Origin of the sequence: Paenibacillus glycanilyticus NBRC 16618, assembly GCF_004000805.1 — a bacterium.
In the GTDB taxonomy this organism is placed as follows: domain Bacteria; phylum Bacillota; class Bacilli; order Paenibacillales; family Paenibacillaceae; genus Pristimantibacillus; species Pristimantibacillus glycanilyticus.
Map to the genome: position 1 here is coordinate 1 of NZ_BILY01000021.1, position 104,607 is coordinate 104,607.

92 protein-coding genes are annotated in these 104,607 nt (G+C 50.7%); 29 read left to right on the top strand and 63 right to left on the bottom strand.

What is annotated here, in order from left to right:
- Nucleotides 1-209 precede the first annotated feature (209 nt).
- The 3 genes from PGL01S_RS17395 to PGL01S_RS17405 all read right to left on the bottom strand — a co-directional run bounded on the left by PGL01S_RS17395 (nucleotide 210) and on the right by PGL01S_RS17405 (nucleotide 1,900).
- On the bottom strand, nucleotides 210-575 hold the full coding sequence (locus PGL01S_RS17395) for a VOC family protein (RefSeq protein WP_127495850.1): 366 nt from the start codon (nucleotides 573-575) through the stop codon (nucleotides 210-212).
- A gap of 21 nt (nucleotides 576-596) precedes the next feature.
- Complete coding sequence (locus tag PGL01S_RS17400) at nucleotides 597-1,031, bottom strand: MarR family winged helix-turn-helix transcriptional regulator (protein ID WP_244935636.1); 435 nt, start codon at nucleotides 1,029-1,031, stop codon at nucleotides 597-599.
- 107 nt (nucleotides 1,032-1,138) lie between these two features.
- On the bottom strand, nucleotides 1,139-1,900 hold the full coding sequence (locus PGL01S_RS17405; protein ID WP_127495851.1) for a TspO-related membrane protein: 762 nt from the start codon (nucleotides 1,898-1,900) through the stop codon (nucleotides 1,139-1,141).
- A 182-nt stretch (nucleotides 1,901-2,082) separates the two neighbouring features.
- Here PGL01S_RS17405 and PGL01S_RS17410 point away from each other — a divergent pair, with 182 nt between their 5' ends.
- The gene (locus PGL01S_RS17410; protein ID WP_127495852.1) at nucleotides 2,083-2,658 is read left to right on the top strand and encodes a TetR/AcrR family transcriptional regulator; all 576 of its coding nucleotides are present in this window, start codon (nucleotides 2,083-2,085) and stop codon (nucleotides 2,656-2,658) included.
- Nucleotides 2,659-2,727: 69 nt separating this feature from the next.
- Nucleotides 2,728-3,501 (top strand): SDR family NAD(P)-dependent oxidoreductase, encoded by a 774-nt coding sequence (locus PGL01S_RS17415; protein WP_127495853.1) that lies wholly within the window; start codon nucleotides 2,728-2,730, stop codon nucleotides 3,499-3,501.
- 63 nt (nucleotides 3,502-3,564) lie between these two features.
- On the opposite strand, the gene PGL01S_RS17420 is transcribed toward PGL01S_RS17415, so the two are convergent.
- Nucleotides 3,565-4,425, bottom strand: a complete 861-nt coding sequence (locus PGL01S_RS17420; RefSeq protein ID WP_127495854.1) for a LysR family transcriptional regulator — start codon at nucleotides 4,423-4,425, stop codon at nucleotides 3,565-3,567.
- A 120-nt stretch (nucleotides 4,426-4,545) separates the two neighbouring features.
- Here PGL01S_RS17420 and PGL01S_RS17425 point away from each other — a divergent pair, with 120 nt between their 5' ends.
- From PGL01S_RS17425 to PGL01S_RS17450, 6 genes are all read left to right on the top strand, one after another.
- Nucleotides 4,546-5,028, top strand: a complete 483-nt coding sequence (locus PGL01S_RS17425) for an HPP family protein (protein ID WP_127495855.1) — start codon at nucleotides 4,546-4,548, stop codon at nucleotides 5,026-5,028.
- 108 nt (nucleotides 5,029-5,136) lie between these two features.
- On the top strand, nucleotides 5,137-5,499 hold the full coding sequence (locus PGL01S_RS17430; protein WP_127495856.1) for a hypothetical protein: 363 nt from the start codon (nucleotides 5,137-5,139) through the stop codon (nucleotides 5,497-5,499).
- A gap of 107 nt (nucleotides 5,500-5,606) precedes the next feature.
- On the top strand, nucleotides 5,607-6,101 hold the full coding sequence (locus tag PGL01S_RS17435; RefSeq protein WP_127495857.1) for a cation:proton antiporter regulatory subunit: 495 nt from the start codon (nucleotides 5,607-5,609) through the stop codon (nucleotides 6,099-6,101).
- 3 nt (nucleotides 6,102-6,104) lie between these two features.
- Nucleotides 6,105-7,322 carry a cation:proton antiporter gene (locus tag PGL01S_RS17440; protein WP_127495858.1) on the top strand — a complete coding sequence of 406 codons (1,218 nt, stop codon included), beginning with the start codon at nucleotides 6,105-6,107 and terminating at the stop codon, nucleotides 7,320-7,322.
- Nucleotides 7,323-7,482: 160 nt separating this feature from the next.
- Nucleotides 7,483-7,740, top strand: coding sequence for a transporter (locus PGL01S_RS17445; protein ID WP_127495859.1), 258 nt, complete (start codon nucleotides 7,483-7,485; stop codon nucleotides 7,738-7,740).
- Nucleotides 7,741-7,825: 85 nt separating this feature from the next.
- Complete coding sequence (locus PGL01S_RS17450; protein ID WP_127495934.1) at nucleotides 7,826-9,544, top strand: sulfatase-like hydrolase/transferase; 1,719 nt, start codon at nucleotides 7,826-7,828, stop codon at nucleotides 9,542-9,544.
- A gap of 325 nt (nucleotides 9,545-9,869) precedes the next feature.
- Here the strand turns inward: PGL01S_RS17450 and PGL01S_RS17455 are convergent, their stop codons facing one another.
- Entirely contained in the window at nucleotides 9,870-10,973 is a 1,104-nt protein-coding gene (locus PGL01S_RS17455) for an MBL fold metallo-hydrolase (protein WP_127495860.1), read from the bottom strand.
- Nucleotides 10,974-11,011: 38 nt separating this feature from the next.
- Nucleotides 11,012-11,452: a MarR family winged helix-turn-helix transcriptional regulator gene (locus PGL01S_RS17460; protein ID WP_127495861.1), complete on the bottom strand. Its 441-nt coding sequence runs from the start codon at nucleotides 11,450-11,452 to the stop codon at nucleotides 11,012-11,014.
- Between the two features lie 129 nt (nucleotides 11,453-11,581).
- Between PGL01S_RS17460 and PGL01S_RS17465 the strand changes: the two genes are divergently transcribed.
- Complete coding sequence (locus PGL01S_RS17465) at nucleotides 11,582-12,169, top strand: NAD(P)H-dependent oxidoreductase (RefSeq protein ID WP_127495862.1); 588 nt, start codon at nucleotides 11,582-11,584, stop codon at nucleotides 12,167-12,169.
- Between the two features lie 2 nt (nucleotides 12,170-12,171).
- Here the strand turns inward: PGL01S_RS17465 and pheA are convergent, their stop codons facing one another.
- The 14 genes from pheA to PGL01S_RS17540 form a co-directional block, all read right to left on the bottom strand.
- Nucleotides 12,172-12,996, bottom strand: a complete 825-nt coding sequence (gene pheA, locus PGL01S_RS17470; protein WP_127495863.1) for a prephenate dehydratase — start codon at nucleotides 12,994-12,996, stop codon at nucleotides 12,172-12,174.
- 97 nt (nucleotides 12,997-13,093) lie between these two features.
- Entirely contained in the window at nucleotides 13,094-13,945 is an 852-nt protein-coding gene (locus PGL01S_RS17475) for a diguanylate cyclase domain-containing protein (RefSeq protein ID WP_127495864.1), read from the bottom strand.
- Nucleotides 13,946-13,950: 5 nt separating this feature from the next.
- The gene (locus tag PGL01S_RS17480) at nucleotides 13,951-16,023 is read right to left on the bottom strand and encodes a cellulose biosynthesis cyclic di-GMP-binding regulatory protein BcsB (RefSeq protein ID WP_127495865.1); all 2,073 of its coding nucleotides are present in this window, start codon (nucleotides 16,021-16,023) and stop codon (nucleotides 13,951-13,953) included.
- 18 nt (nucleotides 16,024-16,041) lie between these two features.
- On the bottom strand, nucleotides 16,042-17,295 hold the full coding sequence (locus PGL01S_RS17485) for a glycosyltransferase family 2 protein (RefSeq protein WP_127495866.1): 1,254 nt from the start codon (nucleotides 17,293-17,295) through the stop codon (nucleotides 16,042-16,044).
- Complete coding sequence (locus PGL01S_RS17490; RefSeq protein ID WP_127495867.1) at nucleotides 17,292-18,860, bottom strand: hypothetical protein; 1,569 nt, start codon at nucleotides 18,858-18,860, stop codon at nucleotides 17,292-17,294. Before PGL01S_RS17490 ends, PGL01S_RS17485 begins: the two co-directional genes overlap by 4 nt.
- A complete protein-coding gene (wsfD, locus tag PGL01S_RS17495; RefSeq protein WP_127495868.1) occupies nucleotides 18,857-20,392 on the bottom strand; it encodes a glycan biosynthesis hexose transferase WsfD in 1,536 nt (511 codons plus the stop codon). The genes PGL01S_RS17490 and wsfD overlap by 4 nt, the downstream gene beginning before the upstream one ends.
- A 34-nt stretch (nucleotides 20,393-20,426) precedes the next feature.
- The gene (locus PGL01S_RS17500; RefSeq protein WP_127495869.1) at nucleotides 20,427-21,566 is read right to left on the bottom strand and encodes a hypothetical protein; all 1,140 of its coding nucleotides are present in this window, start codon (nucleotides 21,564-21,566) and stop codon (nucleotides 20,427-20,429) included.
- Nucleotides 21,567-21,981: 415 nt separating this feature from the next.
- On the bottom strand, nucleotides 21,982-23,538 hold the full coding sequence (locus PGL01S_RS17510; protein ID WP_127495870.1) for an ABC-F family ATP-binding cassette domain-containing protein: 1,557 nt from the start codon (nucleotides 23,536-23,538) through the stop codon (nucleotides 21,982-21,984).
- A gap of 182 nt (nucleotides 23,539-23,720) precedes the next feature.
- The gene (locus tag PGL01S_RS17515) at nucleotides 23,721-24,173 is read right to left on the bottom strand and encodes a hypothetical protein (protein ID WP_127495871.1); all 453 of its coding nucleotides are present in this window, start codon (nucleotides 24,171-24,173) and stop codon (nucleotides 23,721-23,723) included.
- 167 nt (nucleotides 24,174-24,340) lie between these two features.
- Nucleotides 24,341-24,970, bottom strand: a complete 630-nt coding sequence (locus PGL01S_RS17520; RefSeq protein ID WP_127495872.1) for a 2OG-Fe(II) oxygenase — start codon at nucleotides 24,968-24,970, stop codon at nucleotides 24,341-24,343.
- A 94-nt stretch (nucleotides 24,971-25,064) separates the two neighbouring features.
- Nucleotides 25,065-25,901, bottom strand: a complete 837-nt coding sequence (locus PGL01S_RS17525; protein WP_127495873.1) for an RMD1 family protein — start codon at nucleotides 25,899-25,901, stop codon at nucleotides 25,065-25,067.
- A gap of 142 nt (nucleotides 25,902-26,043) precedes the next feature.
- The gene (locus PGL01S_RS17530; protein WP_127495874.1) at nucleotides 26,044-26,613 is read right to left on the bottom strand and encodes a YcxB family protein; all 570 of its coding nucleotides are present in this window, start codon (nucleotides 26,611-26,613) and stop codon (nucleotides 26,044-26,046) included.
- A 134-nt stretch (nucleotides 26,614-26,747) separates the two neighbouring features.
- Nucleotides 26,748-27,740, bottom strand: coding sequence for a LacI family DNA-binding transcriptional regulator (locus tag PGL01S_RS17535; RefSeq protein WP_127495875.1), 993 nt, complete (start codon nucleotides 27,738-27,740; stop codon nucleotides 26,748-26,750).
- 76 nt (nucleotides 27,741-27,816) lie between these two features.
- Nucleotides 27,817-31,179, bottom strand: a complete 3,363-nt coding sequence (locus PGL01S_RS17540) for a GH36-type glycosyl hydrolase domain-containing protein (RefSeq protein ID WP_127495876.1) — start codon at nucleotides 31,177-31,179, stop codon at nucleotides 27,817-27,819.
- Nucleotides 31,180-31,675: 496 nt separating this feature from the next.
- Between PGL01S_RS17540 and PGL01S_RS17545 the strand changes: the two genes are divergently transcribed.
- The 4 genes from PGL01S_RS17545 (at nucleotide 31,676) to PGL01S_RS17560 (ending at nucleotide 35,870) form a co-directional block, all read left to right on the top strand.
- Nucleotides 31,676-32,953 (top strand): sugar ABC transporter substrate-binding protein, encoded by a 1,278-nt coding sequence (locus PGL01S_RS17545; RefSeq protein WP_127495877.1) that lies wholly within the window; start codon nucleotides 31,676-31,678, stop codon nucleotides 32,951-32,953.
- A 119-nt stretch (nucleotides 32,954-33,072) separates the two neighbouring features.
- Nucleotides 33,073-33,960: a carbohydrate ABC transporter permease gene (locus tag PGL01S_RS17550; protein ID WP_012772565.1), complete on the top strand. Its 888-nt coding sequence runs from the start codon at nucleotides 33,073-33,075 to the stop codon at nucleotides 33,958-33,960.
- 15 nt (nucleotides 33,961-33,975) lie between these two features.
- Nucleotides 33,976-34,827 carry a carbohydrate ABC transporter permease gene (locus PGL01S_RS17555; protein WP_174806575.1) on the top strand — a complete coding sequence of 284 codons (852 nt, stop codon included), beginning with the start codon at nucleotides 33,976-33,978 and terminating at the stop codon, nucleotides 34,825-34,827.
- 350 nt (nucleotides 34,828-35,177) lie between these two features.
- A complete protein-coding gene (locus PGL01S_RS17560; protein ID WP_127495878.1) occupies nucleotides 35,178-35,870 on the top strand; it encodes a Dph6-related ATP pyrophosphatase in 693 nt (230 codons plus the stop codon).
- 301 nt (nucleotides 35,871-36,171) lie between these two features.
- Here PGL01S_RS17560 and urtE read toward each other — a convergent pair whose 3' ends face one another.
- The 5 genes from urtE to urtA form a co-directional block, all read right to left on the bottom strand.
- Complete coding sequence (urtE, locus tag PGL01S_RS17565; protein ID WP_127495879.1) at nucleotides 36,172-36,873, bottom strand: urea ABC transporter ATP-binding subunit UrtE; 702 nt, start codon at nucleotides 36,871-36,873, stop codon at nucleotides 36,172-36,174.
- On the bottom strand, nucleotides 36,851-37,627 hold the full coding sequence (gene urtD, locus PGL01S_RS17570; protein WP_127495880.1) for an urea ABC transporter ATP-binding protein UrtD: 777 nt from the start codon (nucleotides 37,625-37,627) through the stop codon (nucleotides 36,851-36,853). The genes urtE and urtD overlap by 23 nt, the downstream gene beginning before the upstream one ends.
- Nucleotides 37,599-38,693 (bottom strand): urea ABC transporter permease subunit UrtC, encoded by a 1,095-nt coding sequence (gene urtC / locus PGL01S_RS17575; protein WP_127495881.1) that lies wholly within the window; start codon nucleotides 38,691-38,693, stop codon nucleotides 37,599-37,601. The genes urtD and urtC overlap by 29 nt, the downstream gene beginning before the upstream one ends.
- A gap of 18 nt (nucleotides 38,694-38,711) precedes the next feature.
- Nucleotides 38,712-39,617, bottom strand: a complete 906-nt coding sequence (urtB, locus tag PGL01S_RS17580; protein ID WP_127495882.1) for an urea ABC transporter permease subunit UrtB — start codon at nucleotides 39,615-39,617, stop codon at nucleotides 38,712-38,714.
- Nucleotides 39,618-39,719: 102 nt separating this feature from the next.
- A complete protein-coding gene (gene urtA / locus PGL01S_RS17585; RefSeq protein ID WP_127495883.1) occupies nucleotides 39,720-40,973 on the bottom strand; it encodes an urea ABC transporter substrate-binding protein in 1,254 nt (417 codons plus the stop codon).
- A 454-nt stretch (nucleotides 40,974-41,427) separates the two neighbouring features.
- Here urtA and PGL01S_RS17590 point away from each other — a divergent pair, with 454 nt between their 5' ends.
- Nucleotides 41,428-42,396 (top strand): NAD(P)-dependent alcohol dehydrogenase, encoded by a 969-nt coding sequence (locus PGL01S_RS17590; RefSeq protein ID WP_127495884.1) that lies wholly within the window; start codon nucleotides 41,428-41,430, stop codon nucleotides 42,394-42,396.
- A 68-nt stretch (nucleotides 42,397-42,464) separates the two neighbouring features.
- On the opposite strand, the gene PGL01S_RS17595 is transcribed toward PGL01S_RS17590, so the two are convergent.
- The 4 genes from PGL01S_RS17595 to PGL01S_RS17610 form a co-directional block, all read right to left on the bottom strand.
- Nucleotides 42,465-42,983 carry a DinB family protein gene (locus PGL01S_RS17595; RefSeq protein ID WP_127495885.1) on the bottom strand — a complete coding sequence of 173 codons (519 nt, stop codon included), beginning with the start codon at nucleotides 42,981-42,983 and terminating at the stop codon, nucleotides 42,465-42,467.
- 69 nt (nucleotides 42,984-43,052) lie between these two features.
- The gene (locus PGL01S_RS17600; RefSeq protein WP_127495886.1) at nucleotides 43,053-43,961 is read right to left on the bottom strand and encodes a helix-turn-helix transcriptional regulator; all 909 of its coding nucleotides are present in this window, start codon (nucleotides 43,959-43,961) and stop codon (nucleotides 43,053-43,055) included.
- A gap of 204 nt (nucleotides 43,962-44,165) precedes the next feature.
- Nucleotides 44,166-45,317: an enolase C-terminal domain-like protein gene (locus PGL01S_RS17605; RefSeq protein WP_127495887.1), complete on the bottom strand. Its 1,152-nt coding sequence runs from the start codon at nucleotides 45,315-45,317 to the stop codon at nucleotides 44,166-44,168.
- A gap of 96 nt (nucleotides 45,318-45,413) precedes the next feature.
- Nucleotides 45,414-45,590 carry a GNAT family N-acetyltransferase gene (locus tag PGL01S_RS17610; RefSeq protein ID WP_127495888.1) on the bottom strand — a complete coding sequence of 59 codons (177 nt, stop codon included), beginning with the start codon at nucleotides 45,588-45,590 and terminating at the stop codon, nucleotides 45,414-45,416.
- Nucleotides 45,591-45,899: 309 nt separating this feature from the next.
- Between PGL01S_RS17610 and PGL01S_RS17615 the strand changes: the two genes are divergently transcribed.
- Entirely contained in the window at nucleotides 45,900-47,141 is a 1,242-nt protein-coding gene (locus PGL01S_RS17615; RefSeq protein ID WP_127495889.1) for a mechanosensitive ion channel family protein, read from the top strand.
- A gap of 375 nt (nucleotides 47,142-47,516) precedes the next feature.
- On the opposite strand, the gene PGL01S_RS17620 is transcribed toward PGL01S_RS17615, so the two are convergent.
- Entirely contained in the window at nucleotides 47,517-48,992 is a 1,476-nt protein-coding gene (locus PGL01S_RS17620) for a sulfatase family protein (protein WP_127495890.1), read from the bottom strand.
- Nucleotides 48,993-49,197: 205 nt separating this feature from the next.
- On the opposite strand from PGL01S_RS17620, the gene PGL01S_RS17625 reads away from it, so the two are divergent.
- On the top strand, nucleotides 49,198-50,001 hold the full coding sequence (locus tag PGL01S_RS17625) for a helix-turn-helix domain-containing protein (RefSeq protein ID WP_127495891.1): 804 nt from the start codon (nucleotides 49,198-49,200) through the stop codon (nucleotides 49,999-50,001).
- Between the two features lie 17 nt (nucleotides 50,002-50,018).
- Here the strand turns inward: PGL01S_RS17625 and PGL01S_RS17630 are convergent, their stop codons facing one another.
- Nucleotides 50,019-51,359 (bottom strand): aminotransferase-like domain-containing protein, encoded by a 1,341-nt coding sequence (locus tag PGL01S_RS17630; protein WP_127495892.1) that lies wholly within the window; start codon nucleotides 51,357-51,359, stop codon nucleotides 50,019-50,021.
- Nucleotides 51,360-51,506: 147 nt separating this feature from the next.
- On the opposite strand from PGL01S_RS17630, the gene PGL01S_RS17635 reads away from it, so the two are divergent.
- The 3 genes from PGL01S_RS17635 to PGL01S_RS17645 all read left to right on the top strand — a co-directional run bounded on the left by PGL01S_RS17635 (nucleotide 51,507) and on the right by PGL01S_RS17645 (nucleotide 53,713).
- Nucleotides 51,507-52,469, top strand: coding sequence for a DMT family transporter (locus PGL01S_RS17635; protein ID WP_127495893.1), 963 nt, complete (start codon nucleotides 51,507-51,509; stop codon nucleotides 52,467-52,469).
- Between the two features lie 355 nt (nucleotides 52,470-52,824).
- Complete coding sequence (locus tag PGL01S_RS17640) at nucleotides 52,825-53,244, top strand: DUF1259 domain-containing protein (protein ID WP_127495894.1); 420 nt, start codon at nucleotides 52,825-52,827, stop codon at nucleotides 53,242-53,244.
- A 46-nt stretch (nucleotides 53,245-53,290) separates the two neighbouring features.
- Complete coding sequence (locus tag PGL01S_RS17645; RefSeq protein WP_127495895.1) at nucleotides 53,291-53,713, top strand: DUF1259 domain-containing protein; 423 nt, start codon at nucleotides 53,291-53,293, stop codon at nucleotides 53,711-53,713.
- A 75-nt stretch (nucleotides 53,714-53,788) separates the two neighbouring features.
- Here the strand turns inward: PGL01S_RS17645 and PGL01S_RS17650 are convergent, their stop codons facing one another.
- The 4 genes from PGL01S_RS17650 to PGL01S_RS17665 form a co-directional block, all read right to left on the bottom strand.
- The gene (locus PGL01S_RS17650; RefSeq protein WP_127495896.1) at nucleotides 53,789-54,640 is read right to left on the bottom strand and encodes a metallophosphoesterase family protein; all 852 of its coding nucleotides are present in this window, start codon (nucleotides 54,638-54,640) and stop codon (nucleotides 53,789-53,791) included.
- Nucleotides 54,641-54,653: 13 nt separating this feature from the next.
- The gene (locus tag PGL01S_RS17655; protein WP_127495897.1) at nucleotides 54,654-55,472 is read right to left on the bottom strand and encodes an EamA family transporter; all 819 of its coding nucleotides are present in this window, start codon (nucleotides 55,470-55,472) and stop codon (nucleotides 54,654-54,656) included.
- A 233-nt stretch (nucleotides 55,473-55,705) separates the two neighbouring features.
- The gene (locus tag PGL01S_RS17660) at nucleotides 55,706-56,473 is read right to left on the bottom strand and encodes a DeoR/GlpR family DNA-binding transcription regulator (RefSeq protein WP_127495898.1); all 768 of its coding nucleotides are present in this window, start codon (nucleotides 56,471-56,473) and stop codon (nucleotides 55,706-55,708) included.
- 112 nt (nucleotides 56,474-56,585) lie between these two features.
- Nucleotides 56,586-57,554, bottom strand: a complete 969-nt coding sequence (locus PGL01S_RS17665) for an MraY family glycosyltransferase (protein ID WP_127495937.1) — start codon at nucleotides 57,552-57,554, stop codon at nucleotides 56,586-56,588.
- Between the two features lie 201 nt (nucleotides 57,555-57,755).
- On the opposite strand from PGL01S_RS17665, the gene PGL01S_RS17670 reads away from it, so the two are divergent.
- Entirely contained in the window at nucleotides 57,756-59,804 is a 2,049-nt protein-coding gene (locus PGL01S_RS17670; RefSeq protein ID WP_127495899.1) for a LuxR C-terminal-related transcriptional regulator, read from the top strand.
- A 61-nt stretch (nucleotides 59,805-59,865) separates the two neighbouring features.
- Here PGL01S_RS17670 and PGL01S_RS17675 read toward each other — a convergent pair whose 3' ends face one another.
- A complete protein-coding gene (locus tag PGL01S_RS17675; RefSeq protein WP_127495900.1) occupies nucleotides 59,866-62,574 on the bottom strand; it encodes an S-layer homology domain-containing protein in 2,709 nt (902 codons plus the stop codon).
- Nucleotides 62,575-62,823: 249 nt separating this feature from the next.
- Between PGL01S_RS17675 and PGL01S_RS17680 the strand changes: the two genes are divergently transcribed.
- Both PGL01S_RS17680 and PGL01S_RS17685 read left to right on the top strand, forming a co-directional pair.
- The gene (locus PGL01S_RS17680; RefSeq protein ID WP_127495901.1) at nucleotides 62,824-63,186 is read left to right on the top strand and encodes a DUF1304 domain-containing protein; all 363 of its coding nucleotides are present in this window, start codon (nucleotides 62,824-62,826) and stop codon (nucleotides 63,184-63,186) included.
- Nucleotides 63,187-63,434: 248 nt separating this feature from the next.
- Nucleotides 63,435-66,545 (top strand): amidase family protein, encoded by a 3,111-nt coding sequence (locus PGL01S_RS17685; RefSeq protein WP_244935637.1) that lies wholly within the window; start codon nucleotides 63,435-63,437, stop codon nucleotides 66,543-66,545.
- A gap of 44 nt (nucleotides 66,546-66,589) precedes the next feature.
- On the opposite strand, the gene PGL01S_RS17690 is transcribed toward PGL01S_RS17685, so the two are convergent.
- The 5 genes from PGL01S_RS17690 to PGL01S_RS17710 all read right to left on the bottom strand — a co-directional run bounded on the left by PGL01S_RS17690 (nucleotide 66,590) and on the right by PGL01S_RS17710 (nucleotide 71,165).
- Nucleotides 66,590-67,504, bottom strand: coding sequence for an AraC family transcriptional regulator (locus PGL01S_RS17690; protein WP_127495902.1), 915 nt, complete (start codon nucleotides 67,502-67,504; stop codon nucleotides 66,590-66,592).
- Nucleotides 67,505-67,597: 93 nt separating this feature from the next.
- The gene (locus PGL01S_RS17695; RefSeq protein WP_127495903.1) at nucleotides 67,598-68,485 is read right to left on the bottom strand and encodes a metallophosphoesterase family protein; all 888 of its coding nucleotides are present in this window, start codon (nucleotides 68,483-68,485) and stop codon (nucleotides 67,598-67,600) included.
- Nucleotides 68,486-68,596: 111 nt separating this feature from the next.
- The gene (locus tag PGL01S_RS17700) at nucleotides 68,597-69,571 is read right to left on the bottom strand and encodes a hypothetical protein (protein WP_127495904.1); all 975 of its coding nucleotides are present in this window, start codon (nucleotides 69,569-69,571) and stop codon (nucleotides 68,597-68,599) included.
- Complete coding sequence (locus PGL01S_RS17705; RefSeq protein WP_127495905.1) at nucleotides 69,546-70,121, bottom strand: RNA polymerase sigma factor; 576 nt, start codon at nucleotides 70,119-70,121, stop codon at nucleotides 69,546-69,548. The genes PGL01S_RS17700 and PGL01S_RS17705 overlap by 26 nt, the downstream gene beginning before the upstream one ends.
- A gap of 216 nt (nucleotides 70,122-70,337) precedes the next feature.
- Nucleotides 70,338-71,165: a phytanoyl-CoA dioxygenase family protein gene (locus tag PGL01S_RS17710; protein ID WP_127495906.1), complete on the bottom strand. Its 828-nt coding sequence runs from the start codon at nucleotides 71,163-71,165 to the stop codon at nucleotides 70,338-70,340.
- 83 nt (nucleotides 71,166-71,248) lie between these two features.
- Between PGL01S_RS17710 and PGL01S_RS17715 the strand changes: the two genes are divergently transcribed.
- The gene (locus tag PGL01S_RS17715) at nucleotides 71,249-72,106 is read left to right on the top strand and encodes a helix-turn-helix domain-containing protein (RefSeq protein WP_164775501.1); all 858 of its coding nucleotides are present in this window, start codon (nucleotides 71,249-71,251) and stop codon (nucleotides 72,104-72,106) included.
- On the opposite strand, the gene PGL01S_RS17720 is transcribed toward PGL01S_RS17715, so the two are convergent.
- The 7 genes from PGL01S_RS17720 to PGL01S_RS17750 all read right to left on the bottom strand — a co-directional run bounded on the left by PGL01S_RS17720 (nucleotide 72,103) and on the right by PGL01S_RS17750 (nucleotide 81,170).
- The gene (locus PGL01S_RS17720; protein WP_127495908.1) at nucleotides 72,103-73,323 is read right to left on the bottom strand and encodes an RNA polymerase sigma factor; all 1,221 of its coding nucleotides are present in this window, start codon (nucleotides 73,321-73,323) and stop codon (nucleotides 72,103-72,105) included. The genes PGL01S_RS17715 and PGL01S_RS17720 overlap by 4 nt on opposite strands.
- A gap of 10 nt (nucleotides 73,324-73,333) precedes the next feature.
- A complete protein-coding gene (locus PGL01S_RS17725; protein ID WP_127495909.1) occupies nucleotides 73,334-73,678 on the bottom strand; it encodes a YciI family protein in 345 nt (114 codons plus the stop codon).
- A 103-nt stretch (nucleotides 73,679-73,781) separates the two neighbouring features.
- On the bottom strand, nucleotides 73,782-75,896 hold the full coding sequence (locus PGL01S_RS17730; RefSeq protein ID WP_127495910.1) for a GMC family oxidoreductase: 2,115 nt from the start codon (nucleotides 75,894-75,896) through the stop codon (nucleotides 73,782-73,784).
- A 327-nt stretch (nucleotides 75,897-76,223) separates the two neighbouring features.
- Nucleotides 76,224-76,898 carry a hypothetical protein gene (locus tag PGL01S_RS17735; protein ID WP_127495911.1) on the bottom strand — a complete coding sequence of 225 codons (675 nt, stop codon included), beginning with the start codon at nucleotides 76,896-76,898 and terminating at the stop codon, nucleotides 76,224-76,226.
- Nucleotides 76,898-77,965 carry a ParA family protein gene (locus PGL01S_RS17740; protein ID WP_127495912.1) on the bottom strand — a complete coding sequence of 356 codons (1,068 nt, stop codon included), beginning with the start codon at nucleotides 77,963-77,965 and terminating at the stop codon, nucleotides 76,898-76,900. Before PGL01S_RS17740 ends, PGL01S_RS17735 begins: the two co-directional genes overlap by 1 nt.
- A gap of 512 nt (nucleotides 77,966-78,477) precedes the next feature.
- A complete protein-coding gene (locus PGL01S_RS17745; protein WP_127495913.1) occupies nucleotides 78,478-79,830 on the bottom strand; it encodes a YheC/YheD family endospore coat-associated protein in 1,353 nt (450 codons plus the stop codon).
- A 2-nt stretch (nucleotides 79,831-79,832) separates the two neighbouring features.
- Entirely contained in the window at nucleotides 79,833-81,170 is a 1,338-nt protein-coding gene (locus PGL01S_RS17750) for a YheC/YheD family endospore coat-associated protein (RefSeq protein ID WP_127495914.1), read from the bottom strand.
- A 152-nt stretch (nucleotides 81,171-81,322) separates the two neighbouring features.
- Here PGL01S_RS17750 and PGL01S_RS17755 point away from each other — a divergent pair, with 152 nt between their 5' ends.
- Nucleotides 81,323-82,393, top strand: coding sequence for a YheC/YheD family endospore coat-associated protein (locus PGL01S_RS17755; RefSeq protein WP_127495915.1), 1,071 nt, complete (start codon nucleotides 81,323-81,325; stop codon nucleotides 82,391-82,393).
- 67 nt (nucleotides 82,394-82,460) lie between these two features.
- Here PGL01S_RS17755 and PGL01S_RS17760 read toward each other — a convergent pair whose 3' ends face one another.
- Together PGL01S_RS17760 and PGL01S_RS17765 are read right to left on the bottom strand one after the other, a co-directional pair.
- Nucleotides 82,461-83,501 (bottom strand): NADH:flavin oxidoreductase, encoded by a 1,041-nt coding sequence (locus PGL01S_RS17760; protein ID WP_127495916.1) that lies wholly within the window; start codon nucleotides 83,499-83,501, stop codon nucleotides 82,461-82,463.
- Nucleotides 83,502-83,648: 147 nt separating this feature from the next.
- Nucleotides 83,649-84,542 carry a helix-turn-helix transcriptional regulator gene (locus PGL01S_RS17765; protein ID WP_127495917.1) on the bottom strand — a complete coding sequence of 298 codons (894 nt, stop codon included), beginning with the start codon at nucleotides 84,540-84,542 and terminating at the stop codon, nucleotides 83,649-83,651.
- A gap of 165 nt (nucleotides 84,543-84,707) precedes the next feature.
- Here PGL01S_RS17765 and PGL01S_RS17770 point away from each other — a divergent pair, with 165 nt between their 5' ends.
- Complete coding sequence (locus PGL01S_RS17770; RefSeq protein ID WP_127495918.1) at nucleotides 84,708-85,541, top strand: phytanoyl-CoA dioxygenase family protein; 834 nt, start codon at nucleotides 84,708-84,710, stop codon at nucleotides 85,539-85,541.
- Nucleotides 85,542-85,973: 432 nt separating this feature from the next.
- On the opposite strand, the gene PGL01S_RS17775 is transcribed toward PGL01S_RS17770, so the two are convergent.
- Entirely contained in the window at nucleotides 85,974-89,447 is a 3,474-nt protein-coding gene (locus tag PGL01S_RS17775; protein WP_127495919.1) for an SIR2 family protein, read from the bottom strand.
- Between the two features lie 218 nt (nucleotides 89,448-89,665).
- Entirely contained in the window at nucleotides 89,666-90,502 is an 837-nt protein-coding gene (locus PGL01S_RS17780; protein WP_127495920.1) for a sulfurtransferase, read from the bottom strand.
- Between the two features lie 185 nt (nucleotides 90,503-90,687).
- Between PGL01S_RS17780 and PGL01S_RS17785 the strand changes: the two genes are divergently transcribed.
- From PGL01S_RS17785 to PGL01S_RS17800, 4 genes are all read left to right on the top strand, one after another.
- Nucleotides 90,688-91,551 carry a hypothetical protein gene (locus tag PGL01S_RS17785; protein WP_127495921.1) on the top strand — a complete coding sequence of 288 codons (864 nt, stop codon included), beginning with the start codon at nucleotides 90,688-90,690 and terminating at the stop codon, nucleotides 91,549-91,551.
- 184 nt (nucleotides 91,552-91,735) lie between these two features.
- Complete coding sequence (locus PGL01S_RS17790) at nucleotides 91,736-92,182, top strand: hypothetical protein (protein ID WP_127495922.1); 447 nt, start codon at nucleotides 91,736-91,738, stop codon at nucleotides 92,180-92,182.
- A gap of 1 nt (nucleotide 92,183) precedes the next feature.
- Nucleotides 92,184-92,408, top strand: a complete 225-nt coding sequence (locus tag PGL01S_RS17795) for a helix-turn-helix transcriptional regulator (RefSeq protein WP_127495923.1) — start codon at nucleotides 92,184-92,186, stop codon at nucleotides 92,406-92,408.
- Between the two features lie 18 nt (nucleotides 92,409-92,426).
- Nucleotides 92,427-93,107: a DUF4386 domain-containing protein gene (locus tag PGL01S_RS17800; protein WP_127495924.1), complete on the top strand. Its 681-nt coding sequence runs from the start codon at nucleotides 92,427-92,429 to the stop codon at nucleotides 93,105-93,107.
- 61 nt (nucleotides 93,108-93,168) lie between these two features.
- On the opposite strand, the gene PGL01S_RS30880 is transcribed toward PGL01S_RS17800, so the two are convergent.
- From PGL01S_RS30880 to PGL01S_RS17855, 11 genes are all read right to left on the bottom strand, one after another.
- Complete coding sequence (locus tag PGL01S_RS30880; protein ID WP_176587499.1) at nucleotides 93,169-94,191, bottom strand: hypothetical protein; 1,023 nt, start codon at nucleotides 94,189-94,191, stop codon at nucleotides 93,169-93,171.
- A 112-nt stretch (nucleotides 94,192-94,303) separates the two neighbouring features.
- On the bottom strand, nucleotides 94,304-95,554 hold the full coding sequence (locus tag PGL01S_RS17810) for a molybdopterin-dependent oxidoreductase (protein WP_127495925.1): 1,251 nt from the start codon (nucleotides 95,552-95,554) through the stop codon (nucleotides 94,304-94,306).
- A 17-nt stretch (nucleotides 95,555-95,571) separates the two neighbouring features.
- Entirely contained in the window at nucleotides 95,572-96,621 is a 1,050-nt protein-coding gene (locus PGL01S_RS17815; RefSeq protein ID WP_127495926.1) for a sensor histidine kinase, read from the bottom strand.
- Entirely contained in the window at nucleotides 96,618-97,373 is a 756-nt protein-coding gene (locus PGL01S_RS17820; RefSeq protein WP_127495927.1) for a response regulator transcription factor, read from the bottom strand. The genes PGL01S_RS17815 and PGL01S_RS17820 overlap by 4 nt, the downstream gene beginning before the upstream one ends.
- A gap of 124 nt (nucleotides 97,374-97,497) precedes the next feature.
- Nucleotides 97,498-97,749, bottom strand: coding sequence for a hypothetical protein (locus PGL01S_RS17825; protein ID WP_127495928.1), 252 nt, complete (start codon nucleotides 97,747-97,749; stop codon nucleotides 97,498-97,500).
- Nucleotides 97,750-97,956: 207 nt separating this feature from the next.
- On the bottom strand, nucleotides 97,957-98,145 hold the full coding sequence (locus PGL01S_RS17830) for a hypothetical protein (RefSeq protein WP_012772497.1): 189 nt from the start codon (nucleotides 98,143-98,145) through the stop codon (nucleotides 97,957-97,959).
- A 187-nt stretch (nucleotides 98,146-98,332) separates the two neighbouring features.
- Complete coding sequence (locus tag PGL01S_RS17835; RefSeq protein ID WP_127495929.1) at nucleotides 98,333-98,545, bottom strand: hypothetical protein; 213 nt, start codon at nucleotides 98,543-98,545, stop codon at nucleotides 98,333-98,335.
- 147 nt (nucleotides 98,546-98,692) lie between these two features.
- Nucleotides 98,693-99,124 (bottom strand): PaaI family thioesterase, encoded by a 432-nt coding sequence (locus tag PGL01S_RS17840; RefSeq protein WP_244935638.1) that lies wholly within the window; start codon nucleotides 99,122-99,124, stop codon nucleotides 98,693-98,695.
- A 19-nt stretch (nucleotides 99,125-99,143) separates the two neighbouring features.
- Nucleotides 99,144-101,261, bottom strand: coding sequence for a long-chain-fatty-acid--CoA ligase (locus PGL01S_RS17845; protein ID WP_244935640.1), 2,118 nt, complete (start codon nucleotides 101,259-101,261; stop codon nucleotides 99,144-99,146).
- Nucleotides 101,262-101,276: 15 nt separating this feature from the next.
- Complete coding sequence (locus PGL01S_RS17850) at nucleotides 101,277-103,052, bottom strand: acyl-CoA dehydrogenase FadE (RefSeq protein WP_127495931.1); 1,776 nt, start codon at nucleotides 103,050-103,052, stop codon at nucleotides 101,277-101,279.
- A 54-nt stretch (nucleotides 103,053-103,106) separates the two neighbouring features.
- On the bottom strand, nucleotides 103,107-104,318 hold the full coding sequence (locus PGL01S_RS17855) for an acetyl-CoA C-acyltransferase (protein ID WP_127495932.1): 1,212 nt from the start codon (nucleotides 104,316-104,318) through the stop codon (nucleotides 103,107-103,109).
- Nucleotides 104,319-104,607: the final 289 nt, after the last annotated feature.

Here is a 104,607-nt window from a genome sequence, read left to right on the forward strand (position 1 = left end):
CCAGGCGACGGCTCTGGCGAGCAGCCAGGCGACGGCTCTGGCGAGCAGCCAAGCGACGGCTCTGGCGAGCAACCAAGCGACGGCTCTGGCGACATAGAAATTTCCGATCCCAACTGTCCATACGAAGGCAGCTGTACCGGGGTTATTGTCCCTCCTGGTTACGGTGGCTAAAAAACAACGGTGCAGGAATTACTCTGCACCGTTGTTTTTTATCTATAATAAGACAGCACCCAGCATACGCCGTTCCGGTCGTTCACGATTGCCAGCAAACCGTTAAACGGGGCTTCGTACATCTCCGTATGAACGGTTCCGCTTTGCGCAAACTCCCCGTAGATGCGCCTGAATGCTTCTTCCTCGTCAATCTTAAGGAACACCCTGACATAGTCGCCCTTCATAAGCGGCTTTGCAGCTTGAATATCCGCGAATTTAATCGTTGTTCCCTCCACAAGCAGATCCGCATTCAGAACGGTGTCTCCCTGCTGGCGCAAAATAACGACCTCGCCGCCAAACACCTTTTGATAATACCGGATTTCCTCTTTACAGTTCTCCACCGCGATAAAAGGTTGAGCAATCATGGCTATTCATCCTCCCCAATTCTAATTGACTTGATCGGTCAAATTGTGTAACACATTCTTCAACAGCATTAACAATAAGCCGTACTCTTCATCGCTTATTCCTTTTCTGGTTTTGCTCTTTACCCGATTTAAAGCCTCTTGGACGTGAGGGACTACTTCTTGCCCCTCTTTCGTCAAGTAAAGCAGATGGTAACGATTATCCGAAGGATCCGGCTCTCTCCGCACGTAACCCTCAGCCTCTAGCTTAGCGATCGCTTTTGCCGTTGTGGTCTTATCAATAAAAAGCTTCTCACTCAATCCTTTCTGCGTGGCCGGCTGCGCGTTTGCTATTGCCATCAGAAATATATACTGCCCGCTCCCAATCCGATATGGAGCTAGTTCAGCCGAGATCAGCATTTGCATATGGCGGTAAATCGCCGAAATATATTGGCCATGAGATTCGGATTGTCCGTTCAATTAAATGTCCTCCTTGCTAATAGAATGTTATTGCAACTAATTTATTTACATCATATGCTAATTAGAATGTTATTGCAACTAATTTCAAAAAAAATAAGAAGAAGCCTTTACAGCCTCTTCCGTCTACCGCGAAACAGCGTATACACAGCAAGCACAGCAATCAGTGTGGCCAGTGAATAGGCCGTCCACGCAATAACGGGATGCTTCCCACCATTATTGACACCTATAGCCACAAAAGCCCAGACAAACACCGCCATAAAAGCCCCGTCTCGATACTTTCCACCGACCCATATACAGAGCAGCGCCGCAACAAGCAGCATGATTACGGTCCATGCCTCTTCAGACAGGCCCAATCGGTTCCAATCGGAAGCGTAAAGTGCCACGGATACGTTTACGATACTAGCCACGCAGATCCATCCCAGATACAGGCTGAACGGCAGCAGCACCCACAGCCGTTCGGCTCGCGTCAAGGAACGAATGGTTTTCTGCCGGACGCTCGTATAAATAAGAATCAGAGCCAGCAGCAAAGCAAACATGATCGTTACGCTGCTTGCCAGCTTCTCAAGATGCCAGAGAACTAGCCATGCCGCGTTAAACAAACAGCTTAGGAAAAAATATATTCCGATTGCGTTTATGGCCGAACTTGCCTTGCCCTTTGCCGTAAAGGAAAACCATACAAAACCAATGAGCAAGGCGTATATAACCGTCCATATTCCAAATGCATACCCGGCAGGTTGGATCAGAACGGGATACCGCGCTGCAATCTCACCTGTCGTTTGGCCTCCAATCGGGATAGTTTCCGCGAGATAATTCATAATAAGTACGAGGACTAGCCCAGCAGCGTTTAACCAACGCAGAATAAGCTTCATTCCCTATCACCCGCTTTAACAAAAATGAATATACACCATATTATTGGACATCCCGTCGTATTATTAATCGAATTTGCCTGTTTAGCGCCTCCCCATCCTTTTGAGAACGATCAGTAAAAAATAATTCTTTACCGATCGTTCTCAATATGATAAGCTGTGTTCAGAAAGGAGGCAGTGAACATTTGGCCAGAAGCAAAGAATTTGACGTAGATGCCGTCCTGCTGAAGGCAATGAAGCTGTTCTGGACGCAAGGCTACGAGAAGACCTCCATGCAGGATCTCGTTGAGCATATGGGCATTCACAGAAGAAGCATTTACGATACGTTTGGCGATAAACATGCCTTATATTTAATGGCCTTAAAACGTTACAGCGACACCGTCTGGAGCTCCATTGAACAACGGGCGCAGTCCTCCTTGTCCGCAAAAACCGCCATCCGTTCCGTCATGGAGGCCGCTATCGCTCAGAGTGAGGAACGGCCAAAAGGCTGCCTGATGGTCAATACCGCCGTGGAGCTGGCCATGCACGATCCCGAGCTTGAAACCTGCGTTAACCAAAGCTGGTCCGGCACGGAAGAGCTTTTTCGCAAGCTGATTATAAAAGGCCAACAAGCCGGGGAGCTGTCAGCCTCGCTAGATCCGGAGCTGCTAGCCCCTTACCTCAACAATGCGCTTATCGGGCTGCGGGTTATGGTAAAGACGCAAAACCATACAGAGAAATTACAACAGGTTATTGCTACAACGATGTCTATTTTAGACTAAATTTTTTTGAATATTTTAGAACGATCATTCTCAAAATAAGAGATAAAATAAAAAGGAGCAGTGATTGCAATGGCAAGACTAAACGGTAAAGTAGCTTTAATTACAGGCGGCAACAGCGGTATCGGGTTAGCAACAGCGAAACGGTTTGTTCAGGAAGGCGCTAAGGTTGTCATTACGGGACGCAATCAAGAATCTTTAACGGCTGCGGTAAATGAGCTTGGCGCAGAAAATGCCGTTGCCGTACAGGCGGAAGCGGCGGATCCGGCTGGCTCGGAAAAAGCGGTAGCGGCAGCAATCGAACGCTTTGGCAAGCTGGACATCGTCTTCGCGAATGCGGGTATTTCCGGCGGCACTCCGCTTGGCGATACGAAGCTGGAAGACTTCGAACAGATTCTGAAGGTAAACGTAACCGGCGTCTTCTTCACGGTGCAGGCTGCAGTACCGCATTTGCAAGCAGGCGCCTCCGTTATTCTTGTCGGCTCGGTGCTTGCCACTACGGGCGGAGTAACCCGGGCAGCTTACGCCGCGAGCAAAGGGGCCGTTACCAGCATGGCCAGAGTATTCGCCTCCGAGCTGTCCCCACGCGGCATCCGCGTGAACACGGTTGTGCCCGGTGCTACAAAAACCCCGATCTGGAAAGCTACCGAGCCGGAGCAAATAGCGAAGCTGGAAGCCGGTCTCTCCCGCTCTATTCCGCTTAACCGGCTTGGCGAGCCTGACGAGATTGCCAATGCCGTGCTCTTCCTCGCTTCGGACGAATCCTCCTTCGTTCAGGCTGCCCAGCTTCAAGTCGACGGCGGTGCTGACGGAGCTCCGTTAGGCGCTCCTATCTACCGTCAATAACATTCTTGCCCACAAAGCCGTTTCTGATGAAGGCATTGCCTTCCCGGGGACGGCTTTTTCCATTTAAGCCAGGCCCGCACGCACCCAGTCCATAAAGGCCGCCGCAGCCGGACGAAGCTGCTTCCCCTTCAGATGGATAAATCCCTGATGAACGGGTTCCGGCACAGGGAAATCGAGTGCGATCAGCTTCCCTGCCCGCAGCTCTTCCTCTACGTTCACCTTCGGCAATAACGATATCCCAAAGCCCGACTGAACCATACGTTTAATCAATTCCACGCTTGGGAAGCTTCTGCGGTCATGCAAGGCATATCCCGCTTCGCGGAGAGACGATTCCCCAAGCTCGTGGTATAGGCAGGCATTCCCGTAGCTGATATATACCTGCTTTCCGCCTCCCTTGCCTTCCGGCGCCCCCACCCATACCAATTCCTCAATGGCCAGCGGGACAAATTCGAGACCGTCATGCCCGGGGTCACGGGGAACAAGGCCCAGATCATCCTTCTGCTCAAGGACCCTGCCGCACATATCCTCCATAAAGCCGGTCGAGAGCCGCAGTTCAACCTCGGGATAATGCTCGGCGTAAGAAGCAAGCAGCTCGGGCAGTCTTGTCACGCAATACGCCTCTAGAGCACGGACCTTCAGCACCCCTCGCGGCTGCTCCGTGCGTAGCAAATCCTCTTCCAGCGCCTCGCTTAGAGCAGCAAATTGCCTTGCAAACCGGGCCAGCGCGACCCCTGCTTCCGTAGGCTCAACTCCTCTTGGCAGCCGGTCAAACAGCTTCTTACCGCTTGCCTTCTCCAGCTGCGCGATATGAGTCGTCACGGTAGACTGCACGTAACCCAATTTATCGGCTGCCCGGCTGAAGTTCTTCTCCTCCATTACCGTCAGGAAAGTACGGAGCGATCTTCCGTCCCATTGATCCAGCATGATATCCCGCCTTTCAGGTATTTAATTTCGAAATGATATTCATCATATATATTCATTTTTCAAATGGTTAAGCACATGATACCATCGAAGCAATCGATCGTAAAGGAGAGCTGGTGCTTCATGATTAACCGTTTAATCCGCTTCTTATGGCCGGCCATAGGCGCTTTCGCCGCCGTCCTGCTCTTATTCCTGTTTGAAAACGCGACAGGTCTGGCGCTGTTAATGGCCCCGTTCGGTGCCTCCTGCGTTATCGTATTCGCCCTTCCGGACAGTCCGCTGGCAAAGCCCCGCAATGTGGCCGGAGGCCACGTAATCAGCACAATCACCGGGCTGGCATTTCTGCATGTATTTGGCCAGCATGCCTGGACCTTGGCTGCGGCGGTTGCGCTGTCGATCGTGCTTATGCAAGTAACGAAGACCCTTCATCCGCCGGCAGGCGCGGATCCGCTGGTCGTGATTCTCGCCGGAGCAGGCTGGTCCTTCCTGCTTACGCCCGTACTTGCCGGAGCCTTGCTTCTTGTCGGAATAAGCGCCGCATACCGGTTTATTCAACAACCTTCCCGAACTCAGCAGCCCAAAGAAGCGAGCGCTAATTCCAAATAATGGTTGAAACCTCTTATGCGGTAATCGCGTAAAACATGTAAAGCCTGCTTCACGCATAAGCTTGGTAAAGGCAGAGCAGAATCTATTCGTTAAGGGGGGGCGTCATTCATGAAAACATACCGTTTCACCGGTCGTCTGACGCTGCTTCTCTTCCTGCTTGGCGCCTTTGTTCTGTTCAGCATGCCAACGATGATGCTTGGCAACGGCCATTTCGACGTATCGAAATCCAGCCGCACGCATATCGAGCACAGCCTGCCGAACAGCATGAAGGCCATTAAGCGCGTAACGATATCCCCTGCCTCCAAGCTTTTTGCCATGCTTGCGCTGCTGGCTGTTATCTACAGCTGGGTCAGCTACCCCCGCCGGTTTTTCCTGGCGAAGCGCGTTTTCTTACTCCCCTTCTTATTCCTGGAGCGGCTCAAACGCCTGCTCATGCCCCTCAAGCTGACGACTTCCTATCCCATCGTTTAAGGACCATCCAACTCTCTTCCGTTCTTCTATATGCGGAGGTCTGATTTGTGCTGTCCATTTAAACAGAGGAATAGAATTTCGATCATACTCGAGGAGGTACTTCCCTTATGAATATCCGTGAAATCGATCTGCCCGGCATCGGGCGAAAATTTCAGATGAACACCCGCAGCGGCGACCAGCTGGTTATTATCGTGCACAACGACGGCCGCAGAGAATGCTATCACTTTCATCACGAAAATCCGGAGAGCAGCATCTCCATGATCACGCTTGATGACGACGAAGCCCGCATGGCTGCCGCGATGATCGGCGGGATGACGTATAAACCCAAAATGCTGGAGACCATCGAGGTCGCTCTCGACGAGCTTATTATCGAGTGGTACAAACTCGAGTCCCATTATGCCTGCATCGGAAAGACAATCGGAGAGCTTAACATCCGCAAAAATACGGGCACGACCGTTATCGCTCTGCTCGCCGCCAATCACGCCAAGCAGATTAATCCCGGTCCCGAGGTTGTTCTGGCTGCCGATCATACGATCGTAGTTGCCGGCGAACGCGCTCAGCATAAAGAATTGAAAAAAATCCTCATGAATGGATGTGATTAATGGATGGATCACATCATACTCGAGGTTGGCCTCGCGATTGCGTTAATCGCAGTGGCTGGTTTGCTGTCGGCAAAAATCCGTTTTTCCGTCATTCCGTTCTATATCCTGATCGGGATGGCCGTTGGTCCCCACTCGGTGGAATTCTGGCATTTCGACTTCCGTTTCATCGAGAGCGCCCCGCTTATCGAGTTTATGGGCAGGCTAGGCGTCCTGTTCCTGCTCTTCTATCTCGGACTGGAGTTCTCCGTTGGACGTCTGATCAAATCCGGCCGCTCCATCGCGGTCGGCGGCACCATCTATATCGCCATTAACTTCACCCTAGGCCTCCTGTTCGGGTGGCTGAGCGGCTTTCCGTTTCAGGAGACGCTTGTTATTGCCGGGATAACCACGATCTCCTCGAGCGCCATTGTCGCCAAGGTACTGGTTGACTTGAAGCGTACGGCTAATCCGGAGACGGAGATGATACTTGGCATTATCATGTTCGAGGATGTCTTCCTCGCCGTTTATATTTCCATTTTGTCCGGCCTTATCTTAAGCGGTTCGACCTCGATTGGCGGCATTATCCTATCCACGGTTATCGCGCTGGTCTTTATGCTTGCTCTTCTTACCCTCGGCCGCAAAGCGGCACCTATGCTGAATAAGCTCCTGAATATCCGGTCCAATGAGCTGTTTGCGCTTGTTATCTTCGCCGGGCTGTTCCTGGTGGCGGGTCTCTCCGAAACGATCCATGTCGCCGAAGCGATTGGCGCTTTACTGTTCGGCCTTGTGCTGGCCGAGACCGAGCATATGAAGCGGATTGAGAAGCTGATCCTCCCCTTCCGGGATTTCTTCGGCGCCGTCTTCTTCTTCAGCTTTGGCTTGACGATCGATCCAACGGCCCTAGGCGGTGCCGTATGGCTGTCGCTGGCTGCCGTTGCCGTTACGCTGATCGGAAATCTGACGGCAGGCATGCTTGCCGGACGAAGCGCGGGCTTGTCCCCCAAAGCCTCGGTTAATATCGGATTGACCATCGTATCGCGCGGAGAGTTCTCCATCATTATGGCGAATATGGCGAAAGCCGGTGCCCTGATGGCTGTCATTCAGCCGTTTGCCGCCCTGTATGTCCTGATTCTGGCCATCCTGGGGCCGCTCCTTACGAAAGAAAACAAGCTTATATATCATCTGTTGAACCGACTGTTCCGTTGGGACCGCAAGCAGACAAGTACGTCGCATTCGAAATAAAATAGACACAACGAGAAAGCCGTGTTCCAACTTGGAGCACGGCTTTCTTGCGCATGATTTTGGCGCACGGAAGTAGGCTTTTATACAAGCGATGGAACATGAACCTACGTAACATAAGTACGAAGTAGACAGTCATTCAGCGATAAGGAGTGGAACAAGTATGACGACAAGACAATTTTTACAGGCTCCTCCACCCTATGTCCCTCCAAAGCCTGCTGTTTCCTACGTCATCGACTGCATAAATAATTATACCTATGTTTGGCTTCGTAACGGCGAGCAGTTCTGGTATTATCCAACAAGCGTTGAATCCTTCGGAATATCCGGCTTTAGATGGAATGGCTATACGTGGCTCTATTACGGCATAGATCCCAGACTTGTTGAAGCGGTCTCCTGCCCTCCTATACCTACCCTATTTTAAGAAGAACCCGCTTCATTCTAGGCAGCTCCGGGGCCGCATACGTTGTAGCAATAACGAATGCTGGAGAGGTGTTGCTCCTATGGCTATGGCGGAAACGGAAAGGCCTAATATTCTGCTCCTTCTCGTGGACGAAATGCGTTACCCTCCCCTTTACGAGGATAAGGATACCAGGGAATGGCGCGAACAAAATCTCGTCACGCAGCAATGGCTTCGAGATAACGGACTTGAGTTCCACAGGCATTACATCGGGAGCGCGGCATGCGCGCCTAGCCGCACAACGCTGTTCACCGGCCATTACCCTTCCCTGCATGGCGTCACTCAAACGAACGGAATTGCCAAGCAGGCAGCCGATTCGGATATGTTCTGGCTGGACCGGAATACGGTGCCAACGATGGGCGATTATTTCCGGGAAGCCGGCTACCGGACGTATTATAAAGGCAAATGGCATTTGTCGTATGAGGATATTATCGTCCCGGGTACCCAGCAAGGGCTTCCAAGCTACAATCCGGCTACAGGGTACCCGGACCATAATCAGGACTTGTACGAGGATGCGGACAGACTGGAGGCGTTTGGGTTCTCCAGCTGGATTGGACCCGAGCCGCATGGCCGGAATCCCCGGGATTCCGGGTCGTCGGCGGGGAGCGGAGCCAGCGGGAGGGATGCTTTTTACGCGGCGGAGACGGTCCGGCTGATTGAGGCTCTGGAACAAAACAAGCTTGGCGGAAACGATGAATCGCCTTGGCTTATCGTGACCTCTCTCGTTAATCCGCATGATATTACGCTGTACGGCGACCTGACGGCCAGAATCCCCGCATTCCGGTTCGATGTCGGCCCGGTGCCGGATATTGATCCGCCTCCAACCCGTTACGAGAACCTACATACGAAGCCGCGCTGTCAGGCGAGTTATCGCGATTTATATCCGGCTGCCCTGCAGCCCATTACGAACGAGCCCTTCTACCGCAAGCTCTATTATCAGCTTCAGAAAAATGCCGACGAGCAGCTTCGCAAAGTGGTCGAAGCACTCGCCAAAACGTCCTTTTTCGAAGATACCGTTATCATCCTCACCTCCGATCACGGAGACTTGCTTGGCTCGCACGGAGGGCTTCATCAGAAGATGTACTGCGCCTATGAAGAGGTTCTCCGGGTCCCCCTTCTGGTCTACAATAAAAAGCGGTTTCCCGAGCCGCGGTCAGTCCACTCCCTGACCAGCCATCTGGATCTTCTGCCTACCCTGCTGGGGCTCGCAGGCATTAACAGCGATGAAATAAGGGGCCGGTTGGACAGCCGGTTTAGCGAAGCACGGCCGCTTGTCGGCCGAAATTTGGCCGGAGCGGTGTTCATGCAGCCGGAACCCGAGACTCCCGTTTATTTCATGACCGACGACGATATTATGCGGGGCCAGCATCAGATCAGCCCTTTGGGCATGCCTTATCCCTCCGTGTCCCAGCCCAATCATATCGAGACCGTTATCGCGCCGCTCTACCGGAACGGGCGCAAAGAATATTGGAAGCTCTCGCGCTATTATGATAACCCCCAATTCTGGAGCGAGCCCGGAATCAGGGATGTTACCTATGTGCCCGTTAAGAGCGGGCAGGACGATACGGAAATAGCCTGGGCCGCGCGGGTTCGAACAGTGCCGGTACCGGAAGAATACGAGCTGTATTCGCTGTCGGGCGACCCTCTTGAGACGCGCAATCTCGCCCATCCCGCTTACTCGGCATCCTTTTCGGAAGAATTTGCTCTGATGTTGAAACTATTAACGGAGCAGCGCAGCCGGAAACGGCTGACTCCAGGCAGGAATTAACCTAAAGGGGCGTCAATTCAGCCAAAGATGTTTTGCGTGGATGGAGAGTTGGTTGCGTATAAGTAGAGATCTACGTTGGATTTGGTACAGTGTCAGGGGGCATTTCTAGTGGCGTAGACGCTCTACACTGGATTCTCTCCAGTAGAATCAGCTCAGATTGAATCATTCGGCTCATTTATGGCCTTTATGATGGAGTGATTCCAACGTGGCTCCCAATGGTTCTTTATTTTGCTAAATTCACTGGAGGAAATCCATCGTGTACGGTAAAAATAAGGGGGTGTCCCATCGTCATTTTATGACTTAAGGGACACCCCCTTGCTTATGGTTACGAGCGCCACCATTCGTCGGAAGGATAGGTTCCCGTTCCGATCGGGACGGGCTCTCCTATCCGCGGCGTAGCTAGCTTGGCGCGAAGCTCCCTCGCCTTCTTGAGGGCACGTTCCGCCGGATCCCGCCAATCATGCATGGCAAGCCGGAAGGCCCCCCAATGAATAGGGATCATGACATCGCCTTTTACGTCCAGGTGGGCCTGCACGGATTCCTCCGGCATCATATGAATGGCTGCCCAACGGCTGTCGTATTGACCGCATTCCATAAACGTAAGGTCGAATGGGCCGTATTGCTCCCCAATCTGCCGGAAATGCGGGCCGTAGCCGCTGTCCCCGCTGAAGAAAATCCGCGCTTCCCGGCCATGCAGAACCCAGGAGCACCATAAGGTTCCGTTACGGCCCGTTAATCCCCGCCCCGAGAAGTGGCGGGCCGGCGTGCATGCCATATGAATCCCTTCCCAGACGGTTTCTTCCCACCAATGAAACTCCTCGATCCGATCCGGAGCAACGCCCCAGCGCTCGAGATGGGCGGCAACGCCTAGCGGAACAAAAAAGCGGCCCACTTTGTCCTTCAGACGTTTGATGGAGCCATAGTCCAAATGATCGTAATGATCATGCGACAGCAATACGGCATCGATGGCAGGCAGCTCCTCGATCTCAATCGGCAGGCTGCCGCTGAACCGTTTGCCGCCGATCCACGGAACGGGCGACGGAGCCCGCCCCAGCATCGGATCGAGCAGCAGCTTTTTGCCGTCCAGCTCCAGCAGCAGAGCCGAGTGGCCGAACCAGGTCACCTTGGCTTGTCCGGCAAGCTTATCCTTAAACGACTGCGGATGCAAAGGCATGACGGCTACTTCCTTCTCCGGCGAAGCCAGCTTGTTGCCCCGGGCAAATTCCATGAGAAGCCCAAGGTTCTCGCGCAGCGACATGGACATCGCGGACGGCAATACGTTTTCGAACTTGCCGTTTGAATAGTGGGGGGATTTCTTCATGCGCGCAAGCGTCTGCTCGCCGGGTTTGCCGCCGAATACCGGATAGATGCTAAGGAATAGAACAAGAAGCAGAACAACGACTATAGCAATGAAGATAAATACGGCCATGATGACGATCACCTCTTAGCTTTTATCAATATCGGACTTCAGGAATTCGCGCGAAATATCGTCGTGCCAAGCACCTCAAGCGCCTCAGAAATCCGGTCTAGATCGGCCTCCGGCACATGCTCGATTTGCTGCAGGAACAGCTGTCTCATATGGCCGAAGGCCATTCCCATTTTCTCTTCGCCAAGCGTGGATAGCCGGATGTACTGCTTCCTCCGGTCCTCCCGATCCTCAATCTTCTCGCAGAGCCCTTTCTCCGTCAGCTTGCGGATCTCACGGCTCGTGTTCGGCATCGAGATGCCTTTGCATTCGCTGATTTCGCTTAATGTAATCGGCTGTTTCACCGTCAGAAATTCCATTATTTCGTATTGCAGAGGCGTGATATCATCCATCGGCATTCCCTTCGTCATATCGTAATGCAATTGGTGGGAAGCTGCAATGTGGGACACCATCTGCCCGAATAGTTTATCCTTGGAATCCATATTGGACCATCTCCTTATAACCGGGCTGGGCTGAAATCATCCTTTTTGTTATCAAAAAATAATTATCTATTGACAACAATTTATGTTGCGTGATAACTTCTTATCAAATGATAACAAAGAAGGTGTCCGATGAAAACCCTTATTATTTACACGCATCCGAACCATAACAGTCTCAGCTATTCCTTCCTGCAGAAAACGATCCAAGGCCTGCAAGAGAACAATCAAGTCGAAGAGATACAGGTGCTTGACCTCTATGCCGAATCGTTCGATCCGCTGCTTGTATTTAACGAGAATAAGCGCAGGCGGGATATGCATGCCGACCCGGAGCTCGACAGGCATCGCCAGCAGCTGCTCTGGGCCGAGAAAATCGTGCTTGTCTACCCGATCTGGTGGGGCCGGCCGCCGGCGATGCTGCTTGGTTACATTGACCGGATGTTTGCTTCAAACTTCGCATACCGCGATAATGGAAAGCTCCTTCCCGAAGGCCTCTTGAAGGGCAAATCGGTCGTATGCATCTCCACCATGAAAGGACCTTCCCTTTATCCGCTGTTCTGGCTCAACAATGCTCATAAGGTGCTTATGCGGAAAGCCCTCTTCAGCTATGTCGGCATCAAGAAAGTGAAGTTCTTCGAATTCGGCGGCATGGAGAAAAAGCAAGGAAAGCAAGAGCAGAATCTTGAACGGATTTATTGCTATTTCAAGACCGTTGCGCAGTAGCTTTACAGAATCGTCGTTGCGTAGCTGCCCAGGACATGAACGTCATGACCAAAGGTTTCGATAATTTTAATCGCTTTATCCATACGCTGCTCATTGCCCCCGGCTTCCGTCTCGATCAGGAACCTGTACTCGCCAAGCTTGCGGCCGGTTGGCCGCGATTCAATCCAAGAGAGGTTGATCGCAAGCGCGGAGAACACGTTCAGAATCGAAGACAATACGCCTGGATACTCTTCGCTCGGAGTGATCAGCATCATCGTTTTCTTTTGCCCCGTATCCTCGTTAGGCTTCTTGCTGACCACGATAAAACGGGTATGATTCGCGGAATGGTCCTGCACGCCGCTCTCCAGAATCTGCAGGCCGTACTTCTCGGCAACCGATGCCGATCCGATCGCGGCCGTTCCGGCATCGCCGGATTCCTTGACTGAGAAAGCTGCGTGAGCCGTGCTGTCCGCATACTCCAGCTTCAGGGCATGCTCCTTGATGAACCGACGGCATTGATTAATGGCGGGCATGATGGATCTTACCGTATGGATATCGCTCATCGCGCTGCCGGGATTTCCGATCAAATGGAGCGATACCTTAAAGACGACATCGGCCTCAATCCTCAAGTTGTATAACAGCAGACCGTCGATGGTCATATGAATATTACCCGCGATGGAGTTCTCGATCGGCACCATGCATTTGTCTACCTCATCCCGGCTGACCGCCTCCAGAACGTCGGGAATCGAGCTCAGCATAACCCACTCCGTATCCGTTCCTTCGAAAAACTTCAAGGCCGCCTCTTCGGAGAAGGTGCCGTTAGGTCCCAAATAAGCCACTTTGTTCATGTTCAAGCTCCTTTAATCGATCTCATATCTATCTTCATATTAATAGAAAAACAGGCAGCATGCGAATTTACGCATCTGCCTGTTCGGATTCATGCCATTATACGTCGTACTCCAATTCCTTGCGCGCCCGGGTAATCCACTCCAGAGGAGTTGGCGTTTCTTCCCGGTTGTATTCGTAAGCCCCCATCTTCAGGTTGAGCTCGAAGCGGTTGCTGGTTGACCTCTCCGATTCGTTAATCTCCGCCAGCCTGCTGCGGAGCCGGTTCATGACAATATCGGCTCCGTCCCTGTCCGTGAACAGCAGAAGGCCCCAGGTCGGATTCTCCTGGCTCAGCATGTAGAGCGAATCGTTCGCCCGAATGCTGGTCTGGCTGATCGCCGTAATGTTATAGACGGCTGCGTTGAGCTGCTCCTCGCCAATCATCCGTCTCAGCTCGTTCCAGTACTTCACGTTCAGAACGAGCAGCGTCAGCGGAATCTTATACCGGTCGGACAACGCCATAAATACCGTCGCGTCCTTCTGGAAGGACAGCATGTTTTTCAGATTGGTGCTCTCATCCATCGTGGCGAGCGAAGCATTCTTCTTCTGCAGCGCTTCGTTCTCCTCCTGCAGCTGCTTGCTTGCCAGCGTGAACATCCAGGTAATCGCAGTGAATACCGGCGTCATGATCAGCCAGAAATAACTTTGGCTGGTCACCACGCCTCCTTGCACGATGGTCTGGTAGATCGTGAACGTACCGTAGCCGAACACAAACGCGATATTCAGGATGAGCCCGGTCGTGATCGTCGTGAAATAAGTGACAATCGCAATCAGAAACGCGACGTTCAAGAAAATAATGTTGTGCAGATAAAGATTAGGATCACGCGCCGTAAACACGATGCAGACAAAGCACGCGATGAACAGCAGCAGAAAGCCGCCGTCCGACAACAAGCTTGTGTTACGCCTCATGCTTCCTACCCCCTTCTCTTCTTCCGGTGCTTGCGGACGAGAAGCACAAGCGACACGAGCACCAATGCAAGCACAAGCATAAACGCGATCATAAAGCTTACCACGTCGCCGCGTTCCAGCACCTGCGTAACAACGGCCGGCGCTTCAGACACCGCTTCCTTCTTGAAGCGGAAGGCATGCACCTCGCCGTCCTTGTCTACCATCGCCCCGTCTCCGAAAATCTTGTACAGGCTGCCGGCGTTTCCGACCAGCTTCGACGCCAGGTAGACGTATTCCGAGCTGCTGCCGGTAATAGCCAGGAAGCCATGCCCTTTGCCGTATGGCGAGTCGATCAGCTGCAGCGTTCCGATCCGCTTGCCGTAGCCCTCTTCGATGCTTATCTTCTCATTGGACAAGAAGCCTTCGCCTTGCTTGTCGTATTGGAAATACAGCTTATCGTTGTTCTCCCGGATGTACCGGTTATCCGCATAGGAACCAATCGCGATAATCTGCCGGTCCTTCAGCTCGCTTTCCTTGACATCGTCCTTATAAAAACGGATTTCGCCCGTATTGGAGGCAGCGAACTGCCCCATCAGGTTAAACAGGTTGGAGAGGGCCGCATACGTGTAGTTGTCTTGGGTTTGCGGCAGGACAACGGCTACCCGGTTAAAGCTGCCGTCACGGAGGAACGGATAAGGATAGTTGTTGAACAGCATGTCCGTACGATCCTTCGTGTTCAATTGAAGCACGGAGTCCTTGGAGACAAATGCCCATGGCATCTGATCCTGGTTGCCGGTACATACCGCATTCTTGATCTCCAGGTCAAATGCCGTCGTGATCGTGAAGTTGCCCGAGATCCCAAGGTTCTTCGGAATGGTCAGCTCGAGATTATCGCCGCCCGCAAGCTCGGCGGACAGCTTCTTGCTTCCGATCGGAACGTTGTTCACCAGAACCGTCACCATCGAACGGTCAAAGTCCAGATTTGTCGCATAACGGAAATCCAGGCTCAGCTTGCTCGCTTCCGCAATAGAGCGGTTGCTTGGCAGCGTAATGTAGTAGCTTTTCTCCCGGTGCGACGGGCCGGTCAGCTTATCGCCGGAATCCGTCAGCGGGAAATACCGGCTGATGCTTTGCGCCGGCGTATTCACTTCCGTCGATTCGTCCACCAGCTTCGACGAACCCTGCAATTGCTCCATCAGGGCCGGATTGCCGATAAACCGTCCTGCTTTCTTCAGCAGGTCCGCATTATCGGACGTTACAACAAGCAAGGAGGATGTATCGCTCTGGATCAATTGAATCAGCGCTTTATCCTGCAGCGCGGATTCGCTCAGCTTCGAGCGAATGTCTGCCGGAAGATGCTGAGACAAGGCTACCAGAATACGAAGCGTTTTCCCCTGCAGGTTGCTTGTCTGATACGGCAGGAGCGGAATGGGATGCGAGGCGTCCTGGCTTACGCCCGTTAATCCGGACAACGCATAGACGGCAGTCTCCATCTCGTTCAGATCGCCTTCCTCCGGCACGAAGACGCCGGCTTGTCCATCCTGAATGGTATCCAGGCCCAGGAAATGGCGGTTGAAATCGCTGATGCTCGCACCGACCGGCTTGGCCGAATATTTCACGTCGACGCCCGAGCTGTCGAAGATTTGCAGCCAGCTGCCCTGGTCCTGCGAAGGCATGCACATCTGATCGGAATTGTTTCTCGTCTGAATAACGCCTTCGATAGTCAGTTCGTTAACGCCGCTCTTCAAATACTCAAGCGGGAGTCCGATTGACCGGGTAACCTTTTGATTCGTCTCGGTGCCGGGCTTTAACGTGTAGAACGGCTTGCCGTTCAGCTTAAGCGTAACTACCGATAAATCGTTAAGGGTAAGCTGGGAGACTTTATAATCCAGCCTGAAAGTGGCACTCTCCACGTTCCAGTAATCCGGCACCTGAAAGAACTGCTGCGCATAGGCATTGGTGCCAAGAAGCGAGGTTTCCGACATAGGCGTTTCGTAAGTCTTCTGTACCCCCGGCGCTGCGGATAGCGTCCCCGTACCCGGGATCAGCAGCGCTACAATCAGCGCGATGACCCATGCCGTAAATCCGGCTTTTCTCATAAATTCACTTCCTTTCGGTCAGAACCGTTCTGTTTTATACCATTTGGCCTCGCGTTTAAAAATCACGTCCTTCAAATATTGAAACATGCCATTGGCGGCAACAAGCATCCACAGCTGACAGTATGTAACGTACATAAGCAGAATAATGACGAGATTCGAAGGGTGCATTTCGCCTTTTTCCGTGATAAGCGTGATGAACGTCCCTACCACGAACAAGGTAATGGCCAGTATCCATAAGTAGAAGCTTAGTCCCTCAATCGTGGTATGCACGTAACCCAGCGCATGCAGAATGAGCAAAGCGTCCGACGTTAAGAGCGAGGTGACAAGCAAGAAATAAATAGCCAGAAAATAAAGAATGTCGAAGCGGATTCGGCGCGCTTCCGGCCGGAAGAGCAGCGGGACGTTTTTGACGATCACGTAAATATTCCCCTTCGCCCAGCGCGTCCGCTGTTTGAACCATACCTTAAGCGTCTGGGGCTCCTGCTCCCAGGTAACCGACTTCGGCTGGAACTTGATCCGGTAACCCATCATGTAGATCCGGAAGCTGATCTCGGTATCCTCCGCGATCGCTTTCGTATCCCAGCCTCCGATAGCCTCGATGATATGGCGGCGCATGATGAAGTTGGTGCCCGGAATCGTGCACAGCTTGAACAGCTTCCACCTGCCGGCTTGGGCCATCCATTGGAACGATAACGTCTCGATATTAATAAACCGGGTAAGCAGGTTTTGGTCCCGGTTGCGCGTCCGGAACTTGCCTATAACCGCACCAAGCTTAGCGTCGTTCACGATTTCGGCTACCAGGTAACGAAGGGCTGTCCGTTCCGGCGTATTATCGGCATCATAGATGGCGATAAGCTCGCCTTTGCTGCGGGTGAAGCCGATATTAAGCGCATTGGACTTGCCTTTACCCCCGGTTATGTTATCGGTATTGATGATAATGAGATTGCGTCCCTTGTATTTCTCCTGAAGCTGACCCAGCAGCACGCTGCTGTTATCCGAGGAATTATCGTTAATGACGATAATCTCGTAACGGTCGTGCGGGTAGTCGAGCGCAAGCAGCGACTCTACCGTTTTGACGATAACCTTGCCCTCGTTATGGGCCGGTACCATAATCGACACGAAGGGCTCTTGTCCCGGCAGAAGCTCGGGCGGCTTCTCGCTCTCCAGCTTTATATAGTAGAAGTAGCCGGCGATAATCAGCGCGATATTAACGAGCAGCAGGGACCAGATGCACAGCACGCATATGACCATTAATATATCCGGTATCGTCATAGGCCGCCTCCCGACTTGTAGTATTTTTTCTTATATAACCGGTATCCGATCAAGAGGAATACGGCGAACAGCATTAAGGTCGTAATAATAAGGACAATCAGGATCCGGTTCTGCACCGAAAATAAAGCATGAAAAGTGACCTTTTGTTCCGGCTGCGAGACGACGGGCGCTTGCTCTTCCGGTTCGGCCTGATCCTGCAGATCGGCCGGCTTGCCATCCAGAAGAAGCGCTCCGCTGCGAGACTCGGCCTTATGCGCGCTGCTGCTGAGGCTATGCGTCTCCGACTTGAAGTCCGCAAACGGCAGCCAGCTGCCGGCAGCCTCGCGAACGGCTTCTTCCTGACTGGCATCGCTCTCGAACCAGTCAAAGGTGACGGCCAGATTTACCGGAAACGCTGGCCAGATCTTGTTCTCGCGGCTGATCCGGAGCAGCACCTTGGCAGGCATCGTATACGGGGATGCGGCAAAAGGCTGTACCGCCTCCGTTTGCCCGGATGCCCTCCCTGATTCATTGGCGAACAGGATGGTCGTATCCGAGAACGCAAAGCCCGCTTCGCGCTCTTCCTTCCCCTGGGCCCGCTTCATATCTCCCGTCATCCCAAGCGGGGCAATACCCGCATCGGCCAGATGATTCAGAAAGCCGTCCATCTGCGCCTTCAGAATAGAGGGATCCTGCCCCGCCGACGTTGGCGTCGGCACTTGCACGAGCACGCTGCCGTTATGAGCCTGCACGGCTTGCAGAGCGGCCGCATATCGCTGCATCGCCGGATAATCGGTATTGTTGAACAATGGGCTTACGCTGACCAGAAACGGAATTCCGGCATTGTACAGCTGTTCCGACAACGCCTCCAGCTTGTCCAAATCGATAAAAGGCGTGATGCCGCCAATAAGCAGATAAGATTGCGTCGGAGCATCCGCCTTCAGCCAGGTACGCAGCACATACGCAATTGCCAATTCGCTCAGGTTGCCCGATTGAAAATACGGTACGTATGCATAGCCGCCGGCCGATACGGCATATGGCGTCTGGATCGCTCCCTCCGAAGAGGTTATCTGCCCGTAAGTCTCGCCTTTCCCTTCCGTTATATAGGCAAGACGATTAACGAAAATATGTTCCTCGGAGAGCCCGTTTACCGACAGCTTTAAGGACTGCCTGCTTGCCGTTTCGGTCTTCAGAGCCAGCTTCCCGCGAAGGACCTCCGGCGGATTAGACCCGATATGCAGCCATTCTCCCGTAAAACCCGTCATGCCATGCGTAATGGATCCGCATAAATCCTCCGTATTGCATACGGTAATCAGCTTCGCATTATCTTTGGCCATTTCAGGCTTATAAGCATCCGAAGCAACCGTCGTCACCGTCGCTCCCAAGGAGAGCAGCAGCCGCTGCAAGGTCTCTATATTGCCTGCCGCAGGAGTATCCACTCCCAGGCTGTCATAGACGAGCAGCACCCGGGCAGCTTTCGCTGAATCCTGCGCAGCCGATGCCGGAGCCGGAATCAGCACCGCCGCCGGCAAAGAGAGACAGAGCAAGACGAGCACCCATAGCTTGATTCCTGTCCGTCTTCTCATTGCTGTCCCCCCTGTAGCAACGCGGATGGTTCGGGGTCTTCTTCGCCCGCATTTTTCTTCGCGTTAGGCCCCCATAAGCGGCGGCATACGCAGTCGGCAATAACCCAGAAGGTCACGAGATCAAACGCCACCGCAAATAAAAACTCATGCTTGGCGAGGTCCGCGTCCCCGGCGCCGATAACCGAAACCGCCATTGCGCATAGTCCCGCCAGCATCATCATGAGAATCATCGACAGCCGAAGCGTTCGCCGAAGCGCCCGCTCCTTCACGGCCCGGTAGAAGGATGCGGCGTACAGTCCCGCAATGACAATCATCCATATCACTACAAACCCGGAAGTCTTCGGTGCAGCCCATTCTTTCAGATAGCTGTACCCGGAAAAGGCCAGCGTGCGCTTGCCGAACGGCTTGTCCGCCGACTTCTCGTAATTCCCGAGCTTGGTTCGGTTAGAAAAGGCATTGCGGGCCGCCGTCTCGAATATTCTTCCCGCCGATTCGGGATGGGTCAGATAATACCTGGCGATGGAGGGGAAGCCATACTTATCCAGAAACTGCGTCTGCATCTCTTCCGATTCGACTGGAATTGGAGAGAATTGGTCATAATAAATGGCGCCGGTAAGCACCGAGAACTGCCTGTCGATCCCGAAGAAATCGAGTGCTTGCTCCGGATTATCCGCTGTCATCAATACGCCCCTCGTCATGGCGTGGTACTTGTTAATGTTGACGAACTGCTCCGGAATAAGGACATAGGTGCCTACCGCAGTAAGCAGCAGGACAACCGCCTGCATTCCGGCGAGCGTACGGAAGATCCTATCCCGCTTCAGGAAGACAAACAGTACCGCCACCATGGCGACAATAAGGCCAATCGGCGCATTCTGCTGCTTGCTTGTCGTAAGGATCATTGCGCTCGCTCCAAAAAGGAACAGCAGGAAATAGTCGTTGTACTGCCGCTGGTACAGCAGCATCCCCGCGCTGAACAAATACATCAGCATGATCAGAACGACGCTTTCGCTATAGAAAGAGTTGAAATACGCGAGGTATCCGATATCCCCGAATACAAAAACAGCCCCAAGCGCCAGTCCGTAGCCCGCACGGCGCGAAGCCTTCCATGCGGCTGCCTTCACTAGCAGGTAAACCGCGCCTACATACAGCACGCCGTAAAGCGCCGCCTGAATCCGGATATCGAACTGACGGTTATAACCAAACCATTCGCTAATCGTAAGCGCTAGACGAACGAATAGCGTTTGAGAGGAATACAGCAGGGCGCTATTCTCGTTGTAGTATTGGAAAATTCCGAAATTTTTGACAAAATATCCGAGTGTCTGGCTCGTATAATCCGGCGCATTGAAGTACAGGCCGTTGCTATATAGAATCCGGTAATAATCCCCGTTGTCCGCCATTCCGATATAAGGCGGGATAAAGAGCTCGATCAGCAAAATAAGCGCAACGCCAAACGCCGCCAGCGAGGCCGGAGATATGTATTTTTTCCATACGATTATCGTTTGTACGAGCTTTATTCGCTGCAGCTTATTCATGCCATGCCCCTTTCCTTGCGCGTTCTATGAAGTCTTAATAGGCATAAGCCAATAAAGCCGTCAAATTATCGAACGAATAGACTTCTTCCGTTGCCGGATTCCCGAAGCTTCCGGCAATCGGGCTTGCTTGATCGTCCACGCGGTATTGCTCCATGCGTTTCATGCTGTTCCAGTAAAGCACTTGATCTCCAATCGTCGAGCCAATCATCGCAGCGATCGCGTAAGCAGCCGTCGATTGGACATCCGTCGCCGGCTTGCCGTCCCGGCCGTAACGTCCGTACAGCGTTCCCGCTTCCACCGCTTTCTTGAGATACGTAATGCTGGCGGTACGCTCCTGATCAATCTCGGCGAGCGACAACACCGTCAGAAGAGACTCAATGGTACTGATTTCCCCTTCATGGTCGCCGTACTTGCCTGATTTGTAATCATAACGGGTTTCGTAAAAAGGGAATTTATCGGATAAATACCCTCCCGAGACGATTGTAAGCAGGTTGTCTTCCAATGCCCGTTTATCCTTGGACGGAACTTCCAGCAGCCGGATGGACCGGAAATCGGCATAGCATAAGGTTAGGAAATTGTTAGTTGTTCCATAGGTACCGTCGTAGAAATCGTAAAGCTTGTCCCCTTGTACATTGTGTTCATAGACGAGTCCGCCGTAATGAGCGGCCTCCCGGCCGTAGTTGCCGTCATTGCCAAAAGCCGTCTCGGCCTCGTACAACGCGCGGATGATCCGAAGATCGTCGACGACGGCATTAACGGTATATTTTTTATCGTGAAGAGGACTATAGCGATAGCTGAAGCCATAATCCGCCGCCAGCGTCTCTCTAGCCCGCGACCATGCGGCATCAAACGCTTCCCGCTGCCCGGTAAGCGCGTAATAACGCATCAGCAGACCGGCCGACTCGCTTAGCGTCTCATGACCGGTAGCGGTCTCCGCTGCCTCATCCGTTTCCTTATAATTCGTGTAGATGCCCGCCTCTCCCATAAGCTTCTGATCAATAAATTGCTGCAGTTGCTCACGATGCGGGGTTAGCTGAGGCGTATCGCCATATTTCGAGGGCAAGGCAACACTGTCTTTGCTGCCTTCCTCCCCGCCGTCCCTGCTGCTATACGCCCAATACGCGGCCAGCAGGATCACAATCAAAGCGGCCGCAAAGCCCCATCGTTTATTCACCGTCTTCAACCCCGTGTATATATTAATTCTGTTAATCTATCCCCATCTTAAATATCATACCTTTTGCTTTAATCCCAAGACGAGTAGCAATTAAAGGAAGTTTCATGTTATGCGTCAAAAAAGGACTTTATTCAAGAATAACCGATAAATGTTGCTAAAATATGAGAATTTTTGACTAAATTTTGAGATTTGTCCGGGTTAAACGCTCTCATTTTTTTCAGACTTGCGGTCTATTTCAAATGATAAAACAACAAAGGAAAAAAGCGGAAACCAGCCCCTGCAGGGATCTAATTTCCACTTGGTCGATTGTCCTCGCCATCGATTTCCTGATGAGCTTCAGTTACACGTTATGGCCACGCAAAGCAAAGAAAGAGCATAGCGACTAAGCTATCCTCTCTCTTTGCTTTGCTATATCTTATTTCTGGCTCTGCATAGCCCAGGCTTCCACATCCCATGTTTTCGTTGCCCAATCCTCATAGAAATCAGGCTCGTGAGAGACGAGAACGATCGTACCCTTGTAGGCTTTCAACGCACGCTTCAATTCCGCCTTGGCAACGATGTCCAAATGGTTCGTCGGTTCGTCGAACAGAATCCAGTTGCTCTCCCGCATCATCAGCTTGCACAAGCGAACCTTCGCCTGCTCTCCCCCGCTGAGCTGGTTAAGCGGGCGGGTAATATGCTCGTTCTTGAGTCCGCAGCGGGCAAGCGCTGCACGAACCTCATGCTGGTTCATGAAGGAGAACTCATCCCATACATCCTCCAGCGGAGTCATCGTCGGCGCCTTCGCTTCCTGCTCGAAGTAAGCAGGCGATAAATAATCGCCAAGGTAGGTCTTGCCGTCCAGCGGCGGAATAACGCCAAGAATCGATTTCAAGAGCGTGGATTTACCCACGCCGTTGCAGCCTACGATCGCAATCTTATCGCCGCGCTCGATGACCATATCCATCTTGGGAAGAAGAGGTTTGTTGTAGCCGATAACCATTCCCTGCGCTTCGAATACGGTCTTGCCGCTTGTTCTGGACTCCTTGAAGTTAAAGGTTGGCTTCGCGGCTTCCTCCGGCTTATCGATGAGATCGATGCGGCCCAGCTGCTTCTCGCGGCTTTTCGCACGCCCTGAGGTAGATGCGCGAGCCTTATTTTTCTGAATAAACTCTTCTTGCTTCTTGATATAATCCTGCTGCTTCGCGTAGGCGTCGATATGCTGCGCCTTGTTCAGCTCGGCCATCTCCAAGAATTTCTCATAGTTGGCGGTGTAACGCGTCAGCCTCGTAAATTCAAGATGGTAAATGACGTTAACGACCTGATTCATAAAGCCGGTCTCATGAGAAATAAGAACAAAGGCATGGGGATAATTTTTCAAATAGTTCGTCAGCCAGTTAATATGCTCTTCGTCCAAATAGTTGGTAGGCTCATCAAGCAATAAGACGCCCGGCTTCTCCAGCAGCAGCTTGGCAAGCAGAACCTTCGTCCGTTGTCCGCCGCTAAGCGCCGTAACGTCACGGTCAAGACCAATCGCATTAAGCCCCAGGCCATTCGCCATCTCGTCGACCTTCACGTCGATCAAATAGAAATCGCCGATTTCGAGCTCCTCTTGAATTTCTCCCATCCGTACTAACAGCTGCTCCAGCGTATCCGGATCGGCTTCGCCCATCTGCGCGGCAATATCGTTAAGCTCCTCCTCCAATACAAGCAGCGGCAGGAACGCGTCCTTGAGCACATCGCGGATCGTCTTTCCCGCTTCAAGCTTCGTATGCTGGTCCAGATAACCGTAACGGACGCGGGGCGTCCATTCCACCCTGCCTTCGTCCTTCAATAGCTTGCCCGTCAAAATATTCATAAGCGTCGATTTCCCCGTACCGTTCGCGCCAACCAGGCCGATATGCTCCCCTTCAAGCAAACGGAAGTTCACGTCCTTAAACAATACCCGATCGCCAAACGTATGCGATAACTGCTCCACTGTTAACAAACTCATTCTCTTTTATCTCCATTCCTTTATACGCTACCGTTAAACCCGACATTCTCTCGATTCGTCATTGTACCATAAAACATTCTATTCCAGTTTATAATACGTAAAGTTATATGAATATGACCAATCATTAGGCGACAAATAAAAAAGCCTCGCGCATTGGCGAAGCTTTTTTGCATCCTCTTTTTCTACCGCCCGACGAACATAGCAGAACCATTATCTCCCGAATAAGGCGGATCTCCGGGGATGGTAACATAACATATAATAAGTTTGTACGACATCCCCTTGGTAATCGGCTGCATAAACGTGAGTATGAAGCTCTTGTTCTGCGCGTCCACCGGTTGAATCGTGACCCGATTAGCCGTCAGGGCATTCTGCGGCCCTACCGCGTCATTTTTGCCCAATGTGGCAATACCGGACGGTATCGCTTCGGTTGTGCTCTGTATCCAATAGTTAGACGGATTAACGCCTTTAGCCTGATCAACCGTCCGGTCATACGTGATTTGAAGTTGATTCTGGGACAATTGCGTCGCCGACTGAAGCATTGGGATCGTCTGAGGAGCCGCATGCGCCGAGGTTGACGCCAATATAAACATAAACGCCATCAGACCTACCATTTTCCTAACACCTGCTATTTTCATCTTATCGCTCCTTCCTTCTCAACAACCATCATTAGCGTATCCTCGGGTTTCCATTTTATTCGGGAAGCATTTCATACAGACGGATGCACGGATCCATACCTGTTCCAATCATAAGAAAAGCCGGAATCCTCAGCAGATTTCCGGCTCTTTTACATCTATGTATAAACTTAGCGATATCTTTGTCTTCTCATCCATTGGGTTGCTACCCACTTCTCTCCGGCTTCGACGGGATGTCCTGCATGCAGCGTTAACTCGTTCAAGCGGGTATCGTTATAAAAATATTCAAAGTAGACCGCGCTGCCTTTCTTGGGCGTTACCGAAAAATGAAGAGAAGGGAAATATGTCTCGCCGCCTTCTTCCACGTCATTCAAATACATGACCAGCGTGCTGATCCGATTGTTCATACTGCTGTCTTGCGTAAAATAGTCGAAATGAGGATGATATTGTTCTCCGGGCTGATACCGCAGCACCTGCAGAGGTTCCGCATGGGAGACCGGGATATTCATAAGCTCGGCCACCCGGGCCTCTACTTGTCCGATACACTCATTTTCGCCTTCCTCAAAAAACATGCTGCTGCTTGTTCTGACTTCGCTGACATCATGAGAGCTCCCGATTTTGGCCCGCTGCATTCTAGCCGAAGCCAAGTCAATCAATAAATCGCATTCCGCCGGGCTTAATACATTATCCAGGATCAAAATAAGCGGTTCATCCAGCTTCCCAACGATTCGAATCTCTTTGTCCTTGGTTAAGATCTTGTTCCCTGAAGACGTTACGATCGTCTGCTCTTTAATGGTCATCGCTTTAGTTCCTCCAATATAGAATACTGAGGACGTATTCGATTCTGCACCTAGTCAGTCGATTAGTAATTCTCCGTTCTAACCGGCAATCCCTTTATGGCAGTACTCCGGCAATTTGCAGGACCGTCAGAATAACCTCTATGACAATGAGAATAACGATAATCCATTCAACGAACAATCCGCGTATTGAATGGCTGATCGTCGAGAAGCCTTCTATAATGTGATGCAGGAATTCCGTTTTGTTCTTTAATATTTTATACCGGTCATTCAATTCGAAGAAATCCAGCATCTTGTCGTAAAACTCGCTGGCATGGCTGCTGCTCCAAGTAATATCGGGCTTATCCAAAATCATAATGTAAGCCAGCGAATTATACTCGTAGCGCAGGATGATCGCCGTCGTCCGGGCCAGCTCCTTGTTGCCGATCCGGAGCTTTCCTTTCTCGAGCCGTTCAATCACCGTCTCCAGCTTGTCGTTGATTTTCCCCAGCTGCTCTTCCACTTTCTCGAAAGCGACCGATTTCGCAAGAACGGTAGATATAAGTTCGGGATGGAAATGCTCGAATTCAGGCACTTCCACATACTCATCCGTCAATTCGAAGGACTCTTTCTCCCCGTAATGAAGGCTGTAATCATCGGAGTAACGATCGGCGTTCGAAATATCGATCTCCGGTTCAAAAGCTGTTATGTATCTCAGGAATGCGATAATGTCCTGCGGGCGTGAATGATTAATGAAGACAATGCTCCCAAATGAAAAGACAAGCACCTGCTGCGATTCCTCGACTCGATGCTGGAGAATGGACTCCAGAATGTCGCCCTTCAGAATTAAAGGCTGCTCCCAGGTAAACTTCTTGGGAATTCCGCAATGGATCGCAATCTTGTTCAGATCAATTTCATTCGTGAGGGCAAAAGCTTTAAAGGTCATTTCCTTCATTTCGATCACTCTTTTCAGTCGAACTGAAATTTTAGGCGTATTATTACATTATTCCCTGTCCTCCTTTCTTATACCCCATCTCTTCCCGCAGACCAAAAAGCCGGAATCCTGAAATGGGATCCCGGCCTCTTCCGCTTATGAACTAACTCACATTGAAATATTGAATGATGCCGACGGTAACGATGAAGATAAACACATAGATGAGCAGATTTCTTACTCCTCTTAATTTCTTCTTTTGCTTGATGCGGCTGCGGACCGTTTGCCCGAATTCGCTCCACTGCTCGTCCGTAAAGCACCTGCGGGGAAAGATATGGGCGGTTACGCCGTTGACCATTAAATAAATGGCCGATTTGGTAGCGAATAGACCGGTAAAGTCCGTCCACTGCATTCTCACAGTCAGCGAGTCGCTCTCCAAAACCACTCCCTCGTCCGACCATGTGTACTGCCTCTCTTCGTTTACCAGTCTATTCTTAAGGTTATTCTTGTGGGCCTTTATAAGGAAGAAAGCCAACAGAGGCACGAAAATAAAGATGAAAACCATAAAAGGATTTAAGCTGGAGAGGTCCTTCTCCGCAATAGCCAGCACGATATCCAAAATAGAGATGAGGTACAAAAAACCAAGGAGATAGGGATAAGGTTTCTTAAATAGATAGGATAGCTGCAGCTGTACCAAATCTTCTTTGGTAAGAGTGACCGAAATAGATCCTTGCATGATTTTCCCTCCGCATAGTATTTTCCATAATATTCAAATCCGACTATACCATGCCATACTACCTATGTATAGAAAAAAAAGACCAGAAATCATCCGGCGAGGATTTCTGATCTTTCGTACCATATAAGGATTCGTTAAGGAGCGACCGAACCTACCGTCTCGCCTCGAACAAGAGAGACGTAAATACGCTCCTGCTCGACCTCTTGTCCGCATATAATCTTAAGAAGCTGCTCCGCCGCAATAGCTCCCCACTTGCGCTTGGAATAATCGATGGTAGCGAGACGAGGATGCATGAAGGAAGCCAGCTCCAGATTATCAAAGCCGATCAGATGCAGGTCCCGGCCGATGACAATATCCGGATGATTCCTTTGCAGGTAATGGCACATCCCGATCGCCATCTCGTCGTTGAAGCAGAATATCGCCGCCGGTTCGCCTGTAGAGCCGATAATGCCTTCCGCGACTAATCTTGCCGCGGCATGCTCGCCAGAGGACTTGTTGAAATCGCCTTCAATAACGGTAAGCGAAGCATCGCTTGCACGCTCTACCACCTGAGTGGCCGCCGCCAAGCGCTGCTTGGAGTCAAAGGAGCCTCTTGGCCCCGTTATGGCATACAGCTTCCGGTGTCCTTGCTCCAGCAAGTATTCGATCGCCAGCGCCGCTCCGGCTTTATTGTCGAGCAGCACCTGGTTAACATTCGCATGGTTCAGCTCCCGGTCCAGCACGACCAGCTTATGCCCGCGTTCCGCGTAGCTGGCCAGCTCCTTGCTGTCGAATGTCTCGTCGAGGATAATTGCTCCGTCGATCAATCTCTCCGGAAGCATGCGGTGCGACTGCTTGCCGCTGCAGACGATCAGATCATAGCCCTTGACCGACAGCACCTCCTTCATCCCTTGAAGGAGGTCTCCATAGAACGCCCCGCTGAAATCGGTCAGAAATACCCCGATGATTTTCGTTTCTCTCCGCTTGAGCGATCGCGCGGCAGCATTCGGGACATAGTTCAATTCACTGGCAACCGCCAATATTCTGGCCGTTGTTTCTTCCGTTACTTTCGGATTACCGTTTAACGCGTAAGATACGGTCGATATTGAAACGCCCGCTTGTCTGGCGATGTCTTTAATGCTGACCACAGTTCCCACTCCTCCTTGTCCTTATTCTACTATAACACAAGGACTGGCGGCACCAAGATACCACCAGTCCTTCCGATTACATAAATATTTCAACGCGGTTGCCTTCAGGGCGCAGACTTGCAGTCAGCTGTTCTTCCGCAATACGCACGCCGCCATTGCGGTAACGGTTATCCGTATAGGTAAACTCCGCTTCCCGTCCGTTAATGAGGATGCGGTTTACGCGCGTTCCTCCGCCAAGACGGTAGACAAACGTAACCGGCTTGCCGTTCCATCCAAAATCAAACGTCATTCCGTCCAGCTTCTCCGGCAATACCGGATCGACAACAAGGTCGCAGCCGAGCTGACGAATCCCGAGGGCATTCGAGATCAGCTGGTTCATGTAGATTCCCGGGCCGCTCGAATAAATACGCCATCCGCCCTTCACCTGCACGCTGCCATCGCGAAGCTCGCCGAAGCGCTCCTGGGCGTCGTAACGGTTCATGAACTTGCCGTCGGAGCTGCTGAAGTAGGAGTTGCTTTGACGCAGCTCGGCGTTTGGAACAACGTCGCGAAGACCAACCGGGTTGATGGTCAAGAGTCCCTTCCATACTTCGTCGGTCTTGCCCAGCTTCGCCATCGCCTCTACGAAACGGATATGCGCATGGACGTACTGCAGGCCAATTTCCCGTCCGAAGTTAGCGGCCTGTTCCGCGCGCTTGAAGTTTACGCTGACGCCGCCCGCGTAATTCGCAGGCCGGTTCATCAGACGCACGCCGTCCGGACAGTACAGCTTCTCTTTGATAATGCGGTAGTGAGCTTCCGCCTGTTCTTCCGTTAGGAGCTCGCTGATCATGCTGCGCGTCATCGGAAGCAGACGGTATTGAATGCCCGTAGTCGTGTCCGTCGGATGCAGCATCAGCTTCGCTTCCTCCGGCTTCTCCATGTAGACGAAGCCCGGAATAACCTCTTCCGCCAGCATGTAGCGGTTAAAATCAGCCTGAATGCCCGCGGCCAGCTGCGTAAGCTCCTCGGCAAGCGCGGAATCAAAGGTTTCCAGCACGCGGCCGAATTGCCCGATAACCTGATAAGTCAGCGAAACCGTCCAGCTGCTGATCATATATTTTTTGAGCTGTGCATTTGCCGGCTGTAGCGTGTCGTCCCAGTCTCCGTCGCCGTAGGAGGACAGATGCGTGCCATGCAGGAAATGCTCTTTAATGTAGTCGATTTCCTTGATCGCATGATCAAGCAAGGTTGCGGATTGTTCCGTGAATTCGCCCGTATGGCGGATCGAGTAAGGAACGCGCTGCTCCAAAATGCCGTAATCCTTGGTCGCTGCCAGATAATCGCCGAGCACCTTCAGCGGCCATACGATAATATCGCCATGGCTCTCTTCCTGCTGGATCCGGTAATAACGGTCGAACATAAACCATTGCGGCCAGTTGCCTTCGTCTTCGTACTGATGCGAGTAAACGGTCTTCAGAATTTCCGCCACTTGCTCGTACTTATGCGTGGACAGGAAATATTCCGCCGGCCCTTGGCATACGTCGCGCGTACCCCAAGCCGCTCCTCCGTATTGCTCGAGGCCATGAGGCACCGAATAGTGGACGAGCATATTATGCGTATACCACCATGCGAGCGAGTTCATTTTGACAAGCTCAGCCTTCGAAGCTCCGTCATGGGACAGCCGGAAGCCGTTCATCACCTGACGCAAAAAGGCTCTATAGCGCTCGATCTCTCTTGCCGCCTGCTTTTCTTCGAACGGCAGCTCTTCGCCTTGCAGCAGCCCTTGCACCGTAAGGGTCCAAGCCGAAGTTGCCGCAAGCTCAAGAACAACAAGCGATGCCGCACCCGGCGTTAAGCCTCCGACAAGCGCGCTCTCGTCCAGAGCGGTTACCGCCGCACCGTCTACGCGCATACGGTATTGCAGGTTCGGGAACACCTTCGTGCTTGGCGACTGGCTGTCCGCCTTAAAGATCAGCACGCCGTCCTTCTCCTCCATGGAGTAAGGCAGCTCGAATTCGTTATTGTTCATCGACACCTGATTCGTTACTCTAAACCGGTAGCCGATCCCTTTCTGCGAGCGAAGCTCCAGACGGACCTCCGGCGAATCTACCGTTGTGTAGTTCGTGATGACAAGCGTATCGTCCGCCGTCTTGTAGAACCATTTCGCATAGTTGAAGCCCATCTCGAACATCGAAGGCATCGCAAGCAAGCGATAAACGCCGTCAACTTCAACGTAGATGCGCTGACCGGAAGTCTTGAGCACGTTAAGCGCATTACGCGCATTGGTTATCATTTTATGAAAATTCGTATTGCCCGCCAGAAGCTGCGAGTTGAAAATCCCGTACATATAAGAAGTCGTCGTCATCACGTTATCCGTCATGCGGTCATTGCCGCCGGACATCAGGATGTGGCCATGAGGACGCTCGACAAGCAGCTCCTTCTCTTTGAGCACCACATGCTCATGCGTTTCCGTGAAGAAGGATAGAAGTTGACCGTCCTGGAATTCTTCCTGCTCCCGGTTCGGGTACATCGACTTGATCTCTTCCGGGTCCATAGACAAAGTGCGAAGAGGCGATCCGATCGCAGACGATACGACAACCTTCGGATAAGTCTCTTCCGCTTCAGCCTGCTGAGTCTTGTCGGCGGATTCTACCTGCTTCCAAGCCTCCAGCACTTCCTCGAAATATTCCAGCTTCTCAATCGCCGAAGGATGATCCTTCTTGAACAGTCCGTAGAATACGAAGCGCGCTTCGCCTTGAACCTGCTTCTTCGGAGTTTGAAGGGCTGCGTACGTGAACTCATATTGATAGATCTCATTCGCCAGCGCAGGCTGCAGCAGAGCTTCCGGCACATCGGTCTCTTTATGGCTTAAGCCGAAGAATTGGAAGCCGTCCGTCGAATAGCCTACCGCTCCCGTCAGCGAGCCATGCTGCATATAAGGGAAAGCGCCTCCCATCGGCTGGTTTTGCCGGAAGCACAACGCATAACCAAGCTGCTCGTCCCGGAATACCTTATGGTCAACGTATTGGGAGATATACGCCTCGTTCGTCCGGACAGCCCCGGTATCCCCAAGACCAAGATCTTGTCCGTAGACAACGTCAATCGTTGCATCGCTGCCTTGAACAGTTACGTCCCAGAACCAAATGCCATGCTTCGTTAAGGCAAAAGAAACCTTATATTGCAGTTCGCCGCCAAATGCTGCTCCATCCCAGACCAGCTTATCGCCGGCTTTCGTCAAACGGCTGGATGAGCGGATGCCAAGCAGCGGTTCGAAGCGGATTCCTTCCACTGTATGCTTGCGCAAATAAAGGTTGTTCATGGATCCGTCAAGCGGATGCGTCATGACCTGATTCAGCATCGTTTCTCCGGACCGGGCAGCAAACAGATCGCCGCTGCTCCAGAATTCGAATGCCAGTTCCCCGTTTTCCAAACGGATCGTACTTTTTGCTGTCTCCATTATTTCAATTATGCCTCCCCATTTGTCCAACCTCATGTTATAGCCGAAATGGTTACGTGTAGGATTGCCTATTCGCGTTATATTCTTCACACCGATGAAGTCAAAATCAACTATAGAAACGTTTCGATAATACCTAGAACAGGATTATAATCAAATAATTTCGGGTCGTCAACCTTGTAAAAAGGAGAAATAGAAACGTTTCTATTAATTCCAACGTGTAAAAAATAATACTTGAAAGCGCTTATGCTCTGATCTATAATGTCGTTGAAACGTTTCTACAACGAATTAACCTAGAATTAAACGCAGGGGATTGTCCTACAGAACATCTGAGAAGGAGGGAATCGGGCGATATCGAAACGATTCTCGAACAGAGGATTGACTCAAAAAGCGAATACGACGGCGAAGCGCTAACCTGACGCAAAGCCGAATAATTGAAGCATTGCCACTGCATACTATTTTTTAACAACCGACAACATGGGGAGGTCTTGTTTTTATTATGACATTCAAAAAATCTCTTACCGCTACGCTCGCAGGCTCCGTTCTGCTCATGGGCATTCTGTCCGCTTGCGGCGGAAATAAAGCAGACAACAACACCGCGGATCAAGGCAACACGGGCAAAGGCAGCAAAGGCAAAGTTACTCTTAATGTATGGGGCATGGGCGAAGAAGCTAAATCCCTTCCGAAAATCGCCGAGCAATTCGAAGCCGAAAATCCGGACATCAAAATCAATGTTCAGCCGCTTCCATGGGACACGGCGCATGACAAGCTGCTGACGGCTGTTGCGTCGAAAAAAGGCCCGGACGTTGTGCAAATGGGTACAACATGGATTCCGGAGTTCGCTAACGCCGGCGCATTGATGGACCTGTCCTCCGATATCGCTAACTACCCGGAGCTTGCGGACAGCAACTTCTATGACGGTTCCTTGAATACAACGAAATACGACGGCAAAACCGTAGGCGTACCTTGGTATATCGATACTCGCGTTCTTTACTACCGCACGGATCTGTTGAAGGAAGTCGGCTACGACCAAGCGCCTAAAACTTGGGATGAGCTGAAAGACGCGGCGGACAAGCTGAAGGCACGCGGCACGGGCAAATACGGCATCAGCCTTGACGTAAAAGAACAGACTCTTATGTTCATGTTCGCTCGCCAGAACGGCTCCAAGCTGATCGACGGCAACAAGCCGCTGTTCAACGAGCCGAAATTCGTAGAAGCGGTTGACTACCTGAACAGCTTCTTCAAAGACGGTGACGCTCCGCTTGACCTGGGCATCGACATCGTAGCCGGCTTCAAAGGCGACGGAATCCTGCCAATGTTCATCAGCGGTCCTTGGATGATTAAGCTGATTAACGATCAAGCTCCCGAACTGAAAGGCAAATGGGCTACTGCGGTTCTTCCTGCAAAAGAAAACAACATCTCGGCACTAGGCGGCTCCAACCTGTCCGTCTTCCAATATACCGACCATAAAGAAGAAGCGATGAAATTCCTTGCTTACATGAGCAAGCCTGAAACCCAGCTCAAATGGCTTGAGCTTGCAAACGCATTGCCTTCCACGAAGAAAGCATGGGAAGATCCAGCGTTGACCAGCGATCCAAACCTGAAAGTAATCGGCGAGCAAATGAAGAGCTCCGAGCCAATGCCGCTCCTGAAGCCTTGGGAGCAAGTTGCGCAAGAAGCACTGAACTCGTTCGAGAAGATCTACCGCGGCCAATCGAAGACGCAAGACGAAATGAACAGCTTTAACAAGAAAGCTACCGATATTCTGAGCAAGTAACAGCAGCAACTTGGAATGCAAGCAAGCACCGGCAGCACTTCTGAACCTAAACAGAAACGCTGCCGGTTATGTTTTGCCATTAATTTTTGCGGTAGAAGCGCAAAGGAAAGGAAGCATGGATGAAAGGATATTCTCAGAGTAAAGCGCCTTATTTCTTTATCGCTCCCGCGCTTATTTTACTAATACTGTTTTCATTGTTACCGATTGTCGTCGCTCTTGTTATCAGCTTTACGAACATGGACCTTGCCGGTCTTGCCGACTGGTCGAATATTTCATTCGTTGGACTCGACAATTATGTGGACGTATTGGCTGATCCCGTGTTCGGCAAGTCCATCTTAAATACATTGTTTTACGTCGTTATCGGTGTGCCGCTTATTCTGATCGGCTCCCTTCTCATTGCTATTATCGTTAACTTCGGAGGCAACCGGATCTTTAACGCCTTCCGCGTCATTTACTACATGCCTTCCGTTACGAACGTGGTTGCGGTCGCGGTTGTATGGACATTGTTGTATAACCCTATCTTTGGCCTGCTGAACTATTTGCTTGATGCCGTTAATCTGCCAGCCGTACCTTGGCTCCAGGATCCAATCATGGCGAAAATCTCGCTCATTATCATGGGCGCATGGCGCGGGATTGGTCTGAACATGATCATCTTTATCGCGGCGCTGCAAGGCATTCCGAAGTCTTATTACGAAGCGGCTCAGCTCGACGGTGCCGGCAACTTCCGGCAGCTGATGTACATTACGATTCCGATGCTTCGTTTCGCGATCTTCTTCGTGTCCATTACGACGATGATCGGCTGGCTTCAATTCTTCGAAGAGCCGTTTATTATGACGGATGGCGGTCCGCTGGACAGCACGACCTCCGTGGCTTTGTTTATCTATCACAACGGCTTCCAGCTCAGCCACTTCGGCTACTCGGCTGCCGGTTCGTTCGTCCTGTTCTTTGCAATCATTCTCATCACGCTCTTGCAGTTCAAGCTGCAGGGCAAAGATACGGATCTATAATTAGGAGGTGAACAAATGAGCGCACATGCAAAATCTGGATCCGGCGCAGCCAAGAACGACCTGGCGCTGAAATGGGCCCTTGGCGCGCTGCTCACCATAGGCGGAATCCTGGTCATCCTGCCTTTTATATGGATGATCCTCTCCGCCTTCAAGTCGGAAGCGGAGATGCAGAATATCCCGCCTACCTTCCTGCCCGTAGATGCTACGTTTGATAACTTCAGACACCTGTTCACCGAAATGAACTTTGGCGTTTACTTGAAAAACACGCTGATCATCGTCGTGTTCTCCTTTGTTGGCCTGTTCCTGAACGCCATGGCCGGCTTCGGGTTCGCGAAATATAAATTCAAGGGCGGCAGCGCCCTCTTCTATCTCGTACTGGCTACCATGATGATTCCCGGTCAGGTTACAATGATTCCGATCTACCTGATTCTGAACGAGATGCACTTGACCAATACGATGGCGGGTATTATCCTGCCGGGTCTGGTCGGCGCCTTCGGCATCTTCCTGTTCCGCCAGTTCATGCAGACGATTCCGGATGAGCTGCTCGAAGCTACGCGCCTGGACGGCGCAAGCGAATTCCGTACCTTCATGCAGATCGTGCTTCCGATCTCGAAGCCTATCCTTGCGGTACAGGGCATTCTCGCTTTTATCGCCGGCTGGAACAGCTTTATCTGGCCGCTTATTATCGCGAACGACGAGAAGCTGTACACCTTGTCCGTTGGCCTGACCTTGCTCAAAGGACAATACGGCGGCAACTTCGCGCTCCAGATGGCCGGCTCCACCTTTATGGTCATCCCGATTATCGTCATCTTTATCATCTTCCAAAGACATATCATCGAGAACTTCTCGATCTCGGGGATGAAGTAGGTTCGTTAGCTTGCGTTTAAAAAAGGGTTATCCGACGAGTCATAACATGACCGGGATAACCCTTTTTTTGATTCCATGGATGCTGCATGGCGACTTACATTGGATTTCGTACAGCGTAATGGGACATTTTTGCCCGTTAACTCGATCTACATTGGATTTTATGCAGTATATTCAGCTCATTTTGGCGACTATAGCTCTTTCTTGCCCCTTATACTGGAGCGAATCCATCGTAGCCTCGGTTTCTCTCCTTTTATCCCGATTTCATTGGAGGAAATCCAACGTACCTATGCGGCCCGGGACGGCAAATCATGTTACAATTCACTAAGCAGGAATGGAAGGAGATCTTTGGAATGAAAGAAACGGTGAACTGGAAAAACGGCGCCCACGGGCATAAATTCATAGCTTCATTTAGCGGAGGAAAAGACAGCACCCTTGCCCTGTATAAGTCCATGCAGGTTGGAGAACCGATTGGGCTTATCGTTATGATGGAGGAGGAAGGGAAACGCTCCAGATCTCATGGCATGCCTCCGAAGCTCATCCGCGCCCAAGCGGAATCCATCGGTTTACCCGTGTATACAGCGGCCGCAAGCTGGGAGGATTACGAAAAGGAATTTATAGCTCTACTGAAACAGGCCAAGCATGAAGGCGCAGAAGCGTTAGTCACGGGAGACTTGGATATGCCTGTCCAAGATTGCTGGCATGACAAGGTCACCCAAATCGCCAGCCTAAAGCTGGGGATGCCGTTATGGCAAATGGATCATCTAGAGGCTGTTGAGGAGTTTGTTAACCTCGGATTCATTTCCATTGTCGTCACCGTCAATTTATCGTTAGGGATGAAGGAAGAGGATTTGGGACGCGCATTGACTCACGACTACATACAGGAGCTGCTGGCCCGCGGCATTGACCCTTGCGGAGAAGGCGGCGAATTCCACACCACCGTTATCGACGGCCCTCTGTTCAAGCATCCCATCCCAGTTAGGAAAGGCAGCATTGTTAGAAACGGTGAATATGCCTTTTTGCCTTTGGAACTGATAGAGGGTTAAGGATGGCTTGAAACGCAGCCGGTTCGCCGACGTTGTACAAAATGCAGTAAAATCATGCGATTTAGCTCGTGAATGGAAAATATCCTGCACGAAGTGCAGGATATTAGAGAAAACGAGGCCAATTGGGACCCAAATTAGCGAAATATCATGTATTTTATGCAATCCATTTCGCCAATACCGCCCGATTCGGGCAAATATCCTGAAATTTTGTGCAACGCAACCCAGCTTGCAAGCTAGGCTGCAGCCTGCAGCCTGCTAGACCTTTCTTACAGCTGCAGCCGCTCCAGCCCATTCCGCCCACTCACACCGTCAAATACTTCTTTATCACTTCGTCGCTTAAATCCTCTAGGCCGCCTTCCCAGGCAATTGCCCCCTTATCCAGCACGTAGAAGTAGTCGCCGACGCTTTTCACGAAATCGAGGCTCTGCTCGACGAGCAGAATCGAAGTCTTGCCGTCCGCCTTGATGGAGCGGATAACATCGCGGATGTCGTCCACGATAGAGGGCTGAATGCCTTCGCATGGCTCATCGAGCAGCAGCAGATCCGGCTTTGAGGCGAGCGCCCGCGCGAACGCCAGCTGCTGCTGCTGACCGCCGCTCAGGTCCCCGCCGCGCCGGTTATACATTGTGGGCAGCACCGGGAACTTGGCGATCGCTTCCTCCGGAATAGAGCGGGCCGCCATCTTCTCGCGCGCGGCCTCAAGGCCAACCAATATATTCTCGTATACGGTTAGCTGCCCGAAGATCTCGCGCCCTTGCGGTACATAGCCGATTCCGCTCTTCGCGCGGCGCCCCGGCGCGGCCTTCGTCAGCTCATGCCCGTTGTAGGCAACGGTTCCTTTCCGCGCCTTGAGCAGTCCCATGATGCTTTTCATCAGCGTTGTCTTCCCAACGCCGTTACGCCCGAGCAGGCAGACGACCTGCCCCGGTTCCACTCTCAGTGTTACATCACGCAAAATCACGCTTTCCCCGTATCCCGCTTCAAGCTGTTGAACGGCTAGCATCCGCATCCCTCCTTTTCCCGAGATATACTTCCGCCACTCGATCATCCCCCTGCACTTCTTCCATCGAGCCTTCCTTCAGCAGCTTTCCTTCATGCATAACCGTCACTTTGCTTGCGAAGTTGCGGACAAACTCCATGTCATGCTCCACAACCACAATCGAGCGTTGACGGGCGATCTCGATCAGCAGCTCGCCCGTCTTGTCCGTTTCCTTATCCGTCATGCCCGCTACCGGTTCATCCAGCAGCAGCACCTCCGGCTCCTGCAGCAGCATCATGCCAATCTCGAGCCATTGCTTCTCGCCATGCGATAAGCCGCCTGCCCGCCAATCCGCCTTATCCTGCAGCCCAATCATCTCAAGCTGCCGCTCGATTCGTTCCCGCTCCTCCGCTTTCATCCGGGCGAACAGCACCGTAAATACGCCGCGCTTCTGGCGCATGGCAATCTCGAGATTCTCAAACACCGTCATCGACGGAAAAATCGACGGCGCCTGGAACTTGCGGCCGATGCCAAGCTCGGCGATCTGATGTTCTTTTTTCTTCGCGATATCGATGGACTGCTTGAAGGTAACCGTCCCCGCCGTAGGCTTTACTTTGCCGCAGATCACGTCCAGCATCGTTGTTTTGCCGGCACCGTTGGGCCCAATGAGGAACCGGAGCTCCCCTTTCCGCAAATGCAGGCTCATTCCCTGAATCGCCTTGAAGCCGTCAAAGGCTACCGTCACCTCATTACATTGCAGGATACTCGACTCGCTCATGCTCCGGCTCACTCCTCTCCTCTTTCTTCTTGCGGAACTTCAACTTGGCGGCAAGACCAGCCACCCCGTTAGGCAGGAACACAACAACCAGAATAAACACGCCGCCAAGGAAATACGTCCATCCTTGCGGATAGGTAGTGCTGAATTCACTTTTTGCCCAATTCATCAGTACTGCCCCAAGCACGGCTCCGATCAAGGTTCCGCGGCCGCCGATCGCAACCCACAGTACCATCTCAATCGAAGGCACGATTCCCATCATGGAAGGCGAGATTATGCCGACATGCAGCACAAACAGCATTCCCGCGATACCGGCGATAGCCGCCGACATCGTAAACACTACCATCTGGTAGACGGCCGGATTGTACCCGATGAACCGGACCCGGTTCTCCCCGTCCCGGATCGCGCGAAGCACCTTGCCGAACCGGCTTTTCACCACATAACGGCATAGGATAAACACCGCCACCAGCACGGCTGCCGTCACCCAATACAGCATCCGCTTCGTATCCGGCGAAGCAATCGGCTCGCCTAATATTTTGCTAAAGCCCGTAACGCCGTTAGTTCCTCCCGTATAGGCTTGCTGTCCGACAAGCAGCGTTGTCGTAATAATAACGAGAGCTTGCGTAAGAATAGTGAAGTACACGCCGCGAATCCGGTTCCGGAAGGTGAAATACCCCAAGAACAGCGCCAACGCAGCAGGGATGAGGATTCCCATCAGCACCGCAAAGCCAAAGTTCTCGAACGGCTTCCAGAAGATCGGCAGCTCGCTTAATCCGCTCCAGCCCATAAAGTCCGGCAGCTTCCCGCCGCTTGCCTCAAGCTTCAGATACATCGCCATCGCATAGGCGCCAAGTCCAAAAAAGATACCGTGCCCCAGGCTTAGAATACCGGTATAGCCCCAGATCAGATCCAGACCAAGCGCAACAATGGCAAACGCCAGGAACTTCGCGAGCAAGTTTAGTCGGAAGTCGCTTAAATAGAGCGGAGCCGAGAACAGCGCAGCGGCAGCAGCCACATAACAGGCAAGCAGCCATAAACGCTGGGGAGAAAAATTTCGCATCGTCAACATTTGATTCCCCACCTCTCTCTATGAATCAAGCGAACGCGAACGCATGGCGACGAATCCCATCGGCCTCCATTGCAGGAAAGCAACGATGCAGAGGAACACGAGCACTTTGCCAAGCGATGCATTCGTCCAATATTCGAACATCGTGTTAAAGACGCCAATTCCGAGCGCACCAAGCACGGTGCCCACCAGCTTGCCGACTCCGCCAAGCACAACCACCATAAACGCATCGACAATATAATAAGTGCCAAGCGACGGCCCAATCGGACCAATCAGCGTCAGCGCGCAGCCGGCGATACCGGCAATTCCCGAACCAATCGCAAAGGTCATCGCGTCAACGCGGCGGGTGGATACGCCAAGGCATGCCGCCATATCGCGGTTTTGCATAACCGCCCGCATCCGGCGTCCTTCCAGGCTGCGGTAAATATAGAAGTACATCGCAAGCAGCGTAACGATAACAAGCCCGATGATAAACAGCCTTTTATAAGGAAGGACCGCGCCAAGGAAGCTGACCCCGCCATCCAGCCAGGTTGGACTCGTCACCGCAACGTTTGGCGCGCCAAAGATCGATCTCGCAAGCTGCTGCAGCACGAGGCCAACCCCCCAGGTGGCGAGCAGGCTGTCGAGCGGCCGGCCATACAGAAAGCGGATCAGGCTCATCTCAAGGATTAGACCAAATACAAAGGCGATTAGGAAGCTGACCGGTATCGCGAGGACGAAATACCAATCGAACATCGACTTCGGCAAATAGTCTTCAAACATATTTTGCGTCAAGTACGTGGAGTAAGCGCCAATCATAATGAGCTCGCCATGGGCCATATTGATGACCTTCATCAGTCCAAACGTAATGGCCAGGCCAAGCGCAATCAGCAGCAGGATCGAGCTGACGCTCAGCCCGTTAAACAGCTGCAGGGTAATGACCTCCATATGCCTTCAACTCCTTCGGGGTTATACAAAAGGAGAGTATCCGAACCATAAATCTGTCGAATACTCCCCCTTCATCCTTGCTGTTCAGCCTACTTCTGCCGGTTAGTCTGTCGGCTTGATGCTTGCCGCCCAGTCATAGCCTTTCAGGAACGGATCCGGCATTACCGCATCTCCGGAGTTCCACAGCTCTTTGAACTGTCCGTCCGATTGCACTTCGCCGATCCGAACCGTTTTGTAAATATGCTGGTTCTCGCCGTCAATCTTCACTTTGCCTTCCGGAGCATCCCATTCGAGATCCTTCGCCGCGGCTTTGACTTTATCCACGTCGGTCGAGCCTGCCTTCTCCACCGCAGCCTTCCACAGGTATACCGCGGTGTAGCCCGCTTCAATCGGATCAGCCGTCACGCGGTCTTCGCCGTATTTCTTCTTATAATTCTCGACAAACGTCTTGTTCGCCGGCGTATCCGTTGTTTGATAGTAGTTCCATGCCGCCAGATGCCCTTGCAGCACGTCTACGCCGATGCCTCGGATTTCCTCTTCCGCTACCGATACGGACAACGTCGTAATATCTTTAGACGTAATGCCCGCATCCTTCAGCTGCTTGAAGAAGGCTACGTTGCTGTCGCCGTTAAGCGTGTTAAACACAACGTCCGGCTTTGCTTCTTTGATCTTGCTTATAATCGTGCTGTAGTCGGTATGGCCAAGCGGCGTATATTCTTCTCCGACCATTTGGCCGCCTTTTGCCTTCAGTTGCTCTTTGATGATCAGGTTTGCCGTACGGGGGAAGACGTAGTCCGAGCCAAGCAGGTAGAACTTCTTGCCGCGGTTCTCCAGCAGCCAGTCAACGGCCGGAACGATCTGCTGGTTCGTTGTAGCGCCCGTATAGAAGATGTTAGGGGAAGCCTCGAGACCTTCGTATTGCACCGGGTACCAGAGCAGTCCGTTAAGCTCCTCGAACACCGGCTTCATCGCTTTGCGGCTGGAGGACGTCCATCCTCCGAATACCGTTGCGACTTTATCTTCGGAGAGCAGCTTGCGCGCCTTCTCGGCGAAAGTCGGCCAGTCGGATGCGCCATCCTCCTGGATCGCTTCGATCTTCTTGCCAAGCACGCCGCCTGCCGCGTTAATTTCTTCAATCGCCATCATTTCCGCATCGCGAACGGATACTTCGCTAATCGCCATCGTACCGCTCAAGGAATGCAGGACCCCTACTTTAATCGTATCTCCTGAAGCTTCTGCCGCACTGCTCTCGGTTGTCGTGGATGCCGGTTTTTCATTGTTGTTGCCGCAGGCTGCAAGCAGCAGGCTAAGCATAACCGCCACAAGCCCCGTTTGAATAAACCATTTCTTTTTCATCTCTCCACTCCCCAGTTCTTCTTTCTAATTACGAACATTTAATTGGAATGTGTTACCATTGTTCGCAACCTCATTATAGGGGCGGTCAAATCTTTACGTCAATATACATGACATTAAAATTAGAAAATGAGGAAATTAGTCTCATTAATTGGTTTTAAAAGGACATTTTATGATAAATTTCTACAAAATCCTCACCTTATCTTACCATTTTCCTTGTATTTTATATCATTAAATTAACAATACATGTAATATATAGGGTTTAGCTTCTTCTATCGATCATAAAAAAAGATGACTTCCTCATCCTAAGGAAGTCATCTTTTTTAACCAAATGGAAGTCGAGATCATGCCAAACACGCCAAAGATGCGGCCCATTTGTGTAAAGTTAACTTGACATTATGAATAGTTTAATTTACATTATGCATAAATTGGTAAAAACAGCTAAGGGGGAGTTTTTATTAAAGCGATCGTATGCGCGAAATACGGAACGCCGGAAGTTCTTCAATTCAAGGATGTAGAGATCCCCGCTCCCAAGGAGCAAGAAATACGGATAAAAGTATATGCGGCCGTCGTAACCCCCTCCGACTGCTCCTTCCGGAGAGCGGATCCTTTTTTCATCCGTTTTCTCTACGGCCTTAGAAACCCCAAGCATCCGATCCTCGGTGTTGAGTTTGCCGGCGAGGTTGATTCGGTAGGCAAGAATATAACCTTGTTCAAGAAAGGCGATCAGGTATTCGGCATTAGCCCCCATCGCTTTGGAACTTACGCGGAATACGTCTGTTTACCCGAGGATCAGCCGGTATTTCTTAAACCAAGCAATGCGGCTTACGATGAAGCCGCAGGTCTATGCGACGGAGCTTTAACGGCCTTAATCTTTCTTCGGGATTGCGCCAACGTTCAAGCGGGGCAAAAAGTGCTTATTAACGGCGCATCCGGGGCGGTTGGCGCTTACGCCCTGCAGCTTGCCAAGTACTATGGGGCCGAAGTGACCGGCGTATGCAGCAGCCACAATTTTGAATTGGCGAAGTCTTTGGGGGCGGACACGGTTATCAATTATACCAAGGAGGATTTCACGCGGGGCGATCAGATGTATGACGTTATTTTCGATGCGGTAGGGAAGCGTACGTACTCCGAGTGCAAAGGCTCCCTTACGCCGCAAGGCATCTATCTTTCTACCGTTCCCAGCGGCGGGGCTATGCTGTCCATGCTGTGGACTTCGAGGTCCCGCGGCAAGAAGGCGATCTTTACCGCTGCCGGACTTAAGCAGAAGAAAGAGAATTTGGCTTTTCTCAAAGAGCTCTTCGAGGCCGGAAAAATCAAACCCGTCATCGACCGGCGCTATCCGCTAGAACAAACGATTGAGGCACACCGGTATGTCGAGACCGGACGCAAGAAAGGAAATGTCATCCTTCAGGTTCGCGGTTAAACGGAGAATCGCCTATCTCCAAGCCGTTAAGCTCGGACAGATAGGCGATTCCGGTTTGTCGCAAGGTTCTACAGAGCAGCCGATACAGGCTGCCGGTACCAGTAAAGAGCGTAGTCGGTCATCGTGGAGGCATAACCAAGCTGGCGCAGCATTGTTGATACATTACCCCGGTGATAGGACCCATGATTAGCCGCATGCAGCATAATCTCAGCTAGACTTGTCTCGCGGACTCCGGCATAGGGATTGTTAAGCGTAATAACCTGTTCCGCATCAACCCCGCTTGCGAGCCACTCCTTGTATTGGCCTGCCAGCTCGGCAAAGAGCTGAATGTATTCGTCGACCGTCTCCAAAATACGGCCGCTTAACGGCATGCATACCTGCAGCGCCGCCCCCATATCCATGCCCTTCAGCACCAAATACCACATTTTATCTACCACATAAATATGGTTAAGGGCATGAGCAAGCGTCGGATACGAGCTGTTTACTTCCTGATGCAGCACAGCGGGCGGCAGCTCCTTGATTCTTCCCAGGATCGTTTGGCTTGCCCAAAAGTGATAGCTCAACATTTCCGCCGGATAATTTTTCATGATCATCGACTCCTTTTAACTGGTTATGCAGCCAGTATAAAAAAAGTAGTATGACAACAGTGTGTCATACTACTCATAAAGGTTCAGCGTTTTTCGAAGCTGTTCTTTCATGACGGCCCGAAGCTCCAAGGGCTCAAGCACCTCCGCGCCGCTGCCAAAGCCAAGCAGGATCGACCACAGCCAGGTTGCCTCAGCCGGCTTATATACGGGAATCCGCATCGTCATGCTGCCATCGGAATGGAAGGTTTTCGGGACGTAGCCGAATTGATCCATCGCATCCGCCAAGGCTTCAGGCCCTACCTTAACCACGACATCCTCAACCAGACTCTGATCTCCGACAAAAGGGCCAGCCTCCTCCGGCACCTCCCGATGAGGTTCAAAGCAACGCTCCGTCTGGAACGCCTCCACCATGCGGGATAACCGGAACTCCCGATAATCGCAGCGCGTCAAGCAATAGCCGTAAATATACCAGCTGCCGTACTTGAAGTGAAGCCTGACCGGCTCCAGTTCGCGGGTGGTCCGTTCATTCTTCGCGTTAATGTAGTCGAACCGGATCACTTTGCGCTCCGTAATCGCCGCGCGCAGTAAAGGCAGCGTCTCGGGATCCGTTCTGCGCGTCTCGAAATCTACGGCTAGACTTGGAGTCCGCCGCTCGGTTCCAACGGTTTGCAGTCTCTCGATTGTCCCTTGCGCCCGCTCGTCTTCGAAAACGGTGGAAAGGCCTTTCAGCACCGTCACCAGAGCATTTACGTCATAGGAGCCAAGCAGGCTTTTATCCATCTTGAAGCCTTCCATCATGCCGAAGCCGCCCTTGTTTCCCTGATAAGAGACAACCGGAAAGCCCGCCGCGCAGATGACGTCGATATCCCGGTAAATCGTTCTTTGGGATACCTGGAACTCCTCGGCCAGCGCATTGGCGGGCAGGACATCGTTATTCAGCAGCTTATAGATAATGGAGATCAACCGCTCCAGCTTCATGAGTATCCACCGCCCGTCCATTCGTTTATATATTCTTAAATAATTGCTAACAGGTATTTCCATCCAAAGAGGAATCAATATATTACAGGATATAAGCTTTGTCAATCGCCATGACCGTATTCCGACAGACAAGAGAGGATCGTATCTTGCAAAAAAAGACCAGTACCGCAAAGGCTAGCGGCGCTGATCTTATAGGTTATAGGGTTAACGGCTCCAGCCGTTTGCCAGAACCTGCCTTGCAAACAGCTCCCCGTCAAATTCGAGGCCAAAGCCCGCTTTGTCCGGTACATAAAACTTGCCGTCCTCTACCCGGTATGCGGACGTGTCCATTCCTTCTATCGCGATATCATCGTATTCGACAAATTCAAAGTTGTTAATCGCTGCCGCAATATGCCCAAGCGCATAAATGCCGTATGCATTGCCGTAGCAATGCGGTGCCGACCGCAGTCCAGCCTGGTCAAGCTCCGCGCCAAGCTCCAGCCAATGCGTAAAGCCCGGATAAATCACATCGTACTGGAGCACGTCAACCAGTCCTTTTTTCGCCCAGCTCACGAGATGAGGAGACGCAAGCCCTTCTCCGTCGGCTATAAGCACATTCTGCCCGCGTTCCCGGAGCCAGGCCTTCAGGTCGGCATACAAGGCATCGTCCTCGTGGAAAGCCTCTTCAATCCAATGCAGATTCACATCTTGGACGGCTGCCAGCACTTCCTTGGTCAGATTGAGATTATACGCGTTGTTGGCATCAATCATAATCTTCCCTTCGGGTCCGGCAATCTCGGCAACGCCGTGAATAATGGCGATGTCCCGCTTCGTCCCTTCCAGCACGGGCATATGTCTGCCGCCGCGGCCAACTTTAATCTTGAAGTTGCGGTGACCTTTGGAGAAGCCTTGAGCAGCCTCCTCTTTCAGCAGCGCGACCGCGTCCCGCTCATTTGCCAAGTGCAAGTCGTCAAAATAGAGAGAGGTGTCATAGCAGGGTACGACTAGCGGAGATCCCGGAGCACGGTTAACCGCGGACACCAATTCATACACGGGGGTATTCAGTCTGCGCCCCAGCCAGTCCAGAATGGGGTATTCGAGCGGAATGCGGTAAGGCTCAACAATTTGGCCGTTCGAATCAAACAGATCTATTAGCCTCATTCCTAGAGCGGCTTCCGCGAGCTCCTCGGTCATCGATCCCGTGTGACCATACCCTGTCTCCCCGTCAATCGTAAGGCGGGCGATACGGACCGAGCAATGCTTGCCGTGATTGCCAAGCCTGCCGTTTGAACCCGCGTTTCGCGCGCGCTCGCCCGTAAGAGTTGCAACCTCGATCTTTTCTACTTTCCATTCAGGCTGAATAAGAGATAGATTCATCGTCGTTTCACTCCTATTAGTTAAAGGAATAGTTCCAACTTCATCCAATATATTATGCCCGCAACAAATATGTCAAAATAAAATATATTCATTATATTAAAATAGATTCATTTCCTGAATAAGCTTCTCTCTAACCAGAGGCCACTCCTCCTCCAAAATGCTGTAAAACACGTTATCATGAACCGTTCCGCCATCCGTCGCATCCACTCGATGCCTTCGAAGCACGCCTTCCCTCACTGCCCCAATCTTCTCCAGCGCTCTTTGCGACCGCAAATTGCTCCCGCTGGCCGAGAATTGGACCCGAATTACGCCAAGCTCTTCGAAACTATATTGAATCAGCAACAGCTTGCAGGCCGGGTTTATTCCTTACGGTTTTCCAACGTCAGATTCGTATGAAATTTCATAGCGAGCCCTCCTTTTCCACTATCCTATCAATAAGGACAGGGCGGCATGAATGCAAGGAGGAACCGAATATTTGTATTATTTTGCAAGCATGCCTGCAGGTTGACGGGAAGCCCGGCTTTCAGTACCATCTTAAAATAGAAAAGCCCCCAGGGGCTCTATGGATTTGAAGGAGGAGTAATGAATTACATTAAAGATTTGCTTGTTGAACTAGGAGTTAGCACTAACTTGTCTGTCTATCTGGCTAGTATTGCGATCGTTATTATCGCGGGAATCGTGAGCATAGCCGCCAACTTTATAACCAAAAAGGTTGTGCTGCGCATCGTCAGCCATTACATCCGGAACAACCGGTACCGTTGGGACAATTATTTGCTGGATCGCAAAGTGTTTCATAAGCTGTCCCATATCGTTCCCGCCATTATCCTTTACTATTTCTCGTTCAGCTTCTCGGCCTACCATTCTCTTATTCTGAAGGGAATTACGATCTATCTTATTATCGTGGTTCTGTTGGTGCTGGATGCTTTCCTAAACGCGGTTAACGATATTTATAGAACATACGATATTTCCCGGAGCCGCCCCATCAAAGGATACGTTCAGGTAGTCAAAATCTTTCTGTTCATTATTGGCGGCATTCTGGCCATCTCGAACCTGATTGGCGAAAGCCCCGTTATTCTTATCAGCGGAATTGGCGCCTTGTCAGCCGTTATGCTGTTGATCTTTAAGGATTCGCTGCTTGGCCTGGTTGCAGGCATTCAATTATCAACGAACGATATGGTCCAGGTAGGCGATTGGATTGAAATGCCCAAATACGGAGCCGACGGAGATATCATTGATATATCGCTGCATACCGTCAAGGTGCAGAACTTCGATAAGACGATTACCACCATCCCTTCGTATGCCCTTATTTCGGACTCATTCAAGAACTGGAGAGGCATGCAGGATGCCGGCGGCCGGCGCATTAAACGGGCCGTGTACATCGATATGAACAGCATCGGTTTCTGCACGCCCGAAATGATCGGGAAATTCAAAAAGATTCATCTCCTAAGCGAGTATATTCTGGATAAGGAAAAAGAAATCATGCATTACAACCTGGAAAACGAGATTGACCCTACCGTCTCGGTGAACGGCAGAGCCATGACGAATATCGGCGTGTTCCGGGCTTATGTCGAGCGGTATGTGGAGCAGCATCCCAAAATCCATAAAGGCATGACGAGGATCGTCAGACAGCTCGCCCCCGCGGAGAATGGACTGCCTCTCGAAATTTACGCCTTCACGAACGATATTAACTGGGCTGTATACGAAGGCGTTCAATCGGATATCTTCGATCATATTCTGGCCGTTGCGCCGGAGTTTGGTCTTCATGTCTTCCAGAACCCGTCCGGTCAAGACTTCAAGAGTTTGCCGAAGGTCGGGGCTTATTAACCGCCTTGCAGGACTACTCTGCCGCGCAAGGCGCGTATTGCCGGTTATGCCGGTCCGGCTTGGCCAGCTAGCCGGTTGCGCCCGGCTTTATCAGGCTTTGCGCACCTTGACCAAAGCTACGTTGGATTTCATCCAATAAAATTGAACCCATACGGACTTCGTTTGAGGCTAGATTGGATTTCATACAGTCTAAACTCTCAAATGGATGCTCCAAAGACTAAATTCTCTAATTCTAGTGGATAAACTCCAATGTAGAGGTTCCTTTCGCGCTTGATTGGGCTATTATACTGGACAAAATCCAACGTAACCGTAGACATATAAAAAGAGACCGGTCCATCGTCAACAAATGTTAACGTTAGGCTGGTCTCTTTCGCTTTATAGCCTATCCTTCCCCTCAAATTCACGAGGATGCCTGCGGATCAGCTCCGGCACGGCATCACCGCGTCCCGTCCGCTCAAGCCGCTCGAGGTAGCGCGGGAGCGATCCCTTCGCATGATATGGACCTCCCTCTTTCATGACCGTCCACAGCGGATCGGTGTCGTAAGGCATCGAGGCCATCATCCGGTCATGCCAATCGTTCAGCCAATAGACCGCTTCCCTGCACAGGTCCGGCCGCTCCGCGGCAAGATTGATCTGCTCATGAGGGTCCTCCGCAATATGGAACAGCATTTCCTTGTCGAACAGATGGTAGCCGTCATGATACGTGCGGATGTAGAGCCAATCGCCGAACCGCACGCTGCGCTGGCATACATGCGCGCATTGCGACACAACCAAATATTCTCGTCCCGCCTCTTCGCCGGACTGCAGCACCTTCGCGTAGCTCGACCCGTCCCAGCTTGGCATAGGCTTCCGTCCGAGGAGCTCGGCTATCGTTGGCGGCAGATCCAAATGGTAATGGAGGCCTTTATCGACGATTCCCTCCTGCATGCCCGGCCAGCGAATAATCATCGGAATCCGGCAGGTTCCCTGATCGGCCGTGCCATGCTCCCCGTATATCCCAAGCTCGCCCATGTTCTCGCCATGATCGGCCGTAATAATGATGACGAGCTCCTCCATGACGCCCTTTTTCTCAAGCAAGGCAAATAATTGGCCGATGTTCTCATCCATGAAGCGGACGCCGCAATCGTAGCCATCCACCATGCGCCTCAGATCATCCCGGCTGCGGATATCTCCCGGATGTCTCGGATAATTCGGCGATGTGGCGTTGTCGTACATATTGATTTCGCTGGCGCTATGCGGCCCTACCTTGCGCATATGCTTATCAAGCACCTCGTCCGTAATCCACTCCCGCAGCGGATCATCCTTAAACGGATTGCCGAACGATTCCGGGGCCCGGTACGGGGTATGCGGATCCCAATAATTGACGTACAGCATCCAGTTATCCTGCTCCGCATTCCGGTCAATCCAGTCCAGGACAACGGGGGTTACCTCCTCCGCGGATTCCATTCCGCCTTTACCCGTATTGTAGATCTCATTAAAGCCGGCATAAAAAGTCCATGCGGAATGCCGCTCCCCAAACGGGCTGACAAGCGCGGTACGCATTCCCGCCTGCCTGAACAAGGCCGGGAAGCTTTCGGAGGCAAGACGGTCGCGAAAATCCCGTGACTCGCCTTCATGTCGAACATCTGCCGCAGACCCGCCATGTCCGACAACTCCGTTATGAATGCCGAAGCGCCCGGTCATTAAAGCCGTTCGCGACGGGAAGCAAGGCGCATCGGAGGTATAGTAATTATCGAAGCGGACACCTTGGGCGGCGATCCGGTCAATATTCGGAGATGTTTGGCGGAGGTAACCGTAGCACCCCAGATGATCCGGCCTCGTCGAATCCAAATCCAGCAGCAAAATTCTCATAATGTTGCTCCTCTCCCTCAATCCGTTTGCCATGATGGCTGTACCCGTATTATAGGTTTGGAGCTCCGGTCAGGTCGATGTACATTCCATCCTGTCCATGTACATTTCAACGATACGATGAGGGGCGAAGTTCTGCGCGGCCATTTACCCGGATCGGTAGTTTTGCTAGTATTTGATAAGAATCACTGCAAAGGACGGGGATCCCATGCTGCAGCTGTTAAGCGTAAATTTCGACGACCACATTCCGAATTGGCGCACCCAAAGCGAGGTGCTCAGCTATCATGTCCTTGTTCTGGTTACGGACGGTAAAGTGAAATACACCATTAACGGGCAGGAGATTATTGCCGAACGGGGAGATTTTCTGTACATCCCGCAATCCACGCTTCGCAGCGGAGATACCATACCCGGCTTTCCTCACCAGAAATATACGGTTTTGATTACGACGGAGCCCGGGAGCAAGCTGGGTATCCCGTTTCTTGACCGGGGCGAATTTATTCGCTTCCGGCTGTCCAACCTCCATTACTTGCAGCGCAGATTCATCAAGCTGTTCGAAGAGATGAGGGGCGGCCGCAGCTTTCGCTCCTATATTGGCCTCGGACTAACGCAGGAGCTTATCGGTCTGCTTGCAAGAGAGCTGGAGAAGCCGGAGGTAACTCCCGCCAAGATGTTCTACGCGCAGCTGGTGAAGCAGTATTTGCTGGACCATTACCGCGAGCATGTGGAAATCGAGCAGCTTGGGAAGCTTATTCATCGCTCGCCGAATTACACCACCGCTCTATTCAAAGAGGTATTCGGCCAAGCTCCCATCCGCTATATGCATCAGCTGCGCCTGCATGAAGCCTGCCGTCTCCTGCTCCACTCCGACATGTCCGTTGCGGATATCGCTCAATACTTGGGCTACTATGATCCCTCGTATTTTTTTCGGATGTTCAAGAAGCATGTCGGCCTGTCGCCGTCCGAATTTATTAGCAGCGGCAGAACGGAGGACCTGCCTCAGCTATTCCCTTAGGCTGCGTCCTTCCTCGCTCACCGGCTTCCCTTACGCACCTCTTCCGTAATGATTCGGACTCCTTCCTCAATCTGCTCAGCCCCGGTCTGGGAAATGCTGATTCGCAGAAATTTCTCTTTATCCAGATAATTGGACAGGTAGAACCCCTTGCCGGACACGACGCTGACGTTTCTCTCCGCAAGACGCCTCAAGAGCTGCTCTACGTTCACCGTCTGCCTCAGCTTGAAATGCGTGTAAATTCCCGAACGGATATCCGGCACCTCCATTAATCCCGGCTCGTTATGCCGATTCACCGATTCGTTCAAAGCCAGCATTCTAGCCGCGTACAAGCCCGCTATCTTATGCTTATGCCGTTCGTACATGCCGTTCTTGATATACACCTCAAGCGCCGCCTGGGAGAGCAGCGAGGTGTCGGGGTATATTTTATAGGCATAAAAGGTGTTAAGCAGACGTTCCGGCAATACGATTGCGCCTAACCGCAAGCCAGGGAAAATAATCTTGGAGAAGCTTTTTACGTAAATGACATACTCGCCGCCATCGGAAGCGTAAATCGGGTCGGACTGCTGGTCTGCCCCAAGATCGGCCATATAATCGTCTTCCAGAATGTAGACGCCGTATTTGGCGGCCAGCTTGGCAATTCCTCTCCGTTCCTCGGCGTTATAGGAAGTGCCAAGCGGATTATGATACCTCGACATCGTATAAAAAAATTTGATGCTGCCGCCCTTGAACCAACGCTCCAGCTCCTGAAGATCGATGCCCGCAGCCGTTCGGGCGATGCCATGCACCGGAATTTTCTCCGTCTCCAGAAACCGCAAATACCGGTCATAGCTGGGCTGCTCCACGAGCACAGCCTCCCTGCCGTTTGGGAACGGCATCTTCGCCAGTATCTCCAGCGCCTGCTGCGCGCCGGAGGTGACGAAGATCCTCTCGACTTTCGTGAATACCTGGTCACTCGCCAAATGCGAAACAAGCGTGTGACGGAAGGATTCCAGTCCCAGCGGGTCGCCATAAGTAAACAGGTCGTACTTATAAATATCGATCGCTTTGTTGAGACAATGCTGGAAATCCAAATAAGGAAAAGCATCCAGGTCCGGCAGAACCGTCGCGAAGTAGATCATGCTGCCGTCCCGCTCATCCCGCCATTCCCCGGGCTTCACGACGACGTAGTACCCGCTTTGCGGCACCGAATAAATAACGTGGCGTTTTTCCAGCTCCGCATAAGCTCTCGTAATGGTACTGATGCTGCATCCGTAGGCTTCCGCGGCACTGCGGACGGAGGGCAGCTTTTGGCCGGGACGGTATTTTCCCTGCCGGATTTTCTCTTCCATATCGGATAGGATCAAAGCGTATTTTTTCATGCTCTCCTCCATGCGCTTTAGCCCAACTGTATCGATACAGTTAGGGTAAAACGGCGTTGTTTGGTTAACCGAAATCCCTTATCTTCAAATCAACGGTTACAGACGTTCGCGAACACGCTGCCGTAAGCTCCGAGAGGATGATGCAACATGGGTCACAAGGAAATGAGGCTTCCCTATTTCCTCGCCGTGCTAAACGCGGTCATTATAGGCTTATCTTTTTTATTTGCCAAGACGGCACTGGATTATGCCAGTCCGCTTGATACGCTGGCTTTTCGTTTTGCCTCATCGTTCCTGGTGATGTCCATTCCCGTGTTATTCGGCTGGATGAAGCTTTCCTACCGCGGCAAGCCGCTCCGCAAAGTGCTGCTGCTGGCATCCATGTACCCGCTTGGTTTCTTTACGCTTCAGGCTTATGGGCTGCAGCATGCCAGCTCGGCGGAAGGCGGCATCCTGTATGCGTTCACGCCGGTCGTTACGATGATGATTGCCTCCCTGTTTCTGAAAGAAACCACAACCGTTCTGCAGAAGCTGTCGATCCTCTTGTCGGTGTTTGGAGTGGTATTTATCTTTGTCATGAAAGGCAGCAGCATTGATCTGTCCAATCTGCTTGGCATTTCGCTTCTACTCTTGACCTGCTTCGCTTTTGCCGGCTATACCGTTCTGGCCCGCTCGTTATCCAGGCAGTTCAGCCCGGCGGAAATCACTTATTTGATGATGGGCATCGGCTTTGTCTTTTTTACGGTTACGGCATTCACTAGCCATGCCTCAGCCGGGACCCTTCCCCATATATTCGCGCCTCTGGTGAGCGGCACCTTTATGGCATCGCTTATCTTCCTGGGGATCGTATCCTCCCTGTTAACGGCGCTAACCTCCAATTACATTTTGTCCAAGATGGAGGCGTCGAGAATGAGCGTATTCGCCAATCTCGCTACCATCGTGTCGATAACGGCCGGTGCGTTGTTCCTTGGAGAAGAAATAACGATTTATCATCTGATCGGCTCGGTGCTGATTATTGCCGGGGTTATCGGCACAAATCGACTTGGCCGGAAGAAGACAGCAGGACACGAGAATAGCAAGAAACTAAACGCTATAAACCATTCAAGGAGTTGAACATAAATGTCATTAACCGCTATTACCGATAGTTATGCGATTCCGGCGCGTGCATCCTCGCGATTTCCGATCGAGAAGACGATGGTTTGGAACGGTTTTCAAACAGAATAACAATAACTTAGTTGATCCGAAAGAGAAGGGCCAGGAATGCGCACCAAAGCGTGAGCATTCCCGGCCCTTTCTTTGGTCTAGAACATTAATTGAACTCCGCTAATGTTAGCGAATGACGTTTTGCAGGTATAAGAGAATGGCCCGGGGCGCCAAAAGGACATTTTCTTAAATCTAGTAATTCCGCACAACTCGATTTACTAGATTCGTCATAGATTACACCAGTAACAATTAAAGGAGGATTTATATGGCGCAAAAAGTAAAAGTAAGTCCGCAATTCGCAAGATTGTGCACCCAATTCTCAAAAATCCTGGGAGGTGAATCGGAGATTGAAGCAGGTCCGGTTTGTTTTGTCACGAGGATGACGAACTTGAAAGAGACCATTTTGGGCAGAAGAACCCGCTCGCCTTTGGTTCAGATGCAAATGTTCTCGTTCGAATCTCTAAGCGCTTCGGGCCGCGCGCTTTGTTTAGGCGAGACTGCCGTGCATCAAAATCAGGTTAATCGATTGATGTCGAATCTTCGTAAACGCGGAATCAAAGTAACTTCTCTTCATAATCACTGGCTTAACGAGAACCCGCGCTTAATGTATATGCACTGGGAAGCTAATATGGACCCTATAGAGTTTGCCAAAAAAACCAAGGCATCTATCGCATTCCTCGGCTGATGTTTGAATATTTTTTTATTTCTAAACATGAAAGGATGATCTGTAAATGGCGCAACCTGTAAAAGCAAGTCCGCAGTTTATAAAAATTTGCAACCGATTCTCCTCCATTTTGGGCGGGACAGAGCATGAAATTACGAAAGGACCGGTTTGTTTCGTTACAAGAAACAGAGTAATAAAAGCCTCTATTTTAGGAAAACGCACCGCGTCTCCTCTCGTTCGTTATCAATTGTTCTCGTTTGAGTCATTGGACAGTTCCGGACGAGCACTCTGTCTGGGAGAAACAGCGCTTTTCCAAAACCAGGTTAATCGCTTGCTCACAAATCTTCGGAAGAACGGGATTAAAGTTACGGCGGTTCATAATCACTGGTTGTTCGAGAATCCGCGTCTCATGTACGTACACTGGGAATCCATCGATAATCCTATTGAATTCGCGAAAAAAGTAAAACGTTCGATCGCTTTCTTGGGTTAATAATTAGCCTCGTTCAATAAAAAAAAGGGTAATCGCATCTACGGCGATATACCCTTTTTTCACGACTATAATCGGTCACTCCGGAATCTCCCACTCATAATGGACCTTCTCCAGCCACTTGCCCGCGGCAAAATCCCGCCCCCGGACTACGATCCGATTCTCGTATACCTCCACGAACAACCCTTGGCTTCCGTCCTTATGCTCGTCTTCATCCGTCCAGAGGTAGGCAACGGATGCCGCGTTAAACATGCGGGGCAATTGTTCATCGTCATACAGGGTATGCGGCGCTTCCAGCTCCCAATGCGTATGTCCGGTAAACAGAATGGCATGCCTATGTCTGGACAACACTTCCTTGAGCTGTTCATCTTGGGTAACGCCGTACCACTTCTGTGACTCGTAGGAGCCGGCAACCGTATCCTTAAGCGGCTGATGCAGGAACACGAAGGCAGGACGATTCAGACTCTTGCTTTCCTCTAATTTGCCATCCAACCAGGACAGCTGCGTTTCCGACAGGAACGAGAATAGGTCCAGCCCCTGCTCGGTCCCAAGGAAGATAAAAGAGTAACCTTCCACTATGTGAGCGTGATACGGTCCGCCCATCTCCGTGGCATTCAGATAAGCTCCCAGGCGCGAAGACCATTCTCCCCCGCCGACATCATGATTGCCGGAAGCAAAATAAGCGTCTGGCAGCCCTACTCCATGCTCCCGCCATATTTTACGAAACTCTTCATACTCTTCCGCATGCCCATGGTCGGTTATATCGCCTACATGCATAATACCGTCGCTGTCTGGCGCTTCCCGTTTCATATCCTCGAGCGCCCGCACCAAATTGCCATTATGCGTATGTCCGGGATCCGTTCTCACATGCGTATCGGTAATGACCTGAAACTGAAGCCGTGCCTTCCCTTTACCCTCTTCATATCCCATTCTCAGACCCTCCCTATATTCCCAATATCCCCACTAGAAGAATACCGGCGAAAATGATGCTGGCCGATGCTAACCGCAAGGCGCCCTTTCCTTCCTTCAACAGCCACACCCCCATAAAGGTCCCGCAGACGGTCCCGATTTCCCGAAGCGGTGCCACGTAAGTCAGCTGCGACATGCTCATGGCGAACAAGAACAGCAGGTAAGAGCCCGGAGACAAAATGGATCCCGCCGCAAGCAGCCTGCCGTTTTCCCTTATCTGCTTAACCCAGCCAACTTCCCGGAAGCGGATAAACGGGACAAGCCCCAACATAAATCCGATATTCGATATCTCTAACAGCACAACCGGCGAAAAATGCTGCAAGTTCACTTTGTCTACCATGACATAGGCCATTGTGCAGAAGCCTACGGCTACAATAGACAACAATACTTTCCCCGAGGCTTGAAACCGCTGCTTCCTCCGGTAAAACCCGCTTAACAGAAAGAAACCTAGAGCAATTAATCCGAGACCCAGCCACCCCCAGTGGGACAGCCGTTCGTTCAAGAAGATAACCCCGCAAAGAGGCAGCAGAAAGGTAGCGATCCCTCTCATCATCGGGTACACCTGGGACAAGTCGCCTAAGGTTAAGGTGCGAGACAAGAAGTACGCATACCCTGCCTGAATCAGCAGAGACAGGACCAATAAAACATAACCCGACAACGGCACTTGGACGGAGACGATCTCCGCGATAAATTCAGGCAGAAGCAACAGGGTAGCAGGTATATAGATCATGAACAAAAACAATTGCTTATTCCCGCTCTTCTTCGTGAGCAAATTCCAGATGGCATGAGCCACGCCGGATCCTAATACAAGCAGTACGGCAAGCGAAATAATGACCCCTCCTCACAAATCCAACACCCACTCAAATATCACACATAAACACACATAAATACAACATTACGCAAATGTTAGCATGAGCTTTTCACCCTGTCAATTAGGTAAATCTCTATCGAGGTTAAAAAAAAAAAGCAACTACGGCAAAACAAAAAAAAGAACCTTCAGGGAAGGCTCTTCTTGTATTTCATCTTCTATTTGCATTCAACAATAATTCCGGCTTTCTTGTATCGTTCAAGGATATCCGGGCTTAATCCGGAGTCCGTAACAATACGCTCAATCTTATCCAGTCCGCATACCGGCGTAAGCGATACGACATCAAACTTGCTGCTGTCCGCAAGCACGATAACCCGCCTCGTCCGCTCCAGCATCCTTTTTTTCAATTGAATCTCGCTAATCCCGTAATCCGTCAGCCCTTCGGTCAGGGAGATGCCGCTCATGCTCATGAAGAACAGGTCGGCATGGAACTGGGAAACAAACGACTCGGCATAATCTCCAACCGCGCATTGTTCCGAATTACGCACGACCCCGCCGACAAAAATAATCGTAAACTGAGGCTTAGCCATAAGAATCGAAGCAATCGGAAAGGAATTGGTTAATATCGTTAACCGTTCGAAACGGGACGCCAAGGCCTTGGCGAACTCCGTATTCGTCGTGCTCACGTCCAGGAACAAGGATTGCCCCTCTTCCACAAAACGAAGAGCCGTCTGGGCCAGCTCGCGTTTCTCGGGATGTCTCTTCGTCTCCCGCACGGTAAAGGGAAGCTCTTTCCGGTAGTCCGCCTGAGGCAAGGTCGCCCCACCATGAACCCGTTTCAAGAAACCTTCCTGCTCCAGATACTCCATATCTCTTCGGATCGTCTCGAACGAGACGCCGAATCTCGCGATTAAATCAGCCGTCTTGACCGATTGAGATTCATGAAGCAGCTGTATGATTTGTTGATGCCGGTCATGTATAAGCATGGATACTCCCCCAATAATGCGGACTTCAATACGCTATTCCTTCTAGAATACCACAAAAACACACCTAACAAAAAAAGGCCGGAAACCCTAAACGGGTGTCCGGCCTTAGACTTTATATTTCTACCAGCATCAGAATAATAGAGGATAAGCCGAGGCATGTACCCATTAAACACAATACCATCAGAGCCTGCTTATGATTAAGCCCCGCCCGCAGCAGACGGTAATGCGCCTGGCTTGCGTCAGCCTGGTAGATGGCTTTCCCTTGCAGGAAGCGTTTCAGCATCACGTACAGATTATCGAAGATCGGAACCCCCAAGGCGAGGATCGGGATAAAAATAGAGAGTGCCGTAGCTTGCTTGAAAGCTCCGTCTAGCGAAATAACGGCAAGCATAAATCCGAGAAAAGTCGCCCCCGCGTCGCCCATGAATATTTTGGCCGGAGGTTTGTTGAATCTTAAATACGCCAACGTTATGCCTACTAGAATAATCGCCATATTCGCAGAGTTCGACTGCCCCATGGCAAGCGCTACGATAAACAGGGTCATCGCGGAGATGGCAGAAAGCCCTCCCGCCAGACCGTCCAGACCGTCCGAGAAGTTGATGACCGTCGTCACCCCGAAGATCCAAAGCGTCGTTAAGACAAATTGCAAAAGAACGGGAAGCTCCACATAATGGCCGGAGAACGGATTAACGAAGCCCTCAAACACAACGCCCGAGGCGTATACCAACACAGCGGCGGAGAGTTGAACGATCAGCTTCGGCAGTGCGGGAAAATCCTTGCCTTTCGTCTTATACCAATCGTCAACCGTACCGATCGCCAGCAGCAATAGGCCGCCAAGAAAGATCGCCCCCGTCTGCATGGAGAAGTCCCGGACCACAGCCAGGTAAGCGATAAAAAAGCCAATAAAAATCGCGTAACCGGCCGTCAGCGGAATCGGCTTCCGGTGCAGCTTGCGCTCGACGTCCTTCCTGGGCCTGTCTACAAAATCAATCTTAAACGCAAGCCGGCTGAGTGGAGGAATCAACACGAGTACCGTTATAAAAGAAAGCAAAAAAGCAGCAACGTATAAAATAGCAATCACCACCAATATGTAAATATACCTTATCTCTCATTATATATTTAGCACGAATGGTGTCGACTGATGATTCACTGACTGTCGACTGACGCTGGATTTATCCCGCGCGATTCGACAGTCATTGTATTCCAAACCGTTTACACTATGAGATGTTTATATATCCAAAAGTTGAGCCGCCTGTGCCGCGGCAAGAGGTGATCCCCGATTATGGCGAAGGAGCAAGGAAATCTTAGACCTGCCGATGACTATAATGTTCCTGGCGGCAGAGAGCTTTATGGCAGGGACCGGGAAGTTCAGCTGTTTGCGGATGTGCTGGAGACGCCGTCCGTTGCCAGGAGAATGATTAGCGTTTACGGTACCGGCGGTGTAGGAAAAACCGTGCTGCTCCGGGAATTCGAACAAATGGCAAGGCAGCGAAAAACTCCGTTTGTTATGGTAGACTCCAGGCTGTTTGCCCATACGCCAGCTGAATTCTGCTTATTTCTGCTGCGGGCCCTTCATGCTCCGATACCCGAAATCATGAACCCAAATGACGCGGCAGCGTTAATTGAATTATGCCGGGAGGTTATACTCGGGGCGGGGATACCCTTTGTTCTAGCCATAGATACATTCGAAGAAATCGGGGAAATGGAGCACTGGCTGCGGGACAGCTTCATAAACCGGATGCCGGAAGGCATTATCATGATTCTAAGCGGCCGATTCGCCCTGCATTCCTCCTGGCACGCTTTTCCCGCTTGGCAGCGCATCATCTATCCGCTTCCTATCCGGGATCTGGATTACCCGGCTGTCCGGTCTTATTTGCGCAGATGCGGTATTGCGGTAGACGAGACCATCCGTTCCATCTGGATAAGAACGCGCGGCCACCCGCTTTCCCTCGCGCTTCTTGCCTCTACTTCGCTTGTAACCCATGAGGAAAAGAGGCAGCCCTCTAACGAAGACGCGTGGTTTAGCCATATCGTGCAGACCTGGCTGCGGGAAGTACCCGATTCATATATGAGGGAATTGGTCGAGTCGGCTGCCGTTGCCCGCCACTTCAATCAGGAAATGCTCAGCCGCATGCTGGGCAGACCCGTAACGACGGAGCAGTTCAGGAAGCTGATCTCTTACTCTTTCATTCAACGCATGGACCGGGGCTGGCTGCTTCATGAGCTGCTGCGAGAAGCCATCTCCAAGGATTTGCGAATGCGGATGCCCGAACGCTACAACCGGATTTGGCATCGTTGCCTTCAGTATTATTCCAATAAACTCAAGCAATCGGCGAGAAATAAATCGGTCTCCTGGGAGAACGCGGAGTTTCTCTATTATATCGGCAATCAGTTTATTCATTTTTTAATGTACCGGCAGTGGGTATCCTGCAGCGTAGAACCGCTTGGACCGGGCAATTGGGAAGAAGCCGAGCAATATATCGAGCAGCGCAGACGTACGGCGAAAGATTCCTATATCCCGTTCTCCGCGCAGGACGGCTCCCAAATTCAATACTGCCTGTCCAGAGAGGAGAGCCTCCTCGTGCTTAACCAGATTCGTCTTCAGGAGCTATACGAGCTGGAGCCGGGCTGCGTGAAGCTAATCCGAAACGGCGAAGATGAAGTGTGCGGACTAATCGAGATCATTCCTATTCACGCCGGGACAATCGGTTATTTGAGGACAGCCAGGATGTCTCGCGCCTATTTCAATGCGTTGCCGGAGGAATTGCTGCAGGAGCTCGCGGTTCAGCCCCCCAGCCATTCCGGATACTTTGTCAAAATCCTCGACGTTTACGATTTCGCAAACGACGTCATGATGCATGCTTCTTTATCGACGCTGATCAGTCATATTCTATCAACGGGTTATATCGTCGCCGCGCCGATAGGCAATCCGATCTCTCATGCCATTTGCGCAAGCCTTGGTCTCGAACAGGCTGCCGGGGCCGTCAATCTGGATTATGACGGCGTTACGCCCGCTCCTTATTACATTCTTGATACTCGCGGCAATAAGGTGAACCATTACGTGGATAGAATGATTGCCGCGCTTGGCATGCAGGAGGAGGAGCAAGAGGCGGAAGCCGAAGGATTCGCCGAAGAGGCCTTACTCTCCTTGCTGTCCCGCCGTGAACGGGAGGTTCTGGATCGCGTGATCCTTGGCCGGTCCAATCTGGAGCTCGCCAAGGACCTTTGCTTAAGCGAAGTGACCGTCAAGAAACATCTGGCCAACATATTCCGCAAGCTTGAAGTGAAAAGCCGAACCCAGCTAATCCATAAAGTATCGGGACGCGCCTAGGCAACATCGAAGAACCGCTCCTTCTAAAGGAGCGGTTTTTGCACTGAGCGCCGGATCGGCGCTAATGGATTCCGCTGCTTGGCGCAGCCGACTTGACCGCTGTCGCGCTGCCTTCCGCTCCGCTGCTGCTTACCGCCGCAACCTTGTAATAATAGGTCACGCCAATGGATGCGGTCGTGTCCGTGAACTTGGTCTCCGTTATTTTCGAGCCGATAACCGTAAAGGTTCCGGTTGCGGCCGTCGAACGCATCACATCGTAACCTGCCGCCCCGCTGACGGCGTTCCAGGTAAGAATGACTTTTCCGCTGTTTATATCCGTGCCCGCATTAAAGTTGGCGGGAGCCGGCAATTTAATGATAATCGGTCCTATAGGGATGACAGGATCGATCGGCGTAACGGAAATATCCGGTATCGGAACGGAGACGACATTGCTTGGCGCGCTTGTTCCCCCGTTATCCTCTGCCATAACCCGATAGCTGTAGGCTTTAATGAGCGAAGCGGAGGAATCCGTATAGGACGTACCGCTGACGTTAGAGGCTATCGTTGCAAAGTTCGTGCTGTTGCCGTCCGCGCGCTGCACCGTGTAATGAACCAGACCTCCAACTTCCGCCCAGTGAAGGACAACGCTTGCACCGCCTCTTTTATCCGCCGTCAGGCTTTGCGGTGCCGGGGGCGGCTGCATCGTTACCGCTACCTTCAAGGTTGAGGAAGGCTTGCTCTCGCCATGCTCGTTCATGGCCGTAATCTGATAATAGTAAGTCTTGCCGATCGTTGCGGTTGTGTCTTTGAACTGCGTGCTTGAGGTACGTCTTGACGTGAACGGACCGTTAGGCGATTCCGAGCGTTTTACGTTGTACGTCGCGGCATCCTTCACGGCGCTCCAGCTGAGCTGTACGTCGGTCCGGTTAATGATCGTGCTGCTATACGGACCAAGCGTAGCCCGGAAGCCGAACAACTCGGCCTTCAAATTGCCGGGAGGCTGAGGCGGCGGACAATTCAGCTCCGTCTGATAGAGCTGATACTTTGCGTTGATCAGATTCGCTCTGAAGTCATCGGATGCGATCCAGATATCGTAGCCTGCAATCACGTCAAGCCGGAGGAATGCGTCTACGTTAATCGCGTCGCATCGCCCTTGCTCATAGTTGCGGCTGTAGCCGGCTTCGATACCGGGATACAAATCAAAACCGGCATACGCCATATCGAGCAGCGTCAGCGTTAATTGAACGTCCGGACCGGCGGCAATACTGGCGTTTGCCTTTGTATCGACGTTTAGGGTTGCCGTGTTAGTCGTGTTGTTAATGGCGCGGAGTCCATTGCTGGACGAGAGGCTGAAGCCCTGCTCCAGATGGAATTGATCGTTGAAATCAACGACGACCGAAGCCCGGAAGTCCGGATCTATCCGCAAAAACAACTGCCCCTTAACAAATACGCCGGTAAAAACCGGAACGTAGAAAGGCGTGGTAAGCGGAATAAACTTGGGCTCATTTAACGCGCTGTTTCCCGTATTGGCTGCCGCATGGACTTTTGTCGTAATATCGCCGGTCAGAACAAGCTTCGAATAGAATTCCAGATCGGTATCGAACCAATCGAAATCGACATCAAGACCGATATCCGCGTTTATGCCCAAGTTGCAGGCATTTAAGCTTGCATCGAACGCTATCCCATCGAGCTTCGCATTGTTTAGTCCGATATTGAAGCAAGGCAAAGCCAAGGAGGCATAGCTTTGAGGAGAGTACGAAGAGCCCTGATTCAACAATGACATATTCATCGGCTGCGCGCTCTGTCCGCCCGTCTGAATGGTAACGGAGGAATTAATAGGCTTCAGTTGTTTGGGATCGATAAATTCCGATGTGCTTATATCGAGCTTGGAGAATACCTCTTTTAGTCTCGGGACAGAGGTTTTGACGATAAGCGAGCCGTTCTCTTTGCTCACCGATACGACCTTCTTCGCGATACCGCCGTAATACTTATCGTTCGGAGGCATAACAAACACATCGCCAGGGCTTAGTTTTAATTGAGGATCGCTAATGACCCAGGTCGAACTATCGCGCATGGAATAGTTTTTGCTAGCGCTCAGTTTCACTTCGGGTCTGTACTGGACGATTTTATGAGGGGCCCCCGATTTGCCGAGCAAATAGTTACGGGCCCGCGAGAGCATCACGGCCGCTTCCGCCCGGGTTGAATGGCTCCCGCCCTGGAAGCTGCCGTCCGGCATCCCCCGAATGATTCCCGTCTCCAGCGCCGCTTCGATTAAACTCCGACTCTGCTTGATGTTCGCCTGATCCTTCAGCTTGCTTAGCAACTGTTCATCCTTGCCCGGCGGAAGCTGTAGTGCCCGGACGATCCAAATCGCCATTTCAAACCGGGTAATGGGCTGGCTGGGCTTAAATTTGCTGTCCGGATAATCGGCGAGCAGCAAAATACCGTGCTTTAATCCGGCCGCAATATAAGGCTCGGACCAACGCGTTGCTTCGATGTCTTTGAACGGAACGGAAACATCGTCGCCGCTATATTTTCCAAGCACGACCAGCATCTTCAGGAATTGCTCCCGCGTCACTTGCCCGGATGGCCTAAACGTTCCGTCCGTGAACCCCGCCACAATGTTCGCTTCGGCGAGCTCCATAATTTCGTTGTACGCCCAGTGCGACTGAATATCGCTGAATACGGGCCGATCGGACTTCTCCTGTTGGCTTCCCCCGTTGCCATTGCTCGCGGCAGCGGCAAGAGTTGGCGGGACCATGCCAAACAGCATGAAGAATACGGTTAGCAAGATGAGTAAATGACGGCTTCCCCTGGAAATACGAACACCTCCTCATGAAACCAATAATAGCTTCCCTCTACCGTTTTTAGTCGTGTCTTCCTAAAGTCATTTCAACAATAGCACCGCCCTCACCCATTGGATATTATCCGAAAGTAGTAATTCAGAACGAGCGGCGGCTGGTTGTTTTGCGAATAGTCATGTATAATCTTGTCGAACGAATTGCATGCAATTTATCTGAAAAAGGAGCGTCATATTCCCATGCTAATTGTCTCCGTCATCTTAACGGCGATTGTTGCGATTGAACATGTGTATATCCTGATCCTGGAGATGTTTCTGTGGACGGGTCCAAGAGCAAGGAAAGCTTTCGGAACCGACAAAGCGTTTGCGGAGGCAACCCAATCGCTTGCCGCCAACCAGGGACTGTACAACGGCTTCTTGGCCGCAGGCCTGCTCTGGGGGCTTGTTCATCCCGATGCCTCGACCGGGCACCAGATTCAGCTATTTTTCCTGGGCTGCGTACTTGTAGCTGCGGTCTACGGAGGTTTTACGGCGAAGCGTTCGATTCTGCTCGTTCAAGGTCTGCCGGCATTCATCGCACTGATTGCCGTGCTTTTAACTTAGTATTTTTCCAGGATGAATAAAAATGGCTGCGGAGTCTTTCTCCGCAGCCATTTTTTTATATCGATGTTCACTCATTTGAATAATGAAAACGCTTAATTATGTGTTAGAATACATGACAAAATTTATAAATAATTAATAAATTTATTTAAAAAATTTACTTTTATATGATTATACGTTAGATTTGTTGACGCTCTATTAACATGGTGATAGAATCTCTATCGAGTTCATATGGAAGGAGTTGCATGAAATTGTTCATAAGCAAAAGTCATCAATCGCAAGGCAAACGACAATCTACCTCCGATCGCGAGACTCCCCGGGGATCGAAACGCGCTTGGGGCAAAAAGTACGCTATCGCGGCAACCCTCGCGCTTTCCATGGTTTTCGCGGGAGTTATTCCATCCAATAACGCCTATGCGTTAACTAAACTGACATCCGCAGGCGGAATAGATTGGGAGATTCACGATTCATTCGCGCCTAACCTGGACACAGGCAGCATCCGCAGAGCGAGCAACACGCCTATACAGGGGTTTGGCAATATTTTCGTCCAGGTATCCACCTCGCCGTCGCCCCGGATGAACGGTCAATTAATGAGAGGCTTCGGGCTTGAATTCGACGGCAGCGACACCTTCGACACTACGCAGTCCGTCAATCTTGGCGACGTCCTCATTACACGCGATGTTTACCTGAACAGCGCAAGCAATAGCGTTCGTTTCTTCGATACCTTCACCAACACAACCAACGCTCCCGTAACCGTCAATGTATCCTTCGGCGGATCGCTCGGCTACGGCACCGGCCAAAATTACGGGGCCGTAAAAACGACCTCTAACGGCGACACAGCCATCGCAGCCGACGATTCATGGGCTTTAATAGGCACAAGCAGAGCTGCGGACCGCCCAATCGGCGTCATTCTTGGTTCCCCCGCTCCGTTTGAAGGAGCGCTGCAAGGCACCGGCGATCAACAGCAGAACCCTTTCACCACCCCGCTGGCAACCACCGGCAATGATGCGAATTTCTACGGCTTCATTCATAAGCTCACAATCGAACCCGGTCATACCAAATCGCTGGCCAGATACGTTCTTGCCGGAGAAACAGGCGAGGCTGGACTAACCCAAGCCGCGGATTCGCTTGATCAAATGACGGAAAATCCCGATCTCACCCACTTATCCCCCGCGGAAGTATGTACGCTCAGCAACTGGGATCTGTCCAGTCTCCCTGGATTTGATACTGCCGCTTGCGCGGATGTCACGCGTCTCGACATTCCGGCAGCTCCTGCTGCAGCTCCTACCGTAACGACCTCCAATTACGATGTCATTAACAAAAGCATTGAGCAAATGCAGTCCGATATGGAGAAAGGCATCACGACCTCCGAAGCGATCACAAGAGCTTATCTGGATCGTATTAACGCTTATGATCTCGGACAGCTCGGCTTCCACTCCTTCCTTCACGTCTCTGAAACGGCCATTCAACAGGCCAAGGCAGCGGATCAAGCTCGCAAAGAAGGCAAGACAGGCCAATTGCTTGGCATTCCGATTGCCGTCAAGGATATCTATGATACCAAGGATATGCCAACCACCGGCGGCTCCAAAGCGTTGGAAGGCTGGCAGCCTAAATCGGACGCTTACCAGATTCAGAAGCTGAGAGAAGCAGGAGCCATCATCATCGGCAAAGCTAACACATCGGAGTTTGCCAACAGCGGCAGCTTTAGCGAAAGCGGCTGGATGCAAACCTGGAATGCGCTCTATCCATCCAAAACTTCGTTTGGTTCCAGCGGAGGCCCCGCAGTATCCGTCGCTGCAAGCTTTGCGGCAGCTGCCATGGGCACGCAGACCGGCGTATCGCTGTACGCGCCATCTACGGGCGCCAGCCTGGCTGCCTTCCGCGGAACGGACGGCATGGCAAGCACGCGCGGCGTAATGCCGCTGACATGGGGGCAGGACTATGCCGGACCTATTGCCCGTACCGTCACCGACCTCTCTTATATCCTTAACGCAACAACCGGCACCGACCCGCAGGATATGCTGACGCAAGAGGCAGATGCCAAAAAACCTAGCGACTGGACGAAAGCTCTAGACCGCAATGCCCTGCAAGGCAAGCGAATCGGCTATATTCCTGCTTCGTTCGTGTCCTCCTACGCCGACGACGGCACGGGACAAGCTGTCATGCAGCACTTCGAAGACCTGGTGGAAGCAGGAGCTACCATGGTGGAGATGAGCGCGCCTCCGGGAGGCGGCACAAGACCCGCGGGCAATGCCGGCTCCGAGGGCTGGGCACGCTACATTGAGCTTAACCCGGATTTCCCTTACGCCACGGGTGACGAGCTGCTCGCCTCGCCAAAGCTGCTGTTATACAATCAAGCAAGCTTACAGGTACGTCCGCGAATGACCGAAAGCCAAGTACAGGCGTACCTCGCTTACAGAACGAACTACAAGAAGATTATCGCGGACTGGATGGATCAATACGATGTGGACAGCGTTGTGTATGCAGGCTTTATTAGCGATATGTATAACAACGACAGCGCCGCCGCTCAGCTAAGCTCAGACAGAGGCACCGGCGTACTTACCTCCAACGTTGGACTGCCGACGGTCGTAGTACCCGTGGGCAAGAACCCGAATGGCTATTCGATTTCCATGCAGTTGGTCGGCAAAGCGTGGGATGACGCGAACGTTCTGGCCATGGGCTACGCCCTGGAGCAGCATACTTTAGCTCGCAGCGTAACCGCGTTCGCGCCAGCACTGAGCTATACGCCGCCAACAACACCTCCGACAACAACGCCGCCAACAACAACGCCTCCGGGCAATAATAACGGAACGCCTCCGGGAGGCAATGAAACGCCGGGCGAACTTCCTGTTTCGTTCGCCGACACAGAAGGACATTGGGCGAAGACAAGCATCGACTTCCTGGTCAAGAAGGGATTATTGGCCGGTTACCCGGACGGCACCTTCCGCCCGGACCTTGGGATTACGCGCGCAGAGGCCTTAAAGGTGCTGGCGATACAGCTTGGACTTCAATCGCAGGCAAGCAGCTTCTCGGACGTGCCTAGTACGCATTGGGCTGCCGGTTTCATTGGAGCCGCTCAGAAATCCGGACTCATGAACGGTTATGCCGACGGAAAATTCCGCCCGGACGATCAGCTTAACCGGGCAGAAATGGCCGCCCTCGTAGCTAGAGCCTTCCAGTTCAGCGGCAGCAGCAATACTGCCTTCCCTGATGTGCAAGCAGGCAATTGGGCGCATACCTATATAGAAGCCCTTATAGCCAACAAAATCGTTACCGGGTATGCCGACGGCACCTTCCGCCCCGACTCCGCAATAACCAGAGCGGAATTCGCAACCATGATTACCCGGGTTCTTCAAAGCTAAGAACACAGAAACGGACGGACGCCAGCAAGCGTCCGTCCGTTTCTTTATTCTTTCTTTTCCTCGATTCGATACCATAATTCACAATACTCGTCCCCACCCTGATGCGTGCAGTACATCTCGAAGTTGCCTCCATCCATGATCGTGTACTTGGACGTTTGCAGCCATTCGGAGAATATACGGTTTTTAAGCGAACGCAAATCGTAATTCCCGCTCCCGTTTCCATCATTTAATGTGGAGAATACCGCCCAAGTAGATGCCGGAACATCAATGACCGTATACCCCTCTATCCTGCTTCCAGCCGATTTATAACATCCGATTAAATAAGGAAAAGTGGTATTGCTTGTGACCCTGTAGGAATCAAATGCAAAGACCTCTCCAAGCTCCGTGCTGAAATGGCCTTCAGCCCGCCAATCTCCGGCTAAGGAATGAAACAGCCGGTCAAACTCGCCATTCTTTGAAATGTTTTGCCAGACTTCCGGGATCGTTATCCCGTCTTGATTCGCAATATTGTCCATGCCGTATATATCTTCCAGCCCAAACACTTGAAAAGCTTTCCGTTCCTCAATTCGATAATTCATCTCGGCAGCTCCCTTGAGAATAATTTGAAAGGAGAGACGAGGGTATGCTTTCAATGGTCTACCCGCCTGCCGGGCCGCAGTAGGCGTCAGTCCGTGCAGATTCTGAAATGCCCGAGAGAATGATTCAGGCGTTTCATAGCCGTATTTCAAGGCGATATCCGTTACTTTGTTCTTCCTGTCCTGCAAGTCAAAAGCTGCAAGCGTCAGCCGTCTTCGCCTTATATATTCGGATAAAGGCATCTCAAGCACAAACGAAAACATACGCTGAAATTGATAGACGGAGCATAAGGCAATTCTAGCTATCTGTTCGTAATTGATCTCGTGCTCCAGGTTATCTTCAATGTATTCAATAGCCAGATTCATGCGCTGAAGCCAATCCATCTCGATCCCTCCTTTCGTAAGGAGCATAACACCGCGATGTTCAAGCAGCCTGACAATTCATGCAATAAAATGACAGATTGTCCTTTTTAACCATCAGACTGAATCCTCTTTAATATAAGTATCGAACCGGCGCTCTCTCTCCATGAGGGTAATGATTCTGGCGCCGCGCTTCAAATCGCCGTAAGTGTTATAGCCGGTAGCGCGTCCATATGCAAGCGTGATGCCATGAAGCGTGCCGATATAATCATTATTATGATCATGCCCCGCAAATACCCCCATCACATCTCCTCTTTCCAACAGGGCGGAGAACAAGCCGCTGTTGACCTTGGAGCAGCACACTTGCTCTCCTTTTGTACCTTCTGCCCCGCCGGATTCCCATACTTCGTTGTATTCGGGAAGAGGGATATGAAGGAAGGCAAGGCCAGGCAGCACGGCGTTATTTTTCTCGGCAAGCTGGCGGGACTGTTCTCTGTACCATTGAACCTGACCAGGCTGGATCCATGCGTATCCGCCGATGCTTTCATGCGCATATTCGCCAGAATCCATAAAATACAGAACGGCGGCATCGCTGCCCGACGAAGAGCTTTTGACCGTTGCCGTATAATTGCCTATGCCGCCAATGTCCTCCGGACCGGCCTCGCTAATGCAATTGCCGAATTCGGATAAAATCTTTTGCAGCTCCGGTTTCTTCACATTTCTTTCCGCATCGTGATTGCCGTAAATAACGGCGAACGGAATACCGGATTGGTCGGCGATTTGCACCGTTTTCCGGAATCCCCCTCTTAGATCGCCTGTTTCATTGTCGGCATAAATAACGTCTCCCGTGAAAACAATCAGATCCGGCTTCTCGGATTCGATCAAGTTTTTGATTAAAGCCAGCGAGCGGACATCCGCTTCCCCTAGACCGTCATACACGTGAATATCCGTAAACTGAATAATTTTAAAAGTTCCGTCCTCGCGAAATGCCAATTGCCTTCCCATCGCATAAGCCTCCTAATGAAGATATTGTTCTTCCCTCTTATTACTTATCCATCAACCCATAATATTCCTTGAAAAATAATGCTCTGCTCCAGCATTAATTCAGCAACCACCCTAATGTTTAGCGGCCTTAATAACCGCTTCCGCGAATCTCAATTGCTGCTTTAGATCCGCATTGCTATTAAGCCAGTACATCAATTCCCCGTCGCCAACCGGCTCAAGCCAGGTTAGATAAGGCGCATCTTGACCATTGGTATGGTAGATTGGTATACCTGAAACCTCGTGAATGCGTTCAGCCGAAGGGTTCTTATCGAAGACGGTCACCGATGTAAATTCACCATAAGTGCCGCTAAGCCTAAACGTTGAATCCCCTTTCCGATAAGTCAGACTAAGGACGGCATCTTCCATGTATGCCTGGTCGTCCGGTTTGAGTTTATAGTACGCATACGGATAACCCGATCCGGACTCGCTGGCCTCCACCCACTTTTCGGGTTCTAAAACATTCGGGTGACCAAGGTAAGGAGACAATTCCACCTCTGTAAGCTTGGCATCCGCTACCTGATCGCCAAGCTTCTTCAGCTCATTTAAATGGCCGACCAACCGGGTGGGGATATCTTCCGTAGATGAATAGCTGAAGCCTTGAAACACCGGATAATAACTCTCCGGCTCTTCATGTCTCTTTACGGCGTCGATATCGTCTTGGCCCATTATAATGATCGCGGCCTCCCCTTGCTGCAATTGATTATTAACCGTTCTCTTAATCCGGTCTAGAAGCTCAACCTGCTCCGCATGAATGGGCTCCGGCGATTGGACCTGCATGATTTCGCGTCCGGCATCGTCTTTTATCGTAAGTACGCCTGCCGTTATCGCATAAGTAAATCCGCATAGCAGCGTCACGGTTAGCACGATCAGCGCAATACCGATTGCCATCCGCTTAGGCTTATAAGCCTTATAACTTGAACCCCCCGCAGAATCAAGTTCAATCCGTTGCATAATCCGCTCGGAGAAATCCACAGGTGCAGGAGCGCCGCGCTCGGCGTCCCGTTTGAAATGCTCCAGCGGTTCAAAGCCCGGGGAATAATCGCTCATCGAGTTTTTCCTCCCTCATTTGCTTTCTAAGTTTCTTTCGGATGCGCTCGAACTTCTTGCGCAAAGCTATGGCTTTGCTTCCCGTAAGCTCCGCAATTTCGGCGAAGCTGCGCTCCTCCAGCGTTCGGAGAATAACCAGCTGCCGCTCCTCCGGGGACAGTCCGATTAATAGGCCGTCGGCCGACTCGTCGGAACTAGCCGTGGGAGCCGTTAACCATTGTAGCTGAATAAGAGACAACAACCGATGCTGCCCCTTATGCTTCTTGAGCGCGTTAAGGCAAAGCCGGTAAGCGATCTTGTATAGCCAAGCGGAGAAAGAGACGGTCTGCCGGTATTTCCCAATTTCGCGATAGGCTCTAAGAAATACTTCCTGTACGATATCCTCGGATTCCGCCCGGTCGCCTATCATGTGGTAGCAATAAAGATGAAGCCTTCTCTGAAAATGCAGCACAATCGCGCGATACGGTTCGACTTGTCCGGCTTGCACAGCTTTGACGAGTTTCTCAATTCGATCCGCGCTAAGCGGCTCCATAGATTCGTTAACGTCCATATGAACTCCTTTCCCGGTTCGGGGCCCCGATGCCTTTATAACAACCCCAAATCCAAGAATGTGACCGCACACTCTATTTTTTTATGTAAAATATTAACTAAATTAATCTTAACTATAATTCTTACAAGGACTGATGAAACCCTTGTTTCATTCGCAGCGCAAAAAAAACATCGCCGGAGCCTTTGGCTGCACAGCGATGTTTTTATCAGATGCTTTCTATTTGAAGTGGCCGCGCGGCTTCTTGCCGCTCCACCGTTCGTCAACCTTTTCCAAGCTCGACTGGTACCGCGTATCCACGCTGAGCCGATATTGGTTCGTCGTATTGGCTAGCGAGCAGTGCATGAGGAACATGCCAAAAATCAATACGTCCCCCGCGCGATACTCGGCCGTAGCCCATTTGCCTCCAAATTTCTCCGTAATGACTAGCGGATCATCCGTATAATGCCCGATACCGGGATCGCGGTCCGAATCCTTGGAGCCGTAAGACTTCTTCAGCTCCTCAAAATGATGGGAATCCAGGCAAATCGCCAGACCTCCCATGGCATAATCGATATCGCCAAGAGGCGACCATACGGTGTAGAGGTTATGCGTGCCGCGCCCCATATACACAATATCGTAATGCGCACCGGTAAAATCTCCTTGTCCAACGGCGCGAAGCCACTTGTAATGGTACGTCAGCGATCGTTCCCCCAGCAGCTCATCGAAGAAGCTCATTATATGCTCGCCATTCAGCACGCTGAGCAGTTCCGGCAAATCCTCGTTAGTGCCTCCCATGAAAATAGTTTTGCTGCCGTCGGCCATTACGCCTTCCTCCAGCAGCGTATCCCGGTCCAGCTTGCCCATCTTATCCATTTTCTTCAGGATGGCATGGCGCGCCTTCAACACTTGCTCTCGATTATGGAAGTCCCGAAGCAGCAAATAACCGTCCTCCGCAAGCCGCTCTCTTAAGGCGTCAGCATCATGCAATAGCTCATTCGAATCTCTCAGTTCCGTTAAATGAGGTCCTCCAAGCTCTAGCTCCCGGCTTCCTACTTTTAGCAGCATCCACCAACCACTCCTTAATCGGATAGTAGCTTCATTGTAAAGCCGGACCCTCTATCTATACCATGGAGGTCATTAGCAAAAACATGTATAATCGTACTAAAATTCCGAAAGGAAGGCTTGCCATGTCCTTTATGAATATCCCCTACGAGCTTGAAGAGCATCCGCTTCCGCCGCCCTGCAAGTTTCGGTTAATATGGAAGGTACAAGCGGATAACGCTTATCAGGTCACCAAGCCAGCCGGCTTCTCTTCCCCCGGCTTATTCGCAACCTGGGAAGGCAAAGGCGTAATAACGCTGGGAAGCGAGCAGCATGAGCTGGATGCCGGAACCTATATAATCGTACCGCCGGATATCCCGACCGCATACCGATGTCTCAATGGGAATTGGAAGTTTTATTTTCTGGAATTTGATTCGCTGGACATGGCCTTAGGATTAAACCTTCCTGTAGGCATTCCCGTATCCACCGCCAAAATGGCGGAAGCCGCCCGAATGAACGAGCGGCTGATTAACAATCTCATTATGAAGCCTGCCGGCTATGCTTACGACTCCCATCTGGCCATGCAGGAGCTTCTGCTGCTATTCGCCAGGGAACGGAATGCCGACCGCTCCGGCAGGCATCCCGAATTAGACGATATTTTGTACCGCATGCACCAAACGATTGGACAGCCCTTCCCGACCGAGGAATGGATTCGGCAAAGCGGTTTGTCGCGCACTGCCTTCTTCACCCGCTTCCGCGAGAGAACGGGTATGTCCCCCAACCAATATATGCAGGAGCTGAAGCTGGCCGCGGCCAAGACATCGCTCGAGACAACCCAAGCATCGGTGAAGGAAATTGCCGCCGCCTTGCAGTTCTATGATGAATTTCATTTCTCCAAGCTGTTTAAGAAAAGATACGGCCTGTCTCCCCGGGCTTACCGGCAGGGTGCATCGTTTGCAGATTAACAGATCTCTATTGCGCGTTGATGCAGGAACTGTTTTACGGAACGGTCCTCGCAAAGGCCAATCGCGCGGCTGTAAGCTGTCCGTGCTTCCTCAAGATTCTCCGTTAACCTGAGCAAATGGGCGGACAGCGCCCAATAAGGCTGGTAGCTGTCCCTGTTCGCTTGAGGTATCGCTTCTAGAAGAGCCAAGCCTTCCTTTGGACCGTATGCCTCCGCGACAGCAGCCGCGCGTCCTACCAGAATCCCGAGAGTTGGGCTCAGTTGGCTTAACCCCTCATATAGCAAGGCAATTTCCTTCCATTCCGTACGTCCGGTCCTTGCCCGCTGGGCATGAACGGACTGAATGGCGGCCATCAGCTGAAATCGTCCGATTCGGCCGGATCGCGCGGCTTTATGCAGACAATTTTCTGCCTCCGTTATCAACGGGGCGGACCAGCGCGATGTATCCTGCTCGCTTAGCGGAATATATCTCCCCGCATCGTCGCGGCGGGCTCTTTGCCGTGCTTCGCAATGCAGCATAAGCGCAAGAAGCCCCTGCGTTTCGGGTTCATCCGGCATATAAGCGGCAAGGAGTCTTCCCAAATAAATGGCCTCATCCACTAACCCTCTGCGTCTCGAATCGACTCCCGCAAGATCATCCCAACCGCTGCCATACGCCGCATAGATGGCATCCAGCACGGCATCCAAGCGTTGAGGCAATTCTTCAACGTCAGGCATGGTGAAGGTCAGACGGTCGCTTCGAATTTTTGCCTTGGCGCGCGTAAGCCGCTGTCCCATCGTGGAGGGCTTCACTACGAATGCGGACGCAATGCGGGATGCGTCGATGCCAAGCACGAGCTGCAGCATTAACGGCGTGTGAATCGACGGATCGATCTCGGGATGCGAGCACAAGAACAGCATTTTCAGCCGGTCATCAGGAAAGGCTGCGGAATCCATATGCTCCGCTTCCTCCGACATGGCGATCAGAGCCGAATAGGCTTTTTCGGAAACGCGCTCACGACGGAGGCGGTCCATAAGACGCCGCTTAGCCACCATAAGCAGCCAAGCCTCCGGTTTGTCCGGAATCCCCTTCTTCGGCCACGATTCCAGAGCGGTGACGAGGGCATCCGCAAGCGCATCTTCAACCGCCTCCAGATCACGCCAGTTTGCGGCTAGATAGGAAAGGATGCGGCCATAAGAATCGCGAACGGTATTTTCGATTGTCCGATAAGTATCCATCTCGCTCCTGTTACATAGCCGGGAGATTTTGCCTTACTTCCACGGCGTTCACGGGAGCACGGGCCGCCCACTCCAGCGCCGCATCCAAGTCAGGCACGTCGATAACGAATAATCCGCCAAGCTGTTCTTTCGTTTCGGTAAAGGGGCCGTCCTGTACAAAAATGGTTCCGTCATTTCGCCGTAACGTCGCTGCCGTATCTGGCGCATGCAGGCCAAACCCGGTAACAACAACCCCGGAATCACGCAGCGCATGAACATAATGCGACCAGCCTGCCAAATACTCCTGTTGTTTCTCAGGGTCCTTGCGAGCGGCGAAATCCTCCGTACTTTCAAAAAACATCAGCGTAAAATGCATGCTTCAAGCTCCTCTCATCGATCACTTATTTGACTTACATCTTTATGTCGATTTCGGAATGCGGATTTCTACAAGTCCTGTAAAATAATTTTCTCCTCAGTGATTAGCTCAGTTTCACCAGGTTATCCGCCGTGCGGAAGGCCAACGCCATAATCGTCAGCACCGGATTAACGCCGCCGTTCGTCACGTGAACGGACCCATCGCTCACCCACAGATTGTCGTATCCGTGCACGCGGCAGGACGGATCGGTGACGGATGTCTCGGGATCGTTCCCCATGCGAAGTGTACCCGCCTGATGCTGTCCTGCGCTTAAGCCGCCGCCCGGCTTAGTCTGCCACACTTCACGCGCCCCGGCTGCCCACAGCCACTTTTCCGCCTGCCCTCCCAGCACAGCCGCAGCTCGAAGGGACTCGGGGTGAACGCTGCCGGACAGGAACGCAACCGGTATGCCAAAACGATCCTTCACCGAATTCGACAGCTGCACCCTGGATTCCGGGTTAGGAATCTCCTGAATGGGCCCTTGAATCTGGCTCGTTCGCAGGAAGGTATCGCGCATCGTTTCCTTGCCCTTTAACCCCCATCTCGCCGCATTCGGCGAAAGCGCCCGATACCAATGGATAAGAGGCAGCCGGGTGAACTCGTTGGCGAGCAGCCCCCCGCCGATAATCCCCAAATGGCTATGTTCCGTGTTGAAAGTCGCTATGCTGACCCCTGGACCAAGGCCGTCTTGAACCACCTCGTCAAAAATCCCGTAAGCACCGGAATACACATGACCCTGCAGGTTTCTGCCGACTTGGCCATGCCGGTTGCCGATTCCGTCCGGCTCTGAATCGCTTGCGGAGTTAAGCAGGAGCCGCGCGCTTTCAATCGCTCCTGCGGCAACAACCACATGGCCTGCCTGAATTTGCCGACGTTGGACCGAACCGTTCCATTCCTGCACGAGACGGACTCCGGTCGCATGTTTTCCTCCATCGGTATCTATGTACTCGGCAAAAGTATCGCAGATCAGAGCGCAATTCCCCGTCGCTATCGCTCTTACCAGCATCGTGTTATGCCCGCCGTTCTTGCTGTTTGTCGGGCAGGCAAAGCCCACGCATTGACCGCATCTGCCGCAAGCCTGCCGGCCATCCCTTTCAACGGAGTTAATGAGGAGCGGTACGGCACCGGAATGCCAGCCTAGCTTTTGCGCAGCACGGGCTAACCGTTCGGCTTCCAGCGTCATAGGCATTGCCGGCATAGGATAAGGACCGTAACGCTTGCCTCTGCCGGGATGGGCACCCCCGTCGCCGGATACGCCAACTTCCCATTCCGCGCGCTGGTAATAAGGTTCAAGATCCTCGTAAGTGATCGGCCAGTCGGCGAGTGAGCTGCCTTCCGGTATTCCGTAACGGCTTGCCATACGGAAATCTTCCGTATGAAACCGCCACGCCTGCGCTCCGTAAACCCTTGTCCCACCGCCAACCGTCATCGCATTATTGTGGTAATCGCCATCAATAGGCAGCGTTATTCGCTCGCTGCCGTCCGCCATGGCAAACGTGCGAGGATTGCCTTCCACATCCGGACCCGTGTTATGCCCGTATTTGCTGATCCGGTGATTCCGCAGATGATCCCTGCCAACCTCATCGTATTTCAACCAGCTTCCGCGCTCAACAACAAGCACCTGCATGCCGGACTCGGCCAGGACAGCGGCAGCAACCGATCCCCCGGCACCGGCACCGATTACCACCGCATCGTATCGGTCGCGCAGCTGCTCCAGCGTTTTATGCGGGAAGTCTGCCTCCGGAGCTGGCGTTATTGCCTCTGCCACGGGGCCCGGACGAAAGCCTATCATCTCCCATGACTTTCCTTCTCTATTCCCTCCAGCCTCGGGAGTTCCGTAATAACCTTCAGCTGTTAGATTCAATAACGTCTCGAAAAATAGCTTCGACGAAACAGGCCAGTCCCGGCAAGCGTCCGATTCCGCTTCTTGCAGCAGTTGATCTTGCTCACCGGCAGGCAATTCGGAAAACGGCTTCCCATGAAGCCTCATGGCTTCCTCTTGCAGAGAGCGGAGCCCGGGTTCAATCACCTTTGCCCAGACTGCAGCGTCTTGCCCGGCATAATGCTCCAAATAGGTTAAGACTCCCGCATCGCTTGCCGACTGCCAATCATCCGCTGGAATCAATCGGTCCGTAACCGCTTTCAAAAGAGCATCTAAATGCAATTGATCTTGACTCATTTCCCTTATCCCTCCCTGTTTCTAGCTACTTTCATCATAAGCTGTTAGGCTAGTAATTTGCAAAGAAGTTTCGGTCTTTGATTCTATTTACGCATAACCGTATAAAAAATAGAGCATCGGCATCCATTCATCCGTGCTCTGTAAATTTTTTTCAACTTACTATTCAACTTCACCCTTACTCTTCCCCTACTTCAGTTGGATTCATACTGTACAAAAAAATCCAATTGCTGCGGCTGATCATTACACTAGGATTCCTCTTGGGGAAAAAGATACTAAACTAGAGCATTCATATCCCTGACACCTTGATAATAATTTCACAACCCAAATCTAGGAAAATCTATTGGTAATCAGAGGTGTGTCTGGAAATTTATGTTTTAAATAGTCTGCTAGCCATATATACTTTTCCTTCACTGATGAATTTTGTGCCCTAATATTAGTCTGAATAAATTCTTGATAGTCGGACAGTTTGTCTTGGTCTAAAAACTTAAAATAATCTACAAAATATAGTCCATCATTCTCAGTTTTTATAGGTAACTCCGTAAACAGCTCAGTTCCAGTTGTTACTATATCAATAAGATCATTAGAAACAATAATTCGAGGATATCTCGCTACACTTGATTCAATTTTATATGCTTCAATTAGGCCTAAACTAAACATAAATCCTTCCTTGTAAAAATGTTTTCCGAATGCTATTCCTCCACGTGATAAAATACCCTCATTGAACAGATCAAATTGATATTTACCAATTTTATTTAAAAACTCAATAAAATTTATCTTATTAAATTCTGTCGACAAAACAATAGAATCAGAAAACTGAACTACCTGCAATTGAATACCCGTGTCATTTAGTTCAATAGTACGTTTATGAACTTCATATAATTTATTGGCATATTTCCCTCGTAGTGCAGGTGACTCAATATCACTCTTTACCATATTAGAGAACCCCAATATATCTATAAAAGCTACAAAATAATATTCTAGTTCCTGTAACTCTTCTTCCATTATTGTAACAACTCCAACCTGGATGTTATCTCGCCATACTTCTCCTTAAATTCACTTTGCCTTCTAGCAGCATCTCTCCAAGTAGCACCACCCCATGGTTGATTTGTTTCAGTGATAAGTGAGGTATCTTCTCTGGTGATTTGAAAAACTGCTTTTCCACACTCTTGCAACAAAGGGGCAAAACTCCCAAAATCAGGAATGTTTGTCACAGAAATTGTTTCAACTGTTAATCCCATTGTTAGGTCCACATTTTGATTTGAATGTGATCTTAGCATTGGAAATAAATTTTCTAAAATACTATTTGGTATTCTGTCCATCCATAACTGGAAACCAGGTTTGGGTCTGCCATTTCTCATCTTAAAATGTTGAATAGTGGAGCCTAGAAAAACGGGTTTCCCATGTTTAACTGGTAAACCTATTGTTCTAAAATCATTATAAATTTGTGAATGCTCAGTAAGCCATCTATTTAGGATAGTTGATAAAGTCCCAATTGCTTGTACATTAAATCTATCAGGACCAGTTGGGATAAAAAAGCCGTCACATGCAAGAAAACAGCTTCTTGTTAAAGCACCCGAACTTGGACCAACATCAATCAGTATATAGTCGTATTGATTTTTCTGACCAATACGCGTTACAAAATCTCCTATAGCTACATATGTTCTTTTTTCATGAATCTTATTGGATGTTCTTTGACCGTGAGCTTCAGCCAATGCATCTTCAATGCTATTTAAAGAAACATCCCCTCTAATTAACTGAAGATTCTCATTTATATAATTAAGAACAACTGATTCAATATCAACCTCTGGAACTGCACCCTCAATTCTAGGCTGTAAGATCTGTAAAAGACTTGTGCCTGGTAATTCATTCATTTCTCCACGTTCTTCCTGAACTTTATCTAATTCCTCAATAGTGGAAGACAGCATTATCTCTGTTAAATTACACTGTGGGTCGGCATCAATTGCAAGAACTTTTTTTCCATTCTCAGCTAAATAGTGGGCTAAGTTAAATATAGTAGTAGTCTTTGAAACCCCACCTTTATGGTTGTAAAAGGTTAATACCTTTGTCATATAACCACCCCTTCAATATTAAAAGTTACTTCCAATAATTTCAACACACTAATTTTGAATATACCATGCCCATAGAACTATGTATAGATTATGTGGTACCTTATCTTTTAATAAAAAGTGGTAGTTTAAATGCATTCATCACGGGATAAGCATCATTTTTCACTTCTCTGGCCATCCGTATTCTATAGAACGGGCGATATCAGGGGCTGTTACATCGACCTAAAACTTCATGATTAATTTTATAGTTAGGAATTAGAACTTATTGTGGTAAGCAGATTATATTCCTCACTAAAAGAGAATGTTATTTCCATTGTAACAATACCATGTAAAAATAAGCAGAACGTTAAAACGTATCTTCAGCACAAAAATACAGAGCTACGATACCGCGCTCTGTATTTAACTCATACTTTATACTGTAGCCCGTCGCCACTGCATTCCCCTTATAGCTAAGCCAAAGCTTGATCTATTAAATAAAGTATAAGATTAAGACGATTTCATTAACATGATAAAAACTAGTTTTTGAAGCCCGCAAGCGCATTCGCGTACAGCAGTGGCTTAGCAACCTGCTTAAGGTATAAGTCCCTTTGCTTGGCATACAACGCCAGATGATGATCGGGCAAAATGTTCACTTCGAGCACATAAATATGACCGTTTTTATCCACCATTACATCGACGCCAATATCGGCGTAGTTTCCGCCTTTGGAATCAAATATTTTGCAGGCCTTGGTGCAGATCTCTATCATTCGGTTTTGCGTCAGCTGTGACCGGCTTCGGCTATACCCATAGGTGCCTTGAAGTGCATTTAAGCCTTTGGATGCAAAGCCGGCGGAGGTAAAGTTCGTAACAATGCCGTTTTTCTTGCCGAACCTTGCAATGACGCCCGTACAGGACCACTGCAGCTGTTCGTTTTTTTGCATAATGACCCTGAAGTCGATGCCTCTGCTGCCTTGTCGTTTCATTTCGATCCCTTGCTGCACGATATACTGATGTTCCCGCAGGAGATTGGCTAGAAAACCGGCTACTTCCTTAGACCCTACGGATACCATTCGATAAGGACTGGCCTTTTTGTTATTTTCGGGGTAAATGAATTGATAGCCGTCCCCTTTGCGAACCGCTTTTATAATTCCCCTAGCCATAGATTCCATCGTGGGTTTCAGATAAACGGCATTATACCGGGTCAACATTTCATCCAGATCCTTGCGGCTCTGCAGCTTTTTCGTATGGGGCAAATGCTTGCGGATCGCCGGATGCGGAGAAAGCCATCTCCATAACTTCCATTTGTTGAAATGGTCGCCAAGGAAATAACCGTTAAACAGACGCGGGCCAAGCACCCGTTTGAGGGCCTTGTAAGTAGGCGGATTCAGTGCTGCTCTTCTATATAAAGCGGATGGATACGGAAAAGTGCCCAGAGTCCACTTGGACTTCGCGCCTTCCGGAGAATAATAGTACCCTCGAATCTTCCTCGCTTGCAAAGAAATATCGTCCGCCCGGCAAATATAGATTAAGCCCTGTATAGAAGAATAGGGACGTAAGTAATCATTGTATTTTTTTATTTTCTCCATTGTAATAGCAGCCCCAGGTTTAAACGCGACAATCCCTAGCACGGGACCGATGTGGACGTTATTCCCTTTGACCAACACTTTATATTTCAAAGGCGGAAGGCTGTATCCCCCCAGCGATTGCGATGAAATACCAATTGTATCGCTTGGCAGGCTTTGAGATACTCTCACCTTTAATTGTCTGTTCCATGCCCCGAAATGCACCTTGACGGTGGACGGCCTGCCTGCGAATTTCCGCAAAAAAGCTTGGTTGACGAGTAAGCTGTCTTTCTCCGCATGATTCAGCTTTTTAACACGCATCGCCATGATTACGGCCTTCCTTTCAACGGATGGCTTGTGCCGAAGCCGGCTAGTTTTTTGGCATAAAGCATATTCGCCCTAATCGTCCGATGGAACATTTGCGTCTCCCCCGCGTCCAAAGCGATCGTATGATTGGGGTCGTTATGATTAACCTCGATAATCCACAATTTATTCCGTGTATCAAGAGCAAAGTCAAAGCCCAAATTTGCGGCATGATAGCCCGATGACACCAGCAGCTTAGCGATATTCCGAGCAATCTTTTCCATCCTGAGACAGACAGCTCCAGCTTCGGCTTCTCCCTTATGCAGAATCCTTCGAAGCGCCCGTTTACCTTCCATAGCTGTTCCGCCTTTGGATATGTTGCTGACAATGGACCTCCGAGGTCCTTGCCTTGCGATAATCCCCATCCGCTGCCAATTTCCTTGCCCGTCTTTCACCAGGATTAACCGGAAATCGATGAGACGCTCTTTGGAGGAGACCAGCTTTATTCTGTCTTGAATCAAATAGCCGGATTGATGATTTTGTTTCCGAAGGAATTGACTCAGCTCCTGCACATTCCGAAAAACCTTCTTCAATGAACCTTTATGCGTAACCGCGATTTTATGATTTTGTTTGGACAGCTTGAGAATATGGCTCCCGAATGATCCTCGAACCGGTTTCATATAGACCTCGTCGCTTTGCTCAAGCATTCGGGCAATGTCCTGCGGACTCTGATACAGAATGGTTCTGGGCAGATGGGTTCTGATGCTTCCGTTCCGGGAGAGGAGCTTGTGCATGCTCCATTTATCCAGCCGAAAATTATTAAAGACGGTTCTTCCCAGGCTGTTTTGAAAATGGGTCATTAACGGTGTACCGGTTAACGACTTGTTAATAATGGACGAAGGATATCGGTATTGACCGTAGATCCAGGTCTTTTTTACAGGCGAATACACAAACCCGTGAATCGTCTTTGTCTGAAGATTAACGGCATCCGGGGAAAAAGCCAGCAGCGCCCCATTCACGTGACGGTGTGTCTTCGCGTAATGGAGTAGATTCTTAAAGGGCAGACTGCCTTTTATCTTATCCACAAGAATACCGATATAGGGACCTACGCTGAGCGTATTTCCATCCTTTCGGACTTGAAATTGTCCCTCTGCCGGTATCTTTAATGTATTCATGCAGGCATGAGAGACGAGCATTTGGCCTTGCGGCACCTTCTCAGAGGTCATCAATTTAATCGGATGAGTCGTAATGCCGAATTGGAGAAGGAGACTTTGATTTTGGGATAAACTCCAATTCTTTAGGAATGCCGGGGCAACCAGGACCGTATCGGACGGCAGAGAGGAACGACTGCGTATCTTGATCATGGTTAGAATCCTTTCCCCCCTAAGAAATCAGCTATTCATTAGTCTATTATTCGCGTTCTGCAGTGTTACTTTGTTGATCATAATTGGGCCTTGTGTCCTTTCCCCCCTTCATTCATACACTGTGATTAGATCAAGGAGGGGAGGCTTTATTGGTGGCAACTCTCGGAATCATGTGGGATCGGATGAACAGAGGTGTTTTTAAATGGCAGGCCAAGGCCATTCGGGCGGCCGGGTTTGACAGGTTATTATTGTTTAAGCCTAATCATGTCGACCGGAGAAATCGAACCGTTGCCGGATGGGTCTATGAGAATAATCACTGGCGCTATGAGCCGAAGTCCCCGTATCCTTCTATCATCTATGACCGTGGCATCTATAGCGGACGAATGCTGCAGGAAGCTAGACAAGTGAAAGAGAACATCGGCATTCCTTTTGCGGGGGATTGGCTGGGTAACGATAAATGGAGCATCCATAAACATCTCTCGGTAAACAGCAGGCTTCGCCCCTATCTCATTCCTACTCTGCTGTTAAGCCATAATCAAGCCGTGCATACGATGCTGCATAAATATAACAAAGTTATTATCAAACCTCTTGGCACCCATAAAGGAACGGGGATATTGAAGCTGTCCTATAGGAACGGGAAATATGTGATAGAGGAAAATAAAAAGCAGAGACTCCCCTTATCTAAAGAGGGTTTACAGAGGAAGCTTGCCCAGCTGCGCAGCAAACGGAATTATCTCGTTCAGAAATGGGTCGATATAACGGATGCTTCGAACAGAGTCTACGATATCCGCGTACTCATCCAGAAGAATGAATTTGGACAATGGCATCTGACCGGGATGGGTGTACGGCTTGGGAAAGCCGGCAATATTACTTCCAATCTAGCTACTGAAGGCAGCGCGAAGGAGATTATCTCTTTCTTAACCAAACAATTCGGCCATACTCGGGCATTAAGACTGGAGCAAAAGCTTCAGGAACTAGCCTTTGAAATAGCTACTCAGCTGGAACGATCCTTTCAAAAACGGCTGGTCGAGCTTGGCCTTGATTTCGGGATTGACCGTCAGTCCCATATCTGGATCATTGAGGCTAACGCCATACCCGGCAAAGAGGTGTTTAAGCGGGCTACATCTCCAAAAGTGTTCAAACAAAGCCTGCAGCTTCCGATTTATTATGCGGGCTTCTTGCATAGAAGGCTATCGGGGAGAAGAGTACGGAGAAGGCAATAAAATCGCTCAACAGAGCAAAAAAGCGGCTCCGCAAGGAGCCGCTTTTACTCTAATAAAAGATATCTGTTTAGAATAGTGTCTTCAGCGCTTCAGGCGTGAACGGCACCAATTCAGTCAATTTACCTTCACGGATTTTGCTGGCCCATGCCGGATCAACCAGCAGTGCCCTGCCGATCGCCACCAGATCAAATTCATCATTTTCGAGCTTTTGCACAAGCCCATCAATTCCTGTATTGGCAGAGCTTTTTCCTTCTGTAAAGAAGGTCATAAAATCACTGTCGAGTCCAACCGAGCCGACGGTAATCGTCGGTTTGCCGGTGATCCGTTTCACCCAGCCCGCAAGATTCAAATCCGATCCGGCAAATTCAGGCTCCCAGTACCGGCGGGTCGAGCAATGGAAAATATCCACGCCTGCATCCACCAACGGTTGTAGAAATTGCTCCAGCTCTTCAGGATTATAAGCCAGCTTCACGGTGTATTCCCTTTCTTTCCACTGCGAAATTCGCAGCACAATCGGGAAATCCGGCCCAACAGCTTCGCGGCAAGCCCGGATGACCTCTTCGGCGAATCGGGTGCGGGCTAGCAGACTGCCCCCGTAACGATCCGTACGCTGGTTGCTTTTCTCCCAGAAGAACTGGTCGATCAGATAGCCGTGCGCGCCGTGAAGCTCTATGCCGTCGAAGCCGATCCGCTTTGCTTCAGAGGCCGCGTCGGCGAATGCTTGAACAATAGCGGTAATCTCGGCTTCGGTATAGTCATTCACTTGCTTCTTCGTGCCCATATGCCAGATTTGCGGCATAATTTTGCCGCCTGCAGCATGAACCTCGGATAAGACGTTAGCCCAGCCTTTTAAAGCCTCTTCGCCGTAAAAGTGAGGCACATCCTTAGAGTTTGAGGAATCGGGATGATTCACCACCGTTCCTTCGGTTATGATAAGGCCGACATTATTCTCGGCTCTCCGGCGGTAATAAGCGGCAACATCCGCTCCAGGCACCCCATTCGGAGACATAGCGCGGGTCATAGGCGCCATCACAATGCGATTGGCCAGTGAAAGCTGCCCAAGAGTAAACGGACGGAACAAGGATTGTACGGCTGTAGAAGTTGACAACGTTTTTACCTCCGATCAAGAGTTGGATGTTATTACAATTAGCAAACCGACATGCGTAAACGGATTCTCGTTATAGGAGATCCAATCGATATAGTTTTAGAATAACATAGGTTACCGTAAGTCGATAATCGATGCATCGAGTTTGGACTATCCATTTTTGAATTCCGTAGGCGTCAGACCCGTCTCCTCTTTAAAATTGCGGGAGAAATAATGGACGCTGGCATAGCCAAGCCGCTCCGCGATCACATCCATCTTCTCCCCGCTCAGCAGGTAATATTTCGCTTTACGGATACGTTCGTTGATGAGATATTGCTTCGGGCTATCGCCGGTACATTTGCGAAACAGCGATGAGAAATAAATGACGTGATAGCCGCATAGCGCTGCGAGCTCATTCACGGTCCAGTTCTTCTCCGGCTGCTCATTGATCGCCTGGAGCGCAGGATCAATCTTGTCCTGCTCCGGCGACCTCGGCCGCGTCGTCAGCTGACTGCGAACGATGGCAGTGATCAGTTCTGTCATTAATGATCGCAGTAAGATGCGGTAGCCAGGCTGCTCGTTCATGTATTCTTTTACAATCCTCATCAGGATGGGTTTGAGGTCTGGCTTGGTGAAAAAAGGCGGCAGCTCCAGCAGCTCTTTGCTTGGGAGCTCAAGCTTGTAGCTGGGACGGATACTGGCTTGAAGCTTCTCCTCGCTGCAGGCTTCAATCGAGAATGCGGGATGGACAGGCTCCGGCGATGACTGCCGGTAAGCAAAATGAACACCGATGAAGACGGCACCCGTTCGAGCGATAATCCGATGCGGACAATGGGGTCCGTACAGCGCGCTGTCTCCTGCTGCCAGCGTATATCGCTCTTGGCCGATACTTATCTCGGCTTCCCCCGAGAGCAAGCAGAATAACTGATAGTCCGGGATGATGCGGGGCCCCCATTGCTCAGCGGCAGGCACTTCGGCGCGACTCGCAAAGTTAATCGTTGGCTGCAGATCATCGATAGAGCCCAGGACGATATCAGGATAGGAATGCGGCGGGTCTTGGATCATACGGCGAAATCACCTCATGGCAGGAATGATCAAGGATATTTGAAAAGTGCAAAGACCTGTTTCGTATCTGTAAATACACCGCTTGCAAACTCCGCTATGCTTAGCACATCAAGCCATAACGCAAATTCGATTGATTTTTCGATTGATTATTAAGGAGGAGTTGCTATGTTAAGTCAAGCACAAATCGCGGAGTTTGAAAACAACGGTTTTCTAAAAGGTGGGGTCGTGCTGAGCGACGACCAGGTAGAGGAGCTTCGCGAGGAGCTGGATAAGGTGATGAACGGCGAGACCGTCAATAAGCCTGTCTTGAATCGCAACATGCTGGATTCGGATTCCCCCTATGACAATATGAAAATGATCACTAGCGAGAGTGTCGTCCAGATCGTTAATATCTGGCTCGCCAGCGATCGTTTCCTCCAGCATGCCTCTCATCCGGTTATCTGCGAGGAAGTGGCGCAGCTATGCCACTCCAATTCGCTTCGCATCTGGCATGACCAAGTGCAATATAAGCCGCCGATTACGGGCGGACCTACGAACTGGCACCAGGATCATCCGCTATGGCCGATCATCCAGCCTGCCGATCTCGTCAGTGCATGGGTCGCGCTTGACGACGCCGTCATCGAGAACGGCTGCATGTGGATGGTCCCGGGCAGCCACAAGTGGGGCAATCACCAGCGCTATCTGGCGAACACGCCGGACTTCATGCCGTACCATAAACATCCGGAGATGCTGCCGAATAACGCGGTCTTAAATGCCGTGCCGTTCGAGATCAAGAAGGGCCAAGTGGGATACCACCACTGCCTGACTTGGCACGGCAGCCCGCACAATCGCTCCGAGATGAAGCGCCGCGCCATCGCCGTGCACTACATGCCGGGCCACACCCGATACGAGCCTGTAGGCGAGCACGTCATGCTCTCCTACGTCAACGTAAAGCCGGGCGAGCTGCTTGTGGGCGATCATTTCCCGGAGGTGTACCGGAAGCAGGGGGTACAGGTTTAATGGTTTTAGGTTGGAGCCGCGCGGACTTTTTTGTGTTACTGCAATTTTGTTTATGCAATTAATGTTCACTCAGGGCGATGATTCCTCGATATTCCCTCTAACAGAAACATAAAAATACAGAGCATCGGCCCCATCCTCGCCGTGCTCTGTATCTCAAATTACTTCTATTCAACTCTAAGCCCCTACTCGTCCCCAACCTCAATCGGATTCTCCTTAAAAATCTCGACTATTTATTAAATAAAAAACATCACCTGTGAATATATCCGATACCTAACAAAGAGCAAATAAAAAAGACTGTGACAACCTGCCTTACGACAAGCTGTCACAGTCCCTAAACTGGTGTCAGACTCTAATCCATTCTTGCTAATCGGTCGTTCCTACGTCATATTACGACAGTTTAATACAGCTTATCATAATTAAATATTTTTAAATTTACTTTGACATATTATATTCCTTAATGAGTTCATCAATATTCAATTCATCGGGCAATTCATTTGTAGTTTCAATATATTCTTCATCTACCCCATTAACTAAGCAATGAAACCTATGTTCTAGATATCTGTAATGACTCTCTCGTGCCAGAGTAATGCCTCTTTTTATCCAAATGCTACTTTCTTCACTAAATTCACTTCTTAAAAACTTAGCATAAAAATAAATTGCCTCGGTACAATAATATCTAATTGGTTGTAAATCTCTTATAGCAGATTCATAATAATCTATTGCTTTATCGTAATTCTTTTCAATAAAGGCTAACATTAATGATTTTAAACCTGAAGTATAGGGATTAGTTACAACTAAATTATTAATTGTCTTTCTATCCAAAATGCCTAGTTTCGCAAGTATATAATTATTTTGCATTAAATCTATATACTGTTTTTGATATAAACTATTAACATAGTTTTTTAATGTATCAACATTCAATACTCTAGTATTATACTGCGCTTCAAATCTATAAAAATGATTTATACCCTCATCTTTTATTAATTTTTTATACTCCCCGGCATGGAATACAAGATCATTTATTAAATCATTATCGATAATTTTACTTTCAATAATATATTTTCTTATCTCCCTAAGATCCCTATATTTGTAAACATTAATTGCACTAAATATAATAATCCCTTGTACCATGTCATCATTATCAAATGAATATAATTTTTCTATAGGAACTAGATTCTGAAGTTCAACATATGCTTCTTCAAATTCTCCATCATAATATTTTGAGTTAATTATTATAGACTCAAGCATTATATCTGAGTTCTCAATATCATAAAAATATTTTTTTATGGCTCTAATCTTTCTGTGAAATATAGAAGCTTGACCAACTTTTTTAAATAAACTATTTAACCTACCGATAAGCTGTAACTTTTCAATCTTATCCTCATCAAATAAAACAATATAATCTAGACACTTTAAGCAGTTTTCGATATTTTGATCAAAAACTCGTATTCCGATACCTTCATTTTCATAATAAATAGACACAACTTTCTCAATAACAAAAACAATAAAATCATATGCTTTTTTGTAATATTCAATCTTTTCTTCATTAGTTCTCTTAAGGAATTGTTTTTCTGCAAATCTTCCAATTATCGATTGAAGCTTGATAAACCCTCGATTTATTTCAATCAAAGATTTGTTTTCCAAAGAATTTATTTCTCTATCTGTTATTCGTACTGAGTGCCACTTATAACTATCCTGTTGAAAGAATGTTTTAATATTATTCATATGAATTCCATCTGGAAAAATGGAAAGAATCTCGAATAATAACTTCTCATTAGGTGATAATCTTTTGTACGAATACGATATGGATTGATACAATGACTTAGAACGTTCTATATTAGCATCGGCCTTATCGTCAAAGATATCTTCATAGCCAACCTCAGTAATACTAAAAAAGTCGGCTTCAAGTTCATCTTTCAACAAAAACATGCTTTTTGTCTTTGGTATATTACGAGTTATTACTTTAATTGCTAAAGGATTATTATTCAACAATTTATCGAGTATCTCTTCTTTTAGTATCTTCATTTCACTTTCTTTTATAATTGATTTGTAACACTTATTAAATAATTGAAGAGCTTCCTCATTTGTAAATCCCCTGAGTTCATGTCTTTCTTCGAATTCGAAATCAATCCATTCTCTTGATGTGATAATTATATTAGAATATTCACAAATAAACGTTAAAAGACCTTTAATTTTTTCTATATCCTCAATGTACAATAATGGTTCAAAGTTATCTAATATAATAATTACATCGAGCTTCATATTATTCTGTAAAATATGCTCTTTAATATTTATTGAACTATCGATCCCGAAACAATGTCCTATTTTATACTCAAAAGACTGGTAATTATTTATAAACTCACAATCAATAAAAAATATTCCGTCCGAGTAATATCCTCTTTCAAAAAACTCAAGTGATACTTTTTTTATTATTGATGTCTTACCAATACCGCCTGATCCTTTTATAGTTAATATACTATTATTATTATTAAGTACCTTTCTTATAATATCTTCAATATCCGTCTTTCTACCAACAAAATTAGATAAATTTTTCGCATCAATACTTTCAGATAATCTTGCTTTACTTCTTTCTTTTAAGACTATAATCTGGGGGTTCCCTATTTCTAAAGACACAAAGTTAAATCTCTCTTCATTAAATATAGTTACAATATTTGATACTTTCAGCGTTTTTTTATGAAAAAATTTAAAAATTAAACCACTTAAATCTTCACCCTTAATTAACGCTAAAGGGAATGATAATTTTTGATTCTGTAAATCAAATTCATTGTCAATAAATAAAAAGAAACCTTTAAGATGCTCTGCAATTAAATTATCATCAATTTCTTGCAATGTAATTAATTTGCTTTTAAAGTATTGATCTTCAATTATTATTTTATTTTTAATTGTATTTGAAAAAGCAAAGATAAAGTCAAAATCAACCAAGCTGCGGATTGTTTCAATAGAAAAGTTAAAACATTCAATTATTACATTGTACTTACTAAAATTCTTTAGTATCTTTTCAAACGTAACGGTATTATCTTTATCGATTGGTGTACTAATAAGAATTGCAATACGAAAATCCACTTTTTTAATTACTTTAGTTTCTTCAATAATTAATTCTGTTGAAATACTTGTTTGGTCAAGATTTTCTTTAATTTCAATTAATTGATCTAGATATAAATCAAGTTGATCCCAATCACTAATCTTTATCGGTCTAACTCCATCTGTTTCTTCGAAACTATTATTAGTTGTAATAATGTAATGGTTCTTCGAAAACCTTCCATATAGCTTATTTATATATTCAAATTGCTTTTTAACATACTCATCAGATAAACTAAAACCTATAAACAAAATTGTATAATCCGATATTAAACCCTTTAATCTTTCTATAGCGGCAGTATCTGTATATAGTAGATCGTAATCATCTTGAAAAAAAATACATTTTTCAGGATTTTCTATACATCCATGTAGTTTTAATAAATAATTATCTTTCTCCAATAAGCTAGCAATATGAAAAGTATTATCGAAAACAACCTTTTTAAATCTAGTTGCATTCTCGAGAACTTTATCATAATTCGTTGTTATGATTTTTGAAGAAATTTTCCCTAATTTTTTATGTAATTCTAAATTCAAACCATCTAATGATCTATCAATCTCTCTGTCTAAAACTTCATAAACCTCTTTTCTTCTATGTTTAATCTTGTCTAGAACCTCAAGAGTCTGGAACATTTTTTGTTCTAATCCGTCTTTTAATATTTGGTATCTTTTGTCCTCATTCACTAGCTCGTTAAGTACTTGAATTACAAGATCATTCCAATTAGGGAATCCTAGTGGAGTGGATAAACCTGCTCCAACAAACAAGATAAGTTTATCATTCTTAATTGCTTCAACAATATTAGCGTTCATAAAAACCCCTTTAGTAATTTAATAATATATCGCAATTAATATTATCATATTATTCCACTACTTGTAATAATTTTGAACCCCCAGTAGTATTTATCTACAGAAGCACATCTATTACTTTTGCGATTGCATGATGGCTCTAATTTACAAGAAAACAAATACAGAGCAACGGTATCCTTAACCGCGCTCTGTATCTATGCTCATATGTACTTTTTTTACCCTTACTCTTCCCCCACCGCAATCGGATTCTCCTCATAAGAAATCCAATCACTCCAACTACCCGCATAAAGCCGTACCTTCGTAAAGCCCGCTTCCTGCAGAGCAAGCACGTTCGGGCAGGCCGTTACGCCGGAACCGCAGTAGACGATGGTCTCCTGGTCCTTCGGCAGATCCTCGAATCGGGCTGCCTGCTCGTCGGCGCTTTTCCACTTGCCGTCTTCTCCCTTGCCTTCCGACCAGAGACGGTTGATCGCCCCCGGAATATGGCCGGCAATCCGGTCCAATGGCTCAACCTCGCCGCGGTAACGCGCGCCGTCGCGGGAGTCGATCAGCGTGATATGCTCAGCGCCAAGCTTCTCTTTCACTTCGTCCATCTCGATCAGCATGTTGTGCTGCACCGTTGCAAGGTAACGCGCAGGAACAAGCGTCTTCTGCTCCGCGTTCACCGGGAAGCCGGCGTTTTGCCAAGCGGTAAAGCCTTCGTCCAGCACGAACACTTGCTCATGACCCAAGTATTTCAGCAGCCACCATAGACGGGAAGCGTATGCTCCACCTTGGTCGTCGTATGCGACCACGCGGGTTTCGTTGCTGATGCCAACCTTGCTGAGCGCAATGGTCAGATCCGTAATATCCGGCAGCGGATGGCGTCCGCCATGCTCGTCGATTGGAGCGGACAGGTCCTTTTCCAAATCCAGATATACGGCACCTGCAATGTGGGAGGCTTCATAAGCCTCGCGGCCGAAGTCCGGCTTGCCAAGCTGGAACCGGCAGTCGACAATAACGAGGTCTGTCTCATATAAGCGGGCAAGAAGCCATTTTAACGATACGATATTGTTCATGAAGGAATAACCGCCTTTCTTATGTATGCTATACGAGCATTATACATGATTCCGGCCCCTATCTTCTAACCCTTAGAATCTCCGTTTACAAATATTGCATACAAGCATAATCATGCGCGAATAATTCATAGATATTATCTTCTTCGGAATCGTTATTCCAACATTTTATCAAAGGAGATGAATTTATGTTCAAACGTTTCATCGGTACGGCAGCTGTTATTATCGCACTTGGTGCTGCGCTCGTTACCGAAGCCGGCGTCGCCCCTTCCGAGGCTCATGCGGCAAGCAACATGGTTCCGGATTACGAGGTTAAGCTTCTGATGGATCCAAGCACAACGCTGGGCCCCGATTTCAAGCTGACCAGCTCGGTATTAAGCGCCTTCTCGATGCCAACTACGGTAACGAAGATGAACGTGGCCTTCCTTGATACCAACGCGAAAGACATCTACAACAACGGCTGGAGCACCCGCATCCGCAAGACGGAAGGCGAAGACAACTTCGAATTATCCTACAAGAAGCGTTACCCCATTAACAATAACGATATTAACGCGGCGCTAACGCAAGCGAACAACGATGGCTTTAACTCCGGCGATACGAACTACGAAGCCCAAGTGGAATGGGGTTATCAGAAGAAAACGCTCAGCATCACCCGCAGCAAAAATGGCAGTAAGTCCGGCTACAGCGGCATGGATCTCCCGTCGATCAGCGACGCACGCAGCCTGATGATCAACAACGCGCCGGATAAATTCAATGACTGGCTGTCTAACGACTGGGGTACGAACAAGCTTCAAGCTTCCCGTTACTTCGGGCCGGTACTCGCTAAACGTTCTATCGGTACTTGGAGCGGCATGCAGCTGTACATCGAAGTATGGCCGATCAAGAACGCTGCAGGCACCGGCACGGAATATGTGGTTGAGGCTTCCTTCAAGACAAACAGCGCAACAACCGCATCCGCCAAGCATGATGAGCTGGTCACTTACCTGCAGAACAAAGGCTGGTTCCTTGCCCAGGATTCGCTGAAAACCCAATTGATTATGGATCGTTACTAATCCGAATCTAATAATTCCTTATCCAAAGGCTCTCCCGCGCCAAGCTTTATGCGTGGGAGGGCTTTTTTTCGTCTGAAAAAATAGGCCTGCCATTCGTGTAAAGTTAACTTGACATTGAGTATAGTTTAGATTACATTTTGTATATAGAACTTAACTTATTTTACCATTCAAGGAGGTACAACGCTTGACCTACCAAGAGAAGAAAAGCATTACCACGTTAATTAGCGCCGTACTTATTTTTGCCATCTATTGCCTGTATAAGTACGCGCAGTACCCGGAGGAAGGAATGGCGCTTGAGGAAAGCATCCGTTACTGGGGCTCCTTCGTGTTAGTCCTGACGCTGGTATCTATTATCGCGCATATTGTGATCAGCATTATTTTCAACATCATCTTCCGGATCACGACTGGGGAGAAAGAACCCGCATTTGCCGACGAACTGGATAAACTTATTGAGTTGAAAGCTCACCGGAACTCCTTTTTCCTATTCATACTCGGTTTTCTGCTTGCTATGGTGTCTCTTGCTACCGATCAGCCGTTGAACCTAATGTTCCTCATTCTGATTGCCTCCGGTTTCCTGTCGGACGTTACCGGTTCGATCACGAAGCTGTACCACTACCGGAAAGGAGTTTAACATGGCTAAAAATCTTGTCGGCAACCACATCCGCAAATTGCGATTTAATCATAACGAGATGACACAGCAGCAATTGGCTGACAAGGTCGGCGTAACGAGACAAACGATAGTCGCATTGGAAAAAGGCAACTACTCCCCGTCCCTCGAGCTAGCCTTCCGGATTTCACACGCTTTTGGACTGCCAATCGAAGAGATCTTCTTCTACGGGGAAGATACGAGCCAATAAATATGAGGAGGCAACCCTATGGTTTCCATTACCAAAACGCCCAAAGTAACCGGCACCCTGTTTATACTCGCAGCCGTATCATCCGTATTGGGTCTTCTGTTCTATGGCCCTATCCTTAACCACGCGAATTACCTGACGAACGGCTCCGAGCACGCAGGCCAGATCATCCTCGGAGCGCTAATGGAGCTGATCCTGGTTGCTTCTGCCGTTGGCACTGCGGTCACGATGTATCCTTTTCTCAAAAAATATAACGAAAGCATCGCACTCGGCCATGTGTGCTTCCGCCTGCTCGAGGCCGTCGTTATCACGGTAGGCCTAGTGGGCATGTTGTCCCTCGTCACCTTAAGCCGGCAATATGTCGCCGCTGGCGCTCCCGACCCCGCTTCTTACGAAGCCGCCGGAACGTTGTTCCTGGCGGTACACGACTGGACCTTTATGCTTGGCCCTAACTTCTTGCTCGGCATTAATACGATGCTGTACAGCTACATTTTCTACAAATCCGGGCTTGTCCCCCGCTTCATTCCGATCCTTGGCATGACCGGTGCCGTACTCGTGTTTAGCGCCTCGCTGTTCGAAATGTTTGGCGTCTTCTCTCAGGTTTCGGTCTGGGGCGGTCTCCTCTCCCTGCCGGTAGCGGCAAATGAAATGATCCTGGCTGTCTGGCTGATTGTAAAAGGTTTTAATAAAGCGGCACTCTGAGGAGATGCACGCACGCCAAAAAAGGCCGGCATTCCGTCGAGGAATTCCGGCCTTTTACTATTTAAAAAGTCCCGTTCGTCATTGTGTCAATAACCGTAGCCGTTAAGCCCCGGGTATTGATCGAGCCCCCGGCAGCCTGTTGCTGGGAGGAGGCAGAAGCCGTTACGGTAAAAGAATACGTGTACGTCCCCGGACCCGGACTGTCTACCCAGGTGAGAGCGCTAGTCGCGGATACTTGGGAGAAATCCGCCTGATTTCCCTGCTGCGTTATCGCCTCGTTATCGGCAGCAATAACGTCTGCCGGGTTTCTGGAGAGAACGCCGTTAACCGAATAGCTTTGCACTCCCGTAAAGCTCGCATTCGCAAAAGCCTCCAGCTTCACAAGCTGGTCAGCCAGTAAAACGATCGGCGTTAAGACCAGCTCTACCGTGGCCTGGTTGTTCACCAGATCGATCTGTTCGCGGCTGCCGGAGAAGCGGATAGCTGTCATGCTTAAAGGTCCGGATACGCCTGGGGCTCCCTGCGGTCCCTCTGCTCCAGCCACTCCTTGCGCCCCGGCAGGCCCCTGAACACCTTGCACGCCTTGTGCACCTTGAGCTCCTTGGGCTCCTTGGGCACCTTGCGCACCTTGGGCGCCCTGGACTCCTTGCGCTCCTTGTATATCCCGCTGTATCGCTTCTCTCTGAAAACCAGTAACATCCGGGGATGCTGATACCACAGCTCCTACGATATTCGCAGCCTGTATCGCCTGCACAAACGCCGGACTAGACACAATCCCGGGCAGTACGGAACGGACCGCATTATCGAATACGGGATGCTCGATCACTTGCGGCAGCACCGTGCGGACAACCCTGTCAAAAGCAGGCGTTGCGAGCACCTCAGGCAAAGCAGAGGCAATAGAACGGTTGAAATTCGGGTTGGCAATCAAGGCAGGGATGACATCAGAAGATAGTTTGCCTGGAGTTACTGCATTTCGCGCCAGCTTCGTGGCGGTTATTGCTCTGGGAGCAATCCGGCTTGCCGTAATCGGCCTCTCCAGCCTGCTGACCCGCTCCTCGATGGTAAGTCTTTTTGCTCTTGGCACTGCCTCCATCCCTCCTGCTATATGACCTGATCTGGGATCAGTCTATGGTTAACAGTGTATTGGGTAGGAACCTGTCTCGGCACGTTGTTTGTTCCTGAGGAAAGCGTCTATTTTACACCCAAGCATCAATATCATAGCCGCGCTCTTCCCAATAGCCGATATGATCCTTGTCGATCAGTTCGATCCGGTTGAGCCATTTCACCGATTTGTACGCGTACATCTTCGGCACGATCAGCCGGACCGGACCGCCGAGATCGCTTGGGATCAGATTGCCGTCATGCAGCATCGCGACCATAATGTCGTCCATTTGCGCCTGCTCGAGGGTTAGCGCATCGGTGTATACGCCATCGCCGGAATAGAACTTCACCGCTTTTGCGTTTGTTTTGACCCCAGCCTCCTGCAGGAACTGCTTCAGCGGGATGCCCTCCCACGTATTCTTGTAGACGGACCAGCCCGTCACGCAGTGAAAATCGCTCACCTGAACCTTGCGCGTCAGCTTCACGAATTGCTCCCAGTTCCACGTCATCGGTTTATCAACCAACCCGTCTATGGTGAAGGACCAGGTCTCATTCGAAAAGGTCGGAATCGGCGTGACCGAATAGATCCGGAATTCGCCTTTCGCACCACCGCCGAGCGGAGGCGCGGATGCAGGCATAGGCTGCGGCAAGGGAACAAGCTGATTGCCATCCCTCGTCACAATCTCCTCGTAGGAGGGACTGCCAAGGCTGACGCCAAGCGTATTGACGGTCCACTTTAGAAAAGAAGGCCCCACCGCGACGGCGATTCCGCCGCCAACCGCCCATTTGACAAATGACCGCCGGGACAAGTACGACTGCGGACTTGCCGCGGGATGAATAGGTATGTCCACCGCTTTCTGTTCGCGTTCCGTGCGTACCGTCCTGCGGTTCGGCTCCTTCAGCCATTTGGTCCGCGTAATGGAATGGTAAATAATATAGGGAAGACCAACCCAGGTTAAGAGGTCGTGAACCGTCAGCGCATGGTTTGACCACCATGGCCCCACGGCGCGGAACTGCCACAAAAGCACGCCCGAGATGAACCATCCGACAAGCAGGCCAAGCACGACAAAGACATTAAATTTCTGCCAGCGCTTCCCCCTCAGCTGCTTCCAGTGCTTGGCGGCAAGCAGGAGATAGAACACAACCGGAACGAGGGACAGCAAGCCAACAATTATGTGCAGCTCCTTCAGCCACACTCTTCCTTCCCCAAGCACGCCGCGCCAGTAATTCATCACCAGCATGATCCCGGACAAAGCCAACACGACTACTATCCAGCCGTTCCAGGCATGCAGAATTGCAAGCTTACGTCCGAAGCCTTTGCGCAGACGTTTCAACAACTCGCCCACTTGCCTTCCTCCTCTGCTTATTGGTTTCCTTGCGCTTCGTTAACGGTGAACCAAAACCGGCTGCCTTGTCCTCCCGCCTGCTCCACCCCGATCCTGCCGCCGTATTGCTCAACTAGCAGCTTAGCGATGGATAACCCGATCCCCGCTCCGCCGCTTTCGCGGCTTCGGGCACGGTCCGTCCGGTAGAACCGCTCGAAGATACGCTCCCGTTCGGACTCCGCGATACCGGCTCCTTCATCCGTAATGGAAACCCGGATCACGCCATCCTCCCGTTCCTCCGCCGCAATGACGATAATTCCGTTATGAGGAGAGTATCGAATGGCGTTTTCGATCAGATTCTGAAGAATCCGCTGGAGATGTCTTGCCAGCATATTTACCCGCAAAGACCGCTCCGGCAGCCTGACCCGAAGCTGAAGCCCCTTGGCATCCAGCCCCATCGAGAATCTTGGGTGGAGCTCCAGGAGAACATCCTCCAGCACCGCCGGAGCCTTCTCTACCTGGTCATCCGTCCTTCTGTCCAGTGTCGACAGCTCGAATAAATCCTGGATGAGCTCGTTAAGCCTCACCGTCTCGGAGCGGATGGTGGCCAAGTAACGGCGATACGTCGCATCATCCTCGATAACCCCATCCTCCAGCGCTTCCGCATAAGACTGCATCGAAGCAAGCGGCGTCCGCAGATCATGCGCCATGTTCGCGACAAGCTCCCGCTGGGCCGATTCCGCCGCTTTTACCTGGCGAAAGCTTTGTTCGAGACTCGCCCCCATCTGATTGAACTGATCCGCCAGCAGCCGGAATTCGGCCAACCCCGTTCGATCCACTCTGGCCTCAAGCTCGCCTGCGGCAATCCGTCCAGCCCCTTCGCCAACCCGGCGGACCGATGCCTCAAGAGGACGAATAAGCAGGAAGAACAAGAAGGCCGATACAATGCCGGCTGCAACGGTAGCAAGTCCGAGCCAGACCAACTGCTCTCGCGTGACGAGCATATATTGAAAGAATACAAGCAGCAAAACGATAATAAACGCGATACTGATTGTATTGGCCAGGAGCAGATAAGATCGGAGCTTCATGTCGTATTCCCCTTGCCGTCGAGCTTATAGCCAATCCCCCATACCGTCTTGATCCAAGTTGGATCAGAAGGATTCGGTTCGATTTTCTCCCGCAGCCGCCGCACATGAACCGTCACCGTGGTCGTATCGCCATCGAAGGCGATATCCCATACCTGATTAAGCAGCTGACTGCGCGAGAAAACTTTGCCCGGGTAAGTCGCCAGCAATTGCAGCAGATCGAACTCCTTGGCGGTCAGCTCGATATTGGTCTGCTGCACGGTCACTCTTCTCTCCTGCGGAAAGATCGACAGCCCTTCGAAATGAATAGGCTTATCCGCCTCGTTACCGTCAAGAGAGTGACCGCCTTCCGCCGAGCCTTCCCGTCCTTTTGCGGCAAAATCATTCTTCCAGCCCATTCTTCGCAAAATATTGTTTACCCGCAGCACAAGCTCCCTTGGGCTGAAAGGCTTCGTCATATAATCATCAGCGCCCATGGTTAGTCCGAGCAGCCGGTCCGGCTCCTCGCCGCGCGCCGTCAGCATAATTATCGGCGTATCGTCGGTTTGCCGAATGGTATCGCATACCTCCAGCCCGTCAATCTTGGGCATCATAAGATCTAAAACGAGCAAATCCGGCCGATGCTCTTTCCATAAGCGGATCGCCTCTTCCCCGTTTTCCGCCACCCATACCGTATTACCTTCCCGCTCCAGATACCTGCGGCATACATCCGTAATATTCCGTTCATCATCCGCAACAACAATACAGGCGCCCATCCTCCGCCCTCCGTTCGTGAGGTCCTCATTTACATCTATTATACTGCCGCTTTTATCCCGTTACGAATCTTATCCCTCAGACGGGAACAATCCCTTGCCGTAAGGAAAGGGATTGAAGAGCCTTCTACTTTGTGTCTTCCTTCATTCCATCATTCATCATTTTATCGTCGTTCATCGGCGCTACGCTTTGCATGCTGTCATTCATCATCTTCTCATCGTTCATTGTTTTATCGTCGTTCATCGGCGCATTGCTTTGCATGCTGTCGTTCATTTCCGATGCCGGCTTATCATTCATTTTGTTGCCGTTATCCGAATTGCAAGCGCTGAGCGCCAGCATCCCGCCAATTACGAGCACGCCCCATACTCTTTTGCTCATCGTCATCTCTCCTTGAACCCGTCATTTGTCCTGGCTTGCTTACAAGACCTAGCTTACCGGACAATGCTAACCATCCAAGAACGATGCGCTTGCAAAAGCATTATGAAAATCTTACAAAAGAATTACAACCATTCGAAGCTCTTATCCGCAGCACAAAAAAGGCTTTGCACCTGTTATCACACAGATGCAAAGCCATTTCGTATGCGCTCAACTGACCGAGGAGTTGATCTTACCCATCTCGTCTTCCACTAAAATTGTTAATTCATCCTCGTATCCGCCCGTTATCCTGTACTTCCGGATATAGTCCTTAACGAACTTGCGCGGATCCTTTGGCTGAAAAATTCTCGTGAGTTCCTTCAGGCTTTCCTTGACCTCATTCTGGCTATGCTTCGCCATGAAATCTCCTCCCCTATACGTTGGATGGTCGTCCTAAACAACAAATCCGAGAACGGATGCGGCAGTTACGCCGCAAATTACCCCCCATTTCAGTGCAGGCAACTCCATGGTCAATGAGTCACAATGTTTGCATTTTTCTTACTATTATAACATTTCAGGCAGGATTGTAAAATAAACAAATGTTAATCTAGCCCGTGCCTTCGTTCTCCCGGGGCGGCTTCGCCGGAGGCTCTTCGGCCTTTGGCGGAGCGGCTTGCGGGGGAATTGACGGAGGCGGAACGTCCATGGATGAATGGTGCGTCTCGTTCCTGTTAAACATTCGTAAATAGGCAAAAACGCCAATTAGTGCAACTGCTATCCCAAATATCAAAACGACCGCGGTAATCCATCCATCGACCATGCTTCCGCCTCCCCTCTTCTTATATTTATCGGCCGAAAGCTGATTTGGTTTCAGTTTATTTGCCTATATTTTTTTCTTCCATATATAGGATATATTATATCGAACCAACTGCCCGTCAGCAACTCGGCCAAATTGACTAAATATTCGTTATCGCGACACAATCCGATAGGTTCCGCTTCCCCAAGCGATCAATCTATCTTCCTCATCCTTCACCGTTGCCTGCAGGGTAATCGTCCGTCCAATCCGGTGCATGATCTCGGCTTCGCACACCAGATTGCCGCTCTTCGCGCTCTCCAGAAAATGCGTATTCAGGCCTGCGGTTACCGTCTTTTCCCGGCATGAGATCATGACGACCAGCCCCATTGCATTATCCAGCATAGACATCAATACCCCGCCATGCACGATGCCAATCAGGTTCAAATGACGCTGCTCCGCGCGTAGCCGGATCGCCGCTTTTTCCGCATGGGCAAAGACGACCTCGCAGCCAAGCTCGCTCCAAAAAGTCCCGCTGGCCAGCTCCTCCAGCTTCGCCAAATGCCTCTCAATATCCGCCTGCTCCGCGGCAAAATCCTCCGCCACGCGCATCACCGCCTCTTTGTTATTTTGGTTGCTCCTTCTCCAGCTCCTCCATCAGCTTGCGCCTTAGGACCTTGCCGATCATCGTCTTCGGAAGGGAATCCCGGAATTCGTACAGATGCGGCACCTTAAACGCGGCAAGCCGCTGCCTGCACCAGACGTCGAGCTGGGCCGCCGATACGTAGGAGCCTTTTTTAAGCACAACGAAAGCCTTCACCGTCTCGCCGCGGTACGGATCCTTCACCCCAAGGACAGAGGCTTCCATCACGGCCGGATGCTCATACAGCACCTCTTCTACCTCGCGCGGATAAATATTGAAGCCTCCCGCAATGATGACATCCTTAATCCGGTCTACAATCGTAAAAAAGCCGTCTTCGTCCATATAGCCGAGGTCGCCGGTATGCAGCCAGCCATCCCTCAGCACGACTTCGCTCTCCTCTGGATTGTTCCAATATCCCTTCATCACCTGCGGACCGCGAATAACAAGCTCGCCAACCTCGCGAACGGGAAGCGGCTTGCCTTCCGGGCTGAAGATTGCGGCTACCGTATCGGGAAAAGGCATGCCGATCGTGCCGATTTTGCGTTTGCCCCAGATCAGATTGGCATGCGTTACCGGCGAAGCTTCCGTCAGGCCATAACCTTCGATCAGCTTGCCGCCGGTCATTTTCTCGAACTGCTCCTGCACCTCAAGCGGTAGAGCCGCCGATCCGCTGATACAGGCCTCGATCGAGGAAAGATCGGTGCTGGCTGCATTCTTATGATTAATCAAAGCCACATACATCGTTGGCGCACCCGGGAACAGCGTTGGCTGCTGCCGGCTGATGGTATCGAGCACGGTCTCGGTTTCAAAACGCGGCAGAAGCACCAGTGAGCCAGCGCGCATAATGGAAAAATTCATTAACACGGTTAAGCCGAATACGTGAAATAACGGCAGCGCCGCCAGAAATCTTTCGTAGCCATCCTTCACCCTGTAGCACCAGGCCGAGGTCTGCATCGTATTGGCCACAAGGTTCCGGTGGGTCAGCATCACCCCTTTCGGTGTTCCGGTTGTACCTCCGGTATATTGAAGCTGGGCGAGATCGCTGCCGTGAATGTCGGTCAGGACGGGAAGATTAGAACTCGAGGAAATAAGCTTCTTATAAGAAACAACACCGTGACGGCCGTACGGAATATCCGCTTTGAAGCCTTCTTTGCGCTGCTTGAGCGGGTAGAGGAGATTTTTCGGAAAAGGAAGTCCGTCCTTCAGCGACGTAATGACGGCGTTCTTGAGCTGGGGAACAGCCCCCGCCGCCGGAAATTCGCCGCGCACGTTGGCTAGGCGCTCATAGAACAGGTCGACGGTAATGATCGTTGTCGCCCCGCTGTCCTTCAGCTGATGCTCCAGCTCCCGCTCCACGTAGAGCGGATTGGTCTGGACCACAACGGCGCCAATCATTAGAGCGGCGTAGTAAGAGATCACCGCCTGCGGACAGTTCGGCAGCATAATCGCCACCCGGTCGCCGCGGTTAACGCCAAGCGAGATCAGGCCGTTAGCCAAGCGGCAGGTATGGTCGTACAGTTCGCGGTAGGTGAGCGATTTGCCTAGAAAATGAACGGCTTCATTCGCCGGGAATTTCTCCACGGCATTAACGAGGAACTGCGGAATGCCATGATTCGGGTAATCCAGGGAAGCCGGGATCTCCAGCGGATAATGCCGCAGCCACGGCTTCGGAATCTCAACCGGAGCCTCAGGCTCCTCCGATGCCGCGGAGGCAACGGCCTCCTCGGGAGCCGGCTCATCGCCTGGCTCGGCTTCGCCGGACGGAGCTGGCGCAGCCCCCGTCGCTTCCACTTCTGCGGATGTTTCTGCCGCCGGGGCGGCATCGGCAGCGACAACTTCTTCGCTCGGCTCGGCCTCAGCCGACGCAGCCGCTTCTGTGACTGACTCTGTCGTTGCGGCATCGAATGCGATAGCTTCTTCGCTCGGCTCAGCCTCCGCTGACGGAGCCGCTGACTCCGCCGCCGGAGGCTCAGCTTCTATGAGCTGCGGGGCTGCGGCTTCCTCCTGCCGTGGCGATAGTGGCGGTTCGTTAGGTGCGGAATTGGGCGGCTTTTGCCGATCCTCGGGTACAAGCGGGTTTTCCGGATCTGCCTTATCCATATGGCGTTCCCCCTCCTACACAATATATTGCTCCCCGTTAATGACCCGTGCGGCAATATCCCGCTTGGCCGCAATCGTATCGAGCAGCGGACCGCGCATCAGCTTCTTCAGTACCGACAGCTGCATTTGCAGGGCATCTCCCTTCGCCAATGCCGCCAGAGCAACCTTCGCGATCGATTCGATCTTCTCCAGCGCCTCCTGCACGAACACTTCCGTCATTTGAATCGCATTCACCGCATCCGCACCGCTTTGCGCAAGCTTCTGCGTGCGGAGCAGCGCGCTTTCCGCAGCGAACAGCTGAATCATGATATCCGAAAGCGAGCAGAGCACTTCCTGCTCCTGGTCAAGCTTTAACCCCAGCTTTTGCACGGCGAGCCCGCCGACGGCAAGAAAAGCTTTTTTCCCCTGTGATACGCGGTATACCTCCCGGCTGAGCGGCTCATCAAACGGCGGAACCGGCATCGGCTGCAGCAGCTCGGCCTGCAGGGACTGTGCTTTTTCGAGCAGCGGAAGCTCGCCTTTCATCGCTTTTTTCAGCAAGGTTCCCGGAATAAGCATCCGGTTAATCTCGTTGGTCCCTTCGAAAATCCGGTTAATCCGCGAATCCCGGTAAATGCGCTCCACCTTGTATTCCTTGATATAGCCGTAGCCGCCGTGAATCTGGACGCCCTCGTCCGCAACAAAATCCAGCGTCTCCGACGCAAACACCTTGTTGATCGAGCATTCCAGCGCGTACTCGCTGATCGCTTTTGCCGCCCGCATTCCGGCATCCGGCGCATCCGCCCCGGCACCCTCCGCGCTCAGCATGGCATCGATCCAGCCCGCGGTCCGGTATACCATCGATTCCAGCACGTAGGTCCTGATATTCATATCCGCCAGCTTGGCGCCAATAAGCGGGTAAGAGGAGATGGCACGGCCGAACTGCTTGCGCGTGTTGGCGTATTTGGAGGCGAGCTCGATTGTTTCTTTGGACCCGCCAAGACAGCCCGCTCCCAGCTTGAACCGCCCGATGTTCAGGATGTTGAACGCGATTTTATGCCCTTGGCCGATCTCGCCAAGCACGTTCTCCACCGGCACCGCGACATCTTCGAAAAATAACGGGCGCGTCGACGAGCCTTTAATGCCCATCTTGTGCTCCTCCGGCCCAAGGCTGAAGCCCCGCATCCCTTTTTCAACGATAAACGCGCTGAACGCTTCCCCGTCCACCTTCGCGTACACGATAAACACATCCGCAAAGCCCGCGTTCGTGATGTACAGCTTGGAGCCGTTCAGAATATAATGGCTGCCGTTCTCCGACAGCTTTGCCGTTGTTTTGGCGCCTAAAGCGTCCGAACCGGAGGCCGGTTCCGTTAAGCAATAGGCGGCGATCAGCTCACCCGTGGCGAGCTTCGGCAAGTATTTGCGCTTCTGGGCGGCTGTTCCGAAAAAGACGATCGGCAGCGTGCCGATCCCCGTATGCGCGCCAACCGACAGCGCGAAAGAGGAGGCGCGGGCAAGCGTCTCCGACAGCAGGGTTGTGCTTACTTTGTCGAGTCCAAGGCCGCCATAGGCTTCGGGTACATCCGCTCCAAGAAGGCCTAGCTCACCTGCCTGGCGCATCAGCTTAACCGTCAGCTCATAGTCCAGCCCCTCAATCTGCTCATCCAGCGGAAAAATCTCTCCCTCTACAAACTGCCGCGCCGCATCCGCCATCATCTTCTGCTCTTCGTTGAAATCCTCCGGCGTCACCGTAGCGGACGGCAGAGCATCCTCGATTACGAAACGACCGCCAAACCGAATGTTTTCCCCCATGCTTTACGTCCCCTTTCCCTCTCGCCTTCCTGCTTCCTCCACTTGCGCGCTGTGCTACGCGTATACCTCAAACACGCCTGCGGCCCCCATACCGCCGCCGACACACATCGTAACAACTCCGATTCCTCCGCCGCGTCTCCTCAGTTCGTGAATAAGCGATACCGACAGCTTCGTCCCCGTACAGCCAAGCGGATGACCAAGCGCAATCGCCCCGCCGTTTACGTTCACGCGGTCAAGATTGATGCCAAGCTGCTCGATAATCGGCACGCATTGGGCGGCAAAGGCCTCATTCAGCTCAAAAATATCAATATCGTCAACCGTTAGGCTAGCAGCCTTAAGCGCTTTTGGAATGGCCTCTATTGGGCCGATGCCCATCACTTCAGGCGCTACCCCTGCTACCCGGTATGCGCGGAAAGCGGCAAGAGGCGTCAGCCCAAGCTCCTTCGCCTTGGCGCGGCTCATCACCACTACCGCGGCTGCGCCGTCGCTCATCTGCGAGGAGTTGCCGGCCGTAACCGTCCCTTCTCTCGCAAAAGAAGGCTTCAGCGGCGCAAGCGTCTCCGGCGTCGTATCCGGGCGCACGCCTTCATCGGTATCGAAGGTGAAGGTCCGCTCAACCGGCCGGCCATATTCGTTCACATCTGACCGGGTTGCCGTCACCGGCACGATCTCGTCTTTGAATCGGCCCTCCTGAATGGCGGCGGCCGCTTTGCGATGGCTGGACGCGGCAAAAGAATCCTGCGCCGCGCGGGTAACGTTATAGCGGCGTGCCACTTCCTCGGCGGTGTGCCCCATGCCCATGTACACCTCCGGCATGGCATCCACGATGCCCGGATGCGGAGCCAGCTTAAAGCCGGTCATCGGCACATGGCTCATGCTTTCCACGCCGCCCGCAACGAGGATGTCGGCATCGCCAAGCCGTATGCGTTCAGCTGCATAAGCGATCGCCTGCAGACCCGAAGCGCAGAAACGGTTAATCGTTACGGCTGGCGTCGTAACCGGAAAGCCCGAATAGAGCGAAATAATTCTCGCCATATTGAGTCCTTGCTCGCCTTCCGGCATGGCACAGCCGATAATGACATCCTCGACGTCGGCCGCATCAAGCCCCGGAACCCGGCCAACCGCCGCGGTCAACACGGCCCTTCCAAGGTCCTCTGCCCTCGTCTCCGCCAGACTCCCCTTCTTCGCCTTGCCCACCGCGGTTCGTACCGCGGATACGATAACGGCATCGCGGTCATGGTCCGCAAATTTGCCCGCTGCTCCCATAAAGCGCCTCCTTCTTTTTTGGCTCCGCTCGCGCCTCGTCGAGCGGGCGGAGCCTTTTGTAGTTGCTGCTTGTAAGGTAAGACCCGGGAGGGTCTTATCTCGTTCCGATCACCCGTTAACGTGGCAGGTAAGACCCTCGCAGGGGCTTATTTGCTGCTCAACCCTTGTTTCGAGTAACTTTTGGCTTGCTCGCGGGGGGATAAGACCCTGTGAGGGTCTTATCCCGTTCCGATCACCCGTTAACGTGGCAGATAAGACCCTCGCAGGGGCCTATTTGCTGCTCAACCGG

Excerpts from the sequence above, each read along its gene's own strand:
- PGL01S_RS17395 (WP_127495850.1), bottom strand. The coding sequence starts at position 575 with ATGATTGCTCAACCTTTTATCGCGGTGGAGAACTGTAAAGAGGAAATC.
- PGL01S_RS17405 (WP_127495851.1), bottom strand. The coding sequence starts at position 1,900 with ATGAAGCTTATTCTGCGTTGGTTAAACGCTGCTGGGCTAGTCCTCGTA.
- PGL01S_RS17415 (WP_127495853.1), top strand. The coding sequence starts at position 2,728 with ATGGCAAGACTAAACGGTAAAGTAGCTTTAATTACAGGCGGCAACAGC.
- PGL01S_RS17420 (WP_127495854.1), bottom strand. The coding sequence starts at position 4,425 with ATGCTGGATCAATGGGACGGAAGATCGCTCCGTACTTTCCTGACGGTA.
- PGL01S_RS17425 (WP_127495855.1), top strand. The coding sequence starts at position 4,546 with ATGATTAACCGTTTAATCCGCTTCTTATGGCCGGCCATAGGCGCTTTC.
- PGL01S_RS17430 (WP_127495856.1), top strand. The coding sequence starts at position 5,137 with ATGAAAACATACCGTTTCACCGGTCGTCTGACGCTGCTTCTCTTCCTG.
- PGL01S_RS17435 (WP_127495857.1), top strand. The coding sequence starts at position 5,607 with ATGAATATCCGTGAAATCGATCTGCCCGGCATCGGGCGAAAATTTCAG.
- PGL01S_RS17440 (WP_127495858.1), top strand. The coding sequence starts at position 6,105 with ATGGATCACATCATACTCGAGGTTGGCCTCGCGATTGCGTTAATCGCA.
- PGL01S_RS17445 (WP_127495859.1), top strand. The coding sequence starts at position 7,483 with ATGACGACAAGACAATTTTTACAGGCTCCTCCACCCTATGTCCCTCCA.
- PGL01S_RS17450 (WP_127495934.1), top strand. The coding sequence starts at position 7,826 with ATGGCGGAAACGGAAAGGCCTAATATTCTGCTCCTTCTCGTGGACGAA.
- PGL01S_RS17455 (WP_127495860.1), bottom strand. The coding sequence starts at position 10,973 with ATGGCCGTATTTATCTTCATTGCTATAGTCGTTGTTCTGCTTCTTGTT.
- PGL01S_RS17460 (WP_127495861.1), bottom strand. The coding sequence starts at position 11,452 with ATGGATTCCAAGGATAAACTATTCGGGCAGATGGTGTCCCACATTGCA.
- PGL01S_RS17465 (WP_127495862.1), top strand. The coding sequence starts at position 11,582 with ATGAAAACCCTTATTATTTACACGCATCCGAACCATAACAGTCTCAGC.
- pheA (WP_127495863.1), bottom strand. The coding sequence starts at position 12,996 with ATGAACAAAGTGGCTTATTTGGGACCTAACGGCACCTTCTCCGAAGAG.
- PGL01S_RS17475 (WP_127495864.1), bottom strand. The coding sequence starts at position 13,945 with ATGAGGCGTAACACAAGCTTGTTGTCGGACGGCGGCTTTCTGCTGCTG.
- PGL01S_RS17480 (WP_127495865.1), bottom strand. The coding sequence starts at position 16,023 with ATGAGAAAAGCCGGATTTACGGCATGGGTCATCGCGCTGATTGTAGCG.
- PGL01S_RS17485 (WP_127495866.1), bottom strand. The coding sequence starts at position 17,295 with ATGACGATACCGGATATATTAATGGTCATATGCGTGCTGTGCATCTGG.
- PGL01S_RS17490 (WP_127495867.1), bottom strand. The coding sequence starts at position 18,860 with ATGAGAAGACGGACAGGAATCAAGCTATGGGTGCTCGTCTTGCTCTGT.
- wsfD (WP_127495868.1), bottom strand. The coding sequence starts at position 20,392 with ATGAATAAGCTGCAGCGAATAAAGCTCGTACAAACGATAATCGTATGG.
- PGL01S_RS17510 (WP_127495870.1), bottom strand. The coding sequence starts at position 23,538 with ATGAGTTTGTTAACAGTGGAGCAGTTATCGCATACGTTTGGCGATCGG.
- PGL01S_RS17515 (WP_127495871.1), bottom strand. The coding sequence starts at position 24,173 with ATGAAAATAGCAGGTGTTAGGAAAATGGTAGGTCTGATGGCGTTTATG.
- PGL01S_RS17520 (WP_127495872.1), bottom strand. The coding sequence starts at position 24,970 with ATGACCATTAAAGAGCAGACGATCGTAACGTCTTCAGGGAACAAGATC.
- PGL01S_RS17525 (WP_127495873.1), bottom strand. The coding sequence starts at position 25,901 with ATGAAGGAAATGACCTTTAAAGCTTTTGCCCTCACGAATGAAATTGAT.
- PGL01S_RS17530 (WP_127495874.1), bottom strand. The coding sequence starts at position 26,613 with ATGCAAGGATCTATTTCGGTCACTCTTACCAAAGAAGATTTGGTACAG.
- PGL01S_RS17540 (WP_127495876.1), bottom strand. The coding sequence starts at position 31,179 with ATGGAGACAGCAAAAAGTACGATCCGTTTGGAAAACGGGGAACTGGCA.
- PGL01S_RS17545 (WP_127495877.1), top strand. The coding sequence starts at position 31,676 with ATGACATTCAAAAAATCTCTTACCGCTACGCTCGCAGGCTCCGTTCTG.
- PGL01S_RS17550 (WP_012772565.1), top strand. The coding sequence starts at position 33,073 with ATGAAAGGATATTCTCAGAGTAAAGCGCCTTATTTCTTTATCGCTCCC.
- PGL01S_RS17555 (WP_174806575.1), top strand. The coding sequence starts at position 33,976 with ATGAGCGCACATGCAAAATCTGGATCCGGCGCAGCCAAGAACGACCTG.
- PGL01S_RS17560 (WP_127495878.1), top strand. The coding sequence starts at position 35,178 with ATGAAAGAAACGGTGAACTGGAAAAACGGCGCCCACGGGCATAAATTC.
- urtE (WP_127495879.1), bottom strand. The coding sequence starts at position 36,873 with ATGCTAGCCGTTCAACAGCTTGAAGCGGGATACGGGGAAAGCGTGATT.
- urtD (WP_127495880.1), bottom strand. The coding sequence starts at position 37,627 with ATGAGCGAGTCGAGTATCCTGCAATGTAATGAGGTGACGGTAGCCTTT.
- urtC (WP_127495881.1), bottom strand. The coding sequence starts at position 38,693 with ATGTTGACGATGCGAAATTTTTCTCCCCAGCGTTTATGGCTGCTTGCC.
- urtB (WP_127495882.1), bottom strand. The coding sequence starts at position 39,617 with ATGGAGGTCATTACCCTGCAGCTGTTTAACGGGCTGAGCGTCAGCTCG.
- urtA (WP_127495883.1), bottom strand. The coding sequence starts at position 40,973 with ATGAAAAAGAAATGGTTTATTCAAACGGGGCTTGTGGCGGTTATGCTT.
- PGL01S_RS17595 (WP_127495885.1), bottom strand. The coding sequence starts at position 42,983 with ATGAAAAATTATCCGGCGGAAATGTTGAGCTATCACTTTTGGGCAAGC.
- PGL01S_RS17600 (WP_127495886.1), bottom strand. The coding sequence starts at position 43,961 with ATGAAGCTGGAGCGGTTGATCTCCATTATCTATAAGCTGCTGAATAAC.
- PGL01S_RS17605 (WP_127495887.1), bottom strand. The coding sequence starts at position 45,317 with ATGAATCTATCTCTTATTCAGCCTGAATGGAAAGTAGAAAAGATCGAG.
- PGL01S_RS17615 (WP_127495889.1), top strand. The coding sequence starts at position 45,900 with ATGAATTACATTAAAGATTTGCTTGTTGAACTAGGAGTTAGCACTAAC.
- PGL01S_RS17620 (WP_127495890.1), bottom strand. The coding sequence starts at position 48,992 with ATGAGAATTTTGCTGCTGGATTTGGATTCGACGAGGCCGGATCATCTG.
- PGL01S_RS17625 (WP_127495891.1), top strand. The coding sequence starts at position 49,198 with ATGCTGCAGCTGTTAAGCGTAAATTTCGACGACCACATTCCGAATTGG.
- PGL01S_RS17630 (WP_127495892.1), bottom strand. The coding sequence starts at position 51,359 with ATGAAAAAATACGCTTTGATCCTATCCGATATGGAAGAGAAAATCCGG.
- PGL01S_RS17635 (WP_127495893.1), top strand. The coding sequence starts at position 51,507 with ATGGGTCACAAGGAAATGAGGCTTCCCTATTTCCTCGCCGTGCTAAAC.
- PGL01S_RS17640 (WP_127495894.1), top strand. The coding sequence starts at position 52,825 with ATGGCGCAAAAAGTAAAAGTAAGTCCGCAATTCGCAAGATTGTGCACC.
- PGL01S_RS17645 (WP_127495895.1), top strand. The coding sequence starts at position 53,291 with ATGGCGCAACCTGTAAAAGCAAGTCCGCAGTTTATAAAAATTTGCAAC.
- PGL01S_RS17650 (WP_127495896.1), bottom strand. The coding sequence starts at position 54,640 with ATGGGATATGAAGAGGGTAAAGGGAAGGCACGGCTTCAGTTTCAGGTC.
- PGL01S_RS17660 (WP_127495898.1), bottom strand. The coding sequence starts at position 56,473 with ATGCTTATACATGACCGGCATCAACAAATCATACAGCTGCTTCATGAA.
- PGL01S_RS17670 (WP_127495899.1), top strand. The coding sequence starts at position 57,756 with ATGGCGAAGGAGCAAGGAAATCTTAGACCTGCCGATGACTATAATGTT.
- PGL01S_RS17680 (WP_127495901.1), top strand. The coding sequence starts at position 62,824 with ATGCTAATTGTCTCCGTCATCTTAACGGCGATTGTTGCGATTGAACAT.
- PGL01S_RS17690 (WP_127495902.1), bottom strand. The coding sequence starts at position 67,504 with ATGGATTGGCTTCAGCGCATGAATCTGGCTATTGAATACATTGAAGAT.
- PGL01S_RS17695 (WP_127495903.1), bottom strand. The coding sequence starts at position 68,485 with ATGGGAAGGCAATTGGCATTTCGCGAGGACGGAACTTTTAAAATTATT.
- PGL01S_RS17700 (WP_127495904.1), bottom strand. The coding sequence starts at position 69,571 with ATGAGCGATTATTCCCCGGGCTTTGAACCGCTGGAGCATTTCAAACGG.
- PGL01S_RS17705 (WP_127495905.1), bottom strand. The coding sequence starts at position 70,121 with ATGGACGTTAACGAATCTATGGAGCCGCTTAGCGCGGATCGAATTGAG.
- PGL01S_RS17710 (WP_127495906.1), bottom strand. The coding sequence starts at position 71,165 with ATGCTGCTAAAAGTAGGAAGCCGGGAGCTAGAGCTTGGAGGACCTCAT.
- PGL01S_RS17715 (WP_164775501.1), top strand. The coding sequence starts at position 71,249 with ATGTATAATCGTACTAAAATTCCGAAAGGAAGGCTTGCCATGTCCTTT.
- PGL01S_RS17720 (WP_127495908.1), bottom strand. The coding sequence starts at position 73,323 with ATGGATACTTATCGGACAATCGAAAATACCGTTCGCGATTCTTATGGC.
- PGL01S_RS17725 (WP_127495909.1), bottom strand. The coding sequence starts at position 73,678 with ATGCATTTTACGCTGATGTTTTTTGAAAGTACGGAGGATTTCGCCGCT.
- PGL01S_RS17730 (WP_127495910.1), bottom strand. The coding sequence starts at position 75,896 with ATGAGTCAAGATCAATTGCATTTAGATGCTCTTTTGAAAGCGGTTACG.
- PGL01S_RS17735 (WP_127495911.1), bottom strand. The coding sequence starts at position 76,898 with ATGGAAGAAGAGTTACAGGAACTAGAATATTATTTTGTAGCTTTTATA.
- PGL01S_RS17740 (WP_127495912.1), bottom strand. The coding sequence starts at position 77,965 with ATGACAAAGGTATTAACCTTTTACAACCATAAAGGTGGGGTTTCAAAG.
- PGL01S_RS17745 (WP_127495913.1), bottom strand. The coding sequence starts at position 79,830 with ATGGCGATGCGTGTTAAAAAGCTGAATCATGCGGAGAAAGACAGCTTA.
- PGL01S_RS17750 (WP_127495914.1), bottom strand. The coding sequence starts at position 81,170 with ATGATCAAGATACGCAGTCGTTCCTCTCTGCCGTCCGATACGGTCCTG.
- PGL01S_RS17765 (WP_127495917.1), bottom strand. The coding sequence starts at position 84,542 with ATGATCCAAGACCCGCCGCATTCCTATCCTGATATCGTCCTGGGCTCT.
- PGL01S_RS17770 (WP_127495918.1), top strand. The coding sequence starts at position 84,708 with ATGTTAAGTCAAGCACAAATCGCGGAGTTTGAAAACAACGGTTTTCTA.
- PGL01S_RS17775 (WP_127495919.1), bottom strand. The coding sequence starts at position 89,447 with ATGAACGCTAATATTGTTGAAGCAATTAAGAATGATAAACTTATCTTG.
- PGL01S_RS17780 (WP_127495920.1), bottom strand. The coding sequence starts at position 90,502 with ATGAACAATATCGTATCGTTAAAATGGCTTCTTGCCCGCTTATATGAG.
- PGL01S_RS17785 (WP_127495921.1), top strand. The coding sequence starts at position 90,688 with ATGTTCAAACGTTTCATCGGTACGGCAGCTGTTATTATCGCACTTGGT.
- PGL01S_RS17795 (WP_127495923.1), top strand. The coding sequence starts at position 92,184 with ATGGCTAAAAATCTTGTCGGCAACCACATCCGCAAATTGCGATTTAAT.
- PGL01S_RS17800 (WP_127495924.1), top strand. The coding sequence starts at position 92,427 with ATGGTTTCCATTACCAAAACGCCCAAAGTAACCGGCACCCTGTTTATA.
- PGL01S_RS17815 (WP_127495926.1), bottom strand. The coding sequence starts at position 96,621 with ATGAAGCTCCGATCTTATCTGCTCCTGGCCAATACAATCAGTATCGCG.
- PGL01S_RS17820 (WP_127495927.1), bottom strand. The coding sequence starts at position 97,373 with ATGGGCGCCTGTATTGTTGTTGCGGATGATGAACGGAATATTACGGAT.
- PGL01S_RS17825 (WP_127495928.1), bottom strand. The coding sequence starts at position 97,749 with ATGAGCAAAAGAGTATGGGGCGTGCTCGTAATTGGCGGGATGCTGGCG.
- PGL01S_RS17830 (WP_012772497.1), bottom strand. The coding sequence starts at position 98,145 with ATGGCGAAGCATAGCCAGAATGAGGTCAAGGAAAGCCTGAAGGAACTC.
- PGL01S_RS17835 (WP_127495929.1), bottom strand. The coding sequence starts at position 98,545 with ATGGTCGATGGATGGATTACCGCGGTCGTTTTGATATTTGGGATAGCA.
- PGL01S_RS17845 (WP_244935640.1), bottom strand. The coding sequence starts at position 101,261 with ATGGATAAGGCAGATCCGGAAAACCCGCTTGTACCCGAGGATCGGCAA.
- PGL01S_RS17850 (WP_127495931.1), bottom strand. The coding sequence starts at position 103,052 with ATGGGGGAAAACATTCGGTTTGGCGGTCGTTTCGTAATCGAGGATGCT.
- PGL01S_RS17855 (WP_127495932.1), bottom strand. The coding sequence starts at position 104,318 with ATGGGAGCAGCGGGCAAATTTGCGGACCATGACCGCGATGCCGTTATC.